The following is an 82,891-nucleotide window of genomic DNA, read 5'->3' as shown; positions in this document are numbered from 1 at the left end:
ACTACATAATCGCGTGCATGGGATCAGCTGCTATATGGATATGACCAATGAAGAACTAAATTTTATATCGGATCTTTTCCAAGTGACGGCCCCTGCAAAATTGAATGAAAATCATACACTCACATTGCAAAGCGCTATCCCTGCCAATATTGCCAATTTACTAAACAATACAAAATTAACACTACTGGCTGAAGTTGGTGATTATCAATTGTGGTTTCCACTTGAAATAAAAATTGATAAAATAGGCGTTTTGACCCCAATATTAAGCGCACCTGAAGTCATCGACACTAAAGGAATAAAACGCTGTTGGCGTGGCGGGAACCTCAACATTCAGAGCCAAGGCTTTGAAGTGGAATCAATCTCAAGTACTGGACTTTTTCTAAAATCAACGACTAAAAAAGCTCCTTTAGAGATTGATCAACAAATAATGTTAACCCTGCCAAACAAGAGAAATATTACTATAGACATCGAGCCTGTACGCTTTAGTAAGCAAGGCATAGCCGCCAAGATCACTCATATTCATCAAGGGAAAGAACATCTGAGAGCCTACTTATTCGAAGCCCACAAGCGCCAAAATGCCAATTTATATGAGCCCACATAACAGCTTATAAACCTTAATATTGATAATTCCCAACTGTGTTTTAGTCGCAGCTAGTTGCAGTGAGGTTAGCACAGCGATAAGCTAAACTTTTATTGTAATAAATGAAGGTTCTATGAGCGAAAATAACTATCTAATAGGTACTCAAGGCACGCCTTGGAATGATAAAGATAAACAGTGTTGGTTTGACCAACAAACTATTAAACGCAGTTATCAATCACAAGTCGTAACTTTAATCAACGAACTGGATAATGATTTCGAGGTTGAACAATATGGCGCACTTAGTTTTGATCCTACTCGCTATCCCCTCTTTATTATTAAATCAAAACAGTGGGCATCGAATAAACCAAACATATTGATCACCGGTGGCGTACATGGCTATGAAACAAGCGGTGTTCATGGCGCATTGCATTTTATGAAAACGCTAGGTATGAAATATGCTAAAGAGTTTAACTTACTGGTTGCTCCTTGTATTAGCCCGTGGGGATATGAAACCATTAATCGTTGGAATCCAGCAGCCATAGATCCTAACCGTTCGTTTTACTCACCAAGCCCAGCGCCAGAGTCAGCAGCACTAATCAATTATATTAAAGCACAAAATATACCTTTATTAGCGCATATTGATCTACATGAAACAACTGACACTGACAACAGTGAGTTTCGCCCTGCTCTTGCAGCTCGTGATGGTAAGGTGAACACTAATTGGAATATTCCTGATGGTTTCTACCTTGTCGCTGATAGCAATAAACCTGAACCGCAATTTCAAAAAATGATTATTGATGCTGTCGCTAAAGTGACTCAAATCGCTCCCTGTGATGAAAACAATCAACTAATTGGAGTGCCATTAGAGCAACATGGTGTGATCAATTACGCAGCACGAGAACTCGGTTTATGCATGGGCTTTACAGATGCACAGTATGTCACGACAACTGAAGTGTACCCTGATAGTCCAACGGCAACGGAGGAGCTCTGTATTACAGCTCAAGTTGCTGCAATTAAAGGTGCATTGGATCACCTGCTGACACAATAATTATCGCTAGAGCCTATTAGTAATTATTGTTAGGCTCTATTCTGACATTATTAATCTGGTGATATATTGTTCACTGATTAATTAATGCAAATTTATAAAAAACTAAAAAATACCTAGACTCTGCGTTTAAATTGTATAAAATTCGCGCTCTTAAATTTTCTCACAAGGAAGCACGTTGAAATTTAGCAATAGACATGGGCAGGTTACTTTACAACGCGAGCAAAATATTATTATTGCTGATTTTTACGGTAATCTTAATGCAGGTTTAGTGACCGCGTTTACCAATGGCTTATTTGAACAAGTTAATCAGCTTGGCAATAAACCCTGGGGATATATCTGTAATTCTCAAAATCTACTGGCTGCAACTCCCCAGGCAGAGCAACAACTTACACTGTTAGCCTCTGCCATGGTTCGTAATAGATGCATTGTTAGCGCCTATATTTTTGATTCAGCTATCGTGATCAATCAAATGCAACGCATTTTTCACAATGCAGGTCTTAGCGTGGATGTACGCCATCGTCTGTTTAAATGTTTAGCGCAAGCTAAAACCTTTGTTAACCAGACAATGGCCGATAAAACAGCTCAATTTCACACTGCATAACTTAGTTACGGTAAAATACGCTGTTTATTGATGTCTTAATAGCGTGGTCTTCTTCGGCTGTGATCACAAAATCAAGTTCATTAAGTTTATTTGGTAAATCATAGCCATCGGCAACAACAGTGACCGGGATGCGCTTCATTTGGCCAGGCTCGACGGCTGTTAGCTGAGGGCTCTGCAACTTAGCCACATCAAGACCGGTAATCGCTACTCGGTAATGCATTAACTGCTGTGTTTTATTAATAATTGTCAGGGTGTAAGGGTTTTCAACTAAGCCCTCATAATTTACTCGGTATAATGCATTACGGTCACGTAATATTGACACTTCGATAGGTGTTCGTTGAACTAACCACGCTAGCATACTAACCATTAATAAAACCGTTAGCGTTCCATAACCGACGAGTTTTAATCGATATGGGTTAGTGTGCTCGCCAGCCATCTGTTTTTCGCTTGCATACTTTATTAAGCCTTTTTGATAACCAAATTTATCCATCGTATCATCACAAGCATCGATACATAAACCACAGTTAATACATTCATATTGTATTCCGTTGCGAATATCAATCCCTGCAGGGCATACTTCCACACATAACTTGCAATCTACGCAATCACCTAAATCTAATGCTTTCGGATCGGCTTTACGTTTGCGAGGACCCCGATTCTCCCCTCGCGCACTATCGTAAGTCACAAGTAAGGTATCTTTATCAAACATTACTGCCTGAAACCGTGAATATGGACAAGCAACGGTGCACATTTTTTCTCTTAAAAAACCAGCATTTCCATACGTACAAAATGCAAACAAAAATACCCAAAAACTAGTGATGCCTGACCACTGCAGCGTAAACATATCCCCATACAAACTTTTAGCAGGAATAAAATAAGCCATAAATGACGTCGCAGTAAACAAGGATATGATTAACCAAGCACTGTGTTTGAGTGTTTTTTTCTGCCATTTTGACAACGTCCACGCGGATTTGTCTAACTTGATACGTTGATTACGTGTTCCTTCAATACGTTGCTCTACCCATGAAAACATCAGCATCCAAATAGTTTGTGGGCATGTATAACCACACCATACACGGCCAAGCCAATTGGTAACAAAAAATAACGCAAAGGCGCCCAACATAAATAACAACGCCAAGATCATAAAATCCTGAGGCAATAAGGTCAGGCCAAAAATAGTAAACTTTTGACTTGCAACATCGAGCAATACTGCTTGCTGACCATGGTATGGGATCCAAGGAATAAGAACGAATGTAAGCATGAGTAACCAACCAAGGTTACGGCGAATACGCTGGAAAAATCCTTTTTGTTCACGAATATAAATTGGCCCTTCATGGTTATAGGGCTTGATGATCATATCTTCTTCTTTAATATCAAATTTCATAATTGCTACTTACTGTGACGGTTAGGCTCGTAAGTTTGCAAGTTTCAGACCAAACTGAAAGATATTTAACCTGTTGAATATTAATGACTTTTAATTTTGAATAGCTATTTCCGTCGCGATATTTAACGAGGTGCGCGAAATTTAGCGATTTTTAGCGATGGCCAACTTACGCATTTTTGATCGTAACGTACTCTCTGGCATCCCTAATTTAACTGCCGCACCTTCACAGCCTGAAATTTGCCAATTTGATAATTCTAATACTGCGATGATATGCTGTCTCTGCGCTTCGTCAAAACTCAGATCCGTGTTTAGGTTAGTGCTAGCATTAGCATCTAGTGGCTGCGATAACTGCAATACAGACTGCTTTGATAAAATAGCCTCTCGCTCTAGTACATTCTGTAATTCACGAATATTACCTGGCCAATCATAAGCTTGCAGCTGTGTAATAGCTTTTTCACTGAGTCCTTTGAGCTGTTTACCAAGACGTTTATTTAATTGCGCAATCAAATTACTGCACAAGTATGGAATATCTTCTTTACGCTCTCTCAGTGGTGGAACGGTGATTGGAAATACGTTTAGTCGATAATATAAATCAATTCTAAAGCGCCCTGATTGCACCATGGCCCATAAATCACGATTAGTCGCAGCAATTACACGAATATTAATTTTACGTGTTTGACTACTCCCAACACGTTCAAATTCATGCTCTTGCAAGACCCGTAACAACTTACTTTGCGCTTCAAGAGCAAGCTCACCAATTTCGTCCAAAAAAATGGTGCCATTATTAGCCAACTCAAAACGTCCTTTACGGTGCTCTTTAGCCCCCGTAAAAGCCCCCTTTTCATGTCCAAATAACTCTGATTCAAGCAAGCTTGGCGTAAATGCGGCGCAATTGACCTTAATGAACGATTGTTGACTACGTGCGCTTAAGCGGTGCAAATTGCGAGCGACGAGCTCTTTACCCGTACCGTTCTCGCCTAATATCAATACTGTGCTGTCAGTTGGGCTAACAAGTTTTATTTGCTCTAACATAGTTTGAAAAATATGACTTTTACCAACTAAACCAGACTCTTGCCAATCTTCATTGAGTTCTGCTATCAAATAGCTATTTTGTTCTTTTAATTGCTCACTTAAGTGATTGACCTGCGTTAGTGCATCTCGTAAAGCTTGCTCTGTTTGTTGCTGCTTTGAAACATCGCGAAATACCGCGACTGCACCAATCAATTGCTGATCTTTATATACTGGGGTTGATGTATATTCCACAGCAAAACAGCTGCCATCTTTACGCCAAAATACTTCATCTTTAACATGACGATGTTCTCCATCAAACATAGTGCAATAAATTTGACATTCATCGGCTGGATATGGCTGTCCATCAGCATGACTATGGTGATGGTACTGATGAATTTTTTTACCTAGTAACTCATCAGCATGCCACCCTGTCATGCGTTCAGCAGCGGGATTAACAAATACCGCATTACCACTTAAATCAAAGCCATATATACCCTCACCAACGGCATTTAATAACAAGCTTGGATCGTCTAAAAATTGTTTTATCATTGCAGTACACCAAATTCGTGAAATATCACGAACATTATGCCTATAATGGCGAAGGTTTGCACCCTAAGTGACTAAATCATACCGCTCATTAAAGCGAAATTATCCGTCGTTTTACTTCATCATGAACCGTATCTAAAGTATGAATATGTACGCAAAAGAACCGAGTTTAAAGGCTATATGGTTGAGTATCTTTAAATAACAAAACATATAGGCTAATAGCACACCAGATATCACAAAAGTAGCATGGATTATTACTTTCCACATCAACTCATCACCTGAGTGAGTTGGAGAGCTTATAAACACTTTTAACAGTTCGACTGCGGAGATGGCAACAATTGCGCTGATCAATTTCATTTTAAGACCAGAAAAGCCTACTTTACCCATCCATGCAGGGCGATCTTCATGATTATCGATGTTTAATTTAGAAACAAAATTTTCATCGCCACTAAAAATTATGATCAACAATAAACCAGCGAGGAGAGCTTTATCAACTAGGGTTAAAACCCCTGCCCTATTTAAATTACGTTATATTTGTCTTTACGATAAAAATATTTCGTTATCTTTTATTGTCATTTCGTTTAAAAATCACTTACCAACAGCATGTTGCTTGATTGGATCACTGTTGTTTTTGAATATAAACCAACAGTCACTACATTTTTAGGAATATACGAATGAAAAAAGCATTGCTAGCGCTTATCGTAGCGCCATTATTTGCAGTTTATGCAACTTTTGCTGTTGCTGACGATGCTGTTGACGCTTCCGCCGAAACAATTAAAGAATATACTGAAATGTGTTTAAACTGGGCTAAAGACGACGACATCAGCAATGAAGAGCTTAAACCATACGTTTTAAAATGCGTTAATGATGAGCTTGGATCTGAAGGCTATAAAAAAGTCACTGACGTAAAAATCTAATCTCAAAATACCTCTAAAGGTATAATTTTTGATATAAAAAAACCGGAATTGACACAAGGGTGTGCATTCCGGTTTTTTTGTTTTCAGAGCTTAGTATTCTACTCAGCGTCCTTTTTTGTTTTTGCAGCGGCTTTTTTAGGTGCTGCTTTCTTGACTGGTGCCTTTTTAGCGGCTGGTTTTTTCTTAGCTGCGGCTTTCTTCTTTGCCTCTTCAACCCACTTTCCTGCATTGAAATGCGCAGTCCAACCAGTTGCTTTACCGTCAACCTCAGTCATTACATATTGTTCTTTATTCTTACGGCTATAGCGAACAACTGCTAAGTTACCATCAGGATCTTTTACTGGTGCATCCGCAAGGTAATAAAACTTAGGTGAGATACGATCTCTAAAACGCTGTAGCTCTTCTACTTTAGGAGCACGCGTTTCCCGTGATTTAGGAAAGGTATTCGCTGCTAAGAAAATACCGGCAGCACCATCACGTAGCACAAAGTACGCATCAGATTTCTCACACTCAAGCTCTGGTAGTTGTACTGGGTCTTCTTTTGGTGGCGCTGCTTCGCCGTTACGCAGTAATTTACGGGTGTTTTTACACTCATCATTACTACAGCCAAAATATTTACCAAAACGTCCTGACTTAAGTTGCATATCTGATGAACATTTATCACATTCAATGATAGGGCCATCATAACCCTTGATTTTAAACGTGCCCTGCTCGACTACATAGCCTTTACATGCAGGGTTGTTACCACAGACATGTAATTTGCGAGTTTCATCGATAAGGTAAGAATCCATCGCCGTTTCACAAATTGGGCAGCGCTTCATTTGCATTAACGTTTCTGTTTCAACATCTTCAACATCAGCAGCAACCGCTTCGTCACCTGACACTAAATTCATCGTTGTAGTACAGCGCTCTTTAGGTGGTAAGTTATAACCAGTACAGCCTAAGAATACCCCTGTTGAAGCGGTGCGAATACCCATTTTTCTGCCACAAGTTGGGCAGTCAATATCAGTTTCGACCATTTCATTTTTACGCATCCCACCTTCTTCTTCTTCGCCACTAGCTAAAGTCAATTGAGTAGAAAAATCAGCGTAAAATTTATCAAGTACTTGAGTCCAAACGCGCTCACCTTCAGCGATATCATCTAAACGGCCTTCCATTTTTGCAGTGAAGTCAAAGTTCATCAGATCAGTAAAATTCTCAACTAATCTATCAGTAACAATCTCACCCATTTTTTCTGCAAAGAAACGTCGGTTTTCAACCCGTACATAGCCACGATCTTGAATTGTTGAGATAATAGAGGCATACGTAGATGGGCGACCAATACCACGTTTTTCAAGCTCTTTAACTAAACTCGCTTCACTAAAACGCGCTGGCGGCTTGGTAAAATGCTGTTTAGGATCAAGTTCAACAAGGCTTAATATCTCGCCTTCTTTTATTGCTGGCAGAGATTGGTCTTCTTCATTTTTCTTACGAACGGCAGGTTGTACTCGAGTCCAACCATCAAAACGAAGTACACGGCCTTTTGCTTTGAGCTGAAAATCAGCAGCGTTCACCGTTAAGGTAGTTAAATCATATTCTGCAGCAACCATCTGACAAGCAACAAATTGGCGCCAAATTAGCTCATAAAGTTTTTTAGCATCAGGGTCTACACCATCTAAATGACCAGACAATACCGTCACACTTGACGGGCGGATCGCTTCATGCGCTTCTTGTGCATTTCCTTTAGAGCTATAATTGATAGGCTCTTTCGGTAAATACTTATCGCCGTATTGCTCGCTTACATAATCACGGCACATAGCCACCGCATCTTTCGACAAATTCGTCGAGTCAGTACGCATATAAGTGATATAACCTGCTTCATACAAGCGCTGTGCTAACATCATGGTCTTTTTAACACCATAACCTAAACGCGTACTGGCTGCTTGTTGCATGGTTGAAGTAATAAGTGGCGCACTCGGGCGACTTTTACTTGGCTTTTCTTCAACGCTGATAACTTTATATTCAGCCTTTTCTAGTGCCGCGGTTGCAGCCATAGCTTGGGCTTCATTAACAGGTTTAAAGGCTTTATCGCCTTGTTTAACGACTTCTAAACGAAGTTTAGATTCGGTATTTTTAACATCCGCATGAATATCCCAGAATTCCTCAGGGATAAATGCTTTTATCTCGCGCTCTCGCTCCACTAATAAACGTACTGCAACAGACTGTACACGGCCAGCAGATAAACCGCGGGCAACTTTAGCCCATAATAATGGCGACACCATAAAACCAACCACACGGTCTAAAAATCGACGAGTCTGCTGGGCATAGACCATATCGGTATTTAGTTCTCCAGGTGCTTCAAAGGCAGCCTGAATGGCATTTTTAGTGATCTCATTAAATACTACGCGCTTATACTTTTCTGGCTCGCCACCAATTATCTCTTGCAGGTGCCAAGCAATCGCTTCCCCTTCTCTATCCAAATCCGTTGCGAGATAGATTTGGTCTGCATTTTCAGCAAGCTTTTGTAATTCTTGAACAACTTTTTCTTTACCTGGTAATACTTCGTAATGTGGCTGCCAGCCTTTATCTGGATCAATGCCCATTCGAGCAACTAAGTTAGTATAATCACGCTGTTTTTTATACGCGGCCTTTTCTTCTGGTGCCATTTTACGCACCTCTGCAGGCGTTTTAACAGCAGCCGTTTTGGTTTTGCCTGAACCTGAGGTAGGAAGATCTCGAACATGCCCAATAGAGGACTTGACGATAAAATCGTTTCCTAAATATTTATTAATTGTTTTAGCCTTAGCAGGAGACTCTACAATTACTAGCGATTTGCCCATAGTTGCCTATTTCTAACCAAGTATTTTAAATGTGTTTTGCCCATTTACGAGCGCGAATATTTATAGGTATATCTACAAACACCAATTGTTACAAGCTTTTAATACAAACTTTTCTGTTTTTAATGATTAATTAAACAATTATTGCCGTTAATTTAGACAAAACGGTGTTTTAAGGTATTTGCAGTGGAATATATAGAATAGCAACAAAAATGCCAACCTTATGGTTGGCATTTATTTTATTTAAATGTTTAAAACTAGCTAACCATCATCACTAATTTGTAATTGTGCAGTGGTATTATTATCTTTAGGTGAAGTGAATGACAGCTTTAAAAATCCGACAGATTTTTTATTTGGCTCAGCTTCACGACTGATAGAAAGGCCAACAACTGCGGCATTTGTTACAGAAGAATTGCCAATCACAAACCCGTTTGTACCACTGTAATCTCCGTTCTCTGTACTTATTTCAACATTTGTATCCGCAGCTAATGGGTTGTTGTAAATATCAGAGTAATAAAAATTAAAAGATAACGACGCTAACTGAACTCCCGCATCATAGCTTGCAATATTGATCTCTGTAATATCACAGGTTTGATCGTTAACACTTTCCTCAAGACCAAGAATCACTTCAGATGCAACCTCATATTGATTAGTGATGTCTGTACAACTATTAATACTATTGGCTACTCCTAAAGCATTGACTGAAAGATTACCAGTTGGATTACCATCGTCATCTAACTCAATTTCAGCTAACGCAACAGCAAACTTATTACGTAATGATTCTTTGTCGATTACAAAGCGGTAATAAACTGTGCTGCCGGACATAATAACTTCAAATGAACGGCGCACATCAATAAGTTCTTTATTACACATATTGGCAGTCTGTGCCGCTTCTGTACATAATAACCCATTATATTTACCATCTAGCAACGTATGCATACCATTAGAGTCTATATCTCCAATTGGTTCCTCAAAATGAGCACCGTTTGTTGCAAATTCACTACATGGATCTGTATCTGAGCCATCTGTACAGCTTTGTACATCTTTCGGTAATGCTGCTGTCACTGGATCATAAATTGCTGATAGACCGTCGTAAGTACCGCTCTCATTATGATCAACGAACGCTTCATTTAAGTCATAACCTGAATAGTACTCATTGCTATCAAACAGACCATTACCATTAATATCAATAAAAGACTCTTGTCCTTTCGCTGTAACTAACACTGTTGCACGAGCCCCAAGCGGCACACCTAATTCATTAGAGTTCGCGTTTAAAATCCCATCTATACAAGGCGCAGGGTTATTTCTGTATAAATCACAGTTACGTGTTTCTTCAACCAATCCTGCAAAATTTGCATTTGCATTTAACTGAGAGAGTGTGACGGCATTACTTTGTGCAAATGTAGGATTTGTATCGCCAACTACGTCCTCCAAATATTTTGCTTTAACACGTAACAACTTTTTAGGGTTGTAGTCTGATAATTTATTTCCCCATTTATCTTCAGTAAAAGGTCTAGGGTTCTGGCTACGCCATTGCACCGTACATGCACCATCAACCGAGCGGCACTCTAGCTGAGGGTTACCATCTTCGCCATCTAAAGTACCAATAGCTCCCCCCTCGGTTGTTAAATACACTGAAGTACCATCTGGAACTGGGTTATTAAAATGGTCTGCAATGAGCACTGTTATATCAAACGTTTCATTATCATATTGAAGCGTTTCTGTCGCATAATGAGTAATCGAAGCGGTAAAACTATTATTATCAGGAAGCCCTGTGCTAATAGAAAGTAAATCAGACACGGTGATAATTTGCTGATCCAATGACACCAGCGATAAATTACCTGTTGGACAGCTGACACCTTCAACACGATCAGGCTCTGCTTTTTGGCATTGCGTGTATACATCTTGCCAGCACGTTACATCATCATTTTGATCAGCAGGTATTTGCCCATCAGGGATAAAACATGCTTGCACTCGAACTGCCATAGGCACAAAACCTGAATTCACTTGAACTCGCGCTAAACCAGCAGCATCAGTGTCAACACTGTGATGCGATAAACTGATCCCGCCATTGGTAGAAGTAAGACGGAAATCTAAGCGTTTACTAGTAACATCTTGACCAATTTTATCGATTAATTTAAATGTTAGTTCGCTGTTTTCTTTACGACCAACACCGCCTGTCCCCTTTAATGCAATTACATTTTGAGTTGCTGAAATAAATTCAACCGACGCCACATCAGCTTCAGAAACAGGAATATTAACCGACGCTATTTCAGGCGTACCTCCTGTTAATACTGTTGCGATAACCGTATCACCTTGTGCACTTTTGCAGCCATTTGTTCTATAGGTTGATGTAGCAACACCACCAATACTGATGACTGCTCCATCAATAATTGATTTACCACTTTCTACGCAACTTGATGTAAACTGAACATCAAAAGGCGTTACGATTAAATTATCATTAGTATCTCTAATTTCAACAGTTATTACGGTTGTTGCACCCGCCGCTAGTGGCTGATACTGACCCTCAATTGGATTACCTGAGTTATCTAATAAATTAGGCAAGCCATTATCAATTGCTATTTTTAATTCTGCCGTACTAATTGAAAATGCTTTATTTAGGTTTGTATCTTTTGCTGTCGCAATTAAAGTTCCGGCTCCACTACTCGCTCCTGGTTGTAGTTTTAACAGCGCAAACCCAAAGTTATCAGTTAAAGCTTTCCCCGAATCAGGGAGTAATTGACCTAAGTCTGTAGATAACTCAGTAATAATCCCTGAAATACCATCACCACTACTGGTATCTACAACCTTAATGAGTACGTCAATTAGAGAATCAGATGAAAATGTATTTGTCACTGCACAACCCGTTGAAGGGTCTAACGGATTTAATGCGATAGTATTTCTATTTGTATCCCAATTTGCATTACACCCCTGTAACAGTTTAATATCTAATTCTGCTTGAGCACTTTCAACCGGTGCATCGTCACCATTTGACACAAAGCCGGCTGTGTTTGTTATTACCTCATCACTTTCAGACTCATAGCTTGCAACAACCTGGCCTGCTCCTTTAAAGTTACCACTGCTAAGTGTCACTACGGCTACACCGTTCTGATCAGTTAATGCAGTACCTAATTCAGGGGTGATTTTACCCGTAAATTTAGATGTAAAACTGATTAATTGAGAAGCAAGTGGAACACCATCGTCTTCTAATCTAGCGGTAACCAAACCTTTATTATCTTTACTAACTGGATTTTGTGATGTAAATATCGCTCCATTTTGGTCTAAGATATTTAGCTCAAGAGTGATCGTACCCGATACCCCAGTATCACTTCCTTGGCCACCCGTTGTCTGAAAATCGAAAGTTCCAGAATAAGAATCACCATCGACATTATACGTGGCAGTCACTTTACCTGCTCCCGCATCTTTACCCGCAGTGAGTTCAATTGTCGCAACACCATCATTTTGAGTTAATGCGGAGCCAGTTGTAGGCTGTAACAGGCCAATACTGTCTGCTAGCGTGAAGACAATACGTTTACCGGCGACTATTGAGCCATTTTGCTTTAACGTTGCTCTTAAGTCTAAAGGCGCTTGACTTGTAACACTACTGGAAGCTGCACCTGCATCTTGGCTATAACCTTGAAGAGTAACTGTATAACTGTCTTGGGCTGTACTGTCTTGTTCGCCTGTCGAGGTAAATGTAAAAGGCTCTGAGGTATTAACCGTTTCGCCATTAATTGTAACCGACGCATTAACGCTGCCTGCGCCAGCTGTATTACCCACAGAAAGATATATTTTAGCGCTACCATCAGTGTCAGTTTTGACAGTGCCTGATCTAGGATCAAGCACGCCATATCCGCCATCAGTAGTGAAAGTGACTATGACATTAGGTGCTGCTACGCCATTTTTCAATAACTGAGCTATTAATACTAAACGTTGTTCTGAAGAAACCTCATTAGCAGCTTCACCAGTGATTTCTGACGAACCATTAATACTTAGTGTATAGGTAGGAGAATCAATGTCCCCTCCATCAAGGCCATCATTATCCTTTTCAAGTGATCCACCACCACCACATGCAGTGATTAAAAAACTCAACAGTATGACACTGAGCCATCGCATTAAAGGCATTACCCTCTCCCTAGCGTTTGTTATTAACTATTTAAATAATACATTTACTCAATATTAACCTATAACACGCTTGAAAATCACAACTTTTATTACTTTTTTGTGGTTTTTTTAATCCCTATTTTTTTTTCATATTTAACGATTTTTTCTGTATAAAAATCTACATGCTGGTAGGCTATGGCAAATTTATAAAAAATAGATTGTTACTATGTCAAAAATCCGTTCAATGAGTTTAACCACCCGTATCATGATAGGTATGTTTCTGGGTGTTTCTGTAGGCTTTATTTTCCAAGCAATATTAGCTGGCGAAGACGATTTTCTAATCCCACTTGGATTATTCTCTTTGCCAATTAAAGGCTTTTTTGTTGATGGTTTATTTCATATTGGTGGACAAATATTTATCGCCAGTTTGAAAATGTTAGTGGTGCCACTAGTCTTTGTATCACTCGTTTGTGGTACATGTAGTTTAAGTGACCCGAAAAAATTAGGACGATTAGGCGGCAAATCAATCGGCCTATACCTTGTTACTACTGCTATTGCGATCACTGTTGCAATTACCTTAGCCTTATTAGTAAACCCAGGCGAAGGGATTAATTTACCAACTGAAGCCACCTACAGTGCAAAAGAAGCCCCGACCCTTGCACAAGTAATTATCAGCATGTTTCCAACCAACCCAATTGATGCCATGGCCAGTGGTAACATGTTACAGGTTATCGTATTTGCATTACTATTTGGTATTGCCATGGCACTAAGCGGTAGTGCAGGTAAACGAGTAGCGGTTGTTTTTGAAGATTTAAACACCGTGATCTTAAAGTTAGTTACCTTATTGATGAACGTGGCTCCTTATGGTGTATTCTGCTTAATGGCAAAACTCTTCACCACTATAGAGCTCAACTTAATAGTAAGCTTAGCTAAATATTTTGGTGTTGTGGTGGCTGCACTATTTTTCCATGCCTTCATTAATTACACTTTGCTACTGAAGTTTTTAACTGGATTGAACCCTATTATCTTTTTGAAAAAAATGAAACATGCCTGTTTATTTGCATTTAGTACTTCAAGCTCAAGTGCAACAATGCCTATAACACTCGAAACAGCCACTAAAAAATTAGGCGCAAAAAATTCAGTTGCTTCATTTACAATTCCACTCGGTGCCACGATTAACATGGACGGCACAGCAATCATGCAAGGTGTGGCTACGGTATTTATCGCACAAGTATTCAGTGTTGATTTAACAATTTCAGATTACTTAATGGTGATCTTAACCGCCACCTTAGCGTCTGTAGGCACAGCTGGCGTACCTGGCGTTGGCTTGATCATGCTTGCCATGGTACTTAATCAAGTCGGTTTACCTGTTGAGGGTATTGCCATCATTATTGGCGTTGATAGGTTACTTGATATGACTCGCACTGCGGTCAATGTCACGGGCGATTGTATGGTGACATGTGTGGTTGCTAAATCTGAAGGTGAACTAGATGAGGCAGTATTTAACGACCCAAATGCAGCCAAAGACTTAGAGGACTATCACAAATCAACTGACTAAAGTTGTGCTTGTATAAATGCTAAAAAACCCGCAAATTTGCGGGTTTTTTAGCATTTAACAACGGTAACCTTTATGGGTTTAACCCTTTAAAACGAGACAATAATGATATACCAGTTTTGTTAACAGTGTTACTCAACCCGATAGCAAACTTATCGCTTAAGCTCTTTTTAACTTTGTATTTAATTTTATATATTTGTCGCTCATCTTGATACTTAAGCAATGTGTCATCACTGGTTTCTATGCTATCTACTAGACCTTTTTCAAGCGCCTGAGTCGCAAACCAGTGCTCACCAGTTGCCACTAAGTTAACATCTAAACTTGGCCGTTGACTACTGACAAACTGTTTGAATAAGTCATGGGTTTGCTCTATTTCTTCTTTAAACTTTTCCCGTGCTTTATCTGTATTTTCACCAAATAAAGTTAGAGTACGTTTAAACTCACCCGCAGTGATTTGTTCAAAATCAACATCATTTTTCTTCAGAATTTTATTAAAATTTGGAATTTGTGCTATCACACCAATAGAGCCAACAATAGCGAACGGTGCAGCAACAATTTCATCAGCTACACAGGCCATCATGTAACCACCACTGGCAGCAACTTTATCAATCGCAACCGTAAGGTGGATACCTCTATTTTTAATGCGTTGTAGCTGAGAAGCAGCAAGTCCATAGCCATGAACCACCCCGCCACCACTTTCTAGCCTAACCAACACTTTATCTTGCTCAGGATTGGCAATTGCAACAATTGCGGTAATTTCCTCACGCAAACTATCGACTTCGTGAGCATCCATACTGCCATTAAAATCAATGACGTATAATCGTGGTTTGATATCTTCATCATTGGCTTTTTTAGCGTCACTCTTTTGTGCTTTATGGTGTGCTTTTAATGCTTTTTTAGATAAGGTGCTTTCAATAAAATCATTTTTCAAATCATCTAACTGCTCAGAAATATCATCAATCTCAATCTCACCTTTTTTACTTTTAGGCTTTATTGCTGCAGCGACACTAATTAATATTACTGCTGCAACGGCAATCACAAACGTCGCCGTTTTAGCTAGAAACAGCCCGTACTCATATAGAAATTCCAATCGTATTCTCCAAACAAAAATTTCGTCTAATTTACCATTGAAACAAAAAAAAGCCACTTTTCAGTGGCTTTTCATTTATTTTAATACTCTAGAAAGTTAGTCAGTGACAATCTCAGTATTTTGAATAGATAACGCTCTCCCTCGGGTGACCAAATAAGTCGCAATCTGTAATTGCATTTCAGTTGTCGTGGCTGCGCTTTCTTCAGCCGTTGCACCTGCATCAGGATCTGGGCTAAGCACTGAGCTGTGATGCCCTTTGGTAAATTTAACTAAATAGCTCATACCATCCTCAGTAGGCGTTTGCGTCTGGGTTACTGTCGTTAAGCCCATTAAGTTAGCAAGAGGCAGTGAGCCTGCAATTGGGTTATTTGCAGTCATTGGTGGGATCACTTGATCTGGTTTATTGCCATTAGCTTCACCATCACCTACAACCACATTCATATAAACAGGTGTGCCAAGCGCTTTTATAGCTGATGCATAGTTTGTTGGATCGCCGCTATCAAGAGCCGTCTGTGCTGCAAATGAGAACTGACTCAAAATACCTTGAATCTTAGCAAGCTTAGTCATTTCACCAGCTGCCTTTAACGAAGTGTAATATTCGCCATAACCACATGAAATACTCTCGTTCGTTGGCGCTGCTTCACCACAGTTTGATACAGCAGGACCCTCTCTATAAGTTTGAAACTCAGCTGATTCAGACGTCCCAGCTGATAGCAATACAGAGCCTTGCACAAATGGGCCAAAACTCGCCGATTCTAATAAAAAGCTAGCTATCCCACCACCACCGCTAGCGAGTGCGACACTATTGATTTTAAACAAGCCATCAACTTGGCTATCAAAAGGTGCATTTGCTTGAGCAACAAAAGCAGGAGCAACTACTGAGCCAAGTGAATGGCCGATAAACACTACGTCAGAGGTGTTGAGTGATGTATCATCAACAAAATTGAGGCCTAGACGCAATGCTAGTAAATCAGCCGCAGACTGCCTTAAATTGTCACGCGCAACGAGTAATGATTGCAAGTTCATGTACGCAAGTACAGATCCCTCCCCTTTAGTCGCATTAAAGTCGTCTTTACCATCCTCATCCACGTCAATGCCACGCTCACCATGCACAGGGTGATCTATGGCAACCGTTGCAAAACCTTGAATCGCTAAACTAGCCGTTAACGCCAGCATGTGCTCTTTTTTTGAAGTAATGCCATGTTGCATAATAACAACAGGCCAACCACCCGCTGGCATTTCAAGTGCCGGCATACCAAGAGTTTGTGTCCTGATAGCGTTTATCACAGGCAGAATAGGTTTTGTTATCTGTACAGGCACTTCTTGCAGGCTTTGCATTTTAGGGAGCGGGTTATATTTCGTTAAGTGACGAGTAATGTCAATTTTTGGGTAATCGTGTAGCTTTCCTTCACTTAAACCTTGGCAGAGCTGCTCATATGGACCAATACCAAACATTGTTGGATCAATTTCATCTTCTTTTCCTGCGTCGCGCAGTGCTTGATCCGCTGCTTGCTGATTAAGTACGGCAACAGGGCTTGAACACATGCCTTGCCAGTATGTATCAGCCAACTTTGAAATTTCTTTCCCTTCTGGTTGAGATAAATACATAGCCAGTGTCACACTGCCTCTTTGGTACTGCACCCCATTAAATGCTGGTGACACATTAGTTATGTCAGGATCACTAAGAAGCACTTCAGCTACTGTCAGCATATCCTGCTCTGGTATTTGTACCTGTGGTTTTGGCAAAGCTGGATTTTGTAAGCTCGCTGCTAGTAACTTTTTAATTGTTCCAAGTACCGGACCTACCGACTGAATCGTCATCGCTCCACTAAAAATAATATCATCTTTACTAATAGTGCCACCTGACGTGACCACATTTTCATAGCTATTAACCACTCCTTGTAAGGCTAATTGGCTCTCAGTGATCAGCGGAGTTTCTCCACTCACTAAACCATACGTTGATGATGGCTTAATGGAACGCCCTAATGAGTCTTTAAGCTCAGTTGTCAGCACATTTATATACGAGCTGCCAGCTTTAAACGGTTTTAATGGAATAATAGCAACCGCATTGCCACTTGCTTTAGTGATGAAATCAACCCCAAAGGTTAATTCACCTAATAATTTACATCCGGCTCCTGCTGGTACGGCTGCGCAATCTGCATCCGTTAAGCTAGCGCCCATAACAACTTCAAAAATACGAACAGATCCCAGCGCACCAGCCGAACTTTCATCAAGGCTAACATTCGCAGGAAAGGTAAGATCTACTTTATAAGGAACTTGGCTAGACCAGCCATCCAGTGCACCTAATGCAAAGCTAGGATTTGCGTATTCTGCACGTGTAATTGACACCCCATTGCCATCAAGTTCTTTAGGAATGTTTAGAGTGCCATCTTTTGTACCACTCATTAATAAGTCATTTGGTACTGAAATAACCCCATTTGCAGGGTCAAACTTCACCGTAGCAGCAGGTATAACCGGTGGTGTATCATTTTTAACATCTTCTAATGTTTCACCGCCGCCACAACCAGCTAGTGCAGCTGTAATTGCAAGTGAGAGTAGCATTTTTTTCATATTGTTTGCTCCGCACGTAATCTTTTTTTTATGTGTGTTGATAAATAAGTGTAGCTAATTATGTTACTAATTCTTTTAAATTTTCTCGTAATATTTAGTTAAAATAATGTAATTAGCTTATTAATAAGACATTAGACCAGTTAAAGTTAACGTAAAGTTTCAAGTTTCGCCACCTTATTTTGCAATAAATTCGATAACTTGGTGTTTTGCTATGTTAAAATTAACCAAATTGACTTTTTGGACCTTTATTATGCAAACCTATAAAGCGGCTGACAATGCCCTACAAGACAAAGTGATCTTAGTAACTGGTGCAGGTGACGGCATTGGCCGTGTTGCAGCTATAACTTATGCAAAACATGGCGCAACAGTTATTTTATTGGGTAAAACCACCAGCAAACTTGAAGCCGTATACGATGAAATCATTGCTATTGGCGGCCCAAAACCTGCGATTGTACCGATGGACTTAAAAGGTGCAAGCAAACAAAACTTTCGTGATTTAGGCGCTACCATTGAACAGCAATTTGGTAAACTAGATGGCTTGCTCAATAATGCAGGAATAATTGGCTCACTGGGCCCACTTGAGCATTTTTGTTCATCAACGTTTGATAACATCATGAAAGTGAATGTTACCGCTCAAGCGATGATCACAAAATATATGTTTCCAGTTTTACGTAAATCTCCAAGTGCTGCAATTATTTTCACCTCTTCAGGGGTTGGTCGCCAAGGCCGTGAGTTTTGGGGCGCGTATGCCATTTCAAAATTTGCCGTTGAAGGAATGATGCAAACATGGGCATGTGAAGTAGGTAAAACGAATATCCGGATAAATTGTATTAATCCCGGCGCTACCCACACAGCGATGCGTGCCAGTGTCTATCCAGGTGAAGATCGCGATAAACTAGCCTGCCCTGAAGACTTAATGCCAACTTATTTATACTTAATGAGTGATGATTCAAAAGACGTCAATGGTCAATCATTAGACGCGCAAACAAAAAAATAATACCTGTCGTGTTAAGTTACTGACCATTTATAGCGACAGATAAATACAGTGATAACAAGGCAGGAATTTTGACATGTAGTTGTTCTACATAAAAAATCACTAACGCAGTTAGCACTTTATTTAGCCCGCTAGAATGGTTAAATATTTAAGTCGATTGGTATAAACCAAGTACTAAACATAAAAAAGCCGCTAATTAGCGGCTTTTTTAATGCAAGGCAGATATTAACGGCGTTTAGTTTGTTTAACACGATTATTATGTTTTTTGACTGCTTTGCGAATTTGATTAATTTTAGCGCGTTTATCTTTGCGTTTTTCAGGCATAACAGATAATTTTGTTTGCGTTTCACGGCCAAGCTTAACTGTTTTACGTAAGTAATTTACAGTCTCTAAATCTAGCTCAGCCCAACCACCTTGTGGTAGACGTTTATCGAGCTCTAACTTACCATAACGAATACGAATAAGGCGAGAAACCTCAACATCTTGAGATTGCCATAAACGACGTACTTCACGGTTACGCCCTTCAGTCAGCGTTACATTATACCAGCGGTTAATACCTTCACCGCCCAGTGGTTTAATAGTAAGAAATTTTGCCATACCATCTTCAAGCTCAACTCCTTTGGTTAAATTTTTGATGGTTTCTGCTGTTACTTCACCAAATACACGTGCTGAATATTCACGCTCGACTTCGTAACTTGGATGCATTAAGCGGTTTGCAAGCTCACCATCATTGGTGAACAACATTAAACCTGCGGTATTTATATCTAAACGACCAACAGCAATCCAACGTTCACCATCAACGCGGGGCAGGCGGTCAAATACTGTTCTACGTCCTTCAGGGTCTTTACGTGTACATAACTCACCTTCAGGTTTGTTATACATAACAACACGACAGATACGTTCAGCTTTTTCTTCAATTTTTACTGTATGGCCATCAACACGGATCTGGTCGGTTTCTTCAACACGATCACCCAGCTTTGCTACTTTACCATTAACACTGACACGATTTGCATCAATGTATTTTTCCATCTCACGTCGCGAGCCTACGCCCGCTCTTGCTAAGACTTTTTGTAACTTTTCACCTTGTATACTCATTCGGATAGTTCTCTCACAGAAGGATCACTCAATAACTGGTCAATTTTACTTTGCTGCTGTTTTGGCAGTGGCGGTAAATTATCTAAACCTGTTAACGAAAAATAATCTAAAAATTGTTTGGTTGTGGCATATAAAGCGGGCCTACCTGGCACCTCTTTATGACCAACAACATGTATCCACTCACGCTCGAGCAGACTTTTAATAATAGTTGAGCCTACGGTCACTCCACGTACTTGCTCTATCTCGCCCCGAGTTATCGGCTGACGATAAGCAATAAGCGAAAGAGTTTCTAATAGTGCACGGGAATATTTCGGCGCCCGTTCTTGCCAAAGGTTATTTAACCAAGGGGCTAAGCTCGCACACGCCTGAAATCTAAATCCACTACCCACTTCAACTAAGCGAATACCACGGGTTTGATAATGAATTTGGATCTGTTCAATCGCGAGGTTAATACGTGCCATAGACACACTTAACTCAGTTAATACGGTGTCTTTTAAATGCCGTTTACTGATTGGTTTTCCCGCAACAAAAATCGTCGCCTCAATGATCTCAACAAGTTGCTCATCACTGATCCGTTTCGTAGCCATTTTTGTAGCAGATTTTGTCACCATAGGCACCAAGACGTTGCGGTATATTCAACACGCTATTATGCCAGATCAATACAAAGGTTGGAAAAGTTATTCTTTAAAAATGTAAAATAGCAGCGATTTAAGCGCTGCTATTAAAAATAAACTAACTAGTGTGTTACATTTTAATCAAATTGTCGCACCTTGATAGCGTTTCACAAACTCAGTAACCACTTCACCATTGCATTTCAATGAGTTTAAGTTTGCTATTTTTTCTTTCACTGGAGCCAAACCTTGCTTCAATGCTGTCATACATAACTGTGTTTCTACATGTGAATTTTTAGCAAACACTTCAATTACTTTTTCTTGGCGAACTTCATCATCCACTTTTTTAGCAATATCACGAATATCATCACCATTGCACAAAATACTTTTTGAATAACGCGATAAATACACCCCGTGCTGAGCTGCAACTTTGCGTGCTGCAGTAAATCCTTCGTTAGCACTGATTGAGCATAATTTAGATTCAATTTTGTGATCAGCATTATAATAATGTGCTGCACTAGCAGTCTCAGAGAAAGCAGTCGCTGCGACGAATAATGCTAATAATTGTAGTTTCATGATTTACCTTTAAGTGGAGTTATATTATGAGTGATTTTTGCGCATTATATAGACCGAAGTTTATGGATCAACTGGATTATCTATTTAATTTTTCATTTAAAAAAGCGTTAACAATGTTTGATCAAAATTCATGCCTTATTCAACAATTGAGCGATTTTATTATTATAAATAAGCACATGTACCACACGTAAATTGATGATAGAATTTGCCATAGTTTGCAAAAAAACAACTCTAACTTAAGGTCTAGCCATGAAAGTAATTTCATTTAACATTAATGGGCTGCGAGCTCGTCTGCACCAATTACAAGCAATCATTGATAAACATCAGCCTGATATTATCGGCTTGCAAGAAATAAAAGTACATGATGAAGCTTTCCCACTCGAAGACGTTCAAAAGATGGGTTACCACGTTTATTTTCATGGTCAAAAAGCGCATTATGGTGTAGCTATGTTATGCAAAACTGAACCTAAGTCTGTGGTTAAAGGATTCGCAACAGATACTGATGAATCGCAAAAGCGTATGATCAGCGTCACTGTTAACCAAGAAAATGGCCGTGATCTAACCGTAATGAATGGTTATTTTCCACAAGGCGATAACATTACTCATGAAACAAAGTTTCCGTACAAGCGACAGTTCTACCGCGATCTAATGACTCACTTACAAAGCCACCACAGTAACGACGAGGATGTCATTGTCATGGGCGACATCAATATTTCTCCTACTGATCTTGATATTGGCATTGGTGAGGTTAACCGCAAGCGTTGGTTAAAAACTGGCAAATGTTCATTCCAACCTGAAGAGCGTCAATGGCTTGCAACCTTGCTAGATTGGGGCTTTACAGACACCTTTCGTGAACTTCACCCAGACACAAGCGAGCAGTACTCTTGGTTTGATTATCGCTCTCGCGGCTTTGATGATAATCGTGGTCTACGCATTGACGTTGTCCTAGCGACTCCATCTTTGGCTGCTCGTTGTATTGACGCGGGAATTGACTATGAATTACGTGGTATTGAAAAGCCATCAGATCATGCGCCAATATGGTCAACCTTTAGTTAACGCTAATGGATAAGCTAACGACAATCCCGATAATAAGCATTGAACTTCAGGCAATTACCTGGCTTGTTATCGGCTATATTTTTTGGTCGAGTGTCAATAAGTCACACTACCAACATTTAATAACCACGCCGGCCCGTCAAACAGGCCTATTTGTCTGTGCGTTAGCATTTGCCTTATTGTGGCGAATTAAAGCCGGCATATTACCCGGTCTTGAACTGCATATTTTAGGTGTAACTGCCATAACGCTTATTTTAGGCTGGCGCTTTGCATTATTGAGCGCCACCTTAGCCAGCCTGCTGTTAACGGCTTTTAATCAAATAAGCATTGCGCAATTACCTATCCACTTATTGTTAACCGCTTACTTACCCATTTTAGTCAGTTATGGGGTATTTATACTGTGTTATAACCTATTACCACGGCATTTTTTCATTTACATTTTTGTATGCACTTTTATTTGCGCCGCTTTCGTCGCCTGCTTTAAGATTATCACTATTAGCTTATTTTATTATTTAACCGGCAATTACAATTGGTTTGAATTAAGTGAAAATTATCTCTATTTATGTGTCATTATTTGCTTTCCTGAAGCGATGTTAAACGGCATGGCTATTACCCTATTGATCATCTATCGCCCACATTGGGTAAAAACATTTTATGATAAGGATTACCTAGACTCATGAGTCTCGATTACCAATGCCCGCTCTGTCAGCAGTCACTTGAATTACAGGCCAAAGTGCTAAAGTGTATTAACAACCATAGCTTTGACACTGCAAAAGAAGGCTATGTGAATTTATTACCTGTGCAACAAAAGAACTCTAAGCAACCTGGTGATAATCTTGACATGGTACAAGCAAGACGTGCTTTTTTAAGCACTGGGCACTACCAGTTTTTACAACATGCCGTTGCACAGCGAGTTGCTCTGCAAGTACCACAACAGGTAATTGATTTAGGGTGCGGGGAAGGTTTTTATACTCATGCGATTGCCAATGCATGTACAGCACACGTATATGGCGTCGATATATCAAAATCAGCGGTTAAATATGCTGCAAAGCGATACAGTAACTGTAATTTTAGCGTTGCATCAATCAGCCAAGCTCCATTTAGTGATGGCTCAGCAGATGTATTAGTGAGTATTTTTGCCCCATTATTTGATGCTGAATTGGCTCGATTAGCAAAAGTAGACGCTACATTGGTAGTTGCAAGCCCTGGCCCTTGGCATTTAAAAGAACTCAAGCACTATATTTATCGAGACGTCAATGCGCATACACCGATTGCTGCGCCTGAAGGGTTTGAGCTTATAGAGCAAACATTGTTAGAACAACAGATAAGTTTGCCATTTAAAGATGTGAAGAACTTGATCACTATGACTCCCTTTGCTTGGAAGTTTCGCCCTGAACATTGGCAACAACTAGAACAACAAGGTGAGCAAGTTGTCACCCTGTCATTTTATGTTAGTCAATTTAAACGTGTTACAGATTCTCTCGGGTAAACGCGCGGTCCATTTTATCAAACATATCATTGAGTAAATGGGCCAACTCCGCATAACGTGGTTTGTCTTTTGGAACATGCCCTTGGTAGCCATTGGCTACCATTTTCGTATGGAGCTCTTTATACCAATGCTCCATGGCAGGCTCAAGGACAGTATCTGCACGCTTGCCTAACCACAGCAATCCCTGTAGCGGTAGAGATAAAAAAAACAACGCGATAGCCACTGCTTGCGGTAAAAAACTGCTGCCTAAATAATTAATTTGCATAAATAAAGTGAGCATTGCCAAAATCGGCATTACTGTAATTGCCAGCTCGGTGGCTTTGATCACTCTAAACTCCGTGAACAGAGGCGCTAATTCTTTACGCATAGGCCATTTTTTTGCATATTCACGACCAGTTTGGACTTGTGACATCACACTTTTTTGCATCATGACTCCTAGGTGTCGCTGGTGTATTTATTAATGTTACCTCAATGAGTGTATCATATTCACGGTAACATTCCTGTGTAAAATCCCTTCCACCTTTTTCGTCCAAAACGTGTTTTTGATCATGGTTTAAACTTACCTTAAAACAATTAATGAGTTAAAATAAGTGCACGTTAAGTCAACTAGACTTTAGTATAGTCATTACAGATATCCATAGCAATTTATCGACCAATGACTCTTTTACTTTAATCACTATGCTCGAGTACTTGGTTATATAACAACTAAGCTTAATGCGCAATTGTCAAAAAATGGGATCCTGTTATGTCTTCGCAATCATCACCTCATCATGTTCTTGTACTGAACTGTGGAAGTTCGAGTTTAAAATTCGCTATTTTAAATGCCACCACATCTGAAGAAATCATTTCAGGTCTTGCTGAACGCCTAGGCTCATCGTCGCCATCTGTGAAATACAAATACCTTGGCAAAAAACAACTGATTGAACTTGCGCCTAATCAAGCTCACAGTGCAGCAATCGATACCTTAGTTAGCCTTATTAACGAACACCATTTAGCTGAAAACCTTATTGCAGTCGGTCATCGCGTGGTTCACGGTGGCGAGCACTTTACCAAATCGGTACTGATTGACGACAATGTAATTAAAGGCATTACCCAAGCCGCTACGCTTGCGCCATTACATGGGCACGCTAATTTATTAGGCATTGCTGCGGCGCAAGCATCATTCAAGGGATTACCGCAAATTGCTGTGTTTGATACCGCGTTTCATCAAACCATGGGCAATGTTGCCTATTTATATGCCCTTCCTTATAAACTTTATACTGATTATGGTGTTAGACGTTACGGCTTTCATGGTACCAGCCATTATTATGTTGCAGGTCAAACAGCAGCCCTTTTAAACCAGCCTATTGAGCAAAGTAATTTTATCAGCGCCCACTTAGGAAATGGCTGCTCTGTGTGTGCGATTAAAAATGGCAAAAGTGTTGATACCAGCATGGGCTTAACCCCACTAGAAGGCTTAATGATGGGCACCCGCAGCGGAGATATTGATCCGGGTTTATTTAACTTTTTAACCACCCAACTTAACTACGATGCACAACAAATTGATGACTTATTAAACCAGCAAAGCGGCTTACTAGGTATCAGTGAACTTTCTAATGACTGTCGCACAATAGAAGAAGCTGCTGTCGCAGGAAATGAAAAAGCCATTTTAGCATTGGAGATGTTTTGTTATCGTTTAGCAAAACAAATAGCCGCATTTATGGTGCCATTACAACGCCTTGATGCGTTAATTTTTACCGGTGGTATTGGTGAAAACTCCGATATTATTCGTGATAAAGTAATTACTCAGCTGAGCTATCTTGGCCTTGATTGCGACCGTACAGCTAACCTTGCAGCCCTATTTGGCACACAAGGTATTATCAGCAGTCATAATGCAAAAACTAAAGCAGTAGTAATGCCAACAAACGAAGAGTGGGTCATTGCTCTTGATGCCGCCTCAATTGCACAGGAGTTATAATTATGGCACGTCGAATTATGCTAGTACCTATCTCTACTGGGGTTGGTTTAACATCGGTCTCGGTCGGGTTAGTACGTGCATTAGAACAAAAAGCGGTCAAAGTTAATTTTTTCAAGCCCATAGCCCAGCCTCGCTCAGGTGAAACTGGCCCTGAAAAATCAACACAAATTGTCACCCAAGGCTCGCCCATTACACCACCTACTCCCTTTGCACTAAATTATGCAGAGCAAATGATCGGGGATGGTAAAGGTGATGATTTACTTGAAGAAATTGTTGAGCGGTTTGAAAATGCCATAGGCAACGATGTAGTCGCTATTATCGAAGGTATGGTCCCTACTCGCCGCCAACCTTATGCAGGTAGAGTTAACCGCGAAATAGCACAAACTCTCGGCGCTGACATTGTGTTTGTACTCACTCCTGGTAATGACAGTAACGATCAAATTGAAGACCGCTTAGAAATTGCAGCCGGTTATTATGGCAGTGTTGACCATGCCCGCGTATTAGGCTGTATTTTTAATAAAGTGAATGCACCACTGGATGATGAAGGCAGAGCACGCGCCGATCTCGTGGAAGCACATAAACCCGACGAGCTTGACAATGAGCTCAATCGCTTAGCATCTTTACCTATTTTTAGAAAACACCCGTTTATGTTACTTGGCTCGATCCCATGGGATTTTGAGCTGGTTGCGCCGCGCGTTAAAGATTTATGTGCGTATTTAAAAGCTGATGTGATCAACGACGGTGATATGGCTCACCGTCGTCTACGCCGAGTAACATTTTGTGCCAGAACTGTGTCCAATATCTTAAATCATTTTACCCCAGGCGCACTGCTGGTGACCCCAGGCGATCGTTCAGATGTGTTAGTTGCGGCCTGTTTATCAGCCATGAATGGCACTAAATTAGGAGCTATCTTATTAACGGGTGGTTTTAAACCTGAGCCACGGATCATGACCTTGTGCGAACAAGCGATGGCCACCGGCCTGCCAATCCTCAGTACAGATGCTGACACCTGGCGTACTTCATTGCTACTACATAACTTTAATATGGAAGTACCGTGCGATGACGTACAACGAATTGATAAAGTAAAGCATCATAATGCCAGCCATATTGATTCCGACTGGTTGGATACACTTGCTAAAAGTGTCGGTAAAACCCGTAAAATGTCGCCTCCAGCATTTCGTTATTTGCTTACGGATAAAGCCCGTCAAGCGGCAAAAACGGTGGTGTTACCTGAAGGCAATGAGCCTCGAACAATAAAAGCCGCCGCTATTTGCGGTCAACGTGGTATTGCGAAGACCATTCTATTGGGCGATCGAGAAGAAATTGAACGTATCGCTATACAACAAGGTGTTGAGCTAAACGAAAATGTAACCATTATCGAACCTCAGGATGTGATCAACGACTATGTTGCGTCTATGGTTGAAATTCGTAAAAGCAAAGGCCTAACTGAAGTGGTTGCCCTTGAACAGCTCCAAGACAACGTTGTGCTTGGCACTATGATGTTAGAGCGTGGTCAAGTCGATGGTCTGGTCTCGGGTGCAGTAAATACAACCGCCAACACCATTCGTCCGCCGCTGCAATTAATAAAAACAGCACCAGGGTCATCATTAGTATCGTCGGTGTTTTTTATGTTGCTGCCTGATCAAGTACTGGTATACGGGGATTGTGCCATTAATCCTGATCCAACCGCTGAGCAATTAGCCGATATTGCCATTCAATCTGCAGACTCAGCCGCCGCATTTGGTATTGAGCCACGAGTAGCGATGATAAGCTACAGCACTGGCACGTCAGGCACTGGGGCTGATGTAGAAAAAGTCCGTCTGGCAACAACGTTAGCGCAACAAAAACGCCCTGATCTGATCATCGATGGCCCATTACAATATGATGCAGCGATTATGGAAAATGTCGCACTTAAAAAAGCACCAAATAGCCCAGTGGCTGGTAAAGCGACGGTGTTTATATTTCCAGACTTAAATACCGGTAATACCACGTATAAAGCGGTACAACGAAGTGCTGATTTGATAAGTATCGGCCCAATGTTGCAAGGTATGCGAAAACCCGTCAATGACTTAAGCCGTGGTGCTTTGGTTGATGATATTGTCTATACCATTGCGCTTACTGCTATCCAAGCGGCACAAGCCGAAAATATTTAACACCCTGGGTAAAGTGATTGCATTATGATCACTTTACCCTGTGCATTTCTTTAGCTAATGAAAATTATTAATAAAGTAAATAACTTAGCGTTGTTATACCTCCCTATTCCCAACCTTATCCACAGAAATTGTGGACAACATTGCTCTTTTATTTAAGCAAGATAATCTATACTATTGATCAGTATACACAGATGGGAAGTCTCACAATTAAAAAAGGGGTAGCAATGTCTAAGCAAACGTTACAACTGCATAGTACGGCCTTGACCATTCATAGCCTTGATGTTAATAGCGAGATCCCCGCTGCTTTATTCAAACAATCAATGTTTATTATCGCCAAAACCAAGGATGAGTTATCTATTGTTTGTCCTAGCCAGTTCGCCATTGACAGCCTAGATGCTGAGCACGATTGGCGCGCATTAGAAGTGATCGGTCCACTTGGTTTTTCATTAACCGGAATTATGGCAAATATTTCTGGGGTTTTAGCCAGAGCAAATATCTCAATTTTTGCGATTTCAACTTACGACACTGATTACGTTTTAGTAAAACAACGGCGTATTAAAGATGCTATCAGTGCATTAAAAAAAGATGGTTATCAGTTACTCAATGAGCCCAAATTAACATAATGAAATACACGGATATTAGTTATTTACCACAACGTCAGTTAGCGGCTAACAGCATTGCAATTTGTAGCCCTTTTAGTGGTAAAGTTGCCCCATTAAGCGAGCACCCAGAACCCTTCTTTAGCTGCGGCACACTTGGCCCGGGGATTATGGTTGCCCTGAGTAATCATAAAATATTAGCGCCCTTTGATGGTACATTAATGCAAGTAAAAAATGCTGGTACTGAATTTATTTTACAAGCTAATAATGGCTTAAAAGTGCTTCTAAATTTATATTTAGACCAACAGCAACACATTAAACACACTCATATAGCCCAACTCAACGGCAGTAAAATAACCAAAGGGCAACGGCTCGCTTATTTTGATCTTAGAGATCTCAACAGCCCCTTACTTGCCAGCCTTATTTTACTTAACGGGCATAAACTTAAACCAATACATTATTCTTTATCTCAGGTCACAGCTGGGGTAGACACTCTTTTAACACTAACTAAGAAGTAATTAATATGACGACTCTTTACGGCATTAGTAACTGCGACACTATAAAAAAAGCCAAAAAATATTTAACCGATAACAACATTGACTTTAATTTTCATGATTACCGTAAAGACGGCATAAGCCTTGATATGATCACTGAGTTTGCAACGCACATCGACTGGCAAGATCTGGTCAATAAACGTGGCACAACCTATCGCCAATTATCAGATGAGCAAAAACAGAACCTTGATAAAGATACTGCCTTGGCAATTTTGCTAGCACAACCGGCAATGATCAAGCGCCCAGTACTTATTCGCAACAACAGCTATCATTTAGGTTTTAAACCAGCGCAATACGATGAGATTTTTGCATCATGAATCACCCCGTCATCGAACTTGCACAAGCCTTAATACAGCGTCGCTCAGTCACACCTGAAGATGCAGATTGCCAAACTATAATGAATGAGCGATTGGCACAGCTTGGTTTTAATATTGAATCGCTGTTTTTTACTGACACCCAAAATACATGGGCGCGTAAAGGCGACAGCTCTCCGCACTTTTGCTTTGCAGGTCACACTGATGTAGTACCAACAGGACCAGAAAAGAACTGGCAGTACCCGCCTTTCTCTGGCTTACTAGCCGATGGCATGTTGCATGGCCGTGGTGCCGCTGATATGAAAGGCTCTTTAGCGGCCATGGTGGTAGCAACCGAGCGATTTGTAACTAAACACCCCGATCATAAAGGCTCAATTTCTTTTTTAATTACCTCTGATGAAGAAGGCCCTTTTATCAACGGCACCACGCGCGTAATCGATACGCTAGAGGCCCGAGATGAAAAAATAGATATGTGTTTGGTCGGCGAGCCTTCATCGCGTGATGCGCTGGGCGATGTCGTTAAAAATGGCCGCCGAGGCTCACTGACTGGCTTTTTAACTATTAAAGGCATACAAGGCCATGTGGCTTATCCGCAACTTGCCCTAAACCCGATCCATAGTGCAGCGCCAATGCTTGCACAGTTGAGTCAAACGGTATGGGACAACAGCAATGAGTTTTTCCCTGCTACTAGTTTTCAGATCTCAAATATTAATGGCGGCACGGGAGCTGGTAATGTGATCCCAGGCGAGCTTGAAGTGCAATTTAATTTTCGCTTTAGTACCGAAGTAACTCACCAGCAACTCCAGCAACGCGTTAACGACATTCTGGCTGAATATGGTTTTGCATACGAGCTGAGTTGGATTGTTAATGGTCAGCCATTTATCACCGAAGGCGGCCCGCTAATTGATGCTACGGTTACAGCTATCAAATCAATAACTGGCTTAGATACCGCACTTGAAACCACTGGCGGTACTTCAGATGGACGTTTTATAGCACAAACCGGCGCTAAGGTTATTGAACTTGGCCCACGTAATGACACCATTCATAAAGTCAATGAGTGCGTAAGTAGTCATGATCTCATTGCTCTTGCTGATATTTACGAGCAAATTCTAGAGCAACTTTTGACATGAACCCTGCTAAGCTCACATCGCAACAGTTGGCTGAGTGTGCCTGTGGTAAAGACGAGCTGCTGCTTGTTGATTATCAAGCTCATAAACTGCATAAAGACATTATTGATGACTTTATGCAGTTGCAAAATGCAGCTCGCAATGCAGGCTTTGCACTGACTATTGCATCAAGCTTTCGTAACTTTGAACGTCAAGCATTGATTTGGAATGCTAAATTTAATGGTCATCGACCTGTGCTCAATAAGCAGCAACAGCCCGTTGATTTAACCTCCATGACAGACATTGAAAAATGCCATGCCATTATGCTTTATTCAGCCCTACCGGGAACCAGTCGCCATCACTTTGGTACTGATCTGGATATTTTTGACCAATCCAGTGTTTCTGATCACTATCAGTTGCAGTTAGAGCCTCACGAATACCAAGAGAATGGCCCTTTTGCAGCGCTGACAAAATGGCTTGATAGTCATTTAGAAAAGTATGGTTTTTATCGCCCTTATCAACATGATTTAGGCGGCGTTGCGCCTGAACCTTGGCATATTAGCCACATAGTGCAATCTAACATTTTACTGCAACATCAGAGTTTAACCGTATTAGCTGATACTATTAATAACAGTCAGCTTGCTGGCAAAGCTGCTATTTTGACGAACTTGCCGCAACTGTATCAGCGTTACGTGCTGAATGTGAGCCCAACGGCTATTTAGCCAGCAAACAACTAACTCGGTGACGAATGATCGCGTAACCATTTCGCTTAAACACCGTGATTGCTACGCTTTTTTACATTGTTTAACATCTCCTCTGGATTAGATTATGCTAATCTGTATTAACGCTTATAAAAGGAGTGCCATGTGCAACGCAGTGTTATTTTTGGCTTTTGTATCATGCTAAGTGGATGCAGCACCATTGGGCTTAGTGATCTCTTTTCGGATTACGCCACCCAAATGACGCCTGTACGCCAAGCTATTAAGAGCAACAATATCGACCAAGCCCAACAGCTATTACCAACTAATGGGCAATCACATAGTAACTACTTGCTCAATCAATTAGAGCAAGCCCGTTTAAGCAATTTAAATAACCAAAATGAGGCTGCAAAACCACAGTACGAAGCGGTATATCAGCAAATGGAAATAAAACGCCAAGCTGCAAAAATACAAGTAAGCGCAGGGCTTGAACAAAGTAACGCCCTTTTAACCAATGATTCAGTCATTGGCTATACGCCAGCGGCTTATGAAATGAGTATGCTGCACAGTTACCAAGCTCTTAATTATATATATCAACATAATATCGAAGGTGCGTTAGTCGAGGTTCGCCGTGCAAATAAAGTGCAAACAGATGCGTTAACGGCTAATCAAGACGACATAGACGCCAGCGTAAAAGCAGCACAAAAACATTACCCAGGTATGGATGAGGTGATCAAAAACGTAAAAAATGGCTATCAAAATGCGTTTACATTTTATCTGTCTGGTTTGCTCTATCAAAGTAATAAGCAATACGATGATGCATATATAGATTATAAAAAGGCATTAGAGATCAACCCTGAAAATACCTATTTGCAGCAGGTTGTGCTGCAATTAGCAAAACAGCAAGGGTTTGATCAAGATTATGCAGAGTATAAAAAACGCTTTGCTGAACTGCCAAAAAAAATCGCCAACAGCGGTGATGTTGTGATCTTGATTGAACAAGGTTTAGTGCCGGAAAAAGATGAATTTGTGTTGCGTCTGCCTATTTATACATCCGGTGGTGATGCCCGTTTTTATAGCTTAGCGATGCCCGTTTATAAAGATAGAGCCTATATACCAACGGTTAATGAAATAAGTATAGGAACACAGATTTTACCTTTGAGCCCATTGGTAAGAATAGAAGCGTTAGCAGCTAAAACACTTGAAGAGCAAACGCCAGCAAGAGTGTCTAGGCAGATACTGCGGCTAGTCGCAAAAGAAAAAGTACGGGCAGAGCTGGCTCGAAGTGGTGGAGATGTGGGTAATATACTTGCGAATCTTTACAATCTAGCCTCTGAGCAAGCAGATACCCGCAGTTGGTTAACCTTACCGAATCAAATAAGTGTTGCGCGCACCCAATTAACAGCAGGAGACCATGTTTTAAAACTTGCCAATCACAACGACATAAACTTTACGGTTAGTAAGCAAGGGTTAACCTTGATTTATCTAACCTCTATTAACAACTATTTTAATTCCCATGTAGTGCAACTTTAGGAGCTATCATGAAATATTTAGTGCCATTATTAACTGTCTGTCTACTTGCTGCCTGTACCAGTAGACCGACCACATCGGGTATAAGTGTTGAACAAGCTTCAGCGCAATACCAACAACAGTTAAAAGTCGATAACCCTGCGCTAGGCAGAAAGCTGGCCATTAGTGATGTAAAGACTCGACAAACAAATCAATTAACTGATGTCGTTGTCACACTTTCGAGTCAGTATAAAAAATCACAATATTTACAGTATCAATTTACCTGGTATGACGGCGATGGCTTTGTGATCAAAGGCAATCATTCCCCATGGCAATCATTGACTTTATTTGGCTTTGCAAATGTACAATTACCTGGCCTTGCACCTACATCTGATGCGGTCACATTTTCATTAGCGGTACGCGAAGTATCGACTCAAGCACAAGAATTTAAAGATTAAAGGACACTAAAATGAATACAGTCAATACAACTAAAAAACCAACGCTTAAAACACTCTCGGGTTTTGCGTTGCTGGGGTTGAGTGCGCTTGCCCTCAGTGGCTGTGCCAATAAAGCCGTAGTTAGCTACGGTGACGCACAAGCTGTAGAAACAACTGATATTAACTTCGGTTCAACTGACTTACAAAAAGTCGCCAGCCAAATGACGGATTCACTGCTGGCATCACCCGTGGTCGGCACATTAACAGCGAATACTCGACCAATCGTATTTGTTGAACGTATAAAAAACAAAACCAGTGAGCACATTGATACTGAATCAATTACCGATTCAATTTCAACACAATTATTGCGCAGTGGTAAATTTCGTTTTGTTGATATGGGCCGCGTAGAAGCCGCTCGAGAACAATTAAACTTTCAAAATGATGATGCCCTAGTTGACCCAACTAAAGCGATTGCATTTGGCCAACAAGTTGGCGCGCAGTATATGCTTTATGGCAACCTGTCGAGCATCGTAAAATCGAATGCCGACAAAGCCGACGTATACTATAAATTTACAATGCGCTTAATGGATTTAAAAAGTGGCTTAGTAGAATGGGCGGACGAAACAGAAATTCGTAAAACCCGCGAAAAATCAACCTTTGGCTGGTAGTTTAGCTGAGGAGGTAAATGATGAATAAACTCATACTTGGGCTGTGTACAGCCCTGATCATCAGTAACCCAAGTTTTGCCGCATATGAACGTAATAAAGCCGTGCCTGTACAGCAAGTGCTATTTGGCAGTGTTCAATCTGTACGTAATATTACCGAACAAGAACTTGTTCAAGACAAAAATAGTGGCTGGAAAACTTTTGGCGGTGCATTACTTGGTGGCGTGATTGGTAACCAATTTGGCGGCGGCAGTGGTCGCACCGCAGCGACTATTCTAGGCTCGATCATCGGTGGCAGCGTGGCGAACAACAGGCAACAAAGCAGCCATTATAATCAATACCACTTAGTCGAGTTAATGATCAAAGTTGAAAATGGTGAACAATTTATGGTGGTACAAGACAAAGACAATCAAATGATATTTAGAACTGGCGACAGCGTCCGCTTAGTGTATTTATCAGATAATACAGTCCGCGTTGATAAAGCCTATTAAGCTATTACATTAAACTAAAAAGCGAGCAGTATTAATGCTCGCTTTTTAGTATTTATAACTTTGTTACTACGTTAGCTTTGTCTGTAATCGCTAAAAAAGCGTTGCATCTTACTCATCGCGGTCGTTAAAACATCTTTGTTAGGTAAAAATACTAATCTGAAATGATCTGGATTTGGCCAGTTAAATGCTCTTCCGTGAACCAGTAAGATCTTTTCTGCTTTAAGTAAATCTAAAATCATTTTTTCATCATTTTTGATATTAAAACGCTCAGTATCTACTTTGGCAAATGCGTATAACGCCCCTTTTGGTTTTGCACACGAAATCCCCTCAATGGCATTTAAACCGCGCCATGCAATATCACGTTGTTCGTATAAACGTCCACCCGGATTAATTAACCCATCAATCGACTGTACGCCACCTAATGCTTGCTGGATCGCATATTGTGCCGGTACATTGGCACATAAACGCATAGAGGCTAAGATATCTAAACCTTTACGTAAATCATCCATCAATGCAGTACGGCCACTTAACACCATCCACCCCATACGCAAACCTGCTGCGCGATAGGTTTTTGCTAAGCCATTAAAGGTAATGATCGGCACATCATCACACAGTGCACCAATGGAGCTGTGCGTGATCCCATCGTATAAAATCTTCTCATAGATTTCATCACTCAATAACAGTAATTTATGTTCACGTGCAATATCAATTAACTGCTGTAAAAGTGCGTCGTCGTATACTGCACCAGTCGGATTATTAGGGTTGATCAGCACTAATGCTTTAGTTTTTGACGTGATTTTACTGCGAATATCAGCAATATCAGGAAACCAATCTTGCTCTTCATCACATAGGTAATGAACTGGATTACCACCTGCAAGTTTGACTGAAGCGGTCCACAATGGATAATCAGGTGCTGGGATCAACACCTCATCATCATTATTAAGCAAAGCTTGGGTCGTCATTTGAATTAATTCACTGACCCCATTACCAATATAAATATTATCGACGTCTAAGTTATATAAACCACGTTGTTGGTAGTGCTGATAAATAGCCACACGGGCTGAGTAGAGGCCTTTGGAGTCACAGTAGCCTTGGGCTGAATACAAATTACGAATAATATCGCGGTGCATATCTTCAGGCATATCAAAGCCAAATGCCGCAGGGTTACCAATATTCAATTTTAAAACTTTTTGGCCTTCATCTTCCATTTTGCGAGCCTGAACTAACACCGGCCCACGAATATCATAACAAACGCCTTGTAATTTATGACTCTTTTTAATTTCTGACATTTTTACCTCTACTAGTGGAACAACTAGATTAACCTAGTAAAGGGGCTAAATACCAGTGGATTTAATACTTCAAAACTGAAATAAATTCACGTCTGGGTATAGCTAACTAACGCTTTTGTAACCAATCGGTTAACTTGGCTTTTGAGCCTGCAACTTGGCTGTCAAGTTGTTGTGCTGCCTCAAGTGCCTGGGAAACATCATTATTATTTAAACTTTGTTCAATTTCTCTGGCCACCTGAGATAGACTACTTGCACCAAACTGCGCGGCATTAGATTTTAGACTATGAGCATGGCGGCTTGCGACTTGGATATCACTATGTATTGTCGCCAATACTTCAGAGCCTAATCGCTCAAACTCAGCACAACAAAAAGTCAGCGTATCGTTAAATTGCTCCCCCAATAACGATTCCATACTTTCCAATGCGCTTTCATCAATGACTATTGTGTTCATTATTTATCCTTTTGGTATTTAGCAACCCTAAACCAGTAACTTATACTTATTTGTATACTTTATCGTCCTATAGAAAAAAAACCAACTAATAGTCTAATTAAGCGTATAATTAGCTAATTTTTCAACTTATTGCTATTAATAAAGATTCTTTTATGTCCCGTTCTTTATGTGTTAATTGTAAATTTAGTCTACAAACGTGTCTTTGTGAAGATTTGTCGATACTGGACAATAAACTCAAAGTTATAATTTTGCAGCATCCTAGCGAAGTAAAGATCACTAAAAACACCGCCCGTTTACTCACACTGTGCCTAACGCAATATGACATCATGGTAGGAGAAACGCAGGCTGATTTTGCACAATTAGACACATTACCCGTTGCCACAACTGCCTTACTCTACCCTGATGATAATGCCCTCATGCTGGATGATGAAAGTACCGTAACGCAGCAATTTAAAAGCCGGTTAAGTCATCTAATTGTACTCGATGGCACCTGGAAAAAAGCATTTAAGATCATGCAACTTACCCCAGCCCTTGCGGCTTTTAAAAAGGTCAGCTTTACGACGATCCCACAAAACCAATATCGCATTCGCAAAGCTCCCCGTGCAGATAGCCTCTCCACATTAGAAGCGGTTGCACATAGTTTATCCTTGATTGAGCATATTAACCCTGAACCTCTGTATCACGCACTAGAAGCGCTCAACAGCAAACAAACCCAGTTTATGCCTGAGCATGTTAAAGCACGTTATCAAGCCAAATGAGTGCCAGCAATCGCTTAAAGCGCGGGTTTTACCGCCAAGGACCAGATTACCGATTTGATGACCAAGTTGACTTTAGTGATATCCGCGATACATTTGGTTTTTGCACTATGGTGGTGGGTAAATGGGTCACTAAAGAAGAACGCTTTATTAGTGCTAATTTAATTTACGACGCACTAGCCGATTTAGCGCAAATTCTGCAAGTGCCACCAAAGACCATTGGTCTGAGGGGGAAACTCAACTTTGCTTTTGGCCATGACGGCCAACAACACGTCCAAGCCCATTATAATAGCCGTACTCGTACTCTTGCGCTGGCAAAAAATGCAGGCGGAGGCGCACTGGCGCATGAATGGTTTCATGCGTTTGATCATCATATAACTAAGCACGTATTTCCCCAGCATTCGCCACAGCATTTTGCCTCTAAACTTTGGCTGGAATACGTAATTGAGCAAAGTCACCCGCTAAACTTAGCATTAAATAGATTTTACCAAGGGGTATTTCTAGAACCAATCAGCCAACACGCTAATCAGTATGTTTTAGACTGTATAAAATTTGATAAACAGCATCAGCAGTTTTATATGAGTATGCCTGAAGAATTAGCTGCGCGTAGTTTTGAAGCATGTATTGCTTGTAATGAGCAGATCATTAATCACTTTTTAGTCTCTGGGCTAAATAACTCAGCGCTTATTTATCCTAAGCACGATAGCTTGAAAATTTGTAATAACGCGCTCAATAATTATTTTTCCCAACTAGGTCAACGACTTTTCCAAGATCATTAACAAATACAGTGGTAGCTTCAAAGTTTTGTTCAAGCCATAGCATGTAATCGTCAAACGGTAAGGGTCGTGAAAAGAAGTATCCCTGACCAACTTCACAGCCATAACTTTGTAATTTCACCATACTTTGACTATCTTCAATCCCTTCGGCTACTACGTACGAGCCCAATGATTTAGCAATATCACAGGTGGCACGACAAATTGTTTGATCATTTTTAGAGTATTCAATATTCATTACAAATTGCTTATCTATTTTTATTTCATCAAAGCCCATTTTGCTCAAATACGCGAGTGACGAATACCCTGTTCCAAAGTCATCAATCGCTATTTTAACGCCAATTAAGCGGTAATCATTCAGTGCATTTCTTATATCAACCCCCTCAAAGAGAGTTGCCGATTCTGTTAGTTCTAACATTACATTAGCCGGATTAAGCTGATACTCATTCAATAAGGTTATAAATAACACAGGTAAATCTTTGCGCTGCAAATCTTTAGCCGAAATATTGATTGAAATAATATGCTCAGGTAATAATGCCGTCATTTTCTTTTGATATCGCAGTGCTTGCGTAATAACCCATTCAGTCAAATCTGAAATTATTCCTGATGATTCAGCTATAGGGATAAATAAATCAGGGGGAACGTTGCCTAGTTGTGGATGCTCCCAACGCAATAAAGCTTCCGCACCGTGCACTTTACCGGTGTTTAGATATATCTGCGGTTGAAAAAACAAACTAAGCTGATCGAATTCAATGGCTTCTTTTAGAGCTGATGCAATCGCAATGCGTCGTTGCGATAACGCCACATTATCTATATTAAACATATGCCAACGTTCACCATGAAGTGGTTTAACCGCCAGTGCCTGTAGCCCTCGCTGGACTAGTTGTAATGACGTACTTGCATGAAGCGGATAATTTGCCACACCAATTTCCACTTTATCAATTAAGTGAATGCGTTTATGAGTGATCCCCTCAGCAAAGACACTATTGATCACACATACAAGCTGCTCTATTTGGCTTAATTCTAACTTGCCGACTATCACAACCCCATAGGTGCTGTCATCCAATCTGGCAATACAACGACTACCTTGAAGGTTAGTCTCAATACACATCACATTCATTGACGCTAATTGCGGAACTAATTTGCCCATGGTCACTTTTATTTGATCATTTACATGCTCATAACCAAAGCTTGCCCGAGCATTGCTCAGTACCGCAGGTCTAAAGAGCAGTAAAGAATGCTCTATTTCTAATATTACCTGATTATCAAGACGCTTGATTAGTAACTGTTTATTGGGTAATTTTGTATCATCATCATGAGTGAGGCTGTAACTATATTGCTTAACACACTCACGCTCATGAATGAGTAACATCAACACAAAAGTAATCACATTTAGCACCAGTAACACATCATTAAATTGCTGTACCTTTGCACCTGAGACCAGCGTTGCTTGCCAGCATAACGTTTGTAGTATCACTGCAAACCAGACAAGCACAAACTTAAATTGTATTGTTTTTTTGGTATTACTAAGCCAATAAAAAAATAAATAACACAGCAACACCAGCATAGCGCCCAAACACACAGTCACTACAGCAAATTGCTCTGATTGCTTCATAACACAGCTTAATACTGCTGCAACACTAAATAAGCCTATATAAACAGTTAGTTTATCTTGTCGAGCGTTTAAAAGGTTCTGCGATTGTAAATAGTGAATAAAATAAAAGTTGATCACCGCTAATGCCAGCACCTGAAATGAAAACTGTAACTTTATATACCATAAGGATACAAATTCTATATTAAAGTAATTCAACACCCCTTTTGCAATTAAAAACTCGCTTAGTACACAAATAAGATAACCAAGTAAGTAAAGTGACTTCACTTGATGAGATAAACCATAGACAGTGCCCGCAATCGCAATACTCAACAATAATAGTCCAGCTATTAAAAAGAAATTTCGCAGTTTCGTGTTTATCAACTTGGCAAATTCAGCAGCAGTAGCAAGTCTAATGCCCATCCTGTCATCTTCACTATGGCGAACGTAAACTGCCGCCCAACGTGCTTCGTCTGCATATAACTGTGCGTGTGGGAGTACCTTATTAATATAACGGTATGCCTCATTATTTACTTCAACTAACAGGTTAAAATTCTCATCAAGAGTATAAAAATCAAGCTGCGCTAAATGGGAATTGTCTGCATAAATAACATTCGCCTTTGATTGAGACTGTTTATTTAAATCAACAATAAACCAATAACCTTGCTCCCCCTTAATACGAACATAAGATAAATCTATTTTTGAGAGTGTGCTGACTTCCTGCTCTAGCAAAGGATGAATACGCTCAAAAGGGAGGTTCGCTGGCACTAACCATCCCTTCGCTGTCGATTCATCAGCCATCACTGATGCTGTAGCGATGATGCTAAGCAGTGTGAGTAAAATATTTATACAATATACGCGTGCTAATATACTTACCTGATCCACCATCACTCCAAGTGCTTTTAGCAAATAGTTCTTTATGAAAAGATAATTAAAGTATGGGGGTATTAAGTGATATTGCCAGTAATTAACCTGAAGTTTGGAATAATATGTTAATAAAGTAATTAAGCAAAGTTTGTGGTAATAAAGTCCAGTGATTGTATTTTCAAGCCATAAAAAGGCCTACCCTAAAGTAAGCCTTTATTTTAAAATATATTTTTAATTAATTGCTATCGTCACTTATACGGCTAGCAACAGCACTAGTTTGATCTTTATATTTGGCATCTTTACGCGTGTTATACGGATTTTCAGCAGGACCTGACATAGTCTCAAAGCTCATTGCGCCGATTTTCATCATTGGCCGTAATGCCAACGGCAATTTACCTGAGTTATAAAACTCTAACACGATATTACCAGACCAACCGGGATCAATTCGATGAGCTGTTACATGCACCATTAAGCCAAGACGCGCCAAAGATGAACGGCCGTCAAGCCAGCCAACGATATCTGCTGGTAACGTGACTTTTTCATAAGTCATCGCAAGGGCTAATTCACCTGGGTGTAAAAAGAACGCATCGCCTTCTTTTAGCACAATTTCATCGCTCATTATCGATTCCATTGCTTTATTTAGCTGATCTTTAGGGCCACTTAAATCAACATACGCTGCGGTATGATCTTGAAACACACGAAATTTATTACCTAAGCGTAAGTCTGCGGTTACACCAGAGATCATCTCATCTGTTGGGCTTGGCTCAATAATAATACGTTGTTGGGCAATATATTCTTTAATATGGGTATCTGATAATCTCATTAGTTAATCATCCGTTATCACAATTTCAACTGAGTCATGATGGGGTTGTTGATAGTAAAGCGTACTGGCAATTAAACGCGCAGCATCAGCGTAAGTTTTACTTACAGTCGCTTGGTTATCCATTGCTATTAATTTGCCTTGCTCTGAATATTCGCGAATATCAATCGCCAGTGGAATTTTCGATAACACTGGCACACCATGACGCTGAGCCAATTTGATTGCGCCATCTTTACCAAATACATGATTAGGCTCACCACAATGCGAGCATAAAAAATGGCTCATGTTTTCAATCAAACCTAACACTGGCACATTCACTTTATTAAACATGGCAATGCCTTTTTGCGCATCTGCCAATGCTAAATCTTGTGGTGTGGTGACAATCACAGTGCCACTGGCAGGCACTTTTTGGCTCATAGTTAATTGAATATCGCCGGTGCCCGGCGGCATATCCACAATGAGGTAATCAAGCTCACCCCATACAGTTTCGTTAAGTAACTGATTAACCGCACCCGAAGCCATTGGCCCACGCCATACAGTGGCATCATCACTGGGCACTAAAAAACCGATTGATTGCGCTTTAATGCCATTAGCATCAAAGGGAAGTAATTGTTTATCATCTTGTGCCGAAGGTGCTACGGCGCCTAAGCCCAGCAACATTGGAATAGAGGGGCCATAAATATCCGCATCTAAAATCCCCACTTTGCCGCCTTCTGCGCTCAGTGCCCCCGCCAAATTCACAGCCGTCGTTGATTTACCAACCCCGCCCTTGCCAGATGCGATCAGTACAATATGCTTTATAGATTTAAATTTGCATGCACTAGGCAGCTCAACATTGGCAGTAATCACCACAGTTTGTTTTAGCTTTTGACTGACAAACTCAGCCACTTTTGGCATTTCAGAGAGCGCAGCAAATGGCAGCGTTAAATTGAGCAATAATGAGTTATCATTTTGTGGTTTAATACGATTGATAAATTTTTCATCAATGCCAACTGCAAAAGCGGCACTGCGATAACCTGCTAAAGCAGTAATAATCGGTTGTTTTTGCACCGATTTAGAAGAGAATAGTTTCGACAATCCAAACATAGCAATAAAATAGTGTTTCTTTGATGAAAATTGCCTCGGAATTATGTAACATTCAAGACATTAACACCAGTCAATTAATGAAAATCGGCTAACCACTAAGGTGTTTCCTTTAGGTTTGCTGATAATATTATGATTTTCATCCGTTCCCTCACCGGAACCGTCAATTCGGAATGATTATGGCACAGCGAAAGATCCTCATTACCAGCGCATTACCTTATGCCAATGGCCCAACCCATTTAGGCCATTTATTGGAATATATTCAAACTGATATTTGGTCACGTTTTCAAAAACTACAAGGCCACGAAGCTTATTATGTTTGCGCCGACGATGCCCATGGCACGCCAATAATGCTCAATGCGCAGAAGCAAGGGATCACGCCGGAAGAAATGGTAAAAAATGTCAGCATTGAGCGTCAACGCGACTTTGCTGATTTTAATATCAAATTTGATAATTACCACAGCACCCACAGCCAAGAAAATAAAGAATTAAGCGAACTTATTTATAATCGCTTAAACGATGCAGGTCATATTAAAAAGCACACTATTTCACAGTTATTTGACCCTGAAAAAGGCATTTTCTTACCCGATCGTTTTGTAACGGGTACTTGCCCAACCTGTAAGTCTGAAGACCAAAATGGCGACAGCTGCGATGCATGTGGTGCAACATACAGCCCAACAGAGCTTATCAACCCGCGTTCTGTGATGTCAGGGGCTGAGCCAGTACTTAAAGACTCTGAGCATTACTTTTTTGACCTGCCAGCATTTGAAGGCATGTTAAAAGAGTGGCTTCACTCCGGCACTATTCAGCAAGAAATGGCTAACAAACTAGACGAATGGTTTGCCGATGGCCTGCAACAGTGGGATATCAGCCGTGATGCTCCCTACTTTGGCTTTGAAATTCCAGGTGCGCCAGGTAAATACTTTTATGTATGGTTAGATGCGCCAATTGGTTACATGGCAAGCTTTAAAAACCTGTGTGACAAACAAAGCATCGACTTTGATGCATTTTGGCAAGAAGGCTCTGACGCTGAGCTTTACCACTTTATCGGTAAAGATATTATCTACTTCCACAGCTTATTTTGGCCTGCAATGCTTGAAGGCGCAAAATTCAGAAAGCCAACCAATGTATTCGCGCATGGTTTTGTAACGGTTAATGGCGCTAAAATGTCTAAATCGAAAGGCACGTTTATTAAAGCCCGTACATATTTAGACAACCTCGACCCTGAGTTCTTACGTTATTACTACGCAGCTAAACTTAACAGCGGTATTACCGACCTTGACTTAAACTTAGAAGACTTTGCACTACGTGTAAATTCAGACTTAGTTGGTAAAGTGGTTAACATTGCCAGCCGTTGCGCCGGTTTTATTACTAAAAAGTTTGACGGTAAATTAAGTGACACTGTCATGGAGCCGCAATTATTAGCTGAATTCCAAGCAGCGACCGATACTGTAGCCCAGTACTATGAAAACCGCGATTATAGCCGTGCTATTCGTGAAATAATGGCGCTTGCTGATAAAGCAAACCAATTTATTGATACCGCAGCACCATGGGTATTGATCAAAGACGAAACGAAACAAGAACAAGCACACCAAGTGTGTTCGCTTGGGCTTAACTTATTCCGCGTGTTAATGACTTACTTAAAACCGGTATTACCGGGCATGGCGGCAAACGTAGAAGACTTCTTAAATGATGATCTATCTTGGCAAGGCGCGCAAACTGCGCTTGTTAGCCACCCTATCAATAAATTTAAACCATTAATGCAACGTGTAGAAATGGATAAAGTAAATAAAATGGTCGAAGAATCAAAAGAAAGCTTACTCGCAGCAAAAGACAAAATCGATCCAAACAGCCCTTTGGCAAAAGAGCCTATTGCAGCTGAAATCGAATTTGACGATTTTGCCAAAGTAGATTTACGTGTAGCGAAAATAGCCAAAGCAGAACACGTTGAAGGCGCTGATAAACTACTTAAACTAACGCTCGACTTAGGCGGCGAAACACGCCAAGTATTTGCGGGTATTAAATCAGCTTATGCGCCAGAAGATATTGAAGGCAAACTAACGGTTATGGTTGCCAACCTGAAGCCACGTAAGATGCGCTTTGGCATGTCAGAAGGCATGGTACTGGCAGCAGGCCCTGGCGGAAAAGAAATCTATATTTTGAACCCAGACGACGGCTCAGAGCCAGGTATGCGTGTAATGTAATTCGACTTTAACTCGTTAACACTAAAAAGCCGTTGTTTTAAACAACGGCTTTTTTAATTGGCCAAAACAAATTGTTTTTCCAGCAAATTTTGCAACACATTCAGCGTCAGAAAAAACGAAAGACGCAATAACAATCTATTTGATTCTATTTCCTGCTGCATACTTTACCTAATTGCAGTTCTTAAGCTAGACAATACAAAATTTAGCATGAGTGCCTATGTAATTAAAATTACTTGCCTTTTATTATTTAAAAAAGAAGCAGACCTCCAAGCCTGCGCTCAAAACATAAATGAGTTTATTATTTGCGGGTAACCATTTCCATGGCTATTATCAAATAATGCAGCATAAGGATAATTAAATTTAGGAGTGCATGTGAAAATATTGTCCATCGACGATAACCCTCAAAATAGAAATATCATGGAAATGGTGCTATCTAAGCAATATGACATTACTTCATCAGATGGGAGCGAACCCATCTTAGCTTTGATGGAAGAGCATCAGCCACAGGTAGTACTGATGGATATCTTACTTAGTAATGACTTCACGGGTTACGATTTAGTTAAAGAGATAAAGGAATGCGGTGCGTACGACGAGTGTGAAATTATATTTATCTCAGCCTTAACATCAAGTGAAGACAAACTCGCCGCTTATGGATATGGAGGCGATGACTATATTGCTAAGCCAGTCGATTTCAAAGAACTTTGTGAAAAATTAAAACGTGTTGAGCTGCGTATTTCAGAGCGTAACAACTTAAAAGAAATGTTCGATGTAGCTTCTTCTACCGCTTTCACATCGATGCAACAGGCAAGTGAACTTGGAGAGTTGGTAACATTTTTTACCGACAATCTTGAAGTAACGGATCTGAATACCTTATTTAGCAATATCCAACGCTATTTTACCAATGTAGGCGCGAGCTGTTGTGTAGAGTTTCGAGTAGCAAAGCAATATCACCAATTTCCACAACACACTATTACTGGCTTAGAAAAAGAAATTCTTGAGTTAGGCCGAGGAGCCAAGCGAATAGTGCCATTTAGTTCCAATTTATTATTTAACTCGCCTACCTGCTCAATGATAGTAAAAGGGATCAATGCAAGAGATGAAGACTTACTTGGTCGTCTTCGCGATAACTTTGCTATCTTACTTACCATTGTAGAAAGTCGAATAGACTTTATTGAAGAACAATTAGAAAAAAACAGTATACGGCAACTCGCATTAAATAGCCTTAAAAGTCAACTTGCTGAAGATTTTGGCACGATAAAAAAGTTATGTTTAGATCAAGATAAACAAATAAGAATACTCGTTAATGATTTATCTCAAGCGGTGCAATCAAAAATTATTATCTTAGGCTTGGATGAAGAACAAGAATCGGAGCTGATGGGGTTAGTAGATGAGACAAAAGAAGTTGTAGAAGAAACATTGGTACTGTCTTTCACTCTAGAAGATAAACTTCAAGCTATAACAAAGCGCCTTAAAGCTGTTGAATAAGTGAAAAACTAGCACATCACATCTCCTATAGGAGAGTGTTCAAAAATCTGTGGTGGCTGTATTAGAGGAAGTAAGGGCTTACCCTAATTAGTACATCGTGCTTTGTCATTTTTCTATATTATGAACCAGGCAATACAGTTGCCACATGATGAAGCGAAGGCATTCACTTTCGTTTGACCGCATAAGGTCAATTTATTCATCCCTTTGTTAACTGTAAGCTTGCGCTTTTTACTTAAAAGAATGCTGGCTCAATACAGTCTGACCTTTGACATTCCTTCAATAAAATAACCTCACTGAGAGATATTTGGATAAATATTCATTACGGGAGGTGAATCGCGCATTGTACTTCCTGTTAACAAAAAGCGCATGATGGCTGGTGTGGAGGCTGAGGTTAGCGACCTGCGGCTACCCGGTTAACTTAACGTTTGGATGACCATACCCAAATCATATAATTGGTAAAAGAAAAAATTATAAGTGGTATACCGAAAAACATTAAACCAAAATAAGGCCCTGTTAGTGCTGATATTAAGTAGTAACCTACACCTTTAAAAGGCTCACCTGAAATTAACTCAAATATACTTCTTAAAAAGCTCGATAAATACAGAGCTAGAAAGCCCATGCCCAAACCTAAAAGCTGTACTTGGTACTTTTTGGTTTGTCTGTGAGTTATTGGAGCAAAGTAATAGCCAACTATAAACCCTGAAAGTGCGCAAAAGCTACCGACGAGATCTGTGCCCAGCCAAATGAATAGTGGCCAACTGGCAAAAGATAAGATGACTGCATATTTCAGCCTTTCTGAAACTCTCAATATGGGCACCATGTTAAGTTAACACCCGCATAAATTGCGGAAAATGCTTGGCTATAATTAGCGAAGAATGAGAGCCAGCCAAGCGTTTGAAGTCATTTTTGATGTGTTTATTATACCTTCTTTATCAGTAATTCACTTATTTTATAGACTCGAAAAAGTCCCATACAAAAAGTGATTAAGCCATCATTTTTCTGCGGAGCTCGGTAATTCACAGTAATATAAGCCACATTTATCGAATCAGTCTTAATTGTAAAGGTTGATACTTTATAATCAGCTAGCTCATGATTGCTTTCAAAAGCATATGGTTCAGAAATAATTGTAGGGACATACAAGGTTACCCTATCAATCTCACCTAGAGAGATTACAGCAGTTACAGCCTCAGCAACACCATAATTAACAGGGTAATAAACCGTTATTTCTGATAAATCAGCGAAGTTATCTTGAGTTATAAACGCCGCTACTTTCTTTATTTCGCTTTTTTTATCACAAGAAAAAGTTGATATTTAAGTAAATAAAAATAACAAAGCTAAAAGTTTCACTGAGCTTCCTAGAAGGTATAACAATTTTATCTACGGCATTTATCTTAGCTATCAAATAAATACCTGTAAATAACTAGTTAACTTCACCTTATTTTTTGCACTACTATTCTTTATCAGTGTTATCCTTTATAAGACTATAACAGCGCTTACTATTACTGTAATTCTTTTAGAAGCCTGTTTTTACGTGGTAAGTAATAGTCATCGTAATCCAGTGAAACTATCACCCGCTTTGCCCTTCCGAGCAATTCAGCTCTTGGTACTAAGCCTATTACTCGTGAATCAGCACTGTTATCACGGTTATCCCCCATTGCTAAATACATATCTGTAGGGATGATAAGTGGATCAAAATTTTGCATATAAGAGCGCTGCTTAGCGAGTTTTACGGTATGTTTTATGCCATGCAAATTCTCTATTTCCACTCGGTTTATGGCGGTTTCAGCTACAGTTTCGTAATTAAGCTTTTCACCGTTAATAACAAGTTGATTATTAACTAAAGCAACAGTGTCTCCCGGTACACCTATTACTCTTTTTATTAGGCGGTTTTGTGCCGCAACAGAATCAAATACAATAATATCGCCGGCCTGTGGCTCGGCTAGTTTGACCAGCGAAATTTTAGTAAAAGGCACTCGTAGGTCATACGCCATTTTATCTGTCAATATACGGTCGCCCTCAACAATGGTTGGCTGCATTGAGCCTGTAGGTACTTCGTACCAGTCAGCCACTGCACTTCTAAAAACACACATCAGCGAGATAAATACGATTAACGAGCGGTTATTTCTCCATACTTTATAAAGGTATTTCACAGTTTTGTTCCATAAGTTAGTATGCTATTTAATAGACAAAGCAGATATTTATTAGTTCAATCAACTTTATAACAAGGCATGTATACTTTTACTAATTAAGGCTAAAAACTAATACCAGTCGTTTTTCGTAGTGATTTTTTAGCTCTTTTGATGGATACTATTCGGAACAAATAATAATAACTACGCATATATGGAAATTATACACGGCAAACCTGCGCAAGCTAGCAAAGCTAAGTTTTGTTTAGACTTACTGCCAGGTAAATTAATCGACATTCAGTTCACTAATCCATTAAGTGTCAGATTCAAACTCTCTTTAGTTGGCTATGAAGCTGGTAAGTATTTAATTTTAAAGTATCCTGTTCAAGCCAAAAAAAACCAATATGCTGATGTGTTAAAAGAAGGCAATGGCGCGATTGTACGTTATATAGTCGAAGGTGAACGTGGCGAGTGCGTCGCATTTTCAACCACTATATTAGCTATTTCGTTTCGACCAGAAAAGTTACTTTACCTTGCTTATCCTAAGAATATTGAGAGTCGGCAACTGCGTGAAGTCAGCCGTTTACAAACCCATATACCAGCAAAGATTAGCATTAATAAATTGCATACTTATGAGAGTGAAAATCTATTGCAAGGTTTGATCATCGATATTTCACCGACTGGTTGTCGCTTTACTGTGCATGTTAATTCAGGGTTTTTAGCACTTAAAAAACGCCCTGTATTTGTGCATGTTCTATCACCAATCGACAACAGTGCCGTGGTGATCAGTGCGCATGTGCGCAACAATCAAATGCAGGGAGATCGTTTAAGTGTGGGCATCGAGTTTGCCGCACATGAACAACAAAAAATGCAAAACTTATTGGCCGCTTACACGATAGACATTGCTTAATAGTTGCATGTTTAACAAATGAGAGTCGCTAAGGTACTCTCATTGATAGCTCGTTATTGGTTTTTCAACTGCTGCTTAGCTTTTTCAAGCTCACCTTCACCAATACCAAGTGAATCAGCGGCTTCTTTGATTAAATGAGGCTGGGTCATTACTAAGCCCATCAGTGCTTGTAACTTCTCTGGTGGAATACCGAGTTGCTGCACAAGTGCCATTGCCATCATTGGATTTTGAGTAAATGCTTGAAAAATTTCGTGTACTTTTTCATCGCTAACATTGTGCTCTTTTAATGTTGCTATAATTGGGTTCATATTTTTGCCTTAAATCGCTTTATAGTTGCCCATAGTTATATGGGCAAACATTGGTTTTTAAACTACTGAACTAATAATACAACTTTTCCGGCATTTTCGTTTCGCTCAAGAATGGCGTGTGCCTCACCCGCGTCTTGCCAAGGCAACGTTTTATAAATATTAAAATCAAACTGTTGATTTACTATATCATCATAAAATTTTGCTACAAACTCATCTCGTAGTTGGCGTTTAAACGCTTGACTGCGATTGCGCAGTGTTGAGCCATGAAACGAAATACGCTTTTGTAACAAAAGTGCAAAATCGACCTCTGCCAAGCGACCATCTAAAAATGCCAGCATAATTATTTGGCAATCCATGGCGGCAATTGCTGCATTTTTACTTAAATAGCGCCCAGAGACCGGATCAACAATCACATTCGCCGTTAAACCATGGTTTTGCATGTAAGCAACAAAATCGTCGGTTTTGTAGTTGATTACATGATCGGCACCAAGCGCTTTGGCGTGTTCGCACTTTTCATCGCTACCTGCGGTAATAACAACCGTTGCCCCAATACGTTTAGCCATTTGAATAGCTGCCCCACCTACGCCACTTGCGCCAGCATGGATCAGTGCTGTTTGCCCTGCTTGTAACTTACCAAGTTGAAATAACGCACCAAACGCGGTTAAGTATACTTCGCTGATCGCTGCACCTTGCGCCATAGTTAAATCACTTGGTAAAGCCATTAATTGTGCTGCATCGACCGCCACATATTCGCTATATGCACCGCCTGCACACAAAGTAAATACCGCTTTATTAAGCCAGCTTTGATCAACCTCGGTGCCAAGCTCAATCACAGTGCCTGCGCATTCAAGCCCTAGAATGGGGCTGTCGCCTTGTGGCGCTGGATACTTACCTTGACGTTGCATACAATCAGCGCGGTTCACGCCGATAGCAGCAACTTTAATTAACACTTCATTAGTTTTTAATTGCGGTTTAGCGGTGTCGCTTAATGTTAAATGCTGATCTTGATGAGAAAAAAATTGCATTGCAGCTCCTGAATTGATGAGTTAATCGATTTTGCGCCACACTTCGGCTTCAACTAACTTACCATTTTCTGTCAAAGAATGATGCCACAAATCGCCTTCAATTTTGTAATCAAAAGCCATGGTTTTGCCAAGCAACGATTCAATATTACCGTAAGTAAAAGTCTCTACAAATTGTTGGTTTTTTAAGGTGTACTGCCCGCCACCTGCATAATGAAACTGACCATTTTTTTGGGTGATGTAATTAAAATGAGTGGCGGTTATTAGTTTAACTGAGGTCAGCTCTGGTGCTTTGGCAGTCACATAACCTTGTTCAACTGCATATTTCCCTTCCACAAACTCCCAACTGCCTAATAGCGGGTTAGCTAAAACCAGATGTGAGGTGATGAGTAAACTTGCTAATAATAGAGATTTCATGATTTTCCTTGGTTTTGTTTTATGAAACTTTACCTTTTTACACGCCCAAAATTAATCAGACTTATGGGTAATAGCCTTAGCCTGAAACCGCCAACTTTGTTTGTATGGATACACATCAGCCAATTGCCCAGCATTGATATCAGCTTGGCATTGCAGCCAAAAATCAGGACTAAATAAGTCTTGATGTTGCTGGCAAAAATGACTAAATGCTTGCTGTTCAGCACTAAAAAACACTTTAAACTGACTCGGGAATACATCATTTTCGGCAACATCAAAATAGCTTTCGCTACTTAGTTCATCAAAACTATTTTCACTGCTCGGTAAGTCTCTAAAGTTACAATCCGTTAATGGGCAAATTTCATCATAATCATAAAATACCACCCGCCCCCAACGGGTCACACCAAAGTTTTTCATCAACATATCACCGGGGAAAATATTAGCCCCGGCTAACTCTTTAATCGCCTTACCGTAATCAAGCATTACATTATTCAGTTGTTTATCGTCACATTGATTGATGTATAAATTAAGTGGTGTCATTTTACGCTCAACGTATACATGCTTAAGCACTAAGGCTTTATTTGCAATAGCCATGCTTGAGCCGATGCTCGCTCGCATATGGGTAAGCAATTCATCACTAAAACGATTTAAATCAAATGCTAAATAGCGAAATTCATGGGTGTCGACTAAACGACCGACTCTATCCGCTTGTTTTACAAAATCGTATTTCGCCATCACCTGTGCTTTGGTTGATGTTTTAGGCGCGCTAAATTTATCTTTTATTACCTTATAAACATAATCTGAGCCAGCAGTGGTAAATACTAGCATCACCATGCCTGGCGTGCCGGGGGCAATAATGTACTTATCATCAATGGGACTATTGTTAGTGGTGTCGACCTTATAGCGATAAAACTCGGTTTTGGCATGTTTAATAAAGCCAATGGCATTGAATAATTCAAATCGTTGCTTATGTGGCATTAGCACTGATAAGTAATCTACGTAGCGCGCGGGTTGGTCGGTATCAACCATAAAGTAGGTGCGAGCAAAGCCGAATAATAAACTCAGTTGATCTGCGCCCATCATCACCGCATCAAGCTTCAAACCGCTTTGCGTATGTAAAATAGCGACAGCGAAGGGCATGTTATCGCCATTTTTAGCGATACAACGACCGATTAGGTAGCAGGCTTTATTCCTGAAAAACAGTGAATTAGCGTATTCAATATAGCCATCGTTTAAATTCATCAGCTCATACACTTGACGACATTGCTGCTGAGCACCTAACGCCAAAGTACGTTGCAAAATATCAACATCATGAGCAAGATCTGTAAATTCTACCCGAAAAGCTTGGCGATAAATAAGGTGCTCCACCGCCTGGCTAAAGCCATTTTGCAATGAAATACGCCTTACTAAATTATCAAATGGCCGAGGTTTAGCACGGTATTTGGCTTTTAAAACAAATAAATGCACGGTGCGAATTTTTTTATCATCCCAAATCGAGCCAAAAGTTGAATTAAAAAATGTATGCGCAATCGGTTGGTTTTCATGATCTTGCACCATTTGGCCATAAATATGCTTTGCCTGCTGCCACAATCGCGGATCGTTGAGCTCTTTAAATGCAATGACTCGCACCGCTTCACTAACATTTTTAACTTGTCTTTCATATACTTGTAAACGCTCACGCATTGCCGATTGTACATTTTGCCATTGCCGTTGCTCAAAACGACTTTGTGCACCTAAGGTAATATTTAAAAACTCAGCAAACATCGCTTCAAAGCCTGCAAATACGGCACGCGCTAATTTGGTCGCAATGACTTGCTCAATTGCGTTGTTAGTTTGAGTCGATAACGTATTTGCTGTTTTTAGCTCTAGCATATTTCTATCACTTATGATGACTATGTCTATTTAGTGGTTTACACACCTTAGCAAGCACGCTTTAATTTAGATAATTAATACAGCGAATGAATAAGATTGATCAAATGAATATAAGAAATGTCGATCTCAACTTGCTTGTGTACTTGAATGTACTGATAGATGAGCAAAATGTCTCGAAAGCGGCAAATAAATTAGCATTAACCCAACCTGCAATGAGTAATGCACTAAAACGTTTACGTGATTTATTTGACGATCCACTCTTAGTACGTGCCGCAGGCTCTATGACTCCTACTGCAAAAGCGCTGAGCTTAAAACCTGAAATAGAAGCGCTGTTAAAAATGGCTGAGGCAATAACCCAACCCAGTGATATGTTTGATCCAACCACTGGCGAACTCACCTTTAGAATTATGGCGAATGATTATTTAGAATCAACACTAGTCGCGCCTTTTATTACCCAGCAACTCAATAAACATCCAGGACTTAATTTTGATGTGCTTAGCCCCAGCGATGTTAGCCTGCAAGATATGGAAAAAGGTAGCATTGACTTAGCCATCAATCGCTTCAACGGCCTACCGCGGTCTTTTCATCAGGCCAGTGTCTGGCGCGATAACTATTGCTGTTTAATGCATCCAGCTAACCCATACTTAAAACAGCCTGATCTAGAGCAGTACTTAGCATCAGAGCATATTTGGGTAAATCGTGCAGGCTGGGGGGCTGAAGCTGCCGTCACGAATAAATCTGGTAGCCAAAAGCTGGGATGGGTAGACGAAGCTCTTTGGCAGCTTGAACAAACTCGTCATATTCGGGTGTTTACTCGTCATTACATGGTGGCAAGTTTGCTATGCCAAGCGCCACAACTGATCGCCACACTACCAAGACGACAAGCAATGCTGCTAACTAAACATACCGAGTTAGTGATTAGTCCTGTGCCGTTTCAAATTGTCCCAATTGAAGTAAAAATGCTGTGGAGCCCATTACTGCATCATGCCAGCCCACACCTATGGTTACGCCGCGAACTGCAAGCGTTTGCTAATACGATTGCTGATCGCTAGAAAGCCCTAATTAAAATGGAGCTCTCTAGTTATTATTGATTAAATCAATATCAGTTATTGAAAACAACAATTTCATAAATAGTGTGCTTAGGGCTACAGTGAAGTCATACCAAATGAGTTAACCACTAACACTGAGAGACAACATTATGATGCAAACTACAGCAAGCTTCACCCAACAAGACGGATTATTTATCGACGGCCATTTACATGCGTTCATCGAACAACAACTTTGTAAGCAAACCACCCTTGAGTGTAATGATGTTTACCAAGCATTGGCGACTCTGGTTGATGAATTTGGCTGTCAATGTCGTAAAAACAAACATTTTGACAATGACAGTTTAGATGTACAAACGTTATTGCATGCGTATCAAGTTGAGCATAATCACCCGCATTGTCATGTTGATGCACAAACAACAACTGCGGTATTAGACGAATATTGCTGTCAGGTGCCAGCTATTATTGTTGTTTCTTTAATGGATACATTAAGCGGTACACCAAGCGATGAACATAATGCAAAAGCAATTTATCAACGTGCTGCAACACTGACTAATCGCCCTTGCATGTATCGTGCAACGCTCAATAACGCCAATGCAGCGTAGCTCATGAAACTTTTAAACGCTCGATTATCCTTTGTGTAAAATCACTGCAACTGAGGATGGTCGAGTTTTGCTGCTCTGCCTGTAAATCAAAGGTCACTTCACCGGCTATAAATGTCTGCTGTAAAGCCTGCTCTATACTGTTGGCCGCTTCGTGCCAATTCATAAACCGTAGCATCATCACCGCACTTAAAATACTACTAGTAGGATTTGCACTATTTTGTCCAGCAATACGCTCAAACGTGCCATGGGTTGGTTCAAAAAAAGCCACTTCGTTATTTAAATTTGCTGCGGGCATAATACCAATACCACCCACTTGTGCAGTCAACATATCTGCTAGATAATCGCCATTTTGGTTGGTTGTTACCACTACATCAAATTGCTCAGGATTCATTAACGCTTGCTGGAGCATGTTATCTGCAATCACTTCTTTAATAACTAACGGTGCCAAGCCCTCACGCGGTATTTCTAGCCAACGGCCATTGCTGTGTGGTATTGCTGAGAACTCAGTTTGCGCCACGGCAAACCCCCAACGCTTAAACGCACCATCAGTAAATTTAAGTACATTGCCTTTATGCACAACCGTTACCGAGTCACTATTTTGTGCAAGCCCATACGCTATTGCATAGCGCACTAGCCGCTCTGACCCTTCTTTAGAAATATTTTTAATGCCAATACCACATTGTTGATCAAAGCGCAGACGGGTTACGCCCATTTCTTGGCATAAAAAATCCAGTATTTTTTCGGCTTCGACACTGCCAGCTTGCCATTCAATTCCAGAGTACACATCTTCAGAGCTATCGCGGATCACCACAATATTGGTATTTTCAGGTTTTTTTAACGGTGACGGTAATGCGCAATAGCCTTTAATCGGCCGCATATTTACAAATAAATCCATTTCATGACGAAGAGCAACATTGAGTGAACGAAAACCTCCGCCAATCGGCGTGGTTAAAGGCCCTTTAATCGCTATTTTAAACTGCCGTACCGCATGAATCGTCTCTTGCGGAAACCAATCCCCATCATATAGCTGTGCAGCTTTTTCACCGTTAAAGACTTCCATCCAGTGAATTTTTCGTACTCCTTGATAACATAATTGTACAGCATGATTCACAACGTCACGCATACAAGGGGAGATATCCTGCCCTACTCCATCACCATCAATGTAAGCAATGATCGGCTGCGCCGGAATATGCCACACGCCTTTATTATCAATGCTAATTTGTTCACCCTGAGGTGGGATTTCAATGTGTTGATAACCCATAACCTGCCATATTTTTATTATAAAATACTCATATAAATATTAAACCATGGTTGGCAGTGAGTGTCGTGGTTTTAGCATCTATACTTATCATTCAACAACAAAATGATGAGCAAATTATGTTACTGCTCTGAATGGCATAAAATATCATCAATTTCGTCAAATACTTGATTAACTAAATGGCTATCTAACATCACGCTATCAGCTTTAAGGGCTTTGTCTAACTTAATTGCATGTTGATACAATGCCTCACACTCAAACATTCCAGCTGTTCCTTTCAACATATGAACACTTTGCGCAAACCCTACCATGTCGCCATCTGTATATTGCTGGGTTATTGTTTCTCGCTGCTTTTTAAGCCCTTCGATGTACACCTGTTTAAGGACCTCAAATTCACGCGCTGGTAATTTTACATCTTCAAGCATTTCAATATCCAAATAACTAGCAATTTTATGGCTAAATTCACTGCGGTCAATTGGTTTGCCAATATGATCGATAAACCCTTGTTTAAGATAGCGGTCAACTTCATGTTTCATGGTATTTGCAGTAAGAGCAACAATGGGTGTCGTTAATCCTGTTGCCTGCATAATGTGAATAGCTTGTTCGCCATCCATCACTGGCATTTGAATGTCTAATAAAATCAAATCAAATTGATGGTCTAGCGTTGCTTGCACAGCATCTTGGCCATTTTCGACTGCGGTAACCGTTAAGCCCATGCGCTCTAAAATACGTTTGATCAGCTCACGATTTTCTGGGTGATCTTCCGCCACCAGTACTTCACCCACGAGGTTTCGCTGATATTGGTGTGGCAGCTCTTTTTCTTTGCCTGAAAATATCTCATCAAAACTATAGATCCAACGCACTCGTTCAGGCATATGTAGCGTAATATTAAGGCTAAATTCACTGCCACTGCCAACATGGGAATGAACGGTGATATTTCCATCTAACTTTTCGGCTAAACTTTTTGAGATATTTAAACCGAGACCTGTACCACCATATTTACGTGAGATCGACGAGTCAGCCTGATAAAACGGCGTGAATAAGTCTTGTTGCTCAGCCTCAGTCATACCTATGCCTGTGTCTTTAACTTTAATAACTAGCTGCTCTTTGGTGCAACTCACTACTAATTGAATATGCCCTACAGTGGTAAATTTTAATGCATTAGCTGCTAAGTTTAATAGTATTTGCCGTAATCGGGTCGGATCAGAAATAATCCAATCTGGCAGTGGGAACTGGTAATCTACATTAAATTTGAGGCCTTTATCACGAATTTGTTTGCCTAGTAGCGATTCAATATGTGCAATAGTTGCAAATAAGTCAGTCTCAACTAAATCAATTTCAAGGCGATTTGCCTCTATTTTTGACATATCAAGTATGTCGTTTATGAGTCCTAAAACATGGCGGCTGTTTTGTAAAATAACCCGAATACCATGGTTTCGTTCGTGAGGTTTAATATCACCTAAAATAATACCATCTGCGTAACCTATAATAGAGGTCATTGGCGTACGTATTTCATGACTCATATTTGCTAAAAAACGGCTCTTAGCTTCACTGGCGTCAGTGAGTTCTGATGCCAATTGTTGTAACTCTTGTGTACGCAATTGCACTTTTTGCTCAAGGTTTTTATTAAGCTCAACATTCTCGTCATGTAAAATGCTAAATTTATTTGCCACTGCAAACGCGAGTAACATCGCATCTAAGGAGGTTCCAATCAAGCCTAACAAGTACAAATCGATTGCAATCGGCGTCAGTACACCTAAATTAGTTAAATTTCCTACCATGTTAGGAATTGCCATAGCAAGGTAAGCAAATACGAAATAACGTGCAGGCTTAAAGCCACTCATCCAACTACGAGCCCCAATGTACAGGCCTAAGCATAACGTACACCCCGTTACTATTGTTGCCCAAATAAACCCAAAACCGGGCCACATAACGGCAAAAGGTAAACCCGCTGTTGCCACCACAGCTAACATAATTGATGCTTTAGATAATTGTGGAAAACTGTCTTTCAACTTTAGTAAGCTATTGAAAAATAAAATATTTGTTAATGGTATTAAAACAAAGCCTAGCCAATGAAAATGGGCATTATAAAAGCCAAATAGTTGATCTGGGATATGGAAAAACTGGCTCCAAGCAAACACCCAACATGCTGTAAACAAGGCGTAATAAAGGTGAGTAACATCCCGTGCACCAAAATAAATTAATAAGTTATACAAACCCAGAGCAATACCTACCCCAAAGCACAGCATCATTACCATGTTTTCGATGGTGATCTGGGTAAAGAAGTCTGAATAGGGTTTTAATACCAATTTAGGAGGAGTGTAAAAGTAGTCACTTTCATACTTGGTGATCAAAAAGTAGCGTTTACCTGGTGTGAGCGCTATTTTGTTACCGTAATGGAAAGCAAATTCGTTTTTTTCCATACCACCAGTTACATAACGTGCGACCACAGATGTGGGATCGGACATATCATATACGCGTGTTTCAATGCCCGATACTAAGGTGTTGTAAGGAAACAACACTAACTCAGCTAGCTGAGTCTGGTTTTCAAGTTCAACAACTAACCAATAACTTCCACCATAATATGTGGTGCTCGTTTGTGGTTGTTTATTGTCAAGCCACGTTGCAATCTGAGTACTGTTTTCAGGAAACCCTTCATAACTTGCCGCTAACAAGGTACCAACTTGAAACAAATTGATATCTTGTTGTTGCTCTGTATAAATAAACACATCCGCAGACATTGTTGCACGCACTTCGCAGACATATGTTGTTATCAAGCCTAAAAAAACTACATACCAAAAACCTTGTATTGCTTTTAACAGCATACAATACACCTCAGTTTAATGACAAAAAGATTAAAACTGATAACTGATATCCAAGCCATAGCGGCGACCTTCCCCTTTAAAATCTTCCAACATGCCAAGGAAAGAGCTTAAATCAAACTTTAAATTACTGTATTCAGTGTCAAATAAGTTTTTACCCCAAAATACAAAACTAAGATTATCCAATTGATAACGAATATTACCATTTACTAAACTGTAACCGTCTTGCATAGCATAGGGGTTTTGGTTTTGATCAAAATAATACTCTGACTGATAATCAACTAACAACTGTGTTGTAAAGGGGTTACCTGCAAGCTTTATGCGATATTCGACTCCGCCACTAACATTCCATTTTGATGTAAACGGCAGCCGATTATGAGTCAAACTGTTACCTAAAGGATCAACAAATTCTTCAAATTCTGCGTGGGGAATGTAACCCATCGAAAAACGTATTGAAAGTGCGTCAGTGGCTTGATAATCAAGCTCTCCTTCAAGGCCATAGATCACTGAATCACCTACGTTTTCTAATAATTGCACGGGAGGCTTTTGTGGTGAACCTGATGGTTGGTTCATAAACACTTGCTGATCATTATAATCATAATAAAAAGCAGCCCAATTAAACCGTACACCTTGCTCAGGCCACCATGACTTAGTACCAATTTCATGCGCATTGAGGCGCTCTTTGCCATAGTCAGCTAATTCGGCTTGCTCTTGGGAAGATAAAAACCCGCCATTATAGCCACCACTTTTAATCCCATTTGCAAAACGGTAATAGCCGTGAGTTATATCGTTAATAAGGTAGTTCACAGCAAACTGGCCAGAAAAACCATTATCGGATTGATCCCCTTGCACATGATAAAATGGCACTAAAACCCCCGCTAAATCACTCGGATCAACTACCATATTTAATTGTGCCACTGAGTCATAATCAAGTGATTCATAGGAATAACGCAGTCCAACACTTAGCAACCAATCTGAATTAAATTGATAGTCTAACTGGCTAAATATAGCAATATTTTGTGTGTCAATTTGGTTATCATAAAAGAAGGTTGCGGTTAAGTCGCTGTCTAGTATACCGCGATAATCTCTTAAGATATCGTTAACATTGTTTTGTTTAATTGATTCATCTGCGTAGTAAAGACCACTAGTTAAAGTATGTTTATCCCATTGCGTTTGCAGGCGTAACTCTTGGCTAAATAAGTGAGTATCTAAACCAAGATTTCCTTCGCATAATCGCGCTGGTGAGCCATCGCAATTAAATGCATGATCACGCTTTAATTGATTATAACTACTAATCGAAATAACTTCGTTAAACTCATTTAATTGCCAATTAATATGCGCACTAAACCCTTTACCATCCGTTTTATGCGGAGAATCGTTATTAACTTTAACCGTGTAAAAGTCGTCACTGGCGTCATTAAAGCCAAATTTATCATAGCAATTTGTCGAACCTGCTTCGCTAGGACTACATAACTCACCAGTTAGTGGATCCGCAATTACACCAATATTACCGACAGGCTGCACAATACCCTGCCAATCTTCAAAGTGCCCTTGTAGCAATATTTGTAGAGTGTCAAAGTCACTTAATAGTGATACCCGTGCGTTGGTTTGTTGCATTCCTGCGGTAGGGGATTGCTCAAAAATATTCGTGCTTGAATAGTCATAGTCTTGATGATTTACAGCAACACGAAACGCGCTGTTATCGCTTAATTGATTGTTATACATAGCATCAATACTAAACGCATTATTATTTGCGATACCAGCAGTTAAATACCCTGAATCGTTAAACTCAGGGCGTTTAGTGCGAATTAAAATTGCTCCGCCAGTTGAATTACGGCCAAATAAAGTCCCCTGCGGGCCTCGCAAAATATCCACTTGTTCAATATCAAAAAAGTTTACAATCTGATTACTTGCAGATCCTACAGCAATGTCGTCAACATAAATAGCCACTGGTGATGTGTTCGCCGTATTGTAGTCAACTAAACCAACTCCTCTGATATTTACTGATGGTGGCGTGCCTTCAGCCGCATTTTGGCTAATTTTTAAATTAGGCGCAAATACCGATAACTCAGTTGAATCTTTGTAATGTTGATTTTTAAGGTTATCACCTTTTACCTGACTTATAGCAATGCTAACATCTTCAATTGCCTGCACACGTTTTTGGGCATATACCTCAATCACTTCGATATTATAACTAGAGACACTTGGATCGTCATTTTTTGCCTGTGCAGCGACAGATAAAATGAGGCTCGATGAGCACAGCAGTACTATATGATTTGAAAAAGGATAACGTTGGCTTTTCATTAGATAGGAACCTTAATATCGACATATGTAAAGATATTGTAATTATCTACGATTATAGACTAATTTATTGATTTAAGTCGCCAAGTTATCCATTAATTAGCTAGTTTTACTGTGCTTCAAAGGCATTTTCACCACTGATCTGCTGTGGATACCCACACAGTGCCCGTGCTGTTTGCATTCCAGCCATAACCGCCGCTTCAACACAGCCTGCATTAACACCTGTTTTGATCCAATCACCAGTAATAAATAAATTACTAAATTGCGTGCCATCTGTTGCTAAGCGGTATTGGCTGGACCCTGTAACCGACAACACATAACGCTCACTTGGATCAACATTCACCCGCCAGTACTGTTGTTCTAATCGCGCTGAATCTGATACATCATCCGTTGTATATAAGATTGACCAGTCAAAGTCACTATCGTTATAAGCTAACGGCCATAACGGCTGCATATTAGTTGTTACTAGCTGTGTTAAGTTAGTTTTTACTTGTGCTTTTGCTCTTGCAGGAAAGCCATGATCACTCTGTGGAGGGTACTCCTGACAAGGAAATGCACTACAAAAATAAGCAATATTCTGCGGACTATTGTTTGCAGGCCACTGCTCTTTATCAATTAAATTTTGCATTGCCGCCCAAGTATCAAAAGGTTCGCTGAAACCACTCAAAATTGGCCCCTCTTCACTTGGTGGCATATACTGCCAACCTAACTGTTGATCTGTTTTATTTAACCAAAGCTGGCTGGCTTGTGTTGCAACCGATAGAACATTTTTCGCTTGTGCAGCAAAGTTTTCGTCTATTACTAATAATTGCGGGCAAACATGCTCTAGTGATGCAACCGAAACCCCTAAGATAAGTCGGTCATAATCATCTTTAAATCGCAGTGTCTTAGCTGGTAATTGCTCACCAAAATGTGCTTCGTAACAGGCTGGCCAATCACTCCAAAATGACTCTAAATTTATATTATTTTGCTTTAGTAACAGCGCCTGTTCGGGGTTTATTTGCTGATAAAGAGGCTCACTTGGCCAGCAAGCTAGATTTTTCACATCAACTAACGGCTGATACTCTGATGTGCTATTTAAACTCACTTGCTGCTTTAATAACACAGACGCAACACAATCTTGGCCACTTTCATCAATCCCAGGGGTTAATTGTTGTAGCTGATGGAAGAACTCAAAGTTGACGCCTCTTTGTTTTAATAGTTCATACAATGGCGCAAAAATAACATCGCCCATTCCCGCCTGCATTTTCCACATTACCCCACCGCGATAACATAATGCGATTCTGAGCATCGCTAGTGCAGCAACTCCGGCTTCTACATTCGGCTTATTAAAATCACCTTGTGGGTAGGCAAATACTAAATCGTAAAAGCCACGCACAGGCGCAGAATCGACACTGTATTGCTTATTTGCGCCATTTTTTAATAACCACTGGCGAAAATCATACTTGTTAATAACACCAAAACCATCACGATAAACTTTATCTTTAATTAACCCAACCAGCATCGCTATCGCAAGATCGGCACAAATATAAATGCGTCTTAACTCTGCATTTTCATCCAGTAACTCGGTTAACTCTTGGTTAATCCAGCGCTTTAATTTTCTAACGATATACCAAATAACTAAACTATCTTTTTTCTCAGAAATTTGTGGATGTAATGTATTATTACTTTGCACAAAACTATTCAATTTATCGACGAGTAAGCTAGGTGTTGAGGTGATTTCATGATTAAGATTTTGTATATCACTGGTAAACGTTTGCCATGCATCACTGCCATCAGAAACCAGCGTCTGAATTTGTTGATGAAAGTGGCGTAGTAGATATCTATCTCGTGATTTTTTTGTCGTTAATTGCGTGCTTTTAGCTTGGTCATTGGCGGCTGATTCAAATTGTGGGATCCATTTTTTTAGCCATGCTAGGGTCATTTTTACAAAGTCCCACACGCTAATATCTAAACTACCATTCGCAGGATTGCCCGGTAAAACTGGAAAGTCGATAGGCCACGTTTGCCATTGTTCATCGATATGCTCCTCAAGGGCAATAAAGCTATGCGGTTTAAGCGCTTGTTGCCAAGTACTCAGAGCACTCGTTGACGGTCGCTGTAGCTTGTCGTATACAGTTTCAATGGTTTTAAAACTATTAACATAGGCACCAAACCAGACATGTAAACCATGCTCTTCTATACGTTGTCCCATGACAGCATTACGGCCACTGGCTCCTTTTCCTCCTAAACGCCAACCTTGTTGATATACAGTAATGTGCCTTTTTTGTTGCCAATTAGGTTGTTCAGTCAGGTATAAGGCTGCCGTCATTGCGGCAACACCACCACCAATAATAACTATTTTTTCTTGCTCCATAATGGATCCTTACTTAGGGAGTATTTGTGTAGCTTGAAGTTGGTCAAAGTCCATCTTTATATAAAATGGCAAGTACACAGCTTGCGATCCGAGCTGTAAACCAAACATTTGCGCTAAAGGAAAACTATCTAGTTGCTGTAAATGTAACTGATAAGCACCACTGAGTAGCTTAAATTGATGGATTTTTTTTATTTCTGAAGGAGAGTGCATTACAGCTTGGTAGACAGCCTTATCGCCTTGTCCATCAGGAAATTGCTTAAATAATATTTGATCCATCTGAGGATTCACAAAACCCTGCAACAGCTGCTTTAACAGCGAAAGATCAATGCCAATATGATCCCCATCAAACAAATTTGCGACATGCTCGCCAAAGTCTTCTAATACTGATAACACACCATCGCTTTGCGTCTTGACGTTTTTGGTAACTGAAAATAAATGCTGTGATTGTAATTTTGAAGTTGGTGAAAAATGCTTAAAACAATCCAGCGAAACTGAAAAATCAGTCACATTACTTACCGAGCTAGGCATCTGATAATCACATAAATATTTATTGTAACCCCATGTTTCTCTTCCGTTTATTAATGCGTAGACATTATTAACGCAAATAAATGCCGGATACCAATAAAGGTGGGTAATATCTTCATCATTGCCTTGCTTTTCTACTTTTGCAACCGGTAGCCAAATAATAATATCAGTTTCTTGCATCCAGCCGTGATCACTAAAGGGTGGTGTTAATGAGGCAATTTTTTCTATATCAGTAAAAGTCAACAAGGCATATTCGCCTATACCTTTAAAATATAACTCATTCGTTGCAACAATATTAAGCGTTGTATCGATATACTCTTGAACCTTATCCTGATCTATTTTTGTAAAAAAACCATACATGTTTGCATTAGTCATTCGACATGGTGGCTTTGCAACAGGGTTTGATAAAAAGTGACTATAAGGAGGTAGTTGTGCGGTCATGATTTATAATTATTTTGTTGAATAAAGAAATAAGTATAGCCAAAATTTATCACAAGGTAATAATTTAAGTTAATTATTTTCAGTGCTCAGATATTGGCTATATTGTTGATAACCAAAGCTATCAAAACATTTTGACAAGGGATTCATAAACCCATGACCGTAGTCTACTTGCTGGCATTGCACTTTAATTTGCTGCTCTAAACAAGCGATCACAGGATGAATATCAAAGTGTGCTTCTTGCTTTGCAAAAATAAATTCGCACGCCACGTTGGCTGGCAAATCTAGATAATGACGAACTTGATTTGGATAAAATGCCACTAATTTTTTTATCTGTGAATTTTTCACAATTGCTTGGCTACGCCATGCAGCTGTTCCACCGGCACTAAAACCAATTAACGTAGTTGGTTCTGCTACTCTACTTAGAATAATATTAAGCTTGTTAAAATAATTATCGTGACCACATGCTGTGATAAAAAAATCATACTGTGACTGCTCATCACTCACTGACTGTAATTGCCCATCGTAAGGATCAACAATAATGCTTTTAGCGGTAAATTGCTTTGCAAAGTTACTCAAATGAGCCGTTTTTCCAAAAATATCACTAACAATAATGTATTTCATAGCCAAATCTTATTATTTACATTTAAATTACTGCACAACAGTTAAAATACAGCAGTTAAAATGCAATGACCAGAATAAAAATAATGCTTGCTTAAATGAAACGACTGGAATATACTGATTTCTTGGCTATAAAAAAGCCTCGCGGTTAACCTCTACCCTGATCCAGTAAGCCCCGCAAAACGTATATTATAGAGCTAAGTTATTGTACGGCGAGAACCCCAATTCAGACTACGGCATATTTTTAAATATAGTCGCATAAATGTCATAAAGATCGTCAACACTGTAATGAAGCTAAACACAACATGGTCTATCTAATTGTGCTTTGAAAGCTAATAAAGAAATTAGCGCACATTAAAGATAACAAGAAAAAAGTGAGTTTTATTATGTCTTATAGTTACAACGGATCTATGATCCAAATCGCACACCCAGTGCAATCAATTTCAGTAAATAAACAACGTGTTATTTTTTCTGATACACAAGGTTTAAAAAATACCTTATTTACAAAAGCAAGTGACGCACGTCAATTTGTTAAATGGTTAAAAGCCAATTAATCAATACTGATTTGCTTCCTCGCAATTAAAATGACGCCAGCTAATGCTGGCGTTTTGCTTTTTTAAGCTAACTATTTTACAACTGCTACACTTAATTTATTAATAATTTATCTGTGGTTGAATTAATGCATTATTCCTTTAGTTATGCTTTTTTATCATTGTTAATTAGCACTCCTTTACATGCTAAAACAATTGATTGGATAGTCACTGACTTTGCCCCTTATTATATTTTTAACGATCGATATGCAGGGACTGGCCGCGATGAAGGTGTTATTGGCTTATTAGAACAACAGCTTCCTGACTATACATTCACCCGTACTATTTTCCCATCAAGCCGCACAATACCGGAGCTATCTAAGCCAAATCATACCTACTGTATGCTCTCTCTCTACAAAAGCCCAGATCGCGAGCAACACATTAGCTTTAGTGGACAGACTTCGACGGTTGGCTTATCTCCTTCTATTGCTATTCACAAAGAGCTTGTGCAACACCTTAAGCTTAATACAAATGCGCCAGTATCATTAAAAACCCTACTCAATAAATACCAACTTACACTGGGTATCTCTATGAACCGCTCATACGGTAAAACTATTGATAAAGTAATTAATAATAGTGCCGATGCATCCATAATTATTCGCCCCGGGCAAGATACCTTAGCTAGCTTGACCTATATGTTAAAGAAAAAGCGCATTGATGTTCTATTGGGCTACCCAAGCGAACATTACTATTTAGCAAAATCGATGGGGTTTGAAGATGAGTTAGTGCAATTACCTCTGACCGAAGCTTCGGATCTGAGCTATGGCTATATCGGTTGTACTAATACAGAACTAGGTATTTCACAAGTTGAAGCATTAAATGCAGCACTGAAAAAAATAAAACAACAACCCGCCTACCATGAAGTGTTATTACGTTGGTTACCAAATAATTTAAAACCGTTACTAGAGCAACGTTTAAAAGCAAACAAAAACGCCTCAACTGAATGAGGCGTCTTCAATATACTAAATTGAAAGTGATATTATTTACGGACACCTTCAATATACAAACCAATATCAACATATGTTGATGCAGGACCTAAGTTGTAATCAATACCATAGTCAGCAAGTTTTAAGCTAGTTTCGCCTTCAAAACCAACACGATAACCACCCCATGGATCTTTACCTTCACCAATTTTATCAATTTCAAAGGTAATTGTTTTTGTAACGCCGTGTAGAGTAAATTCACCTGTCACGTCAGCTTCATCGCCATTTTCATCAAATTTGATTGATGTGCTTTTGAATGTAGCTTTTGGGAATTTATCAACATTTAAAAAGTCACCACCGCGTAAATGCTTATCACGCTCAGCATGGTTTGAATCGATACTTTTAGTATCAATGTTTACCATGATTTGTGACGCATTCGGGTTGGCTGAGTCATAACTAAAACTACCTTCAAAAGTATTAAAGCGACCATGCAACCAGCTGTAACCTAAATGCTTAATTTTAAAATTTACAAATGCGTGGGCACCTTGAGTGTCAATAACATAATCTGCAGCGTGTGCAGTATTAGCACCAAACAATGTTGCTGCTACTGCAGCTGAAAGTAATATTTTTTTCATTTATTAATCATCCTTTTGTGGTTTTATCATTCTAACTAAGGTTTTATCTTTATCGATAAAGTGATGTTTTAAGGCCCCTAGAGCATGTAAAACCACTAATCCAATGAGGCTACATGCCACATAGTAGTGAACTTTACCTGCAATATCTGCTTGATTAGCTACTGTAAAATCAATTGCGGGAATACTAAATAAGGTAAACACCTCAATTGCACGACCATCCGCAGTAGAAATCAAATACCCTGAAATCACAATGACGCTAAGCAGTAGATATAAAAATATATGCACTGTATGCGCTACATTATTTAACACTTTACTGCTGCACGCTACTGGCTCAGGCTGCGTACCCAATGCACGCCAAGCAAAGCGAAATATTAATAACGCCACCAGCGTAATTCCGACACTTTTGTGCAAATCTAAAGAACCTTTATACCAACTATCATAGTATGTGAGTTCAACCATGTATAAACCAAGGCCAAACAAACCAATTACCATTGCAGCCATTAACCAATGTAATGCAATTGCAACAACACCATACGAAGATTTTGTGTTTTTAAACATGTTTACTTACTCCGCGATCCAATAACAACAGCATAGCCCGTCCCCAGATAAAAGAAAATAGCGATAAATAAACAAGGTGTGTGCGTATATGCACAGGAGGAGGCAAATATTCAAATTCGAGTTATTTACGAAATTGAAATGAAAAAAATAGTTAATCGAGAGTGACTGGCTCACCCTCTATTCATTATGACCCTAATTAAAATAAGGCTATACAGACTCTTTTAAAAAATCTAAATAGATTTTTTCATCTAAGCCGATACGTGGGCAAGTTAAGCCTTTATCACGCACTGTTGAGCTAGTGAGTTTATTATCGCTAATAAAAATAGCTTGTGATTGTAACGTACACCCATCTTCAGCTTTTACTGACCATCTAGATAACTCATCTATAGACGCCGGTGCCCCTGCAATAATATAAACCCTTACATCTTCATACAGAAAAAAGTTATGGCCTTTATTATCTGCTTTTACCAAAGAACAAGGAGCTGTTAATTGAAGCTTAATACTTTGTTTACCTTTACTAACTATGCACTTTTCAGAGTCTAATTTTACATCAACCTTGACACATGCAACCAACATAAACGAAGTTAATAAACTTAATAGCCGTATTTTTAAACCAATATTTCCCAAAACCATACTTGATCTCCCAAATTAAGCCAATCTGCATCACCACCTTTTAAATATTCCCCATCCCATAAGTCAATGTGATCGGTACTGCCCCAACCGTTCATAATAAAAATAATTCATTTTCTACCCTTTAATACAGCCAAAGCACCTCCTTTAATTACTTCTTTAGTACCAAATGAAGAGCTTCTTGGAGAAGAAATCAAGTTGGCTAACTCTTGTGCAGCAAGAATATGTTTTGGGCTATGTTTCAAACCAGGGTAACATCGTCGCTGTGGGTACATCGTATCAAAAGATGAAGTATCGACACCTGCTTTTTCCAATGCTACTCCCATACGGATTGCACATTGATTTTTAAACAGACTTTTATCGCATGGGTGGTTTGGGTAAGGATGGGCATCTCATAGGGCATTGAACTTTAATAACATATCATTAATTCCTTTTAAATTTATTGATGAATGACAAATAGACTCACCACATTATAGAAGCTGATGGAAATCACTTTAATTATTTTCAACTAAACCTATGTATATCTGCGTTGTGGGTTCAACTTGCAAACACGTGATCAGGTTTTCTTTAATCAGTTCTAGCATAGCAATAAAGCTAACCACTACACCACTTCGGCCTTCGTCAAAAGTGAATAAGTCAATGAAAGGAAGTTGCGTGCCGGCTGTCGATAACTTTTGCAAAATTAAACTCATTCTTTCGCGAGTTGATAAAGCTTCTGCGGTTATTTGATGATGCTCAAAAGTTTTAGCTCGCGCCATCACATCACTGAGCGCAAATAGTAAATCCTTTAAATCAACATCAGGGAGTAAAAGTGTCTGTTCATTCTGCTCTGGCGCTAAAGCCTCAGCAATATAGATATCGCGGCCAACTCGGGGCACTTCATCAAGGTTTTCCGCCGCTTTTTTAAATTGTTCGTATTCTTGCAAACGACGAATCAGTTCTGCGCGCGGATCTTCTTCCTCCTCAAGTTCTTCGTGTTTTGGTAATAACAAACGCGACTTTATTTGTGCTAGTAACGCCGCCATCACCAAATATTCACCAGCAAGCTCCAATTGAAACTCGGTCATCATTTCAACATAACGGACGTATTGTTCAGTAATGCTAAAAATCGACAATTCCAGAATATCTAACTTATGTTTTTTTATTAAATATAGTAATAAATCAAGTGGCCCTTCAAAGGTTTCTAAAATAACTTCTAGAGCGTCTGGCGGAATATACAAATCTTCCGGGGTATTCATTACTTCTTTGCCATGCAAAAAAGCCAGCGGCAACTTTTGTTGCGCCGGCTCTCGTATTTGAGCTACATCATCAGTATGCAGTTCGTTCATGCTTTATTGGCGTAGTTATTCAAATGGAGCTGTATCGCCACAGCCTACACGCAGCACCTCAACAGTATCTTCTGACAGGTCGATTACTGTGGTTGCTTGCTCTGCTAAATAGCCGCCATGAATAATTAAATCAACTTGATTACCTATGCGATCGCGTATCTCATCCGGATCAGACTCAGTAAACTGCTCACCGGGTAAAATTAATGAACACGACATCAATGGCTCACCTAACTCGGCTAACAATGCGCAGGTAATTGGATGTTCTATTACACGAATACCAATGGTTTTTTTCTTGTCGTTTAACAAACGTTTTGGTACTTCTTTAGTGCCTTTAAAGATAAACGTATAAGGCCCGGGAGTATTGTTTTTAATTAATCTAAACAGTTGGTTATCTACTCGTGCATAAGTAGAAAGCTCAGATAGATCACGACATACTAAGGTAAAGTTATGGTGTTTTTCAATACCACGAATGCGCTCAATACGCTCTTTTGCTTGTTTGTTACCTAAATTACAGCCTATTGCATAGCCTGAATCGGTTGGGTATACCACCACACCACCTTGTTTGATAATGTCGACCGCTTGATTAATTAAGCGTGGTTGTGGATTATCTGGATGAATATGAAAAAAATCACTCATTTAGTTCTCCTGTTTGCTCTTCCCAAGTTTGCCAAACGCCTTGGCAATCTTTTGGCAAATATAAGTTTTTTCCTAATTCTAGCCAACTAGTAGGAAAATGAAAATCAGATCCTTGCGAACACAGTAAATCGTACTCGCGGCTTAATTCGCCTAAAAACTGTCGCTCACTTGGTGCTTGTTGCGGCTGCGCAACTTCCATTGCATCGCCACCGGCATCTTTAAACTGACTCAATAATTTGCGCAGCCATTTATTTGACATTTGATAACGCCCTGGGTGGGCAATCACAGCAACACCACCTGCTGCATGAATGGCGGCAATGGCGGTTTGCATATCACACCAATCGCTCGGTACGTAACCCGTTTTAGCGCGGCCAAGGTATTTTTTAAATACCCCAGGAATTGTGGTAGCAACGCCACGAGCAATCAGTGCTCTTGCATAATGTGCACGGGTAATTTGTGCATCTGCGGCAAGCTCTTGCGCTTGTTGATAAATGCCATCAAAGCCATTTTTCTCTAAACGACGACCAATCTCGATTGCTCTATCAGCACGTTTTTGCTGTTGGATAGTCAATAAGCTGGTCAGTGTTGACTCGTCAATATCTACGTTTAATGCCACAATGTGGATCTCAAAACTTTCCCACTTAGTGGAAATTTCAACCCCTGATATCAAGGTTAATGGTAGAGATTCGCTTTCTATATATGCTTGTGCAGGTTTAACCGCAGCAGTGGTGTCGTGATCAGTGATCGCAAACACATCTATATTTTTTTCAACTGCACGCAATAATAATTGCTCAACAGTTAATTGCCCGTCAGAATGTGTGGTATGACTGTGTAAATCGTATTTTATCAAAAGAGAAGACTGCTCATATTAAATGTGCGAAAGTTGTTATTAAGTATAACAAAATTTTTTAATAAATTGTTTTAAATAAATACTTGACACTAACGCCGTTGATACGGTTTACTGTAGTCACTTGAGACACATATAGAACTACTAACAATGATCAATTCAATCCAAAACACTATCTGGTGGTGGCACTCGTAAATTATCGGGTGACGAATTGTCGTGTCTAACACATTCTAAACCCGCTTATTGCGGGTTTTTTTATATTTAAATTTTAGGGTAACAAACATGAATAACGTAGCAACTTTTACACATCATTGGTGGTGGCGCCTGGTATAGCGGGACAGTAATGGTCTATCTGAAACATAGGTATCGTTATTCAAACCCCGCATAGCTTAGCTTGCGGGGTTTTATTTTTTTGAGGGAATGAGGTTTGATTTTTAGTCATATAACAACAACGCCAGGTGAAGTTACTAGCATCACCGAAGTGCGAGAATATATACATAGCCCATTGGCACTATATGGATTGCTTGATAAAAATAATTCATTACTCTTAGAGTCAGCAGAAATTGATTCTAAAGACAGTGTCAAAAGTTTAATTTTGGTAGATTGTGCACTAAAAATAATCTGCACAGGTAAAACAGTCACAGTAACGGCGCAATCTAATAATGGTCAGCAATTACTGCCTTATTTACAAACTAAATTAGAAAACTGCCATACTCAATTAAACAAGCAAACTCTCAGCATCGAATATCAAGGTATCGATCATAATATTGATGAAGCCTCAAAGCTGATTGCCGATAATGCTTTTAGTGCCTTGCGCTGTTGTATAAATAGTATCAGCAGCACCACAAACAATCCATTTTCGTTATTTTTAGGCGGTGTGTTTGCTTACGACATGGTAGCCAACTTTGAACAACTGAGTGATGTACCGGATGGAGAAAATAGCTGTCCTGATTACGTATTTTATTTAGCTGAAACCTTAGTGGTAATTGATCACCAAGCTAAAACAACTGAGCTGATTGGTAACGTTTTTAATGGCCCTGATGTGCATGCAAACTGTTTTGAAGTGGGTAAAAAGCTCGAACGTTTAAATACCTTATGCGACCAAGCCGACAACTATAGTGCGCAGAAAAGTGCTGGCAGCAGTGACGTCAGTGTTGATATTAGTGACGAGCTCTATTGCCAACAGGTCAATAGTTTGAAAAAACACATTGTCGATGGCGATATTTTTCAAGTTGTACCATCGCGTACCTTCTCGTTAGCTTGCGCTAACCCACTACATGCCTACAGCCAACTAAAAAAACAAAATCCAAGCCCGTACATGTTTTATATGCGCGACAGTGAATTTGCGCTATTTGGTGCCTCTCCTGAGTCAGCTTTAAAGTTTTGTGCTAAATCACAACAAGTTGAAGTATACCCAATTGCTGGAACTCGCCCGCGAGGAAAGTTTGCTAATGGCCAAATTAATCCAGATTTAGACAGTCGTATTGAACTGGAACTGCGCAATGACCAAAAAGAGCGTGCTGAGCATTTAATGTTAGTTGATTTAGCCCGAAATGACGTAGCTCGTATCAGTGTCCCAGGAACTCGCCACGCAAAAGAGCTATTAAAGGTCGACCGTTATTCGCAAGTAATGCATTTAGTATCACGGGTAGTGGGCACTTTAAAGCCTGAACTTGATGCCCTACACGCTTACCAAGCTTGCATGAATATGGGCACCTTAGTCGGCGCCCCGAAAGTCAGCGCTGCTGAATTGGTTCGTCAAACCGAAGATAAGCGACGTGGTAGTTACGGGGGTGCGGTAGGTTATTTAACCGGTGACGGCGCCATGGACAGTTGCATTGTTATTCGCTCGGCCTTTGTTAAAAATAATACCGCGTATGTACAAGCCGGTGCCGGAGTTGTGTTTGACTCAGACCCTCAATCTGAAGCCAATGAGACTCGTGCTAAAGCACAAGCAGTTATTACAGCCATTCAATCGACGTACCAAGGACACTAAAATGAGTGAAAACATCAACAACTTAACGGACTTAAAAATCTACTTTTTAGATAATTTTGATTCATTTAGTTATAACTTAGTCGATGAACTTTCTATGTTAGGCAGCGATTTAGTGGTATATCGTAACAACATAGACGCGCAGGTGATTTATGACAAAATGTGTGCGGAAACTAAACCAGTGATTTTAGTACTGTCGCCGGGCCCTGGCACCCCCACTGCGGCGGGCTGTTTAATGGCATTGATTGAACTATGCAAAGGCCGTTTTCCAATGTTGGGGATTTGCCTTGGTCAACAAGCACTAACACAAAGTTATGGCGGTATTATTGGCCATGCTGGAGAAACCGTTCATGGTAAGTCATCAATCATTGAGCTTAGTGAGCACCCAGTATTTGCAGGTATGAGTGAACGTATGCCTGTGGCACGTTATCATTCACTGATGGCCACGAAAGTACCCGACAGTGTTGCAGTGATAGCCCACTATGAGTCAATACCGATGGCAATTTATCATCGTGACGATAAAGCCCTTGGCTATCAATTTCATCCTGAGTCTATTTTGACGCCTAATGGCGCCGCGCTACTTCAACAAAGTATGCAATTTTTAGCCAGTGCACAGCAGTAGAGGATAGTATGTCAGTAAACCAACAATCAGCCCATGAAGCGAGTATTGGCTCTATGATTGATGTGTTATTAACGCAAACATCATTAAGCTTTAGTCAAAGCCAACTGTTATTTGATGCCATTATGCAAGGCAAAGTAAATGACATCGAACTGGCAGCCATCTTAGTGGCACTGAAAATAAAAGGTGAAGTAAGCGACGAAATCGCAGGAGCTGCCGCATCGATGCGTGCTAATGCGATACCTTTTATTACTCACTTAACAAACCTTGTCGATAGTTGTGGCACAGGCGGCGATGGCTCAAACACTATTAACATTAGCACCACCGCCGCCATCGTTGCCGCAGCTTGCGGTATAAATATAGTCAAACACGGTAATCGCAGTGTTTCGAGTAACTCCGGCTCCGCTGATTTACTCAAAGCATTGGGCATCAATATAGACATGAACCCAGCACACGCAGCGCAGTGTTTAGAGCAAACCGGCTTTACATTCTTGTTTGCTCCGCATTATCACAGCGGCGTACGCCATGCTATGGGTGTGCGAACGACCTTAAAAACCCGTACTATTTTTAATATTTTAGGTCCATTGGTAAATCCAGCCGCGCCCGATGTGCAATTATTGGGGGTATATGATGAAAGTTTATGTTTAGCGATGGCACACACCTTAAAAACGTTAGGTACACCGCGCGCAATGGTTGTTCATGGCTCGGGCACCGATGAAATAGCCTTGCATGGTGAAACGACCGTCGTAGAGCTTAACAACGGAAAAATCAGCCAGTACACACTTACCCCTGCTGATTTTGGTCTTGCAAACTATTCACTTGAACAACTTACCGGTGAAGGGCCAGAATATAACGCCAAGGCTAGCATGGCTGTTTTAGCTGGTAACGGCACCGACGCGCACAATGCGGCCATTATTGTTAACGTTGCTGCGTTGCTTTATTTAACCAATAAAGCCGACGATTTTAAAAGTGCCGCGATGCAAGTTAAAGAGGTTTTACAAAGCGGCCGTGCATTGAATACCTTAAATGCCATTGTCATAAGCAGTAATAAAGAATACACAAACTCCGAGGTAAGTAATGGCTAATGTATTAGACAAAATAGTTGCAGATAAAAAAATAGAGCTCATTGAGCGTAAATCCAAGCGCCCTCTTGAGAGTTTTAAGCATCAAGCAATCCCCACAAATCGTGATTTTTATAAAGCCCTTGCAGCGCCAGGTACGCAATTTATTTTGGAATGCAAAAAAGCATCACCGTCAAAAGGCCTTATTCGTGAACCGTTTGATTTAGCCGAGATCACCCATATTTATAAAAACTATGCTAGCTGCATCAGTGTGTTAACCGATGAAAAATATTTTCAGGGTAGTTTTGATTATCTCGAATTTGTGCGCAGCCAAGTAGAGCAACCACTGATCTGTAAAGATTTCTTTATTGATGAATACCAAATTTATATGGCGCGTATTTATGGTGGTGATGCCATTTTATTAATGTTGTCAGTTCTTGATGACGAGCAATATCAAAAACTTGCTGCAGTAGCAAAAAGCCTACATATGGCTATTCTAACCGAAGTAAGTAATGAGCAAGAAGTGCATCGTGCGCTTGCTCTTGATGCACAGATCATCGGTATTAATAACCGTGATTTACGTGATTTAAGTACCAATTTAGCCACTACCGAACAGCTACGTAAACATATTCCTGATAACACAGTGGTTATTTCAGAATCAGGTATTTACACTCATCAAGATGTGAAACGCCTTGCACCTATGTGTAATGGCTTTTTAATCGGTAGCTCACTGATGGCTGAGCGTGATTTAGAGCGCGCTTGTCGAAGCGTAATTTTAGGTGAAAACAAAGTGTGTGGCTTAACCCGTAGCCAAGATGCCGTTGCCGCTTATAAAAGTGGTGCCGTATATGGCGGGCTCATTTTTGCGCCTAAATCACCTCGCTATGTTGACCTAGATCGCGCCTTACAAATCACCCAAAGTGCCCCACTTGCTTTCGTTGGTGTATTTGTAAACGCCAGCATTAAAGATGTGGCAGATCACGCGCAAAGCTTAAAACTTGCAGCTGTACAATTACATGGTCAAGAGGATCAAAGCTATATTAACCAGTTACGTCCCTTGCTACCAAGCCGCTGCCAGATTTGGAAAGCGCAAGCTGTAAAGGATAGCTTGCCAGCACCTGTCAATGGCGTTGATCGCCACTTATACGATACTCACAGCGATACGCAAGCTGGCGGTACTGGTAAGACCTTTGATTGGGCAATACTCAAAGAGACTAAGCAGCCATTTATGCTTGCTGGTGGCTTAAACCCAGAAAATATTCAAGGTGCATTATATCAAGGTGCGCATGGACTCGACCTAAATTCAGGGGTTGAGCAAAGCGCCGGTAAAAAATGCCCAAACAAATTAAATGATGCATTTATCAGCATCCGTAAATATTGAGGTTAATATGAATAATCCAGCTTATTTCGGCGAATTTGGCGGCATGTTTGTCCCCGAATTGCTAGTTCCTGCGCTAAAGCAACTAGAAAACGAGTTTAATAAATCACAAACAGATGCTGCATTTCAGGCTGAGTTTGAAAAGTTACTTAATGAATATGCTGGCCGTCCTACGCCGCTGACATTAACGCGTAACTTAATTAAAAACCCAAAAGTAAAATTATACTTAAAGCGTGAAGATCTACTGCATGGCGGTGCCCATAAAACGAACCAAGTATTAGGCCAAGCATTATTAACTAAGCGCATGGGCAAAAAAGAAGTCATCGCCGAAACTGGTGCTGGCCAACACGGGGTTGCCACGGCGCTTGCCTGCGCACTGTTGGGTTTAAAATGCCGTATTTACATGGGTGCTAAAGATGTTGAACGTCAGCAGCCAAACGTATTTAGAATGAAATTAATGGGCGCTGAAGTGATCCCGGTTACTGCAGGCTCTGGCACATTAAAAGATGCTGTAAATGAGGCGCTACGAGACTGGTCTGCTAATTACAAAGAAGCGCATTACTTACTTGGCACAGCGGCAGGCCCACACCCTTTTCCAACCATGGTTCGTGAGTTCCAAAAAATGATTGGTGAAGAAGCGAAGCAGCAAGTATTAAAAGCTGAAGGTCGCCTACCTGATGCGGTGCTTGCTTGTGTAGGCGGTGGCTCTAATGCCATTGGTATGTTTACAGATTTTATTGACGAGCCAAGTGTGAAACTCATTGGTGTAGAGCCCGCTGGCAAAGGGCTTGATACTCATGAGCATGGTGCAACAATCTGTAAAGGAACCAAAGGTATTTTGCACGGTACTTATACCTATATTATGCAAAATGATGATGGCCAGATTGAGGAATCATACTCTGTCTCAGCGGGTCTTGATTACCCTGCTGTCGGCCCACAACATGCATTTTTGCATGAAACTGGCCGTGCGCAATATGTCGGTATTACAGATACCGAAGCATTAGAAGCATTCCAATTATTGGCTAAAAACGAAGGTATTATTCCTGCGCTTGAATCAAGCCATGCCCTTGCTTATGCATTACAGTATGCAGAGCAGCAAACTGAAGAGTCAATTTTAATAGTGAACTTAAGTGGTCGGGGCGACAAAGACTTATCACACGTTATGGATGTACTTTCTAAAGGAGAGCAGTTATGAGTCAGGCAGCAATTCAAAAAACAGACCGCTACGGTAAAATGTTCGCCCGTTTAAGCGAGCAAAATCAAGGTGCATTTGTACCGTTTGTTACCATTGGCGATCCAAATAAAGAACTGAGCGTTGAAATAATCAAAAGCTTAATTGATGGCGGCGCCGATGGCTTAGAACTGGGTATTCCATTTTCAGACCCAATAGCAGATGGCCCAGTTATTCAAGCTGCCAATATTCGCGCCCTTAAAGTAAATATAAATACCCAAGATTGCTTTGATATCATCAAGCAAGTACGCCAATACAATGCTGATATCCCAATTGGTTTATTGTTGTATTCGAACTTAGTGTTTAAACGCGGTTTAGAGGCTTTTTACCAAGATGCTAAAGCCGTCGGCGTTGACTCAATTCTAGTTGCAGATGTGCCGCTTCATGAATCTAAAATGTTTCGCAAAGCGGCAATGAGTAACGGTATTGACCCAATTTTTATAGCCACGCCTAACGCACCTGATGACACTTTACGCGAATGTGCCTCTTATGGCCGTGGTTATACTTATTTGCTATCTCGTGCGGGTGTAACAGGCACAGAAACTAAAGTGCAAATGCCAGCGACATCAATTATCACTAAACTAAAAGAATATCACAGCGCCCCTGCGTTATTAGGTTTTGGGATTTCAACCCCTGAAGATGTAAAAGCTGCACTTAATGCCGGTGCAGCGGGTGCTATATCAGGCTCGGCGGTAGTGAAGATTATTGAAGCCACCCAGAATAATCCTGATGCGATGCTCAGCGGTTTAAAAACGTTTGTGGCGAGTATGAAAGCGGCAACAGAACTTTAAGTTCACACTTCTAAATAAGAAAAGGGCCTGCTGCGGCCCTTTTCTGGTGATCAAACGCGTTAAAGACTCTCTTTCAACGCTTTTGCTGCTTTAAATACAGGCTTGTTAGCCCCTTCAATATCTATTGCCTCTCCCGTTTGCGGGTTACGTCCTTTACGTGCAGGATAATAACTTAACGCAAACGTGCCAAAGCCATTCACTTGCACTTGATCACCTTCTGATAATGATTTAGTGATAGCTGCAAGCATGCTTGATAAAGCTACTTGAGAATCTTTTTTAGTTAATTCACTATGTGCAGACATGGCACTAATTAGTTGTGCTTTATTCATAAAATGCTCCTAAAAATACCGCTTACTCAGTCACTGTTCAGCAGATTTTGGTAATGATTGAATACAAAGGCACGCAGGCTAAGGGTTAGTAACTACTAAGTCAACCTTGTAAAGAACATAATAAGTTGATACAACCTCTGCAACTATTTTTTGAATTTAAGTTTTTGGGCATTCTATGCATGCAATAATTGAGTTTATTCCGCTAATTTTATTTTTTGCGGTATTCAAGTTAGTTGATATTTACTGGGCAACAGCATTACTAATGGGCACCACTTTTCTGCAGGTCGCTTATTCTTATTTTAAAATAGGCAAAGTACCTACTCGCCAATGGTTGTTTTTTGCCATTGCCGTCATTTTAGGCACGCTTACACTGGTATTTCATGATGAACAATTTGTCAAATGGAAAGCCACTATCATCTATGCTGTGCTCTCATTAAGCTTATTGATCAGCCGCTACTTTCTGGGTAAAAATTTAGTTAAACAAGCACTCAGTGCCACTTTAAATAATGCATCAGACTCGGAGCAAGAAATTACCGTACCTGAGCCTCTTTGGGATAAGCTAAATATATTGTGGATAGCGATCACAGCGGGAATTTCAGCGTTAAACATCTATATCGCTTATAACTTTTCTCTCGATTTTTGGGTTAACTTTAAAGTATTTGGTTTAATGGGGATCACGTTTGTCAGTCTTTTTGCCACCATCATCATGCTGTATAAATATTTACCCGATGAAGATGAGCCCAAAGTCGTCGATAAAAAGCGCTCTTAATGTCATAAATATGTCGTCTTAGCTTGTTAGCCTATTATACAAAATCATGCTGAGACGACCTTGAACGCCAATCAATACCGCTGGTTTGAATTTATCCTTATATTTGTTTGTCTACCTTTGTTAGGTTTTTACCTTCGTGCTCACCTTGCTAATTGGTTGATCCCCGCGTTAATCGTGTTAATGAGTGTGTGCGGTATGCTGCTACTGGGCGATCCCCACTTTAAACGCTTTAGACTAACCAGCCTTGGGCAATTTTCCGCAGTAAAACGCCGACTGTTTAGTTTCTTTTTTATCGGCGCACTGTTTTCAGGGGTATTTTACGGCATCATTAATCAAGGTAATTGGTTTTTGCTACCCCGTAACTCTTTCCACGATTGGGTTATGTTGCTGGTATTGTATCCGTTATTATCAGTAGTGCCTCAAGAGTTAATATTTCGAACCTATTTTTTTCATCGTTATAAACGCATCATGCCAAAAAAAACGGTGCGTATAATTGTTAGCGCCACAGTATTTGCATTAGCGCATATTGTTTATGCTAATTGGGTAGCGCTACTGCTGGCATTTATAGGCGGGTTACTATTCTCATTTACCTACGCACAAAGTCGATCTACCTTTGTCTGTGTCATTGAGCATAGTTTATGGGGACTGTGGATGTTTACATTAGGAATAGGTCAGTACTTAGATTCGTCAACAATACCTTGACCCAAAAAAGCCGTGCTAATGATATTTAACACGGCTTAATTATGGGAAGCTCAATTAATTGTATTTATTAAAAACCGAAAATACTCATAGCAAAGAACTTGGTCGCCACTGTATTAACAAATATAATAACTAAAATTATCGGAATAAAAGTTGATAGCGAAAAATTAACGTATTTTTCTGTAAAACTACCAATATAACCTGGGCAACCTTGACTTAGCTCTTCACTTAAACGCACTTTTTTCCAGCGATACATCACGAATAAACACACCATTAAACCATTCAATGGTAAAATAGTGTCGTAAAATACGTCATACACAATGTCAAATAAGCTTTTAGACGCTCCGCCATAGTTAGTAAATGACGTTAATCCTTCAACCATACCAAACGACATAGTACATAGCACTGTCAGTAAACCTATGCTACCAGTTAAGATCAGTAATGCCAGTTTACGGCTGATGCCTTTACGATCACTTAGGGTTGCTGTTGGCACCTCAACGATAGAGACCAATGAGGTAATTGCAGCAAAAAAGACCAACAAGAAAAACACAAACGCGACAATTGATGCACCGACATAACCAATATCAGTTTGTAGCGCGAGTAAAATCTTTGGTAAAAACTCAAAAATCATCGACACAGATGAGTCAGACAATTTAGTAGGATCCGTATCAGGGTTAAAACTAAAGATAGCTGGTAACACCATAAGACCGGCAATAAACGCCACCAATGAATCAGTCAGAGCAACCATTTTTGCACTGCCAACTATGTTATCTTTTTTTGAGATGTATGAAGCGTAAGTCATCAATATACCCATGCCTAACGACAATGAGAAAAACGCTTGCGCTAATGCACCATTTAATACACTGGCATTCATTTTAGTAAAGTCAGGTATAATATAATACTTAACACCCGCTACCGCATTATCCAGTGTTAATACATAAATCACTAACGCAATTAATAACACGAATAGCGCTGGCATTAAAAATTTAGCTGCTTTTTCAATGCCTTGTTTAACACCACCGACTAAAATCAAGTTAACTATAATCGCGACTGCGGCCATATAACCAAACACGCTAGAGCTGTTAATAAATACCCCAAAACTTTTTGGATCAGCCAACATATCTAAGTTACCAATCGCAACTTGACTTAAGTAACCAAAAATCCAGACTGTAATAACCATGTAAAACACTGCAATCATAAACGGCGTTAATACTGCTAAAAAGCCAGCAAAACTCCACTTAGCATCATTACCTGATAATAACTTGTAAGAGCCTAGTGGATCTTTTTGTGCTTGGCGTCCCATTGCCATCTCAGCCATCATTACAGGTAAACAAATAAACACCACAAATAGCGCGTAAACAAGCAAAAAAGCACCACCACCATTTTTTGTTGCTGAGACTGGAAAACCAACCAAATTACCAATACCGACCGCAGAGCCTGCAGCTGCTAATATAAACCCGAGGCGGGAGCTAAAATGCTCACGAGTATCGCTCATTTAAAAACCTTTTTATTATTTTGTAACATTCAAGCGACTCTACCAGTGTTCTACTGGGCTTTTCAAGAAGATTCCACTTAAAAACATAATGACATTGGAAACCTCCCTGGTTGCGGCTCTTTTTAAGATTAAAATTCGTTCAAACTAACAGTGATTAAATTGCAGCATCAATTTATAGCTTCAAGAGTTAGCTTAATACAGCGTAAAGCTTTCGCGCTTTACAAACACTTTAAACTAGTCACAATTTATTCGCCTATTAATTTTGCTGTGCTAATATCTGCATAATTTAAATAATATTCAAATCCAGAGAACACACCATGTTGTATATGATTTACTCAACTGATGTTGAAAATAGCTTAGAGTTAAGAAAAGCCGCCCGTCCAGCTCATTTAGCACGCTTGCAAGAATTAGACGAGCAAGGCCGATTACTGACAGCAGGTCCATTACCTGCCATTGACAGCGCAGAACCAGCTGACGCTGGTTTTACTGGTTCATTAGTGATTGCAGAGTTTAGTTCATTAGAAGCAGCGCGAGAATGGGCAGCAGCAGATCCTTACGTAAACGCCGGTGTATATGAAAACTCACAAGTTAAACCGTTTAAAAAGGTTTTTCCAAGCTAAGTAAAACCAACAACCTACTAGGGTAATACTGTTTAAATGAACCCAATTTTAATGTATTGAGAATAAGACTTTGAGCCAAATCACAACAATTCAGTGTTTGTTCACCGGATGTTAATTAAACTCTGTTGCATTGAACCATCAAATTTAGTGATTTTTCACTTGAATTATAGCTACTTGGTTCATTAAACTATTCAGGTCTGGTTTAGGAGTTTCTCATCATGCGTACTGTGTTAGCTCTCAGCGTCGCCATCACTGTGTTATTTTCAAGTATTTTTTCGGTTAGTAGCCTAGCTGCGTCCCAAGTCAATAAAGCTGAGATCAATAAAAAACAAGCTGTTGAGCTTGCTAAAAAAGTCGAAGATGGTAAAACTCTTAAAATTACCGAATTTAACGATATTTATACTGTAAGAATATTAAAATCGGACGGCCATGTCGTCGACGTTCATGTCCATAAAAAGACCGGCGAAGTGAAGAAGGATTAAGAAATGCGAATTTTAGTAATTGAAGATGATTTACACTTAGCAGACAATCTGCGTAATGCATTAGAAAAAGAGCGCTATAGTGTCGATCTCTGTCATGATGGCGAAGCGGGTTTATTCCACATCACAGAATACCCTCTTGATATGGCAGTAGTTGATTTAGGCTTACCAAAAATTGACGGTATTGAACTTATCAATAAAGCCCGTGCACAAGGCATTACCATTCCTATTCTGATTTTAACAGCACGTGATCGTTGGCAAGACAAAGTTGAAGGACTTGATGCTGGTGCTGATGACTATTTAACTAAACCATTTCATGTTGAAGAGTTAATCGCGCGTTGTAACGCATTGATCCGCCGTAGCGCAGGTAAGGCAAACCCTGAAATGACGGCTGGTCCAATTAAAATTCACACCCGTTCACAACAAGTGTGGGTTGATGGGCGGGAGCTAAGTCTCACCGCATACGAATACAAAGTGCTTGAATATTTAATGGTTAATCCACAAAAAGTGATTTCTAAATCTGAGCTTACAGAGCACATATATGACCAAGACTTTGATTTAGATTCAAATGTAATCGAAGTATTCGTACTGCGCTTACGTAAAAAGCTTGACCCTGATGGTACTTTAAACCCAGTAGAAACACTACGCGGACGCGGTTACAGGCTTAAAAGTCAGTGGTAGCATCGCAAATACCGTTAAAAGTAAGGCAAGGATTTATCCTTGTCTTTGTTTTATTAGTCGCTTTACCTATTCTATTCTTCTCTATTGGTAAGGCGTACTATGCTTCATTAGTCGAAGCCACCGAAAAAACCCT

77 protein-coding genes and 2 pseudogenes (1 of these 79 running past the window's edge) are annotated in these 82,891 nt (G+C 40.0%); 41 read left to right on the top strand and 38 right to left on the bottom strand.

The features are described 5' to 3' along the window. The 3 genes from J7338_RS07835 to J7338_RS07825 form a co-directional block, all read left to right on the top strand. Positions 1-601, top strand: a 601-nt coding sequence (locus J7338_RS07835) for a hypothetical protein (RefSeq protein ID WP_338109320.1), incomplete at its 5' end; no start/stop codon positions are given. 112 nt (positions 602-713) lie between these two features. Then, the gene (locus J7338_RS07830; RefSeq protein ID WP_210796524.1) at positions 714-1,628 is read left to right on the top strand and encodes a M14 family metallopeptidase; all 915 of its coding nucleotides are present in this window, start codon (positions 714-716) and stop codon (positions 1,626-1,628) included. A gap of 175 nt (positions 1,629-1,803) precedes the next feature. After that, positions 1,804-2,229, top strand: a complete 426-nt coding sequence (locus J7338_RS07825) for a hypothetical protein (protein ID WP_210796523.1) — start codon at positions 1,804-1,806, stop codon at positions 2,227-2,229. Position 2,230: 1 nt separating this feature from the next. On the opposite strand, the gene ccoG is transcribed toward J7338_RS07825, so the two are convergent. The 3 genes and pseudogenes from ccoG to J7338_RS07810 form a co-directional block, all read right to left on the bottom strand. Further along, on the bottom strand, positions 2,231-3,613 hold the full coding sequence (gene ccoG, locus J7338_RS07820; protein ID WP_210796522.1) for a cytochrome c oxidase accessory protein CcoG: 1,383 nt from the start codon (positions 3,611-3,613) through the stop codon (positions 2,231-2,233). Between the two features lie 141 nt (positions 3,614-3,754). Then, positions 3,755-5,173 carry a sigma-54 interaction domain-containing protein gene (locus tag J7338_RS07815; protein ID WP_210796521.1) on the bottom strand — a complete coding sequence of 473 codons (1,419 nt, stop codon included), beginning with the start codon at positions 5,171-5,173 and terminating at the stop codon, positions 3,755-3,757. Positions 5,174-5,305: 132 nt separating this feature from the next. Further along, positions 5,306-5,680 (bottom strand): annotated as a pseudogene (locus J7338_RS07810) (YqhA family protein); the annotation flags it as partial. A 164-nt stretch (positions 5,681-5,844) separates the two neighbouring features. Between J7338_RS07810 and J7338_RS07805 the strand changes: the two are divergent. Then, positions 5,845-6,087: a hypothetical protein gene (locus J7338_RS07805; protein WP_210796520.1), complete on the top strand. Its 243-nt coding sequence runs from the start codon at positions 5,845-5,847 to the stop codon at positions 6,085-6,087. 98 nt (positions 6,088-6,185) lie between these two features. On the opposite strand, the gene topA is transcribed toward J7338_RS07805, so the two are convergent. Beyond that, entirely contained in the window at positions 6,186-8,906 is a 2,721-nt protein-coding gene (topA, locus tag J7338_RS07800; RefSeq protein WP_210796519.1) for a type I DNA topoisomerase, read from the bottom strand. A 258-nt stretch (positions 8,907-9,164) separates the two neighbouring features. Next, positions 9,165-13,028, bottom strand: coding sequence for an Ig-like domain-containing protein (locus J7338_RS07795; protein WP_210796518.1), 3,864 nt, complete (start codon positions 13,026-13,028; stop codon positions 9,165-9,167). Between the two features lie 205 nt (positions 13,029-13,233). Here J7338_RS07795 and J7338_RS07790 point away from each other — a divergent pair, with 205 nt between their 5' ends. Beyond that, positions 13,234-14,565 carry a dicarboxylate/amino acid:cation symporter gene (locus J7338_RS07790; RefSeq protein ID WP_210796517.1) on the top strand — a complete coding sequence of 444 codons (1,332 nt, stop codon included), beginning with the start codon at positions 13,234-13,236 and terminating at the stop codon, positions 14,563-14,565. A 70-nt stretch (positions 14,566-14,635) separates the two neighbouring features. Here J7338_RS07790 and sohB read toward each other — a convergent pair whose 3' ends face one another. Together sohB and J7338_RS07780 are read right to left on the bottom strand one after the other, a co-directional pair. After that, complete coding sequence (gene sohB / locus J7338_RS07785; RefSeq protein WP_210796516.1) at positions 14,636-15,652, bottom strand: protease SohB; 1,017 nt, start codon at positions 15,650-15,652, stop codon at positions 14,636-14,638. A 96-nt stretch (positions 15,653-15,748) separates the two neighbouring features. Next, positions 15,749-18,223 (bottom strand): VolA/Pla-1 family phospholipase, encoded by a 2,475-nt coding sequence (locus tag J7338_RS07780; protein WP_210796515.1) that lies wholly within the window; start codon positions 18,221-18,223, stop codon positions 15,749-15,751. 250 nt (positions 18,224-18,473) lie between these two features. Here J7338_RS07780 and J7338_RS07775 point away from each other — a divergent pair, with 250 nt between their 5' ends. Then, entirely contained in the window at positions 18,474-19,220 is a 747-nt protein-coding gene (locus J7338_RS07775) for a YciK family oxidoreductase (protein WP_210796533.1), read from the top strand. Between the two features lie 222 nt (positions 19,221-19,442). Here the strand turns inward: J7338_RS07775 and rluB are convergent, their stop codons facing one another. The 3 genes from rluB to J7338_RS07760 form a co-directional block, all read right to left on the bottom strand. Beyond that, positions 19,443-20,312 carry a 23S rRNA pseudouridine(2605) synthase RluB gene (gene rluB / locus J7338_RS07770; protein WP_145233749.1) on the bottom strand — a complete coding sequence of 290 codons (870 nt, stop codon included), beginning with the start codon at positions 20,310-20,312 and terminating at the stop codon, positions 19,443-19,445. After that, complete coding sequence (gene scpB / locus J7338_RS07765) at positions 20,309-20,899, bottom strand: SMC-Scp complex subunit ScpB (protein ID WP_210796532.1); 591 nt, start codon at positions 20,897-20,899, stop codon at positions 20,309-20,311. Before scpB ends, rluB begins: the two co-directional genes overlap by 4 nt. A 168-nt stretch (positions 20,900-21,067) precedes the next feature. Further along, complete coding sequence (locus tag J7338_RS07760; RefSeq protein WP_210796514.1) at positions 21,068-21,499, bottom strand: exonuclease III; 432 nt, start codon at positions 21,497-21,499, stop codon at positions 21,068-21,070. A 249-nt stretch (positions 21,500-21,748) separates the two neighbouring features. Here J7338_RS07760 and xthA point away from each other — a divergent pair, with 249 nt between their 5' ends. From xthA to rlmA, 3 genes are read left to right on the top strand one after another with little or no spacing between them, the layout of a single operon-like run. Then, a complete protein-coding gene (xthA, locus tag J7338_RS07755) occupies positions 21,749-22,555 on the top strand; it encodes an exodeoxyribonuclease III (RefSeq protein ID WP_210796513.1) in 807 nt (268 codons plus the stop codon). Positions 22,556-22,584: 29 nt separating this feature from the next. Continuing rightward, on the top strand, positions 22,585-23,232 hold the full coding sequence (locus J7338_RS07750; protein WP_210796531.1) for an energy-coupling factor ABC transporter permease: 648 nt from the start codon (positions 22,585-22,587) through the stop codon (positions 23,230-23,232). Then, positions 23,229-24,041, top strand: a complete 813-nt coding sequence (gene rlmA / locus J7338_RS07745) for a 23S rRNA (guanine(745)-N(1))-methyltransferase (protein ID WP_210796512.1) — start codon at positions 23,229-23,231, stop codon at positions 24,039-24,041. Before J7338_RS07750 ends, rlmA begins: the two co-directional genes overlap by 4 nt. Here the strand turns inward: rlmA and yfbV are convergent. Beyond that, positions 24,022-24,468, bottom strand: coding sequence for a terminus macrodomain insulation protein YfbV (gene yfbV / locus J7338_RS07740; protein WP_145234096.1), 447 nt, complete (start codon positions 24,466-24,468; stop codon positions 24,022-24,024). The two genes, rlmA and yfbV, sit on opposite strands and share 20 nt — an antisense overlap. 318 nt (positions 24,469-24,786) lie before the next feature. Between yfbV and J7338_RS07735 the strand changes: the two genes are divergently transcribed. The 11 genes from J7338_RS07735 to J7338_RS07685 all read left to right on the top strand — a co-directional run bounded on the left by J7338_RS07735 (position 24,787) and on the right by J7338_RS07685 (position 34,524). Continuing rightward, complete coding sequence (locus J7338_RS07735; protein ID WP_210796511.1) at positions 24,787-25,998, top strand: acetate kinase; 1,212 nt, start codon at positions 24,787-24,789, stop codon at positions 25,996-25,998. A gap of 2 nt (positions 25,999-26,000) precedes the next feature. Then, positions 26,001-28,151: a phosphate acetyltransferase gene (gene pta, locus J7338_RS07730; RefSeq protein WP_210796510.1), complete on the top strand. Its 2,151-nt coding sequence runs from the start codon at positions 26,001-26,003 to the stop codon at positions 28,149-28,151. A gap of 224 nt (positions 28,152-28,375) precedes the next feature. Beyond that, positions 28,376-28,774: an ACT domain-containing protein gene (locus J7338_RS07725; protein WP_210796509.1), complete on the top strand. Its 399-nt coding sequence runs from the start codon at positions 28,376-28,378 to the stop codon at positions 28,772-28,774. Then, positions 28,774-29,268 (top strand): PTS sugar transporter subunit IIA, encoded by a 495-nt coding sequence (locus J7338_RS07720; protein WP_210796508.1) that lies wholly within the window; start codon positions 28,774-28,776, stop codon positions 29,266-29,268. The genes J7338_RS07725 and J7338_RS07720 overlap by 1 nt, the downstream gene beginning before the upstream one ends. Before the next feature lie 5 nt (positions 29,269-29,273). Further along, positions 29,274-29,621: an ArsC family reductase gene (locus tag J7338_RS07715; RefSeq protein WP_210796507.1), complete on the top strand. Its 348-nt coding sequence runs from the start codon at positions 29,274-29,276 to the stop codon at positions 29,619-29,621. Next, positions 29,618-30,748 carry a succinyl-diaminopimelate desuccinylase gene (gene dapE / locus J7338_RS07710; protein WP_210796506.1) on the top strand — a complete coding sequence of 377 codons (1,131 nt, stop codon included), beginning with the start codon at positions 29,618-29,620 and terminating at the stop codon, positions 30,746-30,748. Before J7338_RS07715 ends, dapE begins: the two co-directional genes overlap by 4 nt. Then, positions 30,745-31,446 (top strand): M15 family metallopeptidase, encoded by a 702-nt coding sequence (locus J7338_RS07705; RefSeq protein WP_210796505.1) that lies wholly within the window; start codon positions 30,745-30,747, stop codon positions 31,444-31,446. The genes dapE and J7338_RS07705 overlap by 4 nt, the downstream gene beginning before the upstream one ends. Before the next feature lie 144 nt (positions 31,447-31,590). Continuing rightward, positions 31,591-32,955: a COG3014 family protein gene (locus J7338_RS07700; protein ID WP_210796504.1), complete on the top strand. Its 1,365-nt coding sequence runs from the start codon at positions 31,591-31,593 to the stop codon at positions 32,953-32,955. Between the two features lie 8 nt (positions 32,956-32,963). Further along, complete coding sequence (locus tag J7338_RS07695; RefSeq protein ID WP_182717901.1) at positions 32,964-33,389, top strand: YcfL family putative periplasmic lipoprotein; 426 nt, start codon at positions 32,964-32,966, stop codon at positions 33,387-33,389. A gap of 11 nt (positions 33,390-33,400) precedes the next feature. Then, entirely contained in the window at positions 33,401-34,036 is a 636-nt protein-coding gene (gene lpoB, locus J7338_RS07690) for a penicillin-binding protein activator LpoB (protein WP_145233716.1), read from the top strand. Positions 34,037-34,056: 20 nt separating this feature from the next. Continuing rightward, positions 34,057-34,524: an outer membrane lipoprotein gene (locus tag J7338_RS07685; RefSeq protein WP_210796530.1), complete on the top strand. Its 468-nt coding sequence runs from the start codon at positions 34,057-34,059 to the stop codon at positions 34,522-34,524. A gap of 71 nt (positions 34,525-34,595) precedes the next feature. On the opposite strand, the gene J7338_RS07680 is transcribed toward J7338_RS07685, so the two are convergent. Next, on the bottom strand, positions 34,596-35,813 hold the full coding sequence (locus tag J7338_RS07680; protein WP_210796503.1) for a pyridoxal phosphate-dependent aminotransferase: 1,218 nt from the start codon (positions 35,811-35,813) through the stop codon (positions 34,596-34,598). A gap of 106 nt (positions 35,814-35,919) precedes the next feature. Further along, a complete protein-coding gene (locus J7338_RS07675) occupies positions 35,920-36,264 on the bottom strand; it encodes an Hpt domain-containing protein (protein ID WP_210796502.1) in 345 nt (114 codons plus the stop codon). 152 nt (positions 36,265-36,416) lie between these two features. On the opposite strand from J7338_RS07675, the gene J7338_RS07670 reads away from it, so the two are divergent. Next, the gene (locus J7338_RS07670) at positions 36,417-37,022 is read left to right on the top strand and encodes a tRNA-uridine aminocarboxypropyltransferase (protein ID WP_210796501.1); all 606 of its coding nucleotides are present in this window, start codon (positions 36,417-36,419) and stop codon (positions 37,020-37,022) included. Then, the gene (locus J7338_RS07665; protein ID WP_210796500.1) at positions 37,019-37,798 is read left to right on the top strand and encodes a CLCA_X family protein; all 780 of its coding nucleotides are present in this window, start codon (positions 37,019-37,021) and stop codon (positions 37,796-37,798) included. The genes J7338_RS07670 and J7338_RS07665 overlap by 4 nt, the downstream gene beginning before the upstream one ends. Here the strand turns inward: J7338_RS07665 and J7338_RS07660 are convergent. The 3 genes from J7338_RS07660 to apbC all read right to left on the bottom strand — a co-directional run bounded on the left by J7338_RS07660 (position 37,749) and on the right by apbC (position 42,156). After that, positions 37,749-40,292, bottom strand: a complete 2,544-nt coding sequence (locus tag J7338_RS07660) for a putative bifunctional diguanylate cyclase/phosphodiesterase (protein ID WP_210796499.1) — start codon at positions 40,290-40,292, stop codon at positions 37,749-37,751. The two genes, J7338_RS07665 and J7338_RS07660, sit on opposite strands and share 50 nt — an antisense overlap. Positions 40,293-40,485: 193 nt before the next feature. Further along, the gene (gene dcd, locus J7338_RS07655; protein WP_145233702.1) at positions 40,486-41,073 is read right to left on the bottom strand and encodes a dCTP deaminase; all 588 of its coding nucleotides are present in this window, start codon (positions 41,071-41,073) and stop codon (positions 40,486-40,488) included. 3 nt (positions 41,074-41,076) lie between these two features. After that, positions 41,077-42,156: an iron-sulfur cluster carrier protein ApbC gene (apbC, locus tag J7338_RS07650; protein ID WP_210796498.1), complete on the bottom strand. Its 1,080-nt coding sequence runs from the start codon at positions 42,154-42,156 to the stop codon at positions 41,077-41,079. A 176-nt stretch (positions 42,157-42,332) separates the two neighbouring features. Here apbC and metG point away from each other — a divergent pair, with 176 nt between their 5' ends. Both metG and J7338_RS07640 read left to right on the top strand, forming a co-directional pair. After that, entirely contained in the window at positions 42,333-44,357 is a 2,025-nt protein-coding gene (metG, locus tag J7338_RS07645) for a methionine--tRNA ligase (RefSeq protein WP_210796497.1), read from the top strand. A 372-nt stretch (positions 44,358-44,729) separates the two neighbouring features. Further along, entirely contained in the window at positions 44,730-45,842 is a 1,113-nt protein-coding gene (locus J7338_RS07640) for a response regulator (protein WP_275074549.1), read from the top strand. A 105-nt stretch (positions 45,843-45,947) separates the two neighbouring features. On the opposite strand, the pseudogene J7338_RS21125 reads toward J7338_RS07640, so the two are convergent. The 3 genes and pseudogenes from J7338_RS21125 to lepB all read right to left on the bottom strand — a co-directional run. Further along, positions 45,948-46,060 (bottom strand): annotated as a pseudogene (locus J7338_RS21125) (transposase); the annotation flags it as partial. A gap of 200 nt (positions 46,061-46,260) precedes the next feature. Beyond that, positions 46,261-46,650: a hypothetical protein gene (locus tag J7338_RS07635; RefSeq protein ID WP_210796496.1), complete on the bottom strand. Its 390-nt coding sequence runs from the start codon at positions 46,648-46,650 to the stop codon at positions 46,261-46,263. Between the two features lie 691 nt (positions 46,651-47,341). Further along, on the bottom strand, positions 47,342-47,992 hold the full coding sequence (lepB, locus tag J7338_RS07630; RefSeq protein ID WP_210796495.1) for a signal peptidase I: 651 nt from the start codon (positions 47,990-47,992) through the stop codon (positions 47,342-47,344). A gap of 190 nt (positions 47,993-48,182) precedes the next feature. On the opposite strand from lepB, the gene J7338_RS07625 reads away from it, so the two are divergent. Continuing rightward, positions 48,183-48,878, top strand: a complete 696-nt coding sequence (locus J7338_RS07625; RefSeq protein ID WP_210796494.1) for a flagellar brake domain-containing protein — start codon at positions 48,183-48,185, stop codon at positions 48,876-48,878. A gap of 53 nt (positions 48,879-48,931) precedes the next feature. On the opposite strand, the gene J7338_RS07620 is transcribed toward J7338_RS07625, so the two are convergent. The 4 genes from J7338_RS07620 to aceK form a co-directional block, all read right to left on the bottom strand. Then, positions 48,932-49,186 carry a DUF2999 family protein gene (locus J7338_RS07620; RefSeq protein ID WP_210796493.1) on the bottom strand — a complete coding sequence of 85 codons (255 nt, stop codon included), beginning with the start codon at positions 49,184-49,186 and terminating at the stop codon, positions 48,932-48,934. Positions 49,187-49,248: 62 nt separating this feature from the next. Continuing rightward, entirely contained in the window at positions 49,249-50,211 is a 963-nt protein-coding gene (locus J7338_RS07615; RefSeq protein WP_210796492.1) for a zinc-binding dehydrogenase, read from the bottom strand. A gap of 21 nt (positions 50,212-50,232) precedes the next feature. Next, positions 50,233-50,625 (bottom strand): hypothetical protein, encoded by a 393-nt coding sequence (locus tag J7338_RS07610; protein WP_210796491.1) that lies wholly within the window; start codon positions 50,623-50,625, stop codon positions 50,233-50,235. A gap of 51 nt (positions 50,626-50,676) precedes the next feature. Further along, complete coding sequence (gene aceK / locus J7338_RS07605) at positions 50,677-52,494, bottom strand: bifunctional isocitrate dehydrogenase kinase/phosphatase (protein ID WP_210796490.1); 1,818 nt, start codon at positions 52,492-52,494, stop codon at positions 50,677-50,679. Positions 52,495-52,598: 104 nt separating this feature from the next. On the opposite strand from aceK, the gene J7338_RS07600 reads away from it, so the two are divergent. After that, complete coding sequence (locus J7338_RS07600; protein ID WP_210796489.1) at positions 52,599-53,546, top strand: LysR family transcriptional regulator; 948 nt, start codon at positions 52,599-52,601, stop codon at positions 53,544-53,546. Between the two features lie 149 nt (positions 53,547-53,695). Further along, positions 53,696-54,145 carry a hypothetical protein gene (locus tag J7338_RS07595; RefSeq protein ID WP_210796528.1) on the top strand — a complete coding sequence of 150 codons (450 nt, stop codon included), beginning with the start codon at positions 53,696-53,698 and terminating at the stop codon, positions 54,143-54,145. A 1-nt stretch (position 54,146) separates the two neighbouring features. Here the strand turns inward: J7338_RS07595 and icd are convergent, their stop codons facing one another. The 6 genes from icd to J7338_RS07565 form a co-directional block, all read right to left on the bottom strand. Beyond that, positions 54,147-55,406, bottom strand: a complete 1,260-nt coding sequence (gene icd, locus J7338_RS07590; RefSeq protein ID WP_210796488.1) for an NADP-dependent isocitrate dehydrogenase — start codon at positions 55,404-55,406, stop codon at positions 54,147-54,149. A 119-nt stretch (positions 55,407-55,525) separates the two neighbouring features. Then, on the bottom strand, positions 55,526-58,228 hold the full coding sequence (locus tag J7338_RS07585; protein WP_210796487.1) for a 7TM diverse intracellular signaling domain-containing protein: 2,703 nt from the start codon (positions 58,226-58,228) through the stop codon (positions 55,526-55,528). Between the two features lie 30 nt (positions 58,229-58,258). Beyond that, the gene (locus tag J7338_RS07580) at positions 58,259-60,529 is read right to left on the bottom strand and encodes a TonB-dependent receptor (protein ID WP_210796486.1); all 2,271 of its coding nucleotides are present in this window, start codon (positions 60,527-60,529) and stop codon (positions 58,259-58,261) included. A gap of 106 nt (positions 60,530-60,635) precedes the next feature. Beyond that, a complete protein-coding gene (locus tag J7338_RS07575; protein WP_210796485.1) occupies positions 60,636-62,882 on the bottom strand; it encodes an NAD(P)-binding protein in 2,247 nt (748 codons plus the stop codon). A 9-nt stretch (positions 62,883-62,891) separates the two neighbouring features. Continuing rightward, positions 62,892-63,848 carry an acetoacetate decarboxylase family protein gene (locus J7338_RS07570; protein ID WP_210796484.1) on the bottom strand — a complete coding sequence of 319 codons (957 nt, stop codon included), beginning with the start codon at positions 63,846-63,848 and terminating at the stop codon, positions 62,892-62,894. A gap of 69 nt (positions 63,849-63,917) precedes the next feature. Next, complete coding sequence (locus J7338_RS07565; protein WP_210796483.1) at positions 63,918-64,469, bottom strand: dienelactone hydrolase family protein; 552 nt, start codon at positions 64,467-64,469, stop codon at positions 63,918-63,920. A gap of 407 nt (positions 64,470-64,876) precedes the next feature. Between J7338_RS07565 and J7338_RS07560 the strand changes: the two genes are divergently transcribed. Both J7338_RS07560 and J7338_RS07555 read left to right on the top strand, forming a co-directional pair. Continuing rightward, positions 64,877-65,020: a hypothetical protein gene (locus J7338_RS07560; RefSeq protein WP_182717921.1), complete on the top strand. Its 144-nt coding sequence runs from the start codon at positions 64,877-64,879 to the stop codon at positions 65,018-65,020. Positions 65,021-65,145: 125 nt separating this feature from the next. After that, positions 65,146-66,003, top strand: coding sequence for a TIGR02285 family protein (locus J7338_RS07555; protein ID WP_210796482.1), 858 nt, complete (start codon positions 65,146-65,148; stop codon positions 66,001-66,003). A gap of 32 nt (positions 66,004-66,035) precedes the next feature. Here J7338_RS07555 and J7338_RS07550 read toward each other — a convergent pair whose 3' ends face one another. The 7 genes from J7338_RS07550 to rnm all read right to left on the bottom strand — a co-directional run bounded on the left by J7338_RS07550 (position 66,036) and on the right by rnm (position 70,616). After that, positions 66,036-66,614 carry a YceI family protein gene (locus tag J7338_RS07550; RefSeq protein WP_210796481.1) on the bottom strand — a complete coding sequence of 193 codons (579 nt, stop codon included), beginning with the start codon at positions 66,612-66,614 and terminating at the stop codon, positions 66,036-66,038. A gap of 3 nt (positions 66,615-66,617) precedes the next feature. After that, a complete protein-coding gene (locus J7338_RS07545) occupies positions 66,618-67,172 on the bottom strand; it encodes a cytochrome b (RefSeq protein ID WP_210796480.1) in 555 nt (184 codons plus the stop codon). A 207-nt stretch (positions 67,173-67,379) separates the two neighbouring features. After that, entirely contained in the window at positions 67,380-67,805 is a 426-nt protein-coding gene (locus J7338_RS07540; RefSeq protein WP_210796479.1) for a hypothetical protein, read from the bottom strand. A 107-nt stretch (positions 67,806-67,912) separates the two neighbouring features. Beyond that, positions 67,913-68,155 carry a T6SS effector amidase Tae4 family protein gene (locus J7338_RS07535; protein WP_228732942.1) on the bottom strand — a complete coding sequence of 81 codons (243 nt, stop codon included), beginning with the start codon at positions 68,153-68,155 and terminating at the stop codon, positions 67,913-67,915. 141 nt (positions 68,156-68,296) lie between these two features. Then, positions 68,297-69,130 (bottom strand): segregation and condensation protein A, encoded by an 834-nt coding sequence (locus J7338_RS07530; RefSeq protein WP_210796477.1) that lies wholly within the window; start codon positions 69,128-69,130, stop codon positions 68,297-68,299. A 15-nt stretch (positions 69,131-69,145) separates the two neighbouring features. Next, on the bottom strand, positions 69,146-69,766 hold the full coding sequence (locus tag J7338_RS07525) for an L-threonylcarbamoyladenylate synthase (protein WP_145233655.1): 621 nt from the start codon (positions 69,764-69,766) through the stop codon (positions 69,146-69,148). Then, entirely contained in the window at positions 69,759-70,616 is an 858-nt protein-coding gene (rnm, locus tag J7338_RS07520; protein WP_210796476.1) for an RNase RNM, read from the bottom strand. Before rnm ends, J7338_RS07525 begins: the two co-directional genes overlap by 8 nt. 424 nt (positions 70,617-71,040) lie before the next feature. Here rnm and J7338_RS07515 point away from each other — a divergent pair, with 424 nt between their 5' ends. From J7338_RS07515 to trpA, 6 genes are read left to right on the top strand one after another with little or no spacing between them, the layout of a single operon-like run. Next, a complete protein-coding gene (locus J7338_RS07515) occupies positions 71,041-72,609 on the top strand; it encodes an anthranilate synthase component 1 (RefSeq protein ID WP_210796475.1) in 1,569 nt (522 codons plus the stop codon). A gap of 1 nt (position 72,610) precedes the next feature. Next, positions 72,611-73,228, top strand: coding sequence for an aminodeoxychorismate/anthranilate synthase component II (locus tag J7338_RS07510; RefSeq protein ID WP_210796474.1), 618 nt, complete (start codon positions 72,611-72,613; stop codon positions 73,226-73,228). Between the two features lie 53 nt (positions 73,229-73,281). Beyond that, positions 73,282-74,310 carry an anthranilate phosphoribosyltransferase gene (gene trpD, locus J7338_RS07505; protein WP_415837817.1) on the top strand — a complete coding sequence of 343 codons (1,029 nt, stop codon included), beginning with the start codon at positions 73,282-73,284 and terminating at the stop codon, positions 74,308-74,310. Further along, a complete protein-coding gene (trpCF, locus tag J7338_RS07500; protein ID WP_210796472.1) occupies positions 74,303-75,667 on the top strand; it encodes a bifunctional indole-3-glycerol-phosphate synthase TrpC/phosphoribosylanthranilate isomerase TrpF in 1,365 nt (454 codons plus the stop codon). The genes trpD and trpCF overlap by 8 nt, the downstream gene beginning before the upstream one ends. A 7-nt stretch (positions 75,668-75,674) precedes the next feature. Next, positions 75,675-76,859, top strand: a complete 1,185-nt coding sequence (trpB, locus tag J7338_RS07495; RefSeq protein WP_210796471.1) for a tryptophan synthase subunit beta — start codon at positions 75,675-75,677, stop codon at positions 76,857-76,859. Next, entirely contained in the window at positions 76,856-77,686 is an 831-nt protein-coding gene (gene trpA, locus J7338_RS07490; RefSeq protein WP_210796470.1) for a tryptophan synthase subunit alpha, read from the top strand. The genes trpB and trpA overlap by 4 nt, the downstream gene beginning before the upstream one ends. A gap of 59 nt (positions 77,687-77,745) precedes the next feature. Here trpA and J7338_RS07485 read toward each other — a convergent pair whose 3' ends face one another. Further along, positions 77,746-78,015: an HU family DNA-binding protein gene (locus J7338_RS07485; RefSeq protein WP_210796469.1), complete on the bottom strand. Its 270-nt coding sequence runs from the start codon at positions 78,013-78,015 to the stop codon at positions 77,746-77,748. Positions 78,016-78,190: 175 nt separating this feature from the next. On the opposite strand from J7338_RS07485, the gene J7338_RS07480 reads away from it, so the two are divergent. Both J7338_RS07480 and J7338_RS07475 read left to right on the top strand, forming a co-directional pair. Next, entirely contained in the window at positions 78,191-78,784 is a 594-nt protein-coding gene (locus J7338_RS07480; protein ID WP_210796468.1) for an inner membrane-spanning protein YciB, read from the top strand. A 60-nt stretch (positions 78,785-78,844) separates the two neighbouring features. Further along, on the top strand, positions 78,845-79,486 hold the full coding sequence (locus J7338_RS07475) for a CPBP family intramembrane glutamic endopeptidase (protein WP_210796467.1): 642 nt from the start codon (positions 78,845-78,847) through the stop codon (positions 79,484-79,486). Between the two features lie 67 nt (positions 79,487-79,553). Here the strand turns inward: J7338_RS07475 and J7338_RS07470 are convergent, their stop codons facing one another. Next, a complete protein-coding gene (locus tag J7338_RS07470) occupies positions 79,554-80,978 on the bottom strand; it encodes a sodium-dependent transporter (RefSeq protein ID WP_210796466.1) in 1,425 nt (474 codons plus the stop codon). A 317-nt stretch (positions 80,979-81,295) separates the two neighbouring features. Here J7338_RS07470 and J7338_RS07465 point away from each other — a divergent pair, with 317 nt between their 5' ends. The 4 genes from J7338_RS07465 to J7338_RS07450 form a co-directional block, all read left to right on the top strand. Further along, positions 81,296-81,598: a YciI family protein gene (locus J7338_RS07465; RefSeq protein ID WP_210796465.1), complete on the top strand. Its 303-nt coding sequence runs from the start codon at positions 81,296-81,298 to the stop codon at positions 81,596-81,598. 218 nt (positions 81,599-81,816) lie between these two features. After that, positions 81,817-82,080, top strand: a complete 264-nt coding sequence (locus tag J7338_RS07460; protein WP_210796464.1) for a PepSY domain-containing protein — start codon at positions 81,817-81,819, stop codon at positions 82,078-82,080. A gap of 3 nt (positions 82,081-82,083) precedes the next feature. Continuing rightward, positions 82,084-82,758, top strand: a complete 675-nt coding sequence (locus J7338_RS07455) for a response regulator transcription factor (protein WP_210796463.1) — start codon at positions 82,084-82,086, stop codon at positions 82,756-82,758. Beyond that, positions 82,752-82,891 carry the 5' end (the start) of an ATP-binding protein gene (locus J7338_RS07450; protein WP_210796462.1) on the top strand. Its footprint extends 1,201 nt past the window's final position, so only the first 140 of its 1,341 coding nucleotides appear in the window; the start codon lies at positions 82,752-82,754; its stop codon lies beyond the right edge, outside the window. Before J7338_RS07455 ends, J7338_RS07450 begins: the two co-directional genes overlap by 7 nt.

Source organism: Pseudoalteromonas ostreae (assembly GCF_018069805.1).
Classification (GTDB): domain Bacteria; phylum Pseudomonadota; class Gammaproteobacteria; order Enterobacterales; family Alteromonadaceae; genus Pseudoalteromonas; species Pseudoalteromonas ostreae.
Note: the sequence above shows the minus strand (reverse complement) of the source record. Positions and strands in the feature narration are given on the sequence as shown.

Excerpts from the sequence above, each read along its gene's own strand:
- J7338_RS07615 (WP_210796492.1), bottom strand. The coding sequence starts at position 50,211 with ATGCAATTTTTTTCTCATCAAGATCAGCATTTAACATTAAGCGACACC.
- J7338_RS07680 (WP_210796503.1), bottom strand. The coding sequence starts at position 35,813 with ATGTCAGAAATTAAAAAGAGTCATAAATTACAAGGCGTTTGTTATGAT.
- J7338_RS07595 (WP_210796528.1), top strand. The coding sequence starts at position 53,696 with ATGCAAACTACAGCAAGCTTCACCCAACAAGACGGATTATTTATCGAC.
- J7338_RS07720 (WP_210796508.1), top strand. The coding sequence starts at position 28,774 with ATGAAATACACGGATATTAGTTATTTACCACAACGTCAGTTAGCGGCT.
- J7338_RS07455 (WP_210796463.1), top strand. The coding sequence starts at position 82,084 with ATGCGAATTTTAGTAATTGAAGATGATTTACACTTAGCAGACAATCTG.
- J7338_RS07610 (WP_210796491.1), bottom strand. The coding sequence starts at position 50,625 with ATGAAATCTCTATTATTAGCAAGTTTACTCATCACCTCACATCTGGTT.
- trpA (WP_210796470.1), top strand. The coding sequence starts at position 76,856 with ATGAGTCAGGCAGCAATTCAAAAAACAGACCGCTACGGTAAAATGTTC.
- J7338_RS07805 (WP_210796520.1), top strand. The coding sequence starts at position 5,845 with ATGAAAAAAGCATTGCTAGCGCTTATCGTAGCGCCATTATTTGCAGTT.
- J7338_RS07670 (WP_210796501.1), top strand. The coding sequence starts at position 36,417 with ATGTCCCGTTCTTTATGTGTTAATTGTAAATTTAGTCTACAAACGTGT.
- J7338_RS07715 (WP_210796507.1), top strand. The coding sequence starts at position 29,274 with ATGACGACTCTTTACGGCATTAGTAACTGCGACACTATAAAAAAAGCC.
- J7338_RS07580 (WP_210796486.1), bottom strand. The coding sequence starts at position 60,529 with ATGAAAAGCCAACGTTATCCTTTTTCAAATCATATAGTACTGCTGTGC.
- J7338_RS07705 (WP_210796505.1), top strand. The coding sequence starts at position 30,745 with ATGAACCCTGCTAAGCTCACATCGCAACAGTTGGCTGAGTGTGCCTGT.
- J7338_RS07565 (WP_210796483.1), bottom strand. The coding sequence starts at position 64,469 with ATGAAATACATTATTGTTAGTGATATTTTTGGAAAAACGGCTCATTTG.
- J7338_RS07545 (WP_210796480.1), bottom strand. The coding sequence starts at position 67,172 with ATGTTTAAAAACACAAAATCTTCGTATGGTGTTGTTGCAATTGCATTA.
- rlmA (WP_210796512.1), top strand. The coding sequence starts at position 23,229 with ATGAGTCTCGATTACCAATGCCCGCTCTGTCAGCAGTCACTTGAATTA.
- J7338_RS07600 (WP_210796489.1), top strand. The coding sequence starts at position 52,599 with ATGAATATAAGAAATGTCGATCTCAACTTGCTTGTGTACTTGAATGTA.
- metG (WP_210796497.1), top strand. The coding sequence starts at position 42,333 with ATGGCACAGCGAAAGATCCTCATTACCAGCGCATTACCTTATGCCAAT.
- J7338_RS07775 (WP_210796533.1), top strand. The coding sequence starts at position 18,474 with ATGCAAACCTATAAAGCGGCTGACAATGCCCTACAAGACAAAGTGATC.
- J7338_RS07625 (WP_210796494.1), top strand. The coding sequence starts at position 48,183 with ATGGAAATTATACACGGCAAACCTGCGCAAGCTAGCAAAGCTAAGTTT.
- rluB (WP_145233749.1), bottom strand. The coding sequence starts at position 20,312 with ATGAGTATACAAGGTGAAAAGTTACAAAAAGTCTTAGCAAGAGCGGGC.
- J7338_RS07685 (WP_210796530.1), top strand. The coding sequence starts at position 34,057 with ATGAATAAACTCATACTTGGGCTGTGTACAGCCCTGATCATCAGTAAC.
- lpoB (WP_145233716.1), top strand. The coding sequence starts at position 33,401 with ATGAATACAGTCAATACAACTAAAAAACCAACGCTTAAAACACTCTCG.
- J7338_RS07570 (WP_210796484.1), bottom strand. The coding sequence starts at position 63,848 with ATGACCGCACAACTACCTCCTTATAGTCACTTTTTATCAAACCCTGTT.
- J7338_RS07725 (WP_210796509.1), top strand. The coding sequence starts at position 28,376 with ATGTCTAAGCAAACGTTACAACTGCATAGTACGGCCTTGACCATTCAT.
- xthA (WP_210796513.1), top strand. The coding sequence starts at position 21,749 with ATGAAAGTAATTTCATTTAACATTAATGGGCTGCGAGCTCGTCTGCAC.
- pta (WP_210796510.1), top strand. The coding sequence starts at position 26,001 with ATGGCACGTCGAATTATGCTAGTACCTATCTCTACTGGGGTTGGTTTA.
- ccoG (WP_210796522.1), bottom strand. The coding sequence starts at position 3,613 with ATGAAATTTGATATTAAAGAAGAAGATATGATCATCAAGCCCTATAAC.
- J7338_RS07555 (WP_210796482.1), top strand. The coding sequence starts at position 65,146 with ATGCATTATTCCTTTAGTTATGCTTTTTTATCATTGTTAATTAGCACT.
- apbC (WP_210796498.1), bottom strand. The coding sequence starts at position 42,156 with ATGTTTGGATTGTCGAAACTATTCTCTTCTAAATCGGTGCAAAAACAA.
- J7338_RS07665 (WP_210796500.1), top strand. The coding sequence starts at position 37,019 with ATGAGTGCCAGCAATCGCTTAAAGCGCGGGTTTTACCGCCAAGGACCA.
- J7338_RS07525 (WP_145233655.1), bottom strand. The coding sequence starts at position 69,766 with ATGAGTGATTTTTTTCATATTCATCCAGATAATCCACAACCACGCTTA.
- J7338_RS07540 (WP_210796479.1), bottom strand. The coding sequence starts at position 67,805 with ATGGTTTTGGGAAATATTGGTTTAAAAATACGGCTATTAAGTTTATTA.
- J7338_RS07550 (WP_210796481.1), bottom strand. The coding sequence starts at position 66,614 with ATGAAAAAAATATTACTTTCAGCTGCAGTAGCAGCAACATTGTTTGGT.
- trpB (WP_210796471.1), top strand. The coding sequence starts at position 75,675 with ATGAATAATCCAGCTTATTTCGGCGAATTTGGCGGCATGTTTGTCCCC.
- aceK (WP_210796490.1), bottom strand. The coding sequence starts at position 52,494 with ATGCTAGAGCTAAAAACAGCAAATACGTTATCGACTCAAACTAACAAC.
- J7338_RS07780 (WP_210796515.1), bottom strand. The coding sequence starts at position 18,223 with ATGAAAAAAATGCTACTCTCACTTGCAATTACAGCTGCACTAGCTGGT.
- J7338_RS07470 (WP_210796466.1), bottom strand. The coding sequence starts at position 80,978 with ATGAGCGATACTCGTGAGCATTTTAGCTCCCGCCTCGGGTTTATATTA.
- J7338_RS07485 (WP_210796469.1), bottom strand. The coding sequence starts at position 78,015 with ATGAATAAAGCACAACTAATTAGTGCCATGTCTGCACATAGTGAATTA.
- trpD (WP_415837817.1), top strand. The coding sequence starts at position 73,282 with ATGATTGATGTGTTATTAACGCAAACATCATTAAGCTTTAGTCAAAGC.
- J7338_RS07830 (WP_210796524.1), top strand. The coding sequence starts at position 714 with ATGAGCGAAAATAACTATCTAATAGGTACTCAAGGCACGCCTTGGAAT.
- J7338_RS07695 (WP_182717901.1), top strand. The coding sequence starts at position 32,964 with ATGAAATATTTAGTGCCATTATTAACTGTCTGTCTACTTGCTGCCTGT.
- J7338_RS07465 (WP_210796465.1), top strand. The coding sequence starts at position 81,296 with ATGTTGTATATGATTTACTCAACTGATGTTGAAAATAGCTTAGAGTTA.
- topA (WP_210796519.1), bottom strand. The coding sequence starts at position 8,906 with ATGGGCAAATCGCTAGTAATTGTAGAGTCTCCTGCTAAGGCTAAAACA.
- J7338_RS07480 (WP_210796468.1), top strand. The coding sequence starts at position 78,191 with ATGCATGCAATAATTGAGTTTATTCCGCTAATTTTATTTTTTGCGGTA.
- J7338_RS07585 (WP_210796487.1), bottom strand. The coding sequence starts at position 58,228 with ATGCTGTTAAAAGCAATACAAGGTTTTTGGTATGTAGTTTTTTTAGGC.
- dcd (WP_145233702.1), bottom strand. The coding sequence starts at position 41,073 with ATGAGATTATCAGATACCCATATTAAAGAATATATTGCCCAACAACGT.
- dapE (WP_210796506.1), top strand. The coding sequence starts at position 29,618 with ATGAATCACCCCGTCATCGAACTTGCACAAGCCTTAATACAGCGTCGC.
- J7338_RS07575 (WP_210796485.1), bottom strand. The coding sequence starts at position 62,882 with ATGGAGCAAGAAAAAATAGTTATTATTGGTGGTGGTGTTGCCGCAATG.
- J7338_RS07530 (WP_210796477.1), bottom strand. The coding sequence starts at position 69,130 with ATGAACGAACTGCATACTGATGATGTAGCTCAAATACGAGAGCCGGCG.
- J7338_RS07675 (WP_210796502.1), bottom strand. The coding sequence starts at position 36,264 with ATGAACACAATAGTCATTGATGAAAGCGCATTGGAAAGTATGGAATCG.
- J7338_RS07510 (WP_210796474.1), top strand. The coding sequence starts at position 72,611 with ATGAGTGAAAACATCAACAACTTAACGGACTTAAAAATCTACTTTTTA.
- yfbV (WP_145234096.1), bottom strand. The coding sequence starts at position 24,468 with ATGCAAAAAAGTGTGATGTCACAAGTCCAAACTGGTCGTGAATATGCA.
- J7338_RS07815 (WP_210796521.1), bottom strand. The coding sequence starts at position 5,173 with ATGATAAAACAATTTTTAGACGATCCAAGCTTGTTATTAAATGCCGTT.
- trpCF (WP_210796472.1), top strand. The coding sequence starts at position 74,303 with ATGGCTAATGTATTAGACAAAATAGTTGCAGATAAAAAAATAGAGCTC.
- icd (WP_210796488.1), bottom strand. The coding sequence starts at position 55,406 with ATGGGTTATCAACACATTGAAATCCCACCTCAGGGTGAACAAATTAGC.
- J7338_RS07460 (WP_210796464.1), top strand. The coding sequence starts at position 81,817 with ATGCGTACTGTGTTAGCTCTCAGCGTCGCCATCACTGTGTTATTTTCA.
- J7338_RS07735 (WP_210796511.1), top strand. The coding sequence starts at position 24,787 with ATGTCTTCGCAATCATCACCTCATCATGTTCTTGTACTGAACTGTGGA.
- J7338_RS07790 (WP_210796517.1), top strand. The coding sequence starts at position 13,234 with ATGTCAAAAATCCGTTCAATGAGTTTAACCACCCGTATCATGATAGGT.
- J7338_RS07795 (WP_210796518.1), bottom strand. The coding sequence starts at position 13,028 with ATGCCTTTAATGCGATGGCTCAGTGTCATACTGTTGAGTTTTTTAATC.
- J7338_RS07560 (WP_182717921.1), top strand. The coding sequence starts at position 64,877 with ATGATCCAAATCGCACACCCAGTGCAATCAATTTCAGTAAATAAACAA.
- scpB (WP_210796532.1), bottom strand. The coding sequence starts at position 20,899 with ATGGCTACGAAACGGATCAGTGATGAGCAACTTGTTGAGATCATTGAG.
- J7338_RS07620 (WP_210796493.1), bottom strand. The coding sequence starts at position 49,186 with ATGAACCCAATTATAGCAACATTAAAAGAGCACAATGTTAGCGATGAA.
- J7338_RS07760 (WP_210796514.1), bottom strand. The coding sequence starts at position 21,499 with ATGAAACTACAATTATTAGCATTATTCGTCGCAGCGACTGCTTTCTCT.